Genomic DNA, 115,343 nt, shown 5'->3' with positions numbered 1-115,343 from the left:
TCGCCAGCTGCTACAGGTTTCGCGTGGGTTTCGCCAGCTGCTACAGGTTTCGAGTTGGCTTCGCCAGCTGCTACAGGTGGTGTTCAGTCACCAGGCACTACACTGCAACCGTCTCTCGTCCAACGGACTTATCCATGACGGCCAAACCCGCTGCGAACATCCTGGGCACTGTCGAAGGTCAGCGCCTGGTCGGTGACGAGGCTGATGCCTGGCGCGAATGGGGGCCTTATTTAAGCGAGCGCCAGTGGGGCACGGTGCGCGAGGACTACAGCGCCGATGGCGACGCCTGGCGCTATTTCCCCCACGACCATGCCCGCAGTCGCGCCTATCGTTGGGGCGAAGACGGGCTGGCGGGGTTTTCCGACAAGGCCCAGCACTGGTGCCTGGGCTTGGGTTTATGGAACGAGCGCGACCCGATTCTCAAGGAACGCCTGTTCGGCCTGAACAATGCCGAAGGCAATCACGGCGAAGACGTCAAGGAACTGTATTTCTACGTCGATGGCGTGCCGAGCCACGCCTACATGCGCATGCTCTACAAATACCCTCAAGCCGAATTTCCCTACGCTGACCTGATCGCCGAAAACGCCCGCCGAGGCCTGGCGGATACCGAGTATGAAATCCTCGACACCGGGGTGTTCGAGGACGACCGCTATTTCGACGTGACGGTGGAATACGCCAAACACGCGGCCGACGACATCTTCATGTGCGTCACGGTGCACAACCGCGCCGATCAGCCAGCGCGCTTGCACGTGTTGCCTCAACTCTGGGCGCGCAACACCTGGAGCTGGGTGGCTGACGGGCAGAAACCAAGCCTGATGCTGGAGGGTGATCAGGTGCTGGCTCGGCACCCGCACTTGTCTGATCGGCAAGCCAGTGCCTGGGGCGAGGAAGACTGCGAATGGCTGTTCTGCGAAAATCAGAGCAATTTCCCCAAGCTTGACGGTGTGGCGGCGAACGGTCCGTTCAAGGACGGGATCAACGATTTCCTGGTCGATGGCGTCAACGACGCGATCCGCCGTGACTCGGGAACAAGGGTGGCGGCGCATTTCGTGTTGGCCTTCGAGGGCGGCCAGAGTCGTAGCGTCTATCTGCGCTTCGCCCGGTCAGGTGCCGCTCGGGTGAATGCCAAGGCGTTGTTCGAACGTCGACGCGCCGAGGCTGACGGCTTTTACGCGGCGCTGCAAAACGCGATCAACGACGCGGATGCGCGCAACGTGCAACGCCAGGCCCTGGCCGGTTTGCTGTGGTCCAAGCAACTGTATTACTTCGACGTCAATCAGTGGCTCGACGGCGATCCGGCGCAACCTTCGCCCCCGCCCGGGCGCTCGCACATTCGCAATACGCATTGGCGGCACCTGTCGAATTTCGACATCGTCTCCATGCCCGACACCTGGGAATACCCGTGGTACGCCTCCTGGGACCTGGGCTTTCAGGCCGTGGCCTTCGCGTTGATCGATCCGGGGTTCGCCAAGCATCAATTGTTGCTGCTGGTCAAAGACCGCTTCATGCACCCCAACGGCCAGTTGCCGGCCTATGAATGGCGCTTCGACGACGCCAACCCGCCGGTCCACGCGTGGGCCTGCTGGCGGGTGTATCAGCAGGACAAGGCGCTGACCGGGGCCGGGGACATGGATTTCCTCGAACGGATTTTCCATAAGTTGCTGTTGAATTTTTCCTGGTGGGTCAATCGCAAGGACGCCGAAGGTCGCAACCTGTTTCAAGGTGGCTTCCTCGGGCTGGACAACATCGCACTGTTCGATCGCTCGGCGGCGTTGCCACCCGGCTACCAACTCGATCAGGCCGATGGCACGGCGTGGGTCGCCGCATATGCATTGGACCTGATGCGCATCGCCCTGGAACTGGCCAAGCGCAACAGCGTGTACGTCGACATCGCGGTGAAGTTCTTCGAGCATTTTCTCTACATCGCCGGGGCGATCAATCGGGTCGACTCTGAAGCCGAGGGTTTATGGGACGAACAGGACCGGTTTTTCTACGACGTGCTGCACCGGCCGGACGGCATCAACGAGCCGCTGCGCCTGCGTTCTATCGTCGGCCTGATGCCGCTGTTCGCCGTGCAGGTATTGGAGCAGCACGAGCACGAAGGTTTGCCGGGATTGCGTGAGCGCCTGCTTGGCTTCATGCGTCATCGACCGGACCTGGCCAGCCTGGTTTCGCGCTGGACCGAGCCGGGTGAAGGCAACCGGATGTTGCTGGCACTGTTGCGCGGCGAGCGCACCAAGGACTTGCTCAAACGCATGCTCGACGAGGGCGAGTTTCTCTCCGAATTTGGTATTCGTTCGCTGTCCAAAGCCTTCGCCGAGCTGCCGTTTGGCATGCAGATCAACGGCGATCGGCTCTGCGCCCGTTACGAGCCGGCGGACGCGGGGTCGCGGCTGTACGGCGGCAACTCCAACTGGCGTGGGCCGGTGTGGATGCCGATCAACTACCTGCTGATCGAATCGTTGCGCGAGTTTCACCGTTACTACGATCAGAACTTCTCGGTGGAGTACCCAACGGGGTCGGGTTTTCTGGCCTCGCTGGAGGAGGTTGCCGACAGCCTGAGCCAGCGCCTGACAAGGTTGTTTCTGCGAGATGAAGCGGGCAATCGACCGTCGATGGCGGCGTATGCGCAATTACAGGCCGACCCTGCCAGCCGCGGCCTGGTGTTGTTCCATGAGTATTTTCACGGGGAAACCGGGCGCGGGTTGGGGGCCAGTCACCAGACCGGGTGGAGCGCGTTGGTGGCGCTGTTGTTACAACCTTGATCGTGCGTCCAACGATGATCAAATGTGGGAGCGGGCTTGCTCGCGAAGGCGGTGTGTCAGTTACCGTTGATGTCGGCTGACACGACGCCTTCGCGAGCAAGCCCGCTCCCACATTGGATTACCTGTGTTAATGGGAACGTCGTTCAGAATGCGAAACACGAACAACCAAACGCCCCCCAGAAACCAGCGAAATCGCTGACCGGTGCCGAGGACAATCGCGCTCGTTCATGACTGTGCGCATGCACCGCACACGCCCCGACACACTGATGCACCTGCGCCGTCATCGGCGCCAAAGGTTTCCAATGCCCCGGTACGGTGGTGACAGGCGACCATTCCGGCACCACGGGAATCGGAGGCGGCCCGAGTTTTTCGAATTCGACGGCGCCGTAAACGATCTTGCCATCGACAATGGTCAGCACCGACTCGATCCATTTGATCGCTTCGTCCTCGATGTGGAAATAGTCCGCCGACAGCGCAATCAAATCCGCCAGTTGCCCGACCTTGATCTGGCCTTTCTTGCCTTGCTCCGAGGAAAACCAGGCGCTGCCGTGAGTGAACAATTCCAGCGCGGTGTCGCGGCTCAAGCCTTGTGGGTACAGCTCCAGGCCGCCCACGGTGCGGCCGCTGACCAGCCAATACATCGACGTCCACGGGTTGTAACTGGAGACCCGCGTGGCATCGGTGCCGGCGCCAACGGGAATTCCTTCGGCCAGCATGCGGGCAATCGGTGGCGTGTGCTCGGCAGCCTTGGCGCCGTAACGGTCGACGAAGTATTCACCCTGGAACGCCATGCGGTCCTGAATCGCAATGCCGCCGCCAAGGGCTTTCACCCGTTCGATGTTCTGTGGCGTGATGGTTTCGGCATGGTCGAAAAACCACGGCAAACCATCGAACGGAATGTCGCGATTGACCTTCTCGAACACGTCGAGCATGCGGCTGATGGATTCGTTGTACGTGGCGTGCAGGCGGAACGGCCAGCGCTGTTCCACCAGATGCCGAACCACCGGTTCCAGTTCCTGTTCCATGGTTTGCGGCAGGTCCGGGCGTGGTTCGAGGAAGTCTTCGAAGTCCGCCGCCGAGAACACCAGCATTTCCCCGGCACCGTTGTGTCGCAGGAAGTCGTCGCCCTGACCGTAGTGCGAGGTGCTGGTCCAGTTTTTGAAATCGGTCAGTTCTTCCTTGGGCTTCTGGGTGAACAGGTTATAGGCGATGCGCACCGTGAGCTGTTGGTCTTTGGCCAGTTGCTGGATGACGTGGTAGTCGTCCGGGTAGTTCTGATAACCGCCGCCGGCATCGATGGCGCTGGTGACACCCAGGCGATTGAGCTCGCGCATGAACTGGCGGGTCGAGTTGACCTGGTATTCCAGTGGCAGTTTCGGCCCTTTGGCCAGGGTCGAGTAGAGGATCATCGCGTTGGGCCGCGCGATCAGCATGCCGGTCGGGTCGCCATTGGCATCGCGCTGGATTTCACCACCCGGCGGGTTCGGTGTGTCGCGGGTATAACCGACCACTTTCAGCGCGGCGCGGTTGAGCAGGGCGCGGTCGTAGAGGTGCAGGACGAACACCGGAGTGTCCGGCGCAGCCTTGTTCAGTTCATCAAGCGTGGGCAGGCGCTTCTCGGCGAACTGGAACTCGTTCCAGCCGCCGACCACGCGCACCCATTGCGGCGTGGGGGTGCGATCCGCCTGATCCTTGAGCATCCGCAAGGCATCGACCAGTGACGGCACGCCTTCCCAGCGCAGTTCGAGGTTGTAATTGAGGCCACCACGTATCAGGTGCAGGTGCGAGTCATTGAGACCGGGAATCACCGTGCGTCCGTGCAGGTCGACGATTTTCGTGCCGGGACCTTGCAGGGCCATGGCCTGGGCATCGCTGCCGACCACCACGAAGCGTCCGTCCTTGATCGCGACGGCGCTGGCTTGGGGTTTCTTGCGATCGACGGTGTGCAGGCGTCCGTTGTAAAGAATGAGGTCGGCCGGGGCATCGGGCATGGTTTTACTCCCTGCTAATAGCGGGCTGATCCAGGCGCCGACGGCACCTGCCGAAAGGCCTTGCAGTACACGTCGGCGATTGAAACCGTCGTGTTCGTCAGGTGGGCTCATGGCAGTGCTCCGCGCAAAGGTTTTTCATGAAAAAGCGAGGGCAAACAGCCGGTGTCTGACGCAGGCGGCCAGAAAGAATATAGACGGCAAATCCGTGGAGGGCCGTTTTCCGGGGGTGAAAAACGACAAATCCCGCCACAAGGGGCGGGATTCGTGTGCAGCCAGAGAGGCTCCCCGAAGCAGGGAGCCGCCGTCTTAACTTGGGAACAGCTCGGACAGTTTCATCGCCAGCATCATGTCGCCTTCAGCGCGCAGTTTGCCGCCCATGAACGCTTGCATGCCGTCGGTCGAACCGTCAACGATGCCTTCCAGGGTTTCGCCGTCCATCACCAGGGTCACCTGGGCGTCCGGGTTTTCGCCTTCTTGCAGCTCGCAGGTGCTGTCCTTGACGATCAGCGAGAAGTTCTTGGTGTCGTCGATGCGGAAACCGAAGACCAGGTCCAGACCGGCAGCAGCGGCTGGGTTGAACTTGGCTTTCATTGCTTGTACGGCATCAGCTACGGAGGTCATGGTTCGATCCTTTCTTGGGTAATTAGAGCTGGGTGATTACAGCCAGGGTCACAATAGTCCGGACTCAGCGAAACGTGATGAGTTCCGGGGCCTTCAACAGTTGCAGATGCGCATGACTGTTGAAGGAAGCCAACGCCACCTCGCGACCACGAAACTTCAGTTGGTTGAGCGAGGTGTTGACGATTTGCCAGTTCAGTTCAAACGCCTGCCGGGCAGGCATTTGCGTAATGAGGTGGAGCAGGGCAGTGATAGTGCCGCCGGAGGTGAACACGGCGATTTTCTGGGTATTGTCGGCCTGTTCGAGGATCCGCTGCAGACCGGCCTGCACGCGCTCGACAAACCCCAGCCAGCTTTCCAGGCCCGGTGTGTCATAGGTGCCGGCGAGCCAGCGTTCGATGATCAGGGCGAAGATACGCTGGAACTCAGCGCGGTTTTGCGCTGCGTTGCGCAGGATCTCCAGCGCTTCGGGCTCGTCCGCCAACATGGCCGGGAGCAGCGCGCGAATCACCGCATCGGCGTCGAATTCGTTGAAGGCGGAATCGATTTCCAATACCGGAATCGGCAGGCCCACGGCAGCGAACTGTTCCAGTGCGCTGTTGGCCGTGTGCTGCTGGCGGCGCAGGTCGCCGGAGAGGCAGCGGTCGAAACTGATACCGAGCCCGGCCAGGTGTTGGCCGAGTATTTCTGCCTGGCGAATACCGGTCGGCGACAGGACGTCATAGTCGTCTGCACCAAAGGAGGCCTGGCCATGTCGAATCAAATAGATACTGCCCACGTCCGCGTCATCCCGGTACGTTGAAGGTTCGGCGAGGTTATGAGGATGGCGGTGAGCTGTCAATGAAAAAACATACGCTTGTTTGAAATGCCCGTTACAGGCCTGTTGCCAGAGGTTTCACGGCTGGCCGCCGGGCCGGTGCATGGGTATGCTGGTGGTCATCCCGCGCGCGTTATTTGCAGCGCATCGTATTGAAGGAGTCCCTGTGGAGTTTTTTGCCGAATACGCCGTTTTTCTGGCCAAGACCGTGACACTGGTGATCGCCATTCTGGTGGTCCTGGCCAGTTTTGCGGCCTTGCGCAGCAAAGGTCGACGCAAGACGGCCGGCCAGTTGCAAGTCAGCAAGCTCAATGATTTCTACAAAGGGCTGCGCGAGCGCCTGGAGCAAACCCTGCTCGACAAGGACCAGCTCAAGGCCCTGCGCAAGTCCCAGGTTAAAACCGAGAAAAAACAGAAGAAAAAAACCGAGGCAAAACCGCGAGTGTTCGTGCTCGATTTCGACGGCGACATCAAGGCTTCGGCCACTGAAAGCCTGCGCCATGAAATCACCGCGCTGCTGACCCTCGCCACGCCCAAGGATGAAGTGGTGCTGCGCCTGGAAAGCGGCGGCGGCATGGTCCACAGCTACGGCCTGGCGTCCTCGCAACTGGCACGTATCCGTGAGGCTGGCGTGCCGTTGACCGTGTGCATCGACAAGGTCGCGGCCAGCGGCGGCTACATGATGGCGTGCATCGGCGAGAAGATCATCAGCGCGCCGTTCGCGATTCTCGGCTCGATCGGCGTGGTCGCACAGCTGCCCAACGTCAATCGCCTGCTGAAAAAACACGATATCGACTTCGAAGTGCTGACCGCCGGCGAATACAAACGCACCCTGACGGTGTTTGGCGAAAACACCGAGAAGGGCCGGGAGAAGTTCCAGGAAGACCTGGACATCACCCACCAGTTGTTCAAGAACTTCGTTTCCCGCTATCGCCCGCAACTGGCCATCGACGAAGTGGCCACCGGTGAAATCTGGCTCGGCATCGCGGCGCTGGACAAGCAACTGGTGGACGAACTCAAGACCAGCGATGAATACCTCGCCGAACGCGCCAAACAGTCCGAGCTTTATCACTTGCACTACGCCGAACGCAAAAGCCTGCAGGAACGCATCGGCATGGCGGCCAGCGGTTCGGTCGACCGGGTGTTGCTGAGCTGGTGGAGCCGTTTGACCCAACAACGCTTCTGGTAACGGATTACGCTGACATAGAAAAGCCGCAACCATGGTTGCGGCTTTTTTACATCTGAAGATCACCAAAATTTCTGTAGGAGCTGGCTTGCCAGCTCCTACAGGGGCGGACACCGGAAACAAAAAAGCCCTGAAGCGAATTTCCGATTCAGGGCTTTTTGTTGTACGCGTACTTAGCGGCGACGGAACAGCGGCAGCGGTTCGTCGGTGGCGGCCTGATAGGTCACCGAGAAGTCCTTGAGACCGTCCAGGGCTTCGTACGGATCTTTATCAGGGCGAATCGCAAACGCGTCAAACCCGCAGCGGTGCATATAGAACAGCTGGTCGCGCAGCACATCGCCAATCGCCCGCAATTCGCCTTTGAAACCATAACGGTCACGCAGCAGGCGGGCGTTGGAGTAATTGCGGCCATCGGTGAAGGCCGGGAAGTTCAAGGCGATCACCTTGAACTGATCCACGTCGTCACCGATTTCTTCGGCTTCTTCATCAGCATCCAGCCATACGCCCAAACCGCCATCGCGGGCCTTGAGCATACGACTGTGCTCGCGCCACAGCTGCAGCGGGACGATCAGGTCGTCGCAGTTGCTGATCTCGTCGATGTTGAAGTCCTTGGGCAACAAGTGCCAGGTTTCGTCGACGACTTCGTTGTTCTTAATTATTCGCTGCATAGACGCGTTCCTTGAAGAGGTCGATGCCAATACGCTGATAGGTGTCGATGAAACGCTCGTCTTCGGTACGTTGTTCGATGTACACGTCGATCAGCTTTTCGATCACGTCAGGCATGGCGTCCTGGGCAAAGGACGGGCCGAGGATTTTTCCCAGGCTGGCGTCGCGGCTGCCACTGCCACCGAGGGAAACCTGGTAGAACTCTTCGCCTTTCTTGTCCACCCCGAGAATGCCGATGTGACCGACGTGGTGGTGACCACAGGCGTTCATGCATCCGGAGATGTTCAGGTCCAGTTCGCCGATGTCGAACAGGTAGTCCAGGTCTTCGAAACGACGCTGGATCGATTCGGCGATCGGGATCGACTTGGCGTTGGCCAGGGAGCAGAAGTCACCGCCCGGGCAGCAGATGATGTCGGTCAGCAAACCGATGTTCGGCGTGGCGAAACCTTGCTCGCGCAACTCGCCCCACATCGCGAACAACTGACTCTGTTCAACGTCGGCGAGAATGATGTTCTGCTCGTGGGAGGTACGTAGCTGACCGAAGCTGTAACGATCGGCCAGGTCGGCAACGGCATCGAGCTGCTTGTCGGTGATGTCGCCCGGTGCAACACCGGTCGGCTTCAGGGACAGCGTCACCGCGACATAACCCGGCTTCTTGTGCGCCAGGGTATTGCGGGTGCGCCAGCGGGCGAAGCCTGGGTGTTCTTTGTCGAGTGCGGCCAGTTCGGCGACCTGGTTGTCCAGCGCCTTGTAGTCCGGGTCGACGAAGTGTTTGGCGACGCGATGCACTTCGGCGTCGGTCAGCGTGGTCTGGCCACCGCGAAGGTGTTCCATTTCCGCGTCGACTTTCTGGGCGAAGACTTCAGGGGTCAAGGCTTTGACGAGGATCTTGATCCGCGCCTTGTACTTGTTGTCACGACGGCCATAGCGGTTGTAAACCCGCAGGATGGCGTCGAGGTAGCTCAACAGGTCTTTCCACGGCAGGAATTCATTGATGAACGCGCCCACCACCGGGGTACGACCGAGGCCGCCACCGACCAGCACACGGAAACCCAGTTCGCCAGCGGCGTTGTGCACCGGCTCAAGGCCGATGTCATGGACTTCGATGGCGGCACGGTCGGAGGTCGAACCGTTGATGGCGATCTTGAATTTACGCGGCAGGTAGGCGAATTCCGGGTGGAATGTCGTCCACTGACGGACGATCTCGCACCACGGACGCGGGTCGATCAACTCGTCGAAAGCGACACCGGCGAACTGGTCGGTGGTGACGTTGCGCAGGCAGTTGCCACTGGTCTGGATCGCGTGCATCTGCACGGTCGCCAGTTCAGCCAGGATGTCCGGAATGTCTTCCAGGGCCGGCCAGTTGAACTGCACGTTCTGCCGGGTGCTGATGTGGGCATAGCCCTTGTCATAGTCGCGGGCAATCTTGGCCATCATTCGCGTCTGGCGCGAAGTCAGTTGGCCGTAAGGCACCGCCACACGCAACATCGGCGCGAAACGCTGGATATAAAGCCCGTTTTGCAAGCGCAGGGGGCGGAATTCTTCTTCGCTCAGCTCGCCTGCCAGATAGCGTCGGGTCTGATCACGGAACTGCTTGACGCGGTCCTCGATGATCCGCTGATCGTACTCGTCGTATACGTACATATAAGTCCTGTTCTCAGGCTTGGGCCGGTCGGATCCAGCTGCGTTTTTGGCTTGCTGAAGTCTCGATACTGCCTCGGCAATTCTGCGCGCACGGCCGCGCACTCCCAACGGAGCCGGGGCAAGATACCAGTTTGCAGTTATGCGCAAAAGTGATGTTTGAGTATATGCAAAGAACCAAAACGACTAATGAGATGCAATGGGATAAAACCCACATTTGTGGTGCGGGCAATCGTCGTCTTTACTGTGGTCGAGTCTTTATGCAATCACCGATAAAACCGACAAGAGGCGATGCAATGAGCAACCCTACCAAAGCGACTAAACCCGATAGCACAGTAGATGCCTGGGCGATTCTGTTTCTGATCATTCTGGTCGTGGGCACAGCGGTATTCTGGGTCAGTCATCAATAATCGACCGCACTTGTAGCACTGTGGCACCTGTAGCAGCTGTCGAGCTTGCGAGGCTGCGTTCGGCTGCGCAGCAGTCGTAAACCCTGAACGCGCGGTCTGTCTGAAACACCGCATCGCCTGATTTCACGACTGCTGCGCAGCCGAACGCAGCCTCGCAAGCTCGACAGCTGCTACAGAGCCGAACGCAGCCTCGCAAGCTCGACAGCTGCTACAGAGCCGGACGCAGGCTTCGCCAGTTGCTACTGACGATTGTCGGACAAAACCGGAATAAACACCGTTGTACGGCAGTTCGCTGGCTATAATGCGCGGCGAATTTCCGGGGCTCGAACGATCAATGTTGAAGTTTCTGTGTGGTGTATTGCTGACGCTGTGTACGGTCGTGGGACCGTGTGCTCAAGCGGCGTCGGTGTTGTTCCTGAATCCGGGAACCACCAAGGAAGCTTTTTGGGTCAGCTACTCGCAGTTCATGCAGGCCGCAGCCACGGACCTGAACATGGATTTGCGCATCCAGTATTCCGACCGGGTGGCCGAAATCACCCTTAAACAGGCGCGCGAAGCCCTGCAAGGGCCGGTTCGTCCGGACTACCTGGTGTTCGTCAACGAGCAGTACGTCGCGCCCGAAATCCTGCGCCTGTCGCGAGGCAGCGGGGTGAAACTGTTCATGGTCAACAACGCCCTGACCGCGAGCCAGATGAGCCTGCTCGGCTCGCAGCCGGACAAATATCCCGATTGGCTGGGAAGCCTGGTGCCCAACGATGAGGAGGGCGGCTACCTGATGCTCAAGGAATTGATCCGCCTGCACGGCCCGGTGGCTCCCGGTCAGTTCATCGACCTGCTGGCGTTTTCCGGTTTGAAGATCACTCCGGCGGCGCAGTTGCGCGAGAAGGGTATGATGCGGGCCCTGGCCGAACATCCCGAAGTGCGGTTGCGCCAGTTGGTGTATGGCGGCTGGACTCGTCAGCGGGCTTATGAACAGGCCAAATTGTTGTTCAAACGCTACCCGCAGGCCTCGCTGGTCTGGTCGGCCAATGACGAAATGGCCTTCGGCGCCATGCAGGCGTATTCCGAAACGGGCGGCAAACCCGGGAAGGATGCGTTGTTCGGCGCCATCAACAATTCACCGGCGGCGTTGCAGGCGTTGCTGGACAATCGATTGAGCGTGTTGCTGGGCGGGCACTTCAGTCTCGGGGGCTGGGCGCTGGTGCAGTTGCATGATTACGATCAGGGCGTGGACGTCAGCCAGTACGGCGGTCGCGACCGGCAGATCCCCTTGTTGCAACTGATTGATCGGGCACAAGCTCGGCAATTGTTGGCGATGGACGCGGCGCACAATTTCGGCGTGGATTTCCACAAGCTCTCGGCCAAGGGCAAGCCCACGACCTATCGCTACCCGTTCAGCCTGCAAACGTTGATGCACTGAGCCGGATTCAAACGCCCGCCAGGAGCAGCACCAGCTTCACGATGCCAAACAGTGTCAGGGCGAACACCGCCGTGAACAGAATCCCCAGGATCACGAAATGACTCGGCTTGCCGTGCGTGAAGTCTCGCGCGCGGTTTTTCCCGCTTTGCACCCCGAACGCCGCCGCCATCACGCTGTGCAGCATCTGCCAGAACGTTGGCGGTTTGTTGTCGACTGGGTCGTCCATAAATTCCTCGCCTGAAAGAATGTCCCAAGAGCATAGCCAATCCGGCCATTCGTGCCGCCGAAGCCGTTAGTAACAAACCGGCATTCGCGCCATAACTATCTACCGCAGAGGCGCGTTCTTCAAATGGTGTCCTGTCGTTCCACTTGTCAGGAGCGACACCATGCCCCGCATTCACCGAGAAAAAACCAGCGTCCATAGCGACTTCCTTGAACAGGTCAGCCCCAACTGGCTGATTGACGCCACGCCGGCCAGACGTGCGGCGATAAAAGATTCCCGGGCGCACCTGCCGGCCTGGTATCAAGACGCGTCCATCGAGCAACGGCAGGCATTGAGCAACAGGTTCAACGCCAGTTTTACCGCCCAGACAGCGCTGGACAAGACGATGTCAGCGCTCCAGGACATCGACACATTCGCCGCCCCGTTACTCGGCAAAGCCCTGAAGGATCAGTTCGGGATCGACCTGGACGTCAACAAAACCCTGCTGTGCCTGAGGCGACCGCTGGAAGTGGGCGTCTTTGAAATCGAAATCACCTCGTTCGAAGTGCTGAAACTCTCGTTGTTGCAGGCTGCGCTGCATAACTTCCAAGCGTCCGAGTGTGAGGAGGGCGCCTTTCATGAAAAATCCGGGTTCGTTGTAGAAACCTCGACCCCCGGCACGTTCGAAGTCGCCACCGTCGCGATGACGGTCAGGCAGTTCTTGTCACTCTGTCGCACGCTGGATATCGGCGCCCAGTATCAAACCTACGTGAAGGGCTTTTTCCAGCCTGCGGATGCGCAGAGGGAGGCGACGCTTCGCCAGCAATTCATGACCAGTCAGAAAACAGCGTTGAGCGCCGCTGCCGAACTGGCCCTGTTAAAAAAAGATATCGAGCCCGAAGACTACACCATGATCCTGTCGGTGGTCGGCGGTGAAATCCACCCCGTTCTGGGTAACAGGCCGGTGTGGTTTCGCGACCTGAGTTTGATGAAGCGAAGAATGACCGGCTGCGTCGTGTTCAGCATCTGCGAACAATACCGCTATACCGATGACTTCATCGTTTACATACCCCATGACCCGGAGCACCCGCTCAAGCGCTACACCCCTTCGCAGTGGCGTGATGAGTTCAAACGCCAGTTCACCGCCGGTGATGCATCGCCGTCCAATCAGGGGCGCGCGACAGCTCATCAGCGTTTTTTCAGCCAGTTCGTGGCCTACGCCGACCGTCCGTATTACTTCAGTCAGTTCACCCGACCCTCAGCGGACTCACCTTCTGATCCATGGCGATCCATCTGGGTAAAAGTCGCCCAGCTGGTGCCACCGATTTCGACCATCGCCCGTATCAAAGAGCTCCCGCCCGAGCCCCAGGCCAAGCGCGAGCCGGTCGAGGACCCTTATCTCAATCCGTTCGCTATCACTCGCAAAGGAGCTGATGGCATCTGGTCCGCCAACAGCGATCTCTGGACTTATCTCTACGAACAGAACCGCACCAAGGTCATCGCCGACGCGCGCACCCATGCGGTTCCCACAGCGGACGTCGATGCGAAAGTGCGCGCGGAAAAGCTCAATCACCTGCTGGAAATCGGCATGCTGGGGTTGAACATGGTGTCGATGTTCGTGCCGGTGCTGGGCGAGATCATGATTACGGTGATGGCCGGGCAATTGCTGTACGAGTCCTTCGAGGGGGCCATCGAGTGGAGTGAGGGCGATCGTCAAGCCGCCAAGGCGCATCTGGTCGACGTCGCGCAGAACCTGGCGCTGATCGGCGTGATGGCTGGCGGGGGCAAAGTGCTGGGCAAACTGGCAGCGGTGAAACCCGAGCCGGTGATCGAGAGGCTCGATCAGGTCACGCGAGCTGATGGGAAAAGCCGTTTGTGGAAACCGGACCTGGGGGCGTATGAAAGTGATCTTGCGCTGGGTCGAAATGCCGTTCCCGACGCCTGGGGACTGCACCGGGTAAACCGCAAAACGTACCTCCGGCAGAGCGGCAAGGTCTATGAAGTCACCTACGATGAGCCGCTGAAAAAATGGCGCATCAAGCATCCGACCGACGCTCATGCCTATCAGCCGATCCTCGAACACAACGGGCATGGCGCCTGGCGACATACGCTTGAGCGCCCGCTGCAGTGGGACCGCTTGACGCTGCTGCGGCGCATGGGGCGGGTGACCGAGGCGTTGAGCGACGAGCAACTGCTCAAGGTCGCGGACGCCGTGGGTGTCGATGACAATGCCTTGCGCAAAATGCACCTGGATCATCTGCCGCCGCCCCCCGAGTTGGCTGACGCCTTGCGGCTGTTTGCGCTTGATGTCGGCGAGGTTGAAGCCCGTGATCCATTCATCACCCTGCTGCAGCGAGCGTGTCCGGGCCTGGGCGAATCTGCTGCGCAACGGATTCTGCTGGATGCCAGTACCGAGGAACTCACCCGCCTGAAAACAACGCGTCGAGTCCCGTTGAACCTGCTGGAAGAAGCCCGCTGGTACGCGCAGCAGGGGCGCGTGGGTCAGGCCTTTGCCGGTCTGCACCTTGGGCGCATGGTTTCGGCTGACAGCCAATGGCTTGCCTTGCACGCACTGGAAAAACTGCCGGGCTGGTCCGGCGAGGTGCGCCTGGAGATTCGCGACGGCCACACCAACGGCCCGCTGATCGATGGCATCGGCCGCGAGACCGCCGCGAGTCGCAAGTATGTGGTCAAAAAGGGGCCAGCCTACCAGGCGTTTGATGAACATGGCGAGGCACTCAATAGCGTGCCCTCGATGGGCGACAACTTTTTCGCCTCGATCATGCACGCCTTGCCTGATGAGGTGCGCCAGGCGCTGGGTGTTCCCCACGTCAGCCAAGGCGCTGATTTACAGCGGGCCATTGTCGACTCGGCCATCAAGCATCGAGCCGAATTGGCGCAACGACTGGAGGAACGCTCGGGCAGGAACACGACATTCAAACCGCCCGTACGGGTGACAGAGCGCACCGTGGGCTACTACGCCAGCGGACGCGGCCAAGGGGTCAATCCGTCGTTGGTGAGTCGCGTACGGGATGTCTATCCGCAGCTCACCGATCAGCAGGCCAACGGTTTCATCCTCAAGCAACTGCGAGAGGGAAAGACCGACGCGCAGATGTTCAGCCATTTGCAGATGCGCCTGCGTGAGTGGCAGCAGCTTGAGTCCACGCTCGATCAATGGGTGGGCGACTCGGTTTCGGAGACGACCTTGCAGTCCATGTTGGGGGGCAAGGCGGCCTCGGCGCGAAACATCAAGCAAGCCTGGCGCAATGCACCGCTGGCCGAGGAACAGGCGCCTCTTCGGTCACTTGAAGTGGTGTGTGACGACCCGATTCCGCCTCTGTCGGCGGATTTTTCACACGTGAATGATTTGCTGCTCTGGGGGCGGTGTGTCACGGACGCCAGCATCGATGCGCTGCTGGGCGCGTTTCCCAAGCTGAAAAGCCTGCGGATCAATTCAACCAGCGATGAGTTCAGTAACGTTCCTGCGGCGTTGAGCTCAATGCCGGACCTCACCGGCTTGAGCCTGTCTTCGGCAGTGCCCTACGCCGTGGACATGCCATCGAGGCTGAGTGTGTTGACCACACTTGAAGAACTCAGTGTGTTTTCCTCGGGTTATGCACCGCTGGCACTGGATGTCAGCGGCATGCGCAACTTGCGCGCACTCAAGGTCCTTGCACCCTCGCTGGATCAATGGCCCACCGGTGTGCTTGAACTACCGCACCTTCAACGCCTGGATCTGAAAAGCACCGGGATCAGTACGTTACCGGACGGCCTGTTCGAGGGGCATGAACGGTTGTGGTCCGGATTGTCGCTGGACTGGTCGAAATTCAGCCGTGAAAAATTCAAACCGGCCTATGAGTACGTCAAGAATCACCCGCAACACCTTATCGACCGGGAAGAGATGGTCAGGGACTACTGCAAAAGTGAGCTGAAACGTCTGGCTGATGGCATGGATGAGCCTTCCTTGGGCCTGTTCAACCATTTTATCGAGCAATGGCAGGGTGCGCAGGCGAGGTTCGACGCTGTCGAGGCCTTGAGCGAGCAGTTCCAAGTGCTGGACTGGCAGCTGACCGACTGGGCCGGTCGTGCGATGCAACAGAAGATGGATTTGAAGGAAGTGATGGGACGGTCCTGGGCGGCGGCTTTTATCAGGACGTGTTGGCGTAACGGTGTACTCAAACGCTACGGCGCGACGGTCGATGCCTCCGCGCTTGATCTGCCGAAAGTGCAATTCACTGAGTTTCCGCAACTGCCTGCCGGTGCCTTCGATCATGTACAAACCCTGTACTTGAGAGGGGTGCAAGCGCCGGCCGAACAGTTCCGTGGTTTTGTTCGAGGGTTTAGCGAACTGCACACCCTAGACCTGAGCGCTAATGGTTTGACCGAAGTCCCGATTGCACCGGGCGATCTGGCGAAGTTGACCCGTCTCGATCTCTCCGGCAACCGGCTCGTCGTCGATCCCGGGGTGCAGCAAGCACTCGATGGCTTGGGTGCGGTTGAATCCCTGGACTTGAGCGACAACCCGCTGAACACGCTGGACATCAGCCGGATGACTCGCCTGAAAGTGTTGAATGTGCGGGGCACCAATCTGCATGAATGGCCAACGGGGACGCAAGATCTGCCGCATCTGGCCTGGCTGGATGTGCGTGGCAGCCAGATATCCGAGCTACCGGCCGACCTTGTGGATGACGTGCTGCTCAAGAGCCAGCTGACCGGTATACCGTTGACCGCTCAAGCCATGGAGGCGCTGGAAACGGCCCGGCAGCGCATCGAAATTGCCAAAGTCCTGCCGGCGGGCACGCTGGAAAGGGTCGATCTGGAGGAGGGGGCGGCGGCCTTCCCGCCGACAGGAAGGGGCCTTTCCATCGCCCGGCAATTGCTGCCGTTGCCGCCAGTGCCGGTGGGCGAGGGCAACGCGCATTTTGCCACACGCCTGCAACGACTGAATCCGGCACTTGCCGATGATGAGGCGCTGCAAGCCGTCGAGCAGATGCGCAACCGGGGTGCAACCGAGGTTCAAATCATCGAGCAGCTCGGGGAATGGGATCAGACTTTTGAAGACCTGACGCGCCGATTGAATGGTTGGCTGTATACCCGAGAAACTCACGGCGCAGGTTGGGCAGTGTCGTCGGAGAGTCGCCGACTGGGTGCGATGCGAATCCTCGATTGCTGGCGCGAACGTTTGACGGGCGCGGCAGGTGCGATGGGCGAGGTGTTGAACCTCAACGGTCTGCAACTGGGCGATCTCCCCGAATTGCCGGCAGTGTTCGCTCACGTGGACACGCTGGACCTGACCGGGGTAAGGCTCACCGCGCAAGGCTCCGAGGGTTTTCTCAAGGCCTTCACCCACGTGAAATCATTGAAGCTCAACGGCAATGAGCTGCGAGCGCTGCCGGAGCACATCCAGTCCATGGTCAGCCTCGAACGGCTGGAACTCTCCGCCAATCGATTGAATGATACCGAGCACCTGTACGCCTCGTTGAACCGACTGGCGCACCTGAAATGGCTGGATCTGGGCTACAACGGGCTCGACGAATTTGATGTCGAGGTGTTTGTGCGACTGGAGACGCTCGACCTGCGCAACAATAATTTGACCGATTGGCCGCAAGGCGTGCTGGACGCCAATCATCTCGGCACACTGAACCTGAGCGGTAACTACCTCACCGCAATGCCTTCCGAGATTCTGGATGGCAGCCACGAGACGCTGGTTGCCGGTACAGACCTGAGCGAAAACTACAGTCTGGAGCTTGAGAGTCTTGAGCAGCTCAGGGATTACCGCGAGGCCGGGGCACGTGAAACGGTGATGGGACTGTCGCGCACTGATCTTGACGAAATGCTTGCCGATGCCAGCGGCGAGGGTGACGGTGAAAGTGAAAGCGTCGAATCCGATGAAACCCTGCCCGAGGTGCCGCCCGATTTCCAGCAAAGTGCACCTTGGTTAGCCAACGCGGCTCCCGAGGAGCTGGCTGGCAAAACGCAGACCTGGAGGCAACTGGCGGCCGAGCCGGACAACGCGGCGTTCTTTCATTTGCTCTCGCGATTGCAGGATACGCAGGAGTTCCGGGTGGCAAATGCCGACCTGACGCGTCGGGTGTGGACGGTGATGGATGCCGCTGCCAGCAATAGCGAACTCAGGGAAATTCTGTTCGCCAGCGCCAACACGCATGGCACCTGCGTTGACGGTCGAATCCTCACCTTCAGCGGGCTGGAAAGCAAAGTCTTCACCCACAACGCCTTGCTCGAAATACCCGCAGGGCGTCTGGCCGAAAGGGGTGAGGCGCTGTTGAAACTGTCTCGGCAGCTTTTCCGCCTGGACAAGGTCGACGATCTGGCAACGAAAGCCGCTGCGCGCAACGGTCGGGATGAAGCGGAAGTGCGCCTCGGTTATCGCATCGGCCTGACGGAGGGCTGGAGCGACGGACTGGAACTGCCTGGGCAACCGAAACACATGACCTATGCCTCGGGCGTAACGCCTCGGCAACTGGCAGAAGCCCGGATCGAAGTGAGCAACGCGGAACAGTCCGACAGCTTCTTTGAAGACTTGATCCAGCGTGATTACTGGGTTGAGTACCTCAAGGAAAAATACCCGGAAGAATTCCGCACACTCGATGAGGCGGAGACATCCGAGGAGACTGCCGATACCGACGACGCAACGTTGATGATCAAGCTTTTTGACCTGGCGGCGGCGCGCAACAGCAAGATGATCGAACTGTCACGCAAAGAGGTCGACGCCCCGAATAACCCAAGCATCTGACGCTCCCACAGGGACGAGGGCTGGGTACAAAATTGGGCAAATGACAGGAACGACTGTAGGAGCGAGGCTTGCCCGCGAAGGCGATCTCAAGTACGCCTTCGCGGGCAAGCCTCGCTCCTACAGGACGGCGATCTGTCTGTTGCCAGCGATGTTGACTGTGATGCCGCCTTCGCGGGCAAGCCCGCTCCCACAGGGACGTGGGCTCGGTACAAAATCGGGTGAGCGACCGGAACGACTGTAGGAGCGAGGCTTGCCCGCGAAGGCGATCTCAAGTACGCCATCGTAGGCAAGCCTCGCTCCTACAGGACGGCGATCTGTCTGTCGCCAGCGATGTTGAATGTGATGCCGTCTTCGCGGGCAAGCCCGCTCCCACAGGGACGTGGGCTGGGTACAAAATTGGGTGAACGACCGGAACGACTGTAGGAGCGAGGCTTGCCCGCGAAGGCGATCTCAAGTACGCCTTCGCGGGCAAGCCTCGCTCCTACAGGACGGCGACGTGTCTGTCGCCAGCGAGGTTGAATGTGATGCCGTCTTCGCGGGCAAGCCCGCTCCCACAGGGACGTGGGCTGGGTACAAAATTGGGTGAACGACCGGAACGACTGTAGGAGCGAGGCTTGCCCGCGAAGGCGATTTCAAGCACGCCATCGCAGGCAAGCCATGCTCCTATAGGAAATCCACTAGGGGCTTAGTTGTCGTACCCGAGGTTCGGCGCCAACCAACGCTCGGTCACGCTCAACTCCTGGCCTTTGCGCGACGTATAGCTCTGCACCTGGTCCTTGTCGATCTTGCCCACGGCGAAATATTGCGCCTGCGGGTGCGCGAAGTACCAGCCGCTGACCGCTGCCGCCGGGAACATCGCGTAGTGCTCGGTGAGGAACACGCCGCTGCGGCCCGCTTTCATTTCGCTGGCTTGCGGATCGAGCAAGGCAAACAACGTCGATTTCTCGGTGTGATCCGGGCACGCCGGGTAGCCCGGGGCAGGGCGGATGCCGGTGTATTGCTCTTTGATCAGCGCCTCGTTGTCCAGGGTTTCATCCTTGGCGTAACCCCAGTGCTCTTTACGCACCTGCTGGTGCAGCCACTCGGCGCAGGCCTCGGCCAGGCGGTCGGCCAGGGCCTTGACCATGATCGAGTTGTAATCGTCGCCGGCATCCTGGTACGCCTTCGCCACTTCTTCCGCGCCGATGCCGGCGGTGGTGATGAAACCACCCACGTAGTCGGTCACTTCGCTGTCCTTCGGTGCCACAAAATCGGCCAGGGAGAAGTTCGGTTTGCCGTCGGTCTTGATGATCTGCTGGCGCAGGTGATGCAGCTTGGCCAATGGCTTGCCGTCATCGCCATAGACTTCGATATCGTCGTCACGCACCTGGTTGGCCGGCCAGAAACCGAACACCGCACGGGCGCTGATGAGTTTCTCGTCGATCAACTTGGCGAGCATTTCCTGGGCATCGGCAAACAGCGCGGTGGCAGCTTCACCGACCACTTCGTCGGTGAGGATGCGCGGGTACTTGCCGGCCAGGTCCCAGGAGATAAAGAACGGCGTCCAGTCGATGTACTCGGCCAGAACCTTCAGGTCGATATTGTCCAGCACCTTGGCGCCGGTGAACGTCGGTTTGACCGGCTCGTAGGTGCTCCAGTCGAACTGCGGCTTCTTGGCGATCGCCGCCGGGTAGCTCAGGCGCTCGGTGCGGGCGCTGCGATTCGCCGTGCGCTCGCGGACGTCGATGTATTCCAGGCGGGTTTTCTCGACGAACGCCGGCTTCAACTCCTTGGACAGCAACTGCGTCGCCACGCCGACGGCGCGGGAGGCGTCGGTGACGTAGATCACCGCGTCGTTGCTGTACTTCGGCTCGATCTTCACCGCCGTGTGCGCCTTGGAGGTGGTCGCGCCACCGATCATCAGCGGCAGGTGAAAGTCCTGACGCTGCATCTCGCGAGCGACGTGAACCATTTCATCCAGCGAAGGCGTGATCAGACCGGACAGGCCGATGATGTCGCACTTCTGCTCCTTGGCCACTTGCAGGATTTTCTCTGCCGGCACCATCACGCCGAGGTCGACGATGTCGTAGCCGTTACAGCCCAGCACTACGCCCACGATATTCTTGCCGATGTCGTGCACGTCGCCCTTGACCGTGGCCATGAGGATCTTGCCCTTGGCCTCCGGCTTGTCGCCTTTTTCCAGTTCGATGAACGGGATCAAGTGGGCCACGGCCTGCTTCATCACACGGGCAGATTTGACCACCTGCGGCAGGAACATTTTGCCGGCACCGAACAGGTCGCCAACGATGTTCATGCCTGACATCAACGGGCCTTCGATGACCTCGATCGGCCGGGCAAACGACTGACGCGATTCTTCGGTGTCTTCCACGATGTGCGTGGTGATGCCTTTGACCAGCGCATGTTCCAGCCGCTTGTTGACATCCCAGTTGCGCCACTCTTCGGTCTCGGCTTCCTTGACGCTGCCATCGCCCTTGTACTTGTCGGCAATGGCGAGGAGGGCGTCGGTGCCGTTCGGGGTGCGGTTGAGCACCACGTCTTCGACGGCGTCGCGCAGTTCGGCCGGGATCTGGTCGTAGATCTCCAGCTGACCGGCGTTGACGATGCCCATGGTCAGGCCGTTGCGGATCGCATACAGCAGGAACACCGAGTGAATTGCTTCACGCACCGGGTTGTTGCCCCGGAACGAGAACGACACGTTGGACACGCCGCCCGACGTCAGGGCGTACGGCAGTTCGTCACGGATGTAGGCACAGGCGTTGATGAAGTCCACAGCGTAGTTGTTGTGTTCTTCGATACCGGTGGCGATGGCGAAGATGTTCGGGTCGAAGATGATGTCTTCCGGCGGGAAGCCGACTTCGTTGACCAGAATGTCGTAGGAGCGTTTGCAGATTTCTTTCTTGCGCTTTTCGGTGTCGGCCTGACCGGCCTCATCGAACGCCATCACCACCACGGCAGCGCCGTAGCGCTTGCACAGTTTGGCGTGATGAATGAACTGCTCGACGCCTTCTTTCATGCTGATCGAGTTGACGATGCCCTTGCCCTGGATGCATTTCAGGCCGGCTTCGATCACTTCCCATTTGGAGGAGTCAATCATGATCGGGACGCGGGAGATGTCCGGTTCACCGGCAATCAGATTGAGGAAGGTCACCATGGCCTTCTTCGAATCGAGCATCCCTTCGTCCATGTTGATGTCGATCACCTGCGCGCCGGCTTCGACCTGTTGCAGGGCGACTTCCAGGGCTTCGGTGTAGTTGTCCTCACGGATCAGCCGGGCGAATTTGGCAGAACCGGTGATGTTGGTGCGCTCGCCGACGTTGATGAACAACGAGTTGCGATCGATGGTGAACGGTTCCAGGCCCGACAGGCGGCAAGCCTTTGGAATCTCTGGAATCTGGCGCGGCGCGTAACCGGCCACGGCTTTGGCGATGGCTTCGATGTGGCCCGGCGTGGTGCCGCAGCAACCGCCGACAATGTTGAGGAAGCCGCTTTGAGCAAATTCTTCGATGACCTTGGCGGTTTCCGCCGGCAGTTCGTCGTACTCGCCGAATTCGTTTGGCAGGCCGGCGTTCGGGTGCGCGGAAACGTGGGTGCCGGCCTTGTTCGACAGCTCTTCGAGGTACGGACGCAATTCGCTGGCGCCGAGGGCGCAGTTCAGGCCGACCGAGATCGGCTTGGCGTGGGCCACGGAGTTCCAGAACGCTTCGGTGGTCTGGCCCGACAGGGTACGGCCGGAGGCATCGGTGATGGTGCCGGAGATCATGATCGGCAGCTCGACGCACAGTTCTTCGAAAACCCCTTGCACGGCGAAGATCGCGGCTTTGGCGTTCAGGGTGTCGAAAATGGTTTCGATCAGGATCAGGTCGGCGCCGCCTTCGATCAAGCCTTTGGTGGCCTCGGTGTAGTTCTCCACCAGTTCATCAAAGGTCACGTTGCGATAGCCAGGGTTGTTCACGTCTGGCGACAGCGAGCAGGTACGGCTGGTCGGGCCGAGCACGCCAGCGACGAAGCGCGGCTTGTCCGGGTTCTCGAGGGTTTTTGCGTCGGCGATCTTGCGCGCCAGGCGAGCGCCTTCTACGTTCAGTTCGTAGGCCAGTTCTTCCATGCCGTAATCGGCCATGGAAATCCGGGTGGCGTTGAAGGTATTGGTTTCCAGAATGTCGGCGCCGGCGTCCAGATAGGCTTTCTCGATGCCGCCAATCACGTCCGGGCGCGTCAGTATCAACAGGTCATTGTTGCCTTTGACATCGCTCGGCCAGTCAGCGAAGCGTTTGCCACGGTAATCCTGCTCTTCGAGCTTGTAGCTCTGGATCATCGTGCCCATGCCGCCATCGAGAATCAGGATGCGCTCTTTGAGGGCGTGCTTGAGAGCTTGAAGGCGAACGCTGCGATCGGACATTTGGACTACTCGGTAAGGCCATGACGAAGGGGCGGGATAATAGCAAACCTGCGCGCTTTTAGAGCATGTCCGGTTTTTGCATGAATATCGCTCATGTTGGTACGGGTGTCCGAGCGTTAGAATCGCGGCGTTTTTTCATGATTGGGACCAGGGACATGTCTTTTCGCGTCATCAGCATTGTTTTGCTGTTTTTAAGCTGGGGCGCCGCCGCGCAGGAACCGGCCATTTCCGCCGCTATTTCCTACAGCCGCGATATCCAACCGATCTTCACCGAAAAGTGCGTGGCCTGCCATGCCTGCTACGACGCCGCTTGTCAGCTCAATCTGGGCAGTGGCGAAGGGGCCGCGCGCGGTGCGACCAAGATTCCGGTTTATGACGGCGAACGCAGTCAGGCCGCTGCACCGACCCGGCTGTTTTATGACGCCTTCGGCAAGCGCGCCTGGCAGCAAAAAGGCTTCTATTCGGTACTCGACGCCCAGGGCAGTCAGGCCGCACTGATGGCGCGGATGCTGGAGCTGGGACACACCACGCCGTTGCAGCCCAACGCCAAGCTGCCGGAAGACATTGTCCTGGGCCTGAACCGGGAAAACAGTTGCGCCATGCCGGCAGAGGTCGAGGGTTATGCCAGCGCTCATCCGAAAGAAGGCATGCCGTTGGCGGTCACCGGCCTGACCGATCAGCAATACCAGACGTTGCAGCGCTGGCTGGCCTCCGGTGCGCCGATCGATGAGCAAGGGTTGGTCCCGAGCGCGAAGGAAGCCTTGCAGGTGGTGCAATGGGAAAATCTGCTCAACGCGCCGGGCGCGCGGCAAAGCCTGGTCGGGCGCTGGTTGTTCGAGCACTGGTTCCTCGCCCATATCTACTTCAAGGACGGCGAACCGGGGCACTTCTTCCAGTGGGTGCGTTCGCGTACGCCGACCGGCCAGCCCATCGATCTGATCAACACCCGGCGTCCGAATGACGACCCCGGCACCCAGGTGTATTACCGACTGTGGCCGGTGCAAGGGGTGATCGTGCAAAAGACTCACATCACCTATCCGCTGAGCGCGGCGAAGATGGCGCGGGTCAAAACCCTCTTCTATAACGGCAACTGGCAGGTCAACGCCTTGCCGGGTTACGGGCCGGAGCGCCGGGCCAATCCGTTCACCACCTTCGAGGCAATCCCGGCCCAGGCGCGCTACCAGTTCATGCTCGATAACGCCGAATACTTCGTGCGCACCTTCATTCGCGGCCCGGTCTGTCGCGGTCAGATTGCCACGGATGTTATTCGCGATAATTTCTGGGCGCTGTTCCAGGCGCCGGAACACGACCTCTACATCATTGACCCGAACTACCGGGGCCAGGCCACGCCGTTGCTGGCGATGCCCGGGCAGAACGACGACGTCGGCAGCGTCCTGAGCCTGTGGCACGACTACCGCGACAAACGGAATGAATACGAGGCACTGCGCCGGGACAGTTACGCCGAAGCGCCGGCACCGAGCTGGTCGACCTTGTGGGCTGGCAACGATAATGCCTTGCTGACCATCTTCCGCCACTTCGACAGCGCTTCGGTGAACAAAGGCCTGATCGGTGACGTGCCGCAAACGATGTGGCTGTTCGACTTCCCGCTGCTGGAACGCACCTACTATCAGTTGGCGGTCAACTTCGACGTGTTCGGCAACGTCTCCCATCAGGCGCAGACGCGGCTGTATTTCGATCTGATCCGTAACGGCGCCGAGCAGAACTTCCTGCGCCTGATGCCGGCGGATTCGCGGGACGCTTACCTCGACGATTGGTATCAGAACAGCGGCAAGATCAAGATGTGGCTGGATTATGAGGCCATTGATAACGACAAGGAGACGGCGCTCGTACTGGACGAAAAAGACCCCAAGCGTGATTTCGCCCAGCAGTTGCTGGCCCGCTACGGCGACCTCGATGCCAAGCCCGATCCGATCAATCGCTGTGACGGCGCTTATTGCTCACGACCGAACATCGACCTGCAATTGCAGAGTGCCGAGCAGGCCTTGAGTCGCCTGACGTCGCGGCCTGCGGCGGGGCTTAAGGTCATCGATCAGTTGCCGGAAGCAACGATGCTGCGCATCGAGACCACCAGCGGCAAGCGTGAGGTTTACAGCCTGCTGCGCAACCGCGCACACAGCAACGTGGCGTTCCTGCTCGGTGAGTCGCTGCGCTATCAACCGGGGCTCGACACGCTGACCATTTTCCCCGGTGTACTCAGCAGCTATCCGAACTTCATGTTCAACATTCCAGCCGAGCAGGTGCCCGAGTTCGTCGACGCGATGGAAAACGCCAAGGACGCCAACCGCTTCGAGAAAATCGTCGAACGGTGGGGGATTCGGCGTAGCCATCCGCAATTCTGGTTCTACTTCCATGACCTGAGCCGGTACGTGCACGAGACCGACCCGGTGGAAGAGGGCGTACTGGACATGAACCGCTACGAGAATCTTTGATCGACTTTTGTCTGCTGGCCGGTGTCGGATCTATCAGGCACCACCAATCCCCTGTAGGAGCGAGGCTTGCCCGCGAAGGTGTGTCAGTCGACACCTCCGTAGCTGACACACCTTCGCGAGCAAGCTTCGCTCCTACAGGATTTCGGTGATTTGGGTAATTTCCGAGATTTCGGAGATTTCGGGATTTCGGTGGTTTGGCGATTCGGGATCGGGAGGGCTTGTCGATGTTGATTTCAGTGCAGGCACTGCGCGCCATCGCCGCCTGGGCAGTGGTCTGCCACCATTTCATGCAGATTTTCTTCGACTTCCAGGCCCGTGGGCCGGTGGGGCAGATGTTCATCGACAAGGGCGCGGTGGGCGTCGACGTATTTTTTGTCATCAGTGGCCTGGTGATTTTCCTGTCTACCGAGGGCAAGTCGCTGCCGCCGGGGCGCTTTCTGCTGTATCGACTCTTCCGCATCGTCCCGGCGTATTGGCTGTATACGGTGCTGATGGCGCTGCTGGTGGTTTTCGCCAAGCCCTTGTTGCCGGACCAGACGGTCGACTGGTCGCATTTCCTGCTGTCGCTGTTGTTCATTCCTACTGAAAACCCGGGTGGTTACGGGATTTATCCGACGCTTAACGTTGGCTGGACCCTTAACTACGAAATGCTGTTCTACCTGCTGTTTGCCTGGGCGCTGCTGTTTCGCTTGCAGGTCCGTTTGCTGGTCGTTGCCGCGCTCCTGTTTGCGGTGTGCCAGGCGTGGACCGGTTATGGCTGGGTCAGCGAGTTCTACCGCTCGGGCATCGTTTATGAGTTCTTGCTGGGGATCGCCATCGGCATGATCTACCGCCGTGGCTGGATCAAACCCGGATTGTGCCTGCCCTTGCTGGGCATTGCTGGCGCATTGATGGCGATTTATCACTTGGCGCCGCAACCACGTTTTTTGACCTGGGGCGTGCCGAGCGCGGTGCTGGTCATGGCGTGCATGTCTCTGGAACGCTTTTTCGAGAACAAACGGTTGTTCAAGCTGCTCGGTGATTGTTCCTACTCGGTGTACCTGATGCACGTGTTGGTGCTGTCTGCCGGCGGTTTTGTCGCACAGCGCTATGGCATAAATCCCTACGTGATGTTCATTGTCTGCGCAGCGACGATTGGCCTGGGTTCATGGGCAAGCTACGAATGGGTGGAAAAATGCAGCTATCGGTGGCTTAAAGCCTGGATCGACGGTGAACCGCCGGTCGAGATGGCTCCGGCTCTTTCCCGACAAAAATACTAGGACTTTGTCCGGCGCGATGATTGGCGTAAACTGCGCCCAAGCCTGCGAGGAGTTTCCATGACCGCTATTACCATCACCGACGCCGCCCACGATTATCTGGCTGATCTGCTCTCCAAGCAGAACACCCCAGGCATCGGCATCCGCGTCTTTATCACCCAGCCTGGCACCCAGTACGCCGAAACCTGCATTGCTTATTGCAAGCCGGGCGAAGAAAAACCTGAAGACACGGCGCTGGGGCTGAAAAGCTTCACTGCTTACATCGACTCGTTCAGCGAAGCGTTCCTGGACGATGCGGTAGTCGACTATGCCACCGACCGCATGGGCGGCCAGCTGACCATCAAGGCGCCAAACGCCAAAGTCCCGATGGTCAACGCCGACAGCCCGGTGAACGAGCGCATCAACTACTACCTGCAAACCGAGATCAACCCGGGGCTCGCGAGCCACGGCGGTCAGGTCAGCCTGATCGATGTGGTCGAGGACGGCATCGCCGTGCTGAAGTTCGGCGGCGGTTGCCAGGGCTGCGGCCAGGCAGACGTGACCTTGCGTGAAGGCATCGAGCGCACCTTGCTCGAGCGCATTCCCGAGCTCAAGGGCGTTCGCGACGTGACCGACCACACGCAGAAAGAAAACGCCTACTACTGAGTAAGGTGTTCGCTGCAAACATAAAAAACGGCGCCCCGTGAGCGCCGTTTTTTATTGGAATGCGGTTGTAGGAGCTGGCTTGCCAGCGAAGGGGCCCTATGGACGATACAAATGCGCATGCCCCGCACGGTACAGCGACGACTCACTAAAATGATCGCTGCCCAACACCCGACCCACCAGAATCAACGCCGTACGCCGAAACCCCTTCGCCGCTACCTTCCCGGCAATATCCTCAAGTGTTCCCACCACCCAATCCTGATCCGGCCAGGTCGCCCGGTGAATCACCGCGATCGGGCAGTCCGCGCCGTAATGCGGCAGCAACTCAACGAGAATCTTCTCCAGATGGTTGACCCCCAAATGAATCGCCATCGTCGCGCCGTGTTGCGCCAGGCTGCCCAGTTCTTCGCCAGGTGGCATGGCGGTCTTGTCGGCGTAGCGGGTCAGAATCACGCTCTGTGACACGTCCGGCAGCGTCAGTTCCGCACCGAGCAACGCCGCGCAGGCCGCCGTCGCGGTCACGCCTGGAATGATTTCAAACGGGATGTCGAGTTCGCGCAGGTAACGAATCTGCTCGCCAATCGCGCCGTACAGGCTCGGATCGCCGGAATGCACTCGCGCCACATCCTGGCCGTTGGCATGCGCGGTCTTGATCAGCTCGATGATTTGTTCCAGATGCAATTCGGCGCTGTTGACCACCTGTCCGGCCTGATGGCCTTCGAGCACGGCGGCGGGCACCAGGGAGCCGGCATAGATGATGACCGGGCAGCTGCGAATCAGCCGTTGGCCTTTGACGGTGATCAGTTCCGGGTCGCCGGGACCAGCGCCAATGAAGTAGACGGTCATCGTCGGTTCCTGTGAGAAAAAAGGGGCTGGGCAAGGCTTCAGATGAAGATTGCTCATGATCGAAGACGGGGATTATCGGGGATTGTATGCAGTGCAGGCCAATGCCAGAGTTGCCTGGGCATATTTTTGTCGCGAAATCAGTAGTTTTGCTGGCGCCTGGGACAGTTGTTCGGCGAGGGCCAAGGCGGCGCTTTCTGCCACGCCGTAGCAGCCGGTGCGTTCGAACGCGATATCCGAATGATGGCTGAGTTGTGGCTGGTAACCGGCCAATTGCTCGCTGCTGAAATACATCAGCGGCAGCGCCAGTTGCTCGGCCAGTTCGATCAGGCCAGGCTCGTCGCGCTTCATGTCGATGCTGGCCAGGGCCCTGATCTGGTGAAGTCCGATTTGATGAGCCTGTAACGCCTGATCGAGCAACGCCCGCAGCGTGCTGACAGGGCAGCCGCGCTGGCAGCCCAGGCCGACCGCCAGGGTCGGCGCTGCGCTGGCGTCAGTCATGCGTGGTATTGGCCATCGCTTTTGCGGCGGAACAACCAGGCGCTGATCAGGCCCAGGGCCAGCCATAATCCCATGTTGGTCAACTGCGAAGCGATTTTGAACTGGGCTTCCAGGGCTTCCGGCGCGAGCATCGAGTGCACTTCCGGTTGCGGCGCGCCGATCACGTGCGGCACGGCCAGGATGGCCACGCCAAGGATTTTCATCAGCCAGTGGCGACTGAACACGATCAGCGCGATACCGACAGCGGTGGAAGCGGCAGTGCCGATCCACCAGATTTGCCGTTGTGCCAGATCGGCAGCAGCAGTACCCGGCAACTCAGGCGGCAGGCCGAGGGTCGGCGCCAGCACGAACGTCGCGTAACCGGCCAGGCCCCAGAGCAGGCCCTGTGAGGTTTTGGTCGGTGCGCGCAAGGTGTAGAGACCGGCGAGCATCAGGGCGAAACCGACGGCCACCACCAGATTGCCGCCGGTCGTCGACAGCACGCGCTGCCAGCCGTCTTCAGGCTCCCAGGCTTCGGCATCGTGGGTATGAGCGGCAACAGCACCCGTGTCGTGTTCGTGGGCGACAACAGCGGCTGGCTCGGATTTTTCGTAGGTCTCGGCCTGCAAAATCAACGGAGCCACCCAGAAGCTTTGCAGCAGGGTCAGCAGCAGGGCGGCCAGCAGCCCGGTGAAACCTGCGGTTTGCGCAATACGCTTGATCATGTCGGCAGGTCTCAATGGCACGGGAAGGCAGAGCTGTGACGGGTATCGTGCGCGGCGTTGTGTACCGCTTCGATGTGCGAGAAACCGGCGAAATACACAAGGCACGCGCCGAGGATCGATGCGCAAACGGCAGCGGTCAGGCGTTGAGTCAGGGTCGTGGTGGTGCTGGCGGTGCTCTTATCGGTGTTGCTGCCGGTGCTGCTGATGATCGACATGGCGCTTCCCTCTGGTCTGTCAGTGGGTGAATAGAGCGCATGGAAGACCCCTGCGAGTCGGGCACGCAGAGGTTCAAACAGCGCCCGCCCACCGCGGGTTTGTTATTCAGTGAACGTATCGGTCACTGTGTGTTGCGGGCCGGTCTCCGGGCTCGCGAGGGGCCAAGGCTTGCGCCTGAACCTGCAAGCATCACCTTCCCATGCCGAACTGCTGGCACAGTGGATTTGACGCTTCGCTCGCTTACCGTTGCGGGGGCAGCACCGGACTGACATGGCCTTGAGTAAAGCACATGATTCACCGGTTTCCCGTTTCACCCTGTGAAGGGCACCCGTAACAAGGTGAGTAGGAGAGCATGGGCAGGGGTTGGGCGTCAATTGGCAGGGGTTCTCAGTTGATACCGCGGTGCCTTCTTCGCGGGCAAGCCTCGCTCCTACAAAAGCATCGCGGTCCTGTAGGAGCGAGGCTTGCCCGCGAAGGCGTCCTGATGGCCGCTACAAGACATTGACCCGCCCCCACACGATGCGTAGCCTTGCGCTTTCGAGGTTCTTCGGCGTTTTGCCGAAGCTAAGAAGGGAACGCGGTCGATGCCGCGGCTGCCCCCGCAACTGTGAACGGTGATGTTCGCTGCCACGCCACTGCAAACGCCGTCCAACGGGTTCGCGGGAAGGCGCAGCCAACGCCAGTCCAACGATTGGCACACCGTCAGCCAGGAGACCTGCCTCGAAACGAATTCTCACTACAACCGGGCGGGGTGATCCGGTGGCGAACTCTTTCGCGCGCGCACGTCGCAGCGATTGTCGTCCCGTATGCCCGCCACCTTGCCAAAGGGCATCCGATGAAAACACTGGCCAAACTCCCCGTCACCATCGTTACCGGCTTCCTCGGCTCGGGCAAAACCACCTTGCTGCGGCACATGCTCGACAACGCTCAGGGCCGCCGTATTGCGGTGATCGTCAACGAATTCGGCGAGCTGGGCATCGACGGCGAGATCCTCAAGCAGTGCTCCATCGGCTGCACTGAAGAAGAAGCCAGCGGCCGCGTTTACGAACTGGCCAACGGCTGCCTGTGCTGTACCGTTCAGGAAGAATTCTTCCCGGTGATGCGCGAACTGGTGGCCCGTCGCGGCGACCTCGACCACATCCTGATCGAAACCTCGGGCCTGGCCCTGCCAAAGCCCTTGGTTCAAGCCTTCCAGTGGCCGGAAATCCGCAGCGCCTGCACCGTTGATGCGGTGATCACCGTGGTCGACAGCCCGGCCGTGGCCGCCGGCACCTTCGCCGCGTTCCCGGATCAGGTCGACGCCCAGCGCAAGCTCGACCCGAACCTGGACCACGAATCGCCGCTGCACGAACTGTTCGCCGACCAACTGGCCAGCGCCGACCTGGTGATCCTCAACAAGGCCGACCTGATCAGCCCGGAAGACCTGGCCCGCGTGCGCCTCGAAGTCGCTGAAGAACTGCCGCCAGCGGTCAAAGTCATCGAAGCCAGCAGCGGTCGTGTTCCATTGGACGTGCTGATTGGCTTGGGCGCCGGTTCCGAAGAACACATCGACAGCCGTCACAGCCATCACGATCACCACCATGAAGGTGAAGACGATCATGACCACGACGCGTTCGATTCCATTTCCATTGAACTGCCACAAGCCGACGAAAGTCTGCTGATGGACGCGCTGACGCAACTGGTGGTGCAACACGGCATCCTGCGCGTCAAAGGTTTCGCGGCGATCCCGAACAAGCCGATGCGTCTGCTGATTCAGGGCGTGGGCACGCGTTTCGACAAGCATTTCGACCGTCAGTGGGGCGCCGAAGAAGCGCGCACCACGCGTCTGGTGCTGATCGGCCAGGAGCTGGACGCCGCTCTGCTCGAAGCGCAATTGCGCGCTGCGCTCAGCGTTTAAGCCATGCACCTGCTCAGGACCCAGCCCGGCGGTTTCGTCTCGGATGACAACATTGCCGACCTTGGACAAACCCCCGCCGCGCTGGTGATCCTGTGCAGCGGCGACTCCAGCCTGGCGCTGCTCGCCGAAGCGGCGCAGCAGTTGCCCGACGATTACCCGAGCGTGCGCCTGGCCAACCCGATGCAGGTGCAGAACCATGCCTCGGTCGACCTGTATGTCGACGAAGTGCTGCGCCATGCCAAGGTGATCCTGATTTCGCTGCACGGCGGCATCGCCTATTGGCGTTATGGCGTCGAGCAACTGGTGCAGTTGTCGGAGCGCGGAGTGCAGCTGATTCTGGTGCCGGGCGACGATCGCCCGGACCCGGAACTCAGTGACCTGAGCACCGTGCCCGCCGAAGACCGCGACCGCCTTTGGCAGTTTTTGCGTCAGGGTGGCATGGGCAACGCCCTGGACTTTTTCCGCTGCCTGGCCAATCGGTGGCTGGACCGCGACTATGCCTGGGCCGAGCCGCAAACCCTGCCGCGCACCGCGATTTACCCCCCACAAAAAAGCCCCGCCGAACTGAGCGATTGGCAAGCCGACTGGCAGGCCGATCAACCGGTGGCGGCGGTGCTGTTCTACCGCTCGCATTTGCAGGCGGCGAACACCGGTTTTATCGATATTTTTTGCCAGCGTCTGCAAGCGGCGGGGCTCAATCCGCTGCCGATCGCCGTGGCCAGTTTGAAAGAGCCCGGCTGCCTGACGGTGGTCGAGGACCTGCTGGACGAGACTGAAACGGCGGTGATTCTCAACACCACCGGTTTCGCCCAGTCCAGCCCCGAAGCGCCGCACCTGCGACCGTTTCGCCGCAATATCCCGGTGATCCAGGCGATTTGCGCCCAGGACAACGAACCCGGTTGGCGCGCCAGCGAGCAGGGCCTCGGTCCGCGCGACCTGGCGATGCACATTGCGCTGCCGGAACTCGACGGGCGGATCATCAGCCGCCCGATCAGCTTCAAGGATTTGGCCTGGCGCAGCGAGCGCAGTCAGTCCGATGTGGTCTGCTACCGGCCACAACCGGAGCGCATGGATTTTGTCGCCGAACTGGCGCGGCGCTGGATCGATCTGGCACGGGTGCCGCATGCGGAAAAACGCATCGCCCTGATCCTCGCCAACTACCCGACGCGCGATGGTCGCATCGGCAATGGCGTCGGCCTCGACACGCCAGCTGCTGCGCTGAATATCCTGCGTGCGCTGCATCAAGAAGGTTATCCGCTGCGCGCCGAATTGCCGGACAGCGGCACCGCGTTGATCCAGCAGTTGCTCGGCGGCGTCAGCAATGACCTCGACACCCTCGACCAGCGTCCGTGCCAGCAAAGCCTGGCGATGGATGACTATCTGCTGATGTTCAACGCACTGCCCGAAGCCAACCGCCAAGCCGTGCTGGAACGCTGGGGCGCGCCTGAGAGCGACCCGATGTGCCGTGGCGGACGCATGATGATCGCCGGACTGCGTTTCGGCCTGACCTTTGTCGGTATTCAACCGGCGCGCGGTTATCAAGTCGACCCGAGCGCGGTGTATCACGACCCGGACCTGGTGCCGCCACACGGCTACCTGGCGTTCTACTTCTGGTTGCGCAACACCTACGGTGCCCACGGCGTGATTCACGTCGGCAAGCACGGCAACCTCGAATGGCTGCCGGGCAAGGGTGTCGGGCTGTCCGAAAACTGTTGGCCGGACGCGCTGCTCGGGCCGTTGCCGAATATCTACCCGTTCATTGTCAACGATCCGGGCGAGGGCGCCCAGGCCAAGCGCCGCACTCAGGCGGTGATTATCGATCACCTGATGCCGCCGCTGACCCGCGCCGAAACCTACGGTCCGCTGCGCAACCTTGAGCTGTTGGCCGACGAATATTACGAAGCGCAATTGCTCGATCCGCGCCGTGCCCGGGAGTTGCAGCGCGACATCCTGCAACTGGTGCGCGACACGCACATCGACCGCGAATTGCAACTGGACGAGAAGCTCGACAGCGACGCTGACGCGGCGATTTGGCTGCCGCGCCTGGACACGTACTTGTGTGACTTGAAAGAGTCGCAAATCCGCGATGGCCTGCACATCTTCGGGGAGTCGCCGACCGGGCGTTTGCGCATTGATACGTTGTTGGCCCTGCTGCGGATTCCCCGTGGCGACGGGCGGGGCGCGCAGTCGAGTTTGCTGCGGGCGCTGGCGAAGGCATTCGCGTTGGGCTTCGATCCGCTGGATTGTGCGCTGGCTGATCCTTGGACCGGGCCACGTCCGATTGAATTGCAAGACGTTAACGATGAACTCTGGCGCACCGCCGGCGATACCCGTGAACGTCTGGAATTGTTCGCCGCCCAACTGATTTCCCAAACGGTGAGTAACCCCTGTAGGAGCGAGCTCGCTCGCGATGGTGTGTCAGTCGAATTAATGGCAACTGACACGCCGCTTTCGCTCCCACAGGAACCCGGCGGGTCGGAAGTGAACGCCATTCTCGACAATTTGCGCGAAGTCGTCGCCCCACGCCTGGACGCCTGCGGCCCGGCCGAAATGCGCGGCTTGCTCGACGCCCTGAGCGGCCGTTTCGCCCCCGCCGGCCCCAGCGGTGCGCCCAGTCGCGGTCGCCTGGACGTGCTGCCGACCGGGCGCAACTTCTATTCGGTGGACGTGCGCAACCTGCCGACCACCACCGCATGGCGCATCGGTTTCCAGTCGGCAACCCTGATTCTTGAGCGGCATTTACAGGACCACGGCGACCACCTGCGCCAACTCGGCCTGTCCGTTTGGGGCACCGCGACCATGCGCACCGGCGGCGACGACATCGCCCAGGCCATGGCGCTGATGGGCGTGCGCCCGGTGTGGGCCACGGGCAGTCAGCGGGTCGACGATTTCGAAATCCTGCCGCTGAGCTTGCTCGACCGCCCGCGCGTGGACGTGACCTTGCGCGTCTCCGGATTCTTCCGTGATGCCTTTGCCAACCTGATCCGCCTGTTCGACGCCGCCGTGCAAGCGGTCGCGGCGCTTGATGAGCCGGACGATCTCAACCCGTTGGCGGCCAAGGTCCGCGCTGAGCGTGAGGCTTTATTGGCAAGCGGTCTGGATGAAGACGCCGCCCGGCGTCAGGCCGGTTGGCGCATCTTCGGCGCCAAACCCGGTGCGTACGGCGCGGGCGTGCAGGGCGCCATCGACGGTCGCTTGTGGCAGAGCCGCGAGGACCTGGCCGAGGTTTACCTGAACTGGGGCGGCTACGCTTACGGCGGTTCCGACGAAGGCACTGCTGCCCGTGAACAGTTCGCCCAGCGTCTGAGCCAGGTGCAAGCGGTGCTGCAAAACCAGGACAACCGCGAGCATGACTTGCTCGATTCCAACGATTATTACCAGTTCCAGGGCGGCATGCTCGCCGCCGTGGAAAGCCTCAGCGGCGAAGCGGCAGCCAGTTACCATGGCGATCACAGTCAGCCGGATTTGCCGAAGATCCGCACGTTGAAGGAAGAGTTGAACCGGGTGATCCGTTCCCGGGCAGCCAATCCGAAGTGGATCGACGGCGTGAAGCGACATGGCTACAAAGGCGCGTTCGAACTGGCTGCCACGGTGGATAATCTGTTTGCCTTTGATGCGACCACGCAGCTGATCGACGATCACCAGTACGCGTTGCTGGCGGATGCCTATTTGCTCGACCCGGCGACCCGTGATTTCGTCCGTGAACACAACCCTCACGCGTTGCGCGACATGACCGAGCGGATGCTCGAAGCGCAGCAGCGAGGGATGTGGAAGGAACCGGGTGAATACCGCGAGGCGCTGGAAAATCTGTTGCTCGATATAGAAGAAGATGGTTAGGCCTCGGCACTTTTGCGAGGACTTCGTCCTCGATCGCGGGCAAGCCACGCTCCCACAGGTGTCTGCGTACTTTGTGGGAGCGTGGCTTGCCCGCGATGACGTACTGACAGGCTCCACCGACCATGACCGAGACTAAACAATGACCGACACCCCGCATTTCCCGCTCTCCGCCGTGGTCGGCGCCGACGACTTGAAGCTCGCCCTGTACCTGACCGCCATCGACCCGAAAATCGGCGGCGTGCTGATCGAAGGCCCACGGGGCATGGCCAAGTCGACCCTCGCACGCGGCCTCGCGGACCTGCTGGCCAGCGGTCAATTCGTCACCTTACCCTTGGGCGCCACCGAAGAACGCCTGGTCGGCACCCTCGACCTCGACGCCGCCCTGAGCGAAGGCCGCGCGCAATTTTCCCCCGGCGTGCTGGCCAAGGCTGACGGCGGCGTGCTCTACGTCGATGAAGTGAACCTGCTGCCCGATCACCTCGTCGACCTGTTGCTCGACGTGGCCGCCAGCGGCACCAACCTGATCGAGCGCGACGGCATTTCCCATCGGCATTCGGCGAAGTTTGTGCTGATCGGCACCATGAACCCGGAAGAGGGCGAATTGCGCCCGCAACTGCTCGACCGCTTCGGCCTGAACGTCGCCCTCAGTGGTCACACCCAGCCAACCGAGCGCGGCCAGATTATCCGTCGGCGACTGGATTTCGACAGCGATCCCCAGCGCTTCTGCGCCGAATGGGAAAGTCAGCAGCAGTCGCTGCGTGAACGTTGCCAGAAGGCGCGCGCCGCACTGGCGAACATCCCCCTCGACGATCAAGCGCTGGCACAGATTACCGAGCGCTGCTTTGCCGCCGGCGTCGATGGCTTGCGCGCCGACCTGGTCTGGCTGCGCGCGGCCCGAGCCCACGCGGCGTGGCGAGGGGCAAGTGCAATCTCCGAGGAGGATATCGACGCCGTTGCGGAGTTCGCCTTGCGTCATCGTCGCCGCGAACAGTCGCCACCGGCGCCGCAACAATCCCACGCCCCTTCGGCCCAGCCGTCCAACCCGAGCGAAGGCCAGGGCCAATGGGGTGAAATGCCCGCGCAAGCGTTGCCCGTGGGTGCCCGTCGTGAAGTGCCGAGCTGGCCAAAAAAGCCTTAGGCATTCGCCCTCGATCTGACGCGGGGGCGAATGCCAGACCCCGCGCCGGACGACTGGACAACGGCAAGCAGGGCAAACGTCACGTCGCACGCAGCGGCTCGATCAATTGGCCCGGCACCTTGCTCAACGGTCGTCCGCGTCTACGCGCTGACGTGCTGTTTCACCTGCGCACCCGTTCGCCCCACGAACTGTGGCTGGTGATCGTCGACGCTTCGGCCTCGACCCGTCGTCATCAGGCGTTGAGTGACGCCAAGGGATTGCTGGCACAACTGTTCGACGATGCCTATCGCCAGCGTGCTCGCCTGGCATTGCTGACGGCCAGCGGGGCCGCGCCGAAATGGCAGGTGCAAGGGCTGAAGGCTTCGTCGGGTTTGCGTCATTGGCTCGATGGCCTGGGTGCCGGTGGCGGCACGCCGTTGCTGGCGGCGCTGGGCGAGGCGGGGCGGTGGCTTGCGGCACGGCAGAAGCGTTTTCCGGCGGAGCGGCAGCGGTTGTTGTTGGTGACGGATGGGCGGTTGAAGGACTGGCTGGTGTTGCCCGCGCTCGATTGTCCGGGGCTGCTGATTGACATCGAGCGTGGCCCGATTCGTCTTGGGCGCAGTAAGGTATTGGCCGCGCAGCTGCAGGCAGATTATCGACATATCGACGAGCTGCTTCCGGGCTGAGTGGTGTGTGGTCTGTATGGGCCTCATCGCGGGCAAGCCCGCTCCCACAGTGTCATTCGTCGAACACAGATATTGAGTAAACAAACGAACCCTGTGGGAGCGGGCTTGCCCGCGATAGCGATGTTTCAGGCGACATCAATGCTGGCAGCCACTGACTTACCTACCCATCGCCTGCCGATACTGCCGAGTCCGCCGGGCGATATACAGCCGATCAACAATCAATGCCCATATCGCCGAAACCTCAGGCCGGGTCTTGCGCCCACGACTCAGGCGACTGAGCTGGAACTTGACCACCGCCATGCTCGCCAGCGCCGCCAGGGGTTTGCGTTTCCAGCGAATCGGCGGCAGTTGCGGATGGCTGTTCTGACCTGCACGCCAACGTTTGACCAGGTCGGGTTCAAGCGCCAGCGCCGTGCCGATGCCAGCCATGGCGATGCCGCTGTCGAGCACCTGTTCGACGATTGCCAGGCGTCGAATTCCGCCCGTCACCATCACCGGCATCTGCGCTACGCTGGCCAGTTCCCCAGCCATCTCCAGGAAATACGCTTCACGCGCCAACGTCCGGCCATCGCGGGCCTCGCCTTGCATGGCCGGTGCTTCGTAGCTGCCACCGGAGAGTTCCAGCAGATCGATCTGTTGCGCGTTGAGCCAATGGATGACTTGTCGGGCATCGTCGGCATCGAAACCGCCGCGCTGGAAGTCCGCCGAGTTGAGCTTCACCGACACGCAGAATTGCGGTGAGACGGCTTCACGCACGGCACTGACCACGGCGAGTAGCAGACGCGCACGATTCTCCAGCGAGCCACCCCAACGATCGGTCCGGCGATTGGTCAGCGGCGAGAGGAATTGACTGATCAGATAACCGTGCGCGGCATGAATCTGCACGCCGGTAAAACCGGCTTTTTCCGCGAGAGCGGCGCTGGTGGCGAAGCGTTGAATCACCTCATCGATGTCGTCCTCGCTCATTGGCTTGGGCTCGGCAAACATCTTTGAAAACGAACCGAGATCCAGCGCCACCGCCGACGGCGCCCAGGCTTGCTGGCCGAGGTTGGCCATGGTCTGGCGCCCGGGATGATTGAGCTGCACCCAGAACTGCGCGCCACCGGCACGGCCAATGCGCGCCCACTGGCGAAAGCGTTCAAGGTCGCGCTCGTCTTCCAGCACCACGCCACCGGGACCGGTCATGGCGCGGCGGTCGATCATCACATTGCCGGTCAACAACAGCCCGGCTTCGCCCTCGGCCCAAGCCTGATACAAGCGAAACAACGCGGCGGAAGGCGCTTGTCCGGTGTCGGCAAGGTTCTCTTCCATCGCGGCTTTGGCGATACGATTGTCGATGGTCTGGCCGTTGGGCAAATTCAACGCTTGGAAGGGCGACATGCTTGACTCCTCATCAGTGAAGAGCAGAGGCTAAGCTTAAAGTTAACTTTAATGTCAAGCAGGCAAATGAGGCGGCGATGAAAATTGGTGAATTGGCGCAGTTAAGCGGGTTGAATGCATCGCGCATTCGGTTTTACGAGGCTCAGGGTTTGATCCGTCAGGTGGAGCGTCAGGCCAACGGTTATCGGCGTTACCCGGCGCAAGCGTTGCAAACCCTGGAACTCATCCGGTGTGCGCAGCAGGCCGGTTTCAGCCTGGAAGAGTTGAGGTTGCTATTGCCGGACGCCGCGACGGGCACGTTCAATCATGATGAACTGGTGGCAGGTCTTGAACGCAAAGTCGAACAGATTGAAGTGATGCAACTTCACCTCGCTCAGAGCAAGGCGAAGTTGCAGAACGTGATCGAGAACATCCGGGCGCGACCGGAGGGCATGGCCTGCGATGCGAACGCCGAGCGGGTGCTGGCGTCACTCAAGCATGAGTGACTTTCGCAGCCTTCACTGAACCGCTCGTCACGGTGGGGATCGGATGACGCATCAGCGTCCCCACCACCAGCGCCCCGAGTAATGCCAGCAAACCCGCGACCCACAACAGCAGGCTGAAACCACCGACAAACGCCTGACGAGCCAGCGGTTCGACCAATGGGCGAGTGGCTTCGGGCAGCAAGCTCATCGCCGCCGTCATGTCACCCGCCACCACCCGTGAGGCGATCCCTTTGGTTTGGCCGAGCCATTGCGCGCCTTGTGCCGACAGGCTGGTGCGCAACAGTAATTCGGTATGGCTGGACAGCAACGCGCCGAACACACCGATGGCCAGCACGATCGCGCTGAAACGCATGGTGGTGCTCATGCCCGACGCCATCCCGGTGCGCTCCCGTGGTACGCACGCCATGATGTTTTTTTGCGTGTCGCCATTGAGCAGTCCGGCACCGGCACCGGTCACGGCAATCGCCAGGGCGAAGGGCAGGTAACCGCCGCTGCTGACCGCCCAGGCACTGAGCAGGTTGCCGCTGCCGACCAGGGTCAGACCGGTGGCCATGATCGTTGCCGGGGCAAATCGGTTGGCCAGGCGCACGCCAATGCGCGGGCAAATCAGCATGGTCAGGGCAAACGGCAACATCCCCAGGCCCGACGCGATGGCCGAGAAACCCAGGCCGTTTTGCAGGTAGAACGGCAGCAGCGTCATCATCACCTGGGCGCAACCAGCGTAGGCAAACATGCCCAACAGCGCGCCGATGAAACGCGGGGGTTTGACCAATTGCAGATCGACCATCGGCCGCTGCTGCATCCGTTCAATCACCTCGACCAGCCCAAGCAACAGGCCGCCGCCGATGAGTCGGGCGTAGGTCAGCGGGTTGCTCCAGCCGATCCGGTTGGCCTCGATCAGCCCCCAGATCAAACACAGCAAACTCGCACTGAACGCCAGGCTGCCCCAGGGGTCGAGGCGTGCCGATTGTGGGTCTCGGGACTCGGGCACTGCGCGCCAGACCATCGCCATCAAGAACAATCCGACAGGCAAGTTGAGGTAGAAAATCCAGCGCCAGCCCATGTATTCAGTGATCAGCCCACCGACCGTCGGCGCGGCGGTCATCGCCACGCCCATGCACGCACCCCAGAACGCCCAGGCCTTGGCCCGTTCGACTTCGTCGTGAAAGGTGTGGCCAATGGAGGCCAGGGCCGAGGTCAGGAGCAACGCGGCGCCGACCCCTTTGATCGCCCGCGCGATATCGAGGAACAACGCATTGGGCGCCGCGCCGCAACCGATGGACGCGAGGATGAAAATGCCCAGGCCACAGAGCAGGGTTTTCTGCCGGCCGAAGCGGTCGGCGATGCTTCCAGCCGGCAACAGCAGGGCGGCGAAAGCCAGCATGTAGGCGCTGACCACCCATTCGATATCCGCGAAGTTTGCGCCCAGATCCCGGGCAATCGTCGGCAGGGTCACGGCGACAATATTGGTGTCGAGGACGATCAGCGAACAGACGCCGGAGGCCGTCAGCAGCGTCAGGCGCGGGCTGACCTGACTCATGGTCTGATTGCCTTCTGGGCAAGGTCGTTGGTCGCGGTGGCAATCAGGGGTTTGACGTGCATGGCATCGGCTCTCTACTGTGAATGCCTGTGAGCTTATCGCGACCGATTACGGCCTTCGTTAGCCTGGAATCAGGATTTCATTACCTTTGAGCTAATACACCCATGGACATACGGCATTTCCGCTATTTTCTGGCCGTTGCCCGGCAAGGCAACTTCACCCGCGCCGCCGAGCAACTGGGTATCGCGCCGCCAACCTTGACCCGGCAGATCCAGGACATGGAGAACGAACTCGGCACCCGCTTGTTCGTGCGCCAGACACGTGAAGTCAGCCTGACCGAAGCCGGCGCTGCGTTGCTGATCGAGGCCGAGGCGACGGTGCGGCAATTCGAATACGCCCAACACAATGCCCAGCGCGCCGGGCGCGGGGATATCGGTCACATCGAACTGGGTTACGTGGCCTCGGCGGTGTACTCGGGCCTGCTGCAAAAGCAGGTGCAGGCCTTCAGTCGCGAGTGCCCCGACGTCAGCCTGAATGTTCGGGAAAGCCCCATGGCGTCATTGCCGGCGATGGTGGTCGAGGGGCGATTCGATGTTGGTTATGTCCGCTCACCCATGACCTTGCCCGAAGGCCTGGAAGCCATTCGGCTGGACGCCGAAGGCTTTGTGCTGGCGCTGTCGAGTGAGTCCTGGCTGTGTCGTTTGCCCGAGATCAACCCGGAGCATTTGCAAAACGAGGTGTTCATCCTGCCGGAACAAATCAGCGGCACGTTGCAAGTCGCCGCCGAGGGTGGCTTTGCGCCGAAACTGGGTGCGCAACCGGGCGGACTGGTGGCGGTGATTGCCCTGGTCTCGTTGGGGCAGGGTGTGGCAGTGGTGCCGGAGTCGGTGGTCGGGCATGTCGGTTTGCCGGGTGTGTTGTACCGGTCGATCAAGGGCTGTGAAGCGAGTTCGTGGCTGTCGTTGATCTATCGGCGGTTCGAGAAATCAGCGGCGGTGTCGCGGTATGTCGATCAGGTCCGGAACCGCTAAAAGATCGCAGCCTTCGGCAGCTCCTACAGGTACACACCGATCCCTTGTAGGAGCTGCCGAAGGCTGCGATCTGTTGATCTTTACAGATTTTGTAATGATTTCAGTCTGTAGGAATTGTCACCTTCACCTGTACGATCCAAGTCCTTTTCCCTTTCAGGACTTGCATGAACACCCTTTCGGAGCCTCCCGGTTATCCTTTCTCCTCGCGTCACCACGCGGCCTTGATGCACGCGAAACATCCTGTCTTCCGACTTCCGAACGCCTTTGACATTGCAGCTCCACGGCCTCTGCGCCGCGCCTTGCCGTGCCCGGCATTCTGAATTCACTGACGAGATCGAGACGTTTTTATGGAATGGATAGCTGACCCCACCGCGTGGCTGGGCCTGTTGACGTTGATCGTGCTGGAGTTGGTGCTCGGCATTGATAACCTGGTGTTCATCGCGATCCTGGCGGACAAATTGCCGCCGGAGCAGCGCGACCGTGCGCGAATCATCGGCCTTTCCCTCGCGTTGCTGATGCGCCTGGGCCTGCTGGCGAGTATTTCCTGGCTGGTCACGCTGACCCAGCCGCTGTTCGAGGTGTTCGACAAAAGCTTCTCCGGTCGCGACCTGATCATGCTGTTCGGTGGTGTGTTCCTGTTGTTCAAGGCGACTATGGAATTGCACGAACGGCTCGAGGGCCATGTCGGCCAACGCTCTTCCAATGCGGCTTACGCGATGTTCTGGCCGATCGTCGCGCCGATTGTGGTGCTCGATGCGGTGTTCTCGCTCGACGCAGTGATTACCGCCGTGGGCATGGTCGACGAATTGGCGGTGATGATGATCGCGGTGATCATTTCCATTGGCCTGATGATTGTCGCCAGCAAACCGCTGACGCGTTTCGTCAACGAACACCCGACGGTAATCATGCTGTGTCTGGGTTTTCTGATGATGATCGGCTTCGCGCTGACCGCTGAAGGCCTGGGCTTCCATATTCCGAAGGGTTATCTGTACGCGGCCATCGGTTTCTCGATCCTGATCGAAGTGTTCAACCAGATCGCCCGGGCCCGGCGCAAAAAATCCATGCAAGGCATGCGGCCGATGCGTGAGCGCACGGCCCACGCGGTGATGCGTTTGCTCGGCGGTCGCACGCTGGCGGTGGAAGAAGTCGGCGAGGAGATTGCCGACATGCTGGACAACGGTGAAGCGCCGAGCGAGGCGCTGTTCGACCGTCGCGAGCGCGTGATGATCAGCGGCGTGCTGCAGCTGGCCGAGCGACCGATCCGCAGCTTGATGACCGTACGTGCCGACGTCGATTACATCGACCTGGCCGAGGACGCCGAGGCGATTCGTACGCGGCTGATGCATTCGTCCTACTCGCGGTTACCGTTGATTCGCGACGGCGCAGTGGATGAACCGCTGGGCTTCGTGCACAAGAAGGAGCTGCTGAAGGAATACCTGGCCGGCAATCAGCCCGATCTTGCGCACCTGGCACGCCAGGCCATCAACCTGCTGGACAGCTATTCGATCCTCAATGCCCTGGAACAGATGCGCAAGGCGTCGACCCACATCGCCTTTGTGGTCAACGAATTCGGCGACTTCGTCGGCGTGCTGACCATGACCGACATCCTTGAATCGATTGCCGGTGAGCTGCCGGATGCCAGCGAAATCGAAGGCCCGGATGTGGTTGAAGAGAAGGGCGGATTTGTCGTCAGCGGGGCACTGAACCTGGCGCGGGTGCGCCACCACACCGGGTTTGCTGCGGAACCGACCGAGGACTATCAAACCCTAGCCGGGTTGGTGGTCAGCCTGCTGGATCGTTTGCCGATGATCGGCGACAGCCATGAGTGGGAAGGGTGGCGGATGACTGTTATGTCAGTGGAAGAGCGAAGGGTGACGCGGGTGTTTCTGACTCGCGTTGGCGGGTAATTTTGCGCTGAGTCTGAAAGCCCCTTCGCGAGCAGGCTCACTCCCACATTAATGTCCATTGTTTGATGGAGCGCGAACTAATGTGAGCGAGCCTGCTCGCGATGAGGTCCTGTTGAGCGCTGCCGTAGTCGTTGATTGACAGAACATTCCTACGCTCACCATCCCATCCTGGAATTTTCCCACGGGAATTTGGACAGAACTCACGCGATTGCAGGACCCGCCCGATAGGAGACTCGGAAATTGAGAAGGATGTGAAGTGGTAACTTCTATACGTCCTTAACTGTTCATGGTCACTGCCCCTCTATGTCAAAAGCATTGAAGTCAGATTCGCTTCGGAGTGCTATTTTTAGCACTCCTAAAAGCACTCTAAGGGGCATCTTCATGACACATATCGTGCTTTCGCATGTTGTAGCGAGTATCTCTGAATTGAAAAAAAACCCGATGGGTACGGTTGCCGCCGGTGGTGGCCAATCTGTTGCGATCCTTAACCGTAACGAACCGGCTTTCTATTGTGTGCCTGCCAAAGAGTATGAGGCGATGATGAATCGCCTGGAGGATCTGGAGCTGATAGCCCTTTGTAAAGAGCGCGAAAACGATCCGACCATAAAGGTTTCAATTGATGACCTATGAGCTGGAGTTTTCCGAGAAGGCCTGGAAAGAATGGAAAAAGCTTGGGGCAAATTTGAGGGAGCAGTTCAAAAAAAAGCTTCAGGAGCGGCTTGGAAACCCGCACGTTCCAGCCGATCGACTTAGCGGTCTTGGAAATGCGTACAAGATCAAGCTGCGCAGCGCCGGGTATCGAATGGTTTATCGCGTCATTGATGAAGTGCTGGTAGTGACTGTAATAGCCGTCGGGAAAAGAGAGCGGGGCGACGTTTACAAAGACGCGGGCGAGCGATAATGCCTGGCTGCACCTCTGTTCCATTTCAGCCATCCCCGCACCAACTGTGAACCTGATACCCGCCCTCCGTAGCCAACGGTAGCGCTTCTGCACCTGTGCCTTTCGTAACACCGCTTGCGCCGTTCTGCGCATCCCTCTGATTCAAAACACTTTTCAATCTCCCCTACATTCCCTCCGCATCCTGTGGCACACTTTCTGCTGTCTATTCCGTTGTTACACACCTACTTCCGGTATAGCGGAATACACATCACCCTGGAGTGCTTGCCATGCATCGCCGACCTTCCTTGTTCAAAGCGTGTGTTTTTCTTTTCGCGGCTTCGGCCGCTGCCATGGGTGTTGCCCAGGCGGCGGACAGTAAGCTCGATAGCGTGCTGGCCCGTGGGAAATTGATTGTGGGCACGGGCAGTACCAATGCGCCGTGGCATTTCCAGGGAGCGGACGGCAAGTTGCAGGGGTTTGATATCGATATCGCGCGGATGGTGGCCAAAGGGTTGTTCAACGACCCGAGCAAGGTCGAGTTCGTGGTGCAGTCGTCCGATGCGCGGATTCCCAACCTGCTGACCGACAAGGTCGACATGAGCTGCCAGTTCATTACCGTGACCGCCAGCCGCGCGCAGCAGGTCGCGTTCACGCTGCCGTACTACCGCGAAGGCGTCGGCCTGTTGTTGCCAGCCAACAGCAAGTACAAGGAAATCGAAGACCTCAAGGCCGCTGGCGACAGCGTCACCGTGGCGGTGCTGCAAAACGTCTACGCCGAAGAACTGGTGCACCAGGCGTTGCCTAAAGCCAAGGTCGATCAGTACGACAGCGTCGACCTGATGTATCAGGCGGTGAACTCCGGCCGTGCCGATGCCGCCGCCACTGACCAGTCTTCGGTGAAATACCTGATGGTGCAGAACCAGGGTCGCTACCGCAGCCCGGCCTACGCCTGGAGCCCGCAGACTTACGCCTGCGCCGTCAAACGCGGCGATCAGGACTGGCTGAACTTCGTCAACACCACCTTGCATGAAGCCATGACCGGCGTTGAGTTCCCGACATACGCGGCGTCGTTCAAGCAGTGGTTCGGTGTCGACCTGCCGACTCCAGCGATTGGCTTTCCCGTCGAATTCAAATGATCCCGTGAGAGTGGGGCGGTTTTAAATCGCCCCGCTCAAGGTACTGCTGACCATGAACTATCAGTTGAATTTTGCCGCCGTGTGGCGCGATTTCGACACCTTGCTGGCGGGGCTCGGTCTGGGCCTCGAACTGGCCTTGGTGTCGATCGCCATCGGTTGCGTGATCGGCCTGCTGATGGCGTTTGCTTTGCTTTCAAAGCACCGCGCGTTGCGGGTGCTGGCGTCGGTGTATGTGACGGTTATCCGTAATACGCCGATTCTGGTGTTGATTCTGTTGATCTACTTTGCGTTACCGAGCCTGGGGATTCGCCTGGACAAGATCCCGTCGTTCATCATCACCCTGTCGTTGTACGCCGGGGCGTATCTGACCGAAGTGTTCCGTGGCGGGCTGTTGAGCATTCCCAAGGGCCAGCGCGAAGCCGGGTTGGCCATCGGGCTCGGCGAATGGCAGGTCAAGGCCTACGTCACTGTGCCTGTGATGCTGCGCAATGTGCTGCCGGCCTTGTCGAACAACTTCATTTCGCTGTTCAAGGACACCTCGCTGGCGGCGGCGATTGCCGTGCCGGAGCTGACCTATTACGCGCGCAAGATCAATGTCGAGAGCTACCGGGTGATTGAAACCTGGCTGGTCACCACGGCGCTCTATGTTGCGGCCTGTTACCTCATTGCCATGCTGCTGCGTTACCTCGAGCAGCGTCTGGCGATTCGCCGATAGGAGGCCCCCATGTACGAATCCCCCAGTTGGTTGCATGAATTATGGGTCGCCCGGGAAGTGCTGTGGCAGGGCTTTTTGACCAGTGTGCAGGTCTCGGCGCTGGCGATTCTGCTGGGCACTTTGGTCGGCATCGTCGCCGGTCTGGTGCTGACCTACGGCAAGTTCTGGATGCGTGCGCCGTTTCGCTTTTACGTCGACCTGATTCGCGGCACGCCGGTGTTTGTCTTGGTCCTGGCCTGCTTCTATATGGCCCCGGCGCTGGGCTGGCAGATCAGTGCGTTTCAGGCCGGTGCGTTGGGGTTGACGCTGTTTTGCGGCTCCCACGTCGCCGAGATCGTGCGCGGTGCGTTGCAAGCGTTGCCCAGTGGCCAGATGGAAGCGAGCAAGGCCATCGGCCTGACGTTCTTCCAGTCCTTGAGCTACGTGTTGTTGCCGCAAGCGCTGCGGCAGATTTTGCCGACGTGGGTCAACTCGTCCACCGAGATCGTCAAGGCCTCGACCTTGCTGTCGGTGATCGGTGTGGCCGAACTGCTGCTCAGTACGCAGCAGATCATCGCCCGCACCTTCATGACCCTGGAGTTTTACCTGTTCGCCGGATTTCTGTTTTTCGTCATCAACTACGCCATCGAATTACTCGGCCGGCACATTGAAAAGCGGGTGGCCTTGCCATGACTCAGACTCAAACCAACGTACAAAACGGCCAACCGCTGCTGGACATTCGCGGGTTGCACAAAAAGTACGGCCAGCTCGAAGTGCTCAAGGGCGTCGACCTGACCATGCAGCGCGGCAACGTGGTCACGCTGATCGGCTCCAGTGGCTCCGGCAAGACCACGCTGCTGCGTTGCGTGAACATGCTCGAAGAGTTTCAGGGCGGGCAGATCATGCTCGATGGTGAGTCCATCGGTTATGACGAGGTCAACGGCAAACGCGTGCGTCACGCGGAAAAAGTCATCGCCCGCCACCGCGCCATGACCGGCATGGCGTTCCAGCAGTTCAACCTGTTTCCGCACCTCACCGCGTTGCAGAACGTCACCCTCGGTTTGCTCAAGGTCAAGAAGCTGCACAAGGATGAAGCGGTTGCCTTGGCGGAAAAATGGCTGGAGCGCGTCGGTTTGCTGGAGCGCCGCGATCACTATCCTGGCCAGTTGTCCGGCGGTCAGCAGCAGCGCGTGGCGATTGCCCGGGCGATTGCGATGAACCCGAGCCTGATGCTGTTCGACGAAGTCACCTCGGCCCTCGACCCGGAGTTGGTCGGCGAAGTGCTCAACGTGATCAAAGGCCTGGCCGAAGACGGCATGACCATGCTGCTGGTGACCCACGAGATGCGTTTCGCCTTCGAGGTTTCGGACAAAATCGTTTTCATGAATCAGGGGCGCATCGAAGAGCAGGGGCCTCCCAAGGAACTGTTCGAGCGCCCGCAATCACCGCGTCTGACGGAATTCCTCAAGAACACGCGCTTTTAACCCTTCACTTTCAAATCAGGAGAAACACTCATGAGCATTACTCGTTACGGCACCGGCAGCTCCGCTGCAGGCGGCACGCCTCGTCCTTTCGCCCGCGCCGTTGAAGCCGATGGCTGGCTGCACGTTTCCGGGCAGGTGCCGGCGGTGGACGGCGAGATTATTGCTGGCGGCATTGTCGAACAGACCCATCAGACCATGAAGAACCTGATCGCGATTCTGCAAGAGGCCGGTTATGGCCTGGAAGATGTGGTGCGTGCTGGCGTGTGGCTGGACGATCCGCGGGATTTCACCAGTTTCAATAAGGTGTTTTCCGAGTACTTCAAAAGCGAACACGCACCGGCCCGGGCCTGTGTGCAGGCGAACATGATGGTCGACTGCAAGGTTGAGATCGACTGCATCGCGTACAAGAAAAAGGCCTGAGACTTGCGGTGAATTCTTCGCGGGCAAGCCTCGCTCCTACAGACGACGATTACCTGTAGGAGCTGGCTTGCCAGCGAAGACGGCCTAACGGTCACTGCAACACCCTAGGTAAACTCCCGGCATTTTGAAGGGGAACCACTGACATGACCGAAGACACCATCAAGCGCCGGGCTCGCGGTCTGGACCGGGCGTTCGATATCCTCGATTTCCTCAAGGAGATCGGCCAACCCCTGCGCCCGAACGAAATCGCCAGCGGTATCGGCAGCCCGAAATCCACGGTCTACGAACTGGTGGCTTCCCTGCTGGAGCGGCGGATTCTCGAACCCGTGGGCAAGGACGGTCACGTCTACCTCGGCCGTCAGCTGTACTTTCTCGGGCAGGCGCATTTGCGTCATTTCGACCTGACCCGCGAGGCCGATCACGCCTTGCAGGAGATCGTCAGCCAGACCCACGAAACCGCGCAGATGTGCCTGCTCAACGGGCGCAAATACACCGTGGCGTTGATGAAAGAGGGCGAGCGGCATTTCCGCATTTCCTCGGACATCGGCGAGAACGCGCCGATCCCCTGGACCGCCTCCGGACGCTTGCTGCTGACGCACCTGAGCGACCAGGAAATCATCGACCTGATTGACCACGACGACTTCATCCTGCCGGGTGGCGAACGCTTGCCGCTGGAGCAGTTTCTCGAGGAAATCCGTCAGGCCGGTATCGACGGGTTCTTCTCTTTCGATAGCGTCGCCGACACCTTTACCCATTGCTTCGCCGCCCCGGTCAAAGACCCGAGCGGCGTGGCCATTGCGACCCTGTGCATCGTCGCCCCACGGGCCGATGCGAAGAAAAACTACAACGACTATCGCCGGGTGCTGATCGACAGCGCCAACAGCCTGGCCCGTCGCATCAACGAATAACAGCGGCTGCCTGCGGCCGCGAATGTGAGGAGTTCGACCATGTCTTCTGCCAAAAATACTGCCGCCGTGGAAAAGGGTTTTGCCCACACTGGCGCCAACCTGGTGCGCGACGTCAGCCTACCAGCGCTGGTGCTGCATCGCGAAGCGCTGGAACACAACATTCGCTGGATGCAGACTTTCGTCAGCAACAGCGGCGCGGAACTCGCGCCCCACGGCAAAACCAGCATGACCCCGGCGCTGTTCCGCCGCCAACTCGACGCCGGTGCCTGGGGCATCACCCTCGCCAGCGCCACCCAGACCCGTGCGGCCTATGCCCATGGCGTGCATCGGGTGTTGATGGCCAACCAGTTGGTCGGCACGCCGAACATGGCGCTGATCGCCGATCTGCTGGCGGACCCGGCGTTCGATTTCCATTGCATGGTCGATCACCCGGACAACGTCGCTGACCTCGGCGCCTATTTCGCCTCGCGTGGCGTGCGCTTGAACGTGATGATCGAGTACGGCGTGGTCGGCGGCCGTTGCGGTTGCCGTTCGGAAGAGGAAGTCGTCGCACTGGCCAAGGCCATCAACGCGCAACCGGCCCTGGCGCTGACCGGGATCGAAGGCTACGAAGGCGTGATCCACGGTGATCATGCCGTGAGCGGCATCCGCGAATTCGCCGCGTCCCTGGTGCGTCTGGCGGTGCAGTTGCAGGACAGCGGCGCATTCGCAATCGCCAAGCCGATCATCACCGCGTCGGGTTCGGCCTGGTACGACTTGATCGCCGAATCCTTTGAAGCACAGAACGCCGCCGGGCGTTTCCTCAGCGTGCTGCGTCCCGGCAGTTATGTGGCGCACGACCATGGCATCTACAAAGAAGCGCAATGTTGCGTGCTCGACCGCCGCAGCGACCTGCACGAAGGCCTGCGCCCGGCGCTGGAAGTCTGGGCGCACGTGCAATCGTTGCCGGAGCCAGGGTTTGCGGTGATCGCCCTGGGTAAACGCGACGTGGCCTACGACGCCGGTTTGCCGGTGCCGTTGTTGCGTTACAAGGCCGGCGTGGTGCCGGCGACGGGCGACGACGTGAGTGCCTGCAAAGTGACAGCGGTGATGGACCAGCATGCGTTCATGACCGTGGCGCCGGGGGTTGAGTTGCGCGTGGGCGACATCATTTCGTTTGGCACTTCGCACCCGTGCCTGACGTTCGACAAGTGGCGGATCGGCTGCCTGGTGGATGAACATTTGAACGTCATCGAAACCATGGAAACCTGTTTCTAAGGTTTGAGACCGAGGTGCGGCCTTCGCGGGCAAGCCTCGCTCCTACAAGAGCACGCGCTCACCTGTAGGAGCGAGGCTCGCCCGCGAAGACATCCTCCTGGACACCATCGCAACACCAGAGACCCAAGAACAATGCACACCATCAACACCCTGGGCCCCAACACCCCGCGCATCGCCCTGATCGGCGAATGCATGATCGAGCTGCAACAGCGCGCCGACGGCAGCCTGCAACAAAGCTTCGGCGGCGACACCCTGAACACGGCGGTCTACCTGTCCCGGGAGTTGGCCGAGGGCGGCACGGTCGACTACGTCACCGCACTGGGTGATGACAGTTTCAGCGATGCCATGTGCCAGAGCTGGGCTGAGGAAAACATCGGGCTTGGCATGGTCCAGCGCTTGCCCGGCCGACTGCCTGGCTTGTATTGCATCCAGACCGACGCCGCTGGTGAGCGGCGTTTTCTCTACTGGCGCAACGAGGCGGCCGTCCGTGATTGCTTCACCACCCCGGCCGCCGCACCGATTCTGGCGGCGCTGCCGGATTACGACGTGCTGTATTTCAGTGGCATTACCCTGGCGGTGCTCGGTGTGCAGGGACGAGAGAAGCTGCTGGAAACCCTGATCGAGGCCCGGCAGCGGGATGCGCGGATCGTTTTTGACAACAACTATCGGCCACGTTTGTGGGCCTCGATCGAGGAAGCGCGGGCGGCGTATCGCAGCGTTTTACCCTACGTCGACCTGGCGTTGCTGACGGTCGATGACGAGCAGGCGCTGTTTCATTTTTCCGATGTCGAGGCGGTGTTTGCCGCTTACGAGCAGATCGGCACGCCTGAAGTGGTGCTCAAGCGCGGCGCCGAGGCGTGTTTGATTCGCTGTGACGGGGAGTTGTTTGAAGTGCCGGCTCAGGTGGTTCCGCGAGTGGTGGATACCACGGCGGCGGGGGATTCGTTTAGTGCGGCGTATTTGGCCAGTCGGCTGAAAGGTGGCAGCCCGGCGGAGGCGGCCGAGGCGGGGCATCGGTTGGCGAGTCGGGTGATTCAGGTGCCTGGGGCACTGATTCCGAAGTAAAGGGTGAATGGCCGCTGGCTGCGCCATCGGATCGCGGGCAAGCCCGCTCCCACAGTTTTTTGGGGGGGCTGCAATCCATGGCAACTCACAAATCCCTGTGGGAGCGGGCTTGCCCGCGATGAGGCCTTAAAGCCAACACCTCAATCCCGGTAAAACACCTGCACCAGGTGATACCCAAACTTGCTCTTGATCGGCCCATGCACCACCCGCAGCGGCTTTTTGAAGATCACCGCATCAATCACCCCCACCATCTGCCCCGGCCGCACCTCACCCAGGTCGCCGCCGCGCTTGCCGGACGGGCAGGTGGAGAACTTCTTGGCCAGCACATCGAAGGCTTCGCCCTTGGCGATGCGTTGTTTGAGCTGCTCGGCTTCTTCCGAGGTTTTCACCAGAATATGGCGGGCTTGAGCTTTCATGGGGCAGACACCTTGTAACGGTCGTGACAGCGGGGCGCGCGATTATGCCTTAACTCACTCGGATTGGCCGATCATCGTGCGAATCTTGTTGGCCAGCAAGTCGATGGAGAAGGGTTTGGACACCATGTCCATGCCTTCCTCCAGGAAGCCCTGGCGTTCGGCGGCTTTCTCCGCATAACCGGTCATGAACAGCACCTTGAGTTCCGGGCGGTGCTGGCGCGCGATTTCCGCCAGTTGTCGACCGTTCATCCCCGGCAGCCCGACATCGGTCACCAGCAGGTCAACCCGCAGGTCCGATTCCAGCAAGGGCAGGGCGGTCTTCGCGTCTTCCGCTTCATGGGCGTGATAGCCCAGCTCGTTGAGCAGGTCGAGCACCAGCATCCGCACCGCCGGGTCGTCTTCCACCAGCACCACGGTTTCGCCGGCAATCGCCGCTGGCGTCTCGCCCGTGACCGGCAACAAGGTGTTTTCCGGCACCGCGACGTGCAACCGTGGCAGATACAGGCGAACGCTGGTGCCCTGACCGGGCACGCTGTGCAGGCTCACGTGTCCGCCCGACTGCTGGGCGAAACCATAGATCATCGACAGCCCGAGCCCGGTGCCCTGGCCGATGGGTTTGGTGGTGAAGAACGGGTCGAAAGCCTTTGCCAGCACCGACGGGGTCATGCCGGTGCCGTTGTCGCTGACGGCGATCATCACGTAATCGCCGGCCTTGACCGTCTCCAGAGTGGTGATGTCAGTGCCGTCGAGATACACATTATCGGTTTCGATCAGCAACTCGCCGCCATCGGGCATGGCGTCCCGGGCGTTGATCACCAGGTTGAGCAGGGCGTTTTCCAGTTGGCTGACGTCGGTGCTGACCGGCCACACTTCATCGGCCAGTTGCAACTTGAGCTCGATGTGATCGCCCTTGGTCCGGCTTAGCAGGTCTTCCAGGGAATGGATCAGCTCGTTGGCGTTCAAGGGCTTGCGATCCAGCGACTGACGTCGGGAGAACGCCAGCAGGCGATGGGTCAGGGCGGCGGCGCGGTTGGCCGACGACACCGCCGCTTCGGTGAACCGGCCAATTTCGGCGGCGCGCCCGTCGGCAATGTAGCGTTGCATGAGGTCGAGGCTGCCAATGATCCCGGTAAGCATGTTGTTGAAGTCATGGGCGATGCCGCCCGTGAGCTGGCCGACCGCTTCCATTTTCTGCGCATGCCGCAACGCCTCTTCGGCGCGCTCGCGCTCGAACATCTCGTTGAGCAGCCTTTCATTGGCCTCGGCCAATTGTCGGGTGCGGGCGGCGACCCGCTCCTCAAGGGTTTCGTTGAGATTGCGCAGGGCTTCTTCGGTTTGCTTGCGCTCGGTTTCGTCGATCACAAAAATGTAGAAACCATTCACCGCACCATCGGCGCCGTGGCGCGGCAAGTAATTCATCAGGGCATGGCGAATGCTGCCATCCCGGTGCGGGGTGCTGATGCTGAAACAGCAAGGCTTACCGGACAGTGCCTCGGCGATGTGCTCGGCACGCAAGGCATAGGCTTCTTCACCGAGGACTTCACGAACGGTGCGGCCGAAGAGTTCCTGGGGTGTCAGGCCGTACCAGTCCAGATAGGCCGCGTTGTTCAGGCGAAAGCGTTCGTCGCTGTCGACGTAGCTGATCAGGATCGGCATGGCGTTGATGATCAGCTGCAGCTCGGTCTGACTCTGGCGCAGCGCCTGCTCGGTGAGCTTGCGTTCGGTCAGGTCCAGGGCCGCGCCCAGGAAACGGATCGGCCGGCCATGATGGTCCTTGTAGCAACGCCCACGGGCAAACACCCAGCGCAATTGGCCATCGGCTTGCAGCAAGCGATATTCCTCGGCGTATTCGGTGCCGTGGGTGATGCAGTGCTTGATGGCGCGGGTGACCATGCCCCGGTCTTCCGGGTGAACCCCATGGAGGTAGGCGCTGATCGGTAACTGACTGGCCAACAGCGGGTCGATGCCATGCAATTGGGCGAAGTGGGTGTCGGCGATGAAGCGGTCGTCGCTGATGTCCCAATCCCAGGTGCCGACGGCGTCGGTGGCGGCGAGGGCCAATTGCAGCCGCTCCTCGGTTTCGTGCTGGGCCTTGAGGCTGGCGGCCGAGCGCTGTTCGAGTTCGAGGGCGATGCGTCGGCGCTCGTTGGTTTCGATGGCGGTGACCAGAATCCCGGCGACCTGCGCGCTTTCATCGCGGATGGGGCTGTAGGTCAGGTCCAGCCAAAAGTCGGAATCCACGCCGTCACGCTGTAAAGTGAAACGCTGCTCGCTGTAGCTGCGCACTTGTCCTTGTAGGACGGCGCTGTAAATCGGGTCGGTAAAGTCTTTGAGTTCTGGCCAGATTTGGTGAGTGGGTTGTCCGAAAGCGTGTGGATGCTTGCTGCCGGCCAGCAGGGCGAAGCCGTCGTTGTAGATCTGCGTCAGCTGCGGGCCCCACAGCAACAGCATCGGCATCGGCGAATGAATCACGATGTCCACGGCGGTTCGCAGGCTCTGCGGCCAGGTACTGGCAGCGCCCAGCGGGCTGCGTGTCCAGTCGAACCTGGCAATCAAGGCCTGGGCATCGCTGCCGGTCGGTGATGCGTTCATCAAAAATGTCCTGCACTTAAGTCGGTGTGACGACGTCTACTATCCTTGCAAGCGGTCGACGCTGGATGGCCCGTTCGGGTCATATTTTTTCATTGAATGCTTCGCGGGTGCTTTTTGCCATGGATATCGATGCACTGTTAAGACTGTTGGCCAGCCAGAATGGCTCCGATCTTTACCTTTCCACCGGTGCGCCACCCAGCGCGCGGTTCGACGGCGTCCTCAAGCCCCTGGACGATCAGCGGTTCAAACCGGGGGAAATCGCGGCCATTGCCGACTCCATCATGGACGCCGAGCAGCGACTGGAGTTCGATCGGGAACTGGAGATGAACCTGGCGATCTCTTTGCCGGGTGTCGGACGCTTTCGGGTCAATATCTTCAAGCAGCGCAACGATGTGTCGATTGTGGCGCGCAACATCAAACTCGACATTCCACGCTTTGAAGACCTCAACTTGCCCTCGGTACTGCTCGAAACGGTCATGCTCAAGCAAGGCCTTATGCTGTTCGTCGGTGCCACCGACTCGGGCAAGTCTACCTCGCTGGCGGCCTTGATCGACTACCGCAATCGACACAGCAGCGGCCACATCATCACCATTGAAGACCCGGTCGAGTACATCCATCGGCACAAGAAGTCGATCATCAACCAGCGCGAGGTCGGCGTCGATACCCGAAGTTTTCATGCTGCCTTGAAAAATACCCTGCGCCAGGCGCCGGACGTGGTGCTGATCGGCGAGATCCGCGACCGCGAAACCATGGAGCACGCGCTGGCATTTGCCGATACCGGTCATCTGGTGATTTCCACCCTGCATGCGCACAACGCCAACCAGGCGCTGGACCGTATCATCAATTTCTTCCCCGAAGAGCGTCATACGCAACTGCTGCATGACTTGGGCAACAACCTCAAGGCCTTCGTCTCGCAACGCCTGGTGCGCACCCGCGACGGCCAGCGACGGGCGGCGGTGGAAGTGATGCTCGGCACGCCGACCATCGGTGATCTGATCCGGCGCAATGAGCTTTCCGACTTGAAGGGAATCATGGAGAAATCGGTGGAGCTGGGAATGCAGACGTTCGACTGCGCGCTTTACGCGCTGGTTATCGAGGGCGCGATTGACGAGGAAGAGGCGTTGAAGCATGCGGACTCGGCGAACAACCTGCGGCTGCGCCTGAAGTTGCACGCCGAAGCATCCCCGGGCCCCCACGCGCCACCGGGCGAATGGGGCCTGATGGACTGACAATACACACCGCTTCCCCGGATGGACTACCACCCCCTTCCGCGGATGGGCTAACCCCTCCTGTAGGAGCTGGCTTGCCAGCGAAGGCGCCAGGTCAGTCAACATCGATGTCGACTGACATGCCTCCCCTGTAGGAGCTGCCGAAGGCTGCGATCTTTTGATCTTGGCGTCAGATGATTCGCTAAAGATCAAAAGATCGCAGCCTTCGGCAGCTCCTACAGGGGATAGCGTTTCAGTCGTTTAGCTCGGGGCGGTTGCGAAATTGCTCCAGCGCTTCGGGATTGGCCAGGGCATCGGTGTTTTTCACCTTCTGCCCATGCACCACATTCCTTACGGCCAACTCAACCACCTTGCCACTGATCGTCCGGGGAATGTCCGTCACCGCGACAATCTTCGCCGGCACATGCCGTGGCGTGGTGTTGGCGCGAATCACCTGGCGAATCTGCTGCTCCAGGCCTTCGTCCAGTTCCACTCCGTCACCCAACCGCACAAACAGCACCACCCGCACGTCATCCTGCCATTGCTGACCGATGGCCACGCTGTCGACCACCTGCGGCACTTTCTCCACCTGACGGTAGATTTCCGCCGTGCCGATGCGCACCCCGCCGGGGTTGAGCACGGCGTCTGAGCGGCCGTGGATCATCATCCCGCCGTGGGGCAGCTGTTCGGCGTAATCACCCTGTGCCCAGACACCGGGAAACTGGCTGAAGTAAGACGCGCGCAGTTTTTCTCCAGTGGGGTCGTTCCACAGGCCGATGGGCATTGCCGGGAAGTGCCGGGTGCAGACCAGTTCGCCTTTTTCGCCAATGACCGGTCGGCCGTCGTCGTTCCAGACCTCAACGGCCATGCCCAGGCTCTTGCCCTGGATTTCCCCTCGACGAACCGGCAGCAACGGATTGCCGTTGACGAAGCACGAGACGATGTCGGTGCCACCGGACATCGACGCCAGGCACAGGTCGCGCTTGAAGTCGCGGTAGATGTAGTCGTAGCTCTGGGGCGACAGCGCGGAACCGGTGCACAGCAGGACTTGCAGACTGTCCAGGTCATGGCTGTCACGAGGCTTTATGCCGTTGCTTTCCAGGGTCGCGAGGTACTTGGGGCTGGTGCCGAAGACGCTGATGCGTTCGTCGTCGATCAAGTCGATCAGGCGCTCGGGTCCGGGGTGAAAAGGTGAGCCGTCGTAGAGCACCACGGCGCTGCCCACCGCCAGGGCCGAGACCAGCCAGTTCCACATCATCCAGCCACAGGTGGTGTAGTAGAACAAACGGTCGCCGGGGCCGAGGCCGGAATGCAGGCCGTGTTCCTTGACGTGTTGCAACAGCACGCCGCCGGTGCTGTGGATGATGCATTTAGGCACGCCAGTGGTGCCGCTGGAATAGAGGATGTACAGCGGATGGGCGAAGGGGACTGGAACGAAATCCGGCTCGCCGCCCGGTTCGTAAAAATCATCCCAGAGCGTCACGTTGGCCACGGTGTGGAAGTCTGTGATGTGCGCGTGGGGGCGGGCGTAAGGCACGACGATCAACTGCTGCAAGGACGGCAGCCGTTCGAGGATTTCGTTGATCTTGGCCGTCTGGTCGATCTCCTTGCCGGCGTAGCGGTAGCCGGCGCAGGTGATCAGCACTTTCGGTTCGATCTGGCCGAAGCGGTCGATCACCCCTTGGGTGCCGAAGTCCGGCGAAGAACACGACCAGATTGCGCCAAGACTGGTGGTGCCAAGCATCGCCACCAGGGTTTGCCAGGTGTTCGGCATGCAGGCGGCCACGCGGTCGCCGATACCGACGCCGGCGGCGATCAAACTGTTCTGGAAGCCGGCGACATGCTCGGCCAGTTCGGCCCAAGTCAAGTGTTCGCGCTGACCGTTTTCACCGATGGCGACCACGGCCACGGCATCATCGCGACGGCGCAGCAGGTGTTCGGCGAAGTTCAGGGTCGCACCGGGGAACCATTGGGCGCTGGGCATTTGCGCACCTTCCACCAGCACCGCGTCGGGTTGGTCGTGAAAGCGGATGTCGAAGAAATCGACGATGGCCTGCCAGAAGTCCTGGCGCTGATCGATGGACCATTGATGCAGGGCAGGGTAGTCGTCGACGTGAAGGTGGTGCCGCTGACTGATGAAGCGCCGAAAGGCCTCCATGCGGGTCTTGCCGATGCGCTGGGCGCTGGGTTGCCAGAGGATGTCGGACATGGCTTGCCTCTTCTTCTATCTTCAGATCCATTCGCGGGCAAGCCACGCTCCCACAGGTTTTGTGGTTGGCGTCGAATTGGTGTTCGACACAAATCCTGTGGGAGCGAGGCTTGCCCGCGAAGAACGATAACGCGGTCTGACGGCTGATTACTGCGCCAACCACCCACCATCAATATTCCACGCCGCGCCCCTGACCTGGCTACCGGCTTCACTACACAAAAACAGCACCAACTCGCCCAATTGCGGCGGCGTCACAAACTCCAGGGACGGCTGCTTCTCGGCCAGCAAATCATGCTGCGCCTGCTGCGGATCGACCCCTTTGGCAATGCGATCATCAATTTGCTTCTGCACCAGCGGCGTCAACACCCAGCCCGGACAAATGGCGTTGCAGGTGACGTTGGTCGCCGCCGTTTCCAGCCCGACCACCTTGGTCAAGCCGATCACCCCATGCTTGGCGGCGACGTACGCCGCCTTGCCCGTCGATCCCACCAGACCATGCACCGAAGCGATGTTGATGATCCGCCCCCAACCCTTGGCGCGCATGCCCGGCAGGCTCAAGCGGGTGCTGTGAAAGACCGACGACAGGTTGATCGCAATGATCGAGTCCCAGCGCTCCAACGGGAACTCGTCGACCGGTGCCACATGCTGGATGCCGGCGTTGTTTACCAGAATGTCCACGCCGCCGAACTCGCGCTCGGCGTAGGCGATCATCTCGGCGATCTGCGCCGGATCACTGACATCGGCCGGATGATGCCCGACCTTGCCGCCGAACTGCTCCACTTCGGCAATCACCTTGGACGCATCGCCGAAACCGTTGAGGATCAAATTGGCCCCGGCCTTGGCCAGGCTGAGGGCGATGCCCAGGCCGATGCCGCTGGTGGAGCCGGTGACCAGTGCGGTCTTGCCCGAAAGAGTCGTCATGTATACCTCACACAATGCCAGTGGCGTAGAAAGTACCGATCACCACAAAGACCGCCAGGGTCTTGATCAGCGTAATACAGAAAATGTCTTTGTAGGCCTCGCGGTGAGTCAGGCCGGTGACCGCCAGCAAGGTAATCACCGCGCCGTTGTGCGGCAGGGTGTCCATGCCGCCACTGGCCATCGAGGCAACCCGGTGCAGCACTTCAAGCGGGATGTTGGCGGCCTGCGCGGCGGCGATGAAGTCATTGGCCATGGCCGCCAGGGCGATGCTCATGCCGCCCGAGGCAGAACCGGTGATGCCGGCCAGCAGGGTTACGGTAATGGCTTCGTTGACCAGCGGATTGGGGATGCTCTTGAGCCAGTCGGCCAGCACCAGGAAGCCCGGCAGTGAGGCGATCACCGCACCAAAGCCGTATTCCGACGCGGTGTTCATCGCCGCCAGCAACGCGCCGCTGACCGCACTTCGGCTGCCTTCGGCGAGCTTGCCGCGAATCGCCTTGAAGCCGCACGCCAGCACCATGAGGATGCCGACCAGCAACGCGGCCTGCACCGCCCAGATCGCCGTGAGCTTGGCAATTTCAGTGGTCACCGGCGCGGCCATGCCCGGCAGCGCGAGGCTGTGGGTCTTGCCGTACCACTGTGGAATCCACTGGGTGAACAGCAGGTTCATGATGCCGACGGCCAGCAGTGGCGACAGCGCAATCCACGGGTTCGGCAGCTTGATGTCGGCAGCGGTTTCCGGCTCGTTGCGCAGTTCGGTGCCATACCCTTCGCCGGCGCGCTGAGCCTTGTTGCGCTGACGCTGGAGAAACAACATGCCGGCGCAGAACACGAAGATCGCCCCGATCAAACCCAGCCACGGTGCAGCCCAGGCGGTGGTGTTGAAGAAGGTGCTGGGGATGATGTTCTGGATTTGCGGGGTGCCGGGCAGGGCGTCCATGGTGAACGAGAACGCGCCGAGGGCAATGGTCGCCGGGATCAGGCGTTTGGGGATGTTGCTCTGGCGGAACATTTCCGCGGCAAACGGGTAGACCGCAAACACCACCACAAACAACGACACGCCGCCGTAGGTGAGCAGGGCGCAGACCAGCACGATCACCAGCATCGCCTGACGGGTGCCGAGCAGGCGAATCGCCGCCGCGACAATCGAGCGCGAGAAGCCGGACAGCTCAATCAGCTTGCCGAACACCGCACCGAGCAGGAACACCGGGAAATACAGTTTGATGAAGCCGACCATTTTCTCCATGAACACCCCGGTGAAGGCAGGGGCAACGGCGGAAGGGTCGGTGAGCAGAACGGCGCCGAGGGCGGCAATCGGGGCGAAAAGGATAACGCTGTAGCCACGGTAAGCCGCGAGCATTAGCAGCGTGAGGGCTGCCAAGGCAATGATCACACTCATGGTGTGTCTCCTGGATTGTTATTTTTGTAGGGTGAATCTTTTGTGGGTGAGGGCTTTAGCGAGATTCGTGCCATGCTGTTAACATGTTGAAATATAAGGAAATTTTTATTAAATGAGAGAGTTGTTAAATAATTTGTCTCTGTTTTGAGATTTGTTGTGGTTGGGCTGACGCTTTCGCGGGCAAGCCTCGCTCCTACAGGTTTTAGGGTGGGCGTCAAATAGTGGGCAACACAAACCCTGTAGGAGCGAGGCTTGCCCGCGAAGAGGCCATATCTACAAATAGAGATCTATGTCTCCCTATAGAGACTCATCAATCCCCAACGCCACCATCTTCTTGTACAACGTCGACCGTCCCAGCCCCAATCGCGCCGCCGCTTCAATCACCTTGCCCCCGCATTGCGCGAGGGCCGATTCAATCAACTGCCGATCAAACCGCTCCCGAGCCTCACTGAACGTTTCATGCGCAACCGGCTCGACACTCAATGGCGCCACACGCTCCACCGGCGTAAACGTCCCGATCGCCGCCCGAATATCCCCCGCGTTCAACATCAGGTCATCACTGAGCAGCGCCGCCCGTTCCAGCACGTTTCGCAATTCACGAATATTCCCCGGCCAGGCATGTTGACCCAGCAAGTCCAGGGCTTCGCGGTTCAGCTCATGCTGGCTGCGCAGTTCCTCAAGGATCGCTTCACTGAGCGCCGGCAGATCGTCGAGGCGATCGCGCAGCGGCGGCACCTGGATCGGCCGCACGTTGAGGCGGTAATACAAGTCGGCGCGCAATTCGCCGCGTTTGATCGCCCCCCCCAGGTCGGTCGGGGGCGCGGCAATCACGCGCACGTCGCTCTGAATCACTTCATTGGAGCCCACCGGCTCGAATTCTTTTTCCTGCAATACCCGCAGCAGTTTGCTTTGCAAGGGCAACGGCATGTCGCCGATTTCATCGAGGAACAACGTGCCGCCCTGGGCAATCTGCAACTTGCCCACCCGGCCCTTGCGGTCCGCGCCGGTAAACGCGCCCGGGGCGGTGCCGAAGAATTCCGCTTCCAGCAGCGACTCGGGAATCGCTGCGCTGTTGATGCTGACAAAGGCTTTGTGCGCGCGTGGCGAAGCGCCGTGGATTGCTTGGGCGAGCAACTCCTTGCCGGTGCCGGTTTCCCCGAGCAGCAACACTGGCGACTCGGCGCTGGCACTGCGTCGGGCGCGGCGTTTGACCTCCAGGCTGGCGGCGCTGGTGCCGATGAAGTGGGCGAAGTTGTACTTGGTCTGCCGCGACCGCAGCAGCGAGCGGGTGGACGCCAGTTCTTCCTGCATGCTCATGTAGCGCTTGAGCATCGGCGACAGGCTGCGCAATTCGTCGAACAGCGCAAAACCAATGGCGCCGATCACCACCCCGGCATCGTCGTGAATCGGCAGGCGCATGACCACCAACGGTTCTTTGGGGGTGTCCTGCATGTCGAGCAAAATAGGCCGGCCAGTACGCACCACTTCGCGCAGCAGGCTGCCGGGGATCACGCTTTCGCAGGCTTTGCCAATCGCCACCTCGGCCGACTCCAGGCCAAAGCGCCGGGCATAACGTTCGTTCATCCAGACGATATTGGCATCACGATCGACAATCACCGTGCCTTCACTCGACTGCTCAATGATCTCGAACAACGAACGGATCGCCAGCAGGCGAACGCGCTGGTAGTCCTTGAGGCTGTCGGTGGTGTTCATGGAGGCTGATCCTGATTATTTGTTGCTGGTGCGGGCGCCTTCGCGGGCAAGCCTCGCTCCTACAGGTCGAGGTGATTTGTAGGAGCGAGGCTTGCCCGCGAAGGCCGCGCCTCGGTTCATAATGGCCTACGCTGGATGCGCCGCCGCCAACAGCTCTTTGGTGTACGGATGCTGCGGCGAATCGAACACGTCGTGGCTGGCGCCGCGTTCCACCACTTTGCCATCCTTGATCACGATCATGTCGTGGGCCAGGGCACGCACCACCGCCAGGTCGTGGCTGATAAACAGGTAAGTGAGGCCGTGTTTTTCCTGAAGCTGGCGGAGCAGGGCGACCACTTGTTTTTGCACCGTGCGATCCAGCGCCGAGGTCGGTTCATCCAGCAGAATCAGCGCCGGTTTCAACACCAGCGCCCGGGCGATGGCGATGCGTTGGCGCTGGCCGCCAGAGAACTCGTGAGGGTAACGATGGCGGCTTTGCGGGTCGAGACCGACTTCTACGAGTGCCCGAATCACCTCTGCCTTGCATTCGTCAGCGGTTAACTGGCTATGCACCTCAAGGCCTTCACTGATGATCTGCGCCACGGACATCCGTGGGCTGAGACTGCCGAACGGGTCCTGGAACACCACCTGCATTTTCTTGCGCCACGGCCGCAACTGCTTCTGTGTCAAGCCATCCAGCGCTGCACCCTGGAAGCGAATGCTGCCTTCGGAATCGAGCAAACGCAGGATTGCCTGACCCAGCGTCGACTTGCCGGAACCGGATTCGCCGACGATGCCCAGCGTCTTGCCGCGCTGGATATTCAGGCTGATGCCATCGACGGCCGTCAGGAAGGTCTTGCGCTGGAACAGCCCGCCACCGAGGGCGAACTGCACCCGCAGATTGTCTACTTCCAGCACGTTTTCGCGCTCGTCCCGGGGCAGGGCTTCACCCTCCGGCTCGGCGTTCAGCAGCACGCAACTGTAAGGGTGTTTCGGCTCGGTAAACAGTATCTCGCAAGGCGCCTGCTCGACGATTTCCCCAGCCTTCATCACGCACACTCGCTGGGCAATGCTGCGCACCAGATTGAGGTCGTGGCTGATCAGCAGCAGCGACATGCCGAGCCGCTGTTGCAGGGATTTGAGCAACAGCAGGATCTTGCGTTGCACCGTCACGTCCAGCGCCGTGGTCGGTTCGTCGGCGATCAGCAACTCCGGCTCGCAGGCCAGGGCCATGGCGATCATCACCCGTTGGCGTTGACCACCGGACAATTGATGGGGATAGGCCTTGAGGCGCTCCTTGGGTTTCTGAATGCCGACCAGGTGCAGCAACTCGAGAATCCGCGCCTGTGCCGCTTTACCGGCCAGGCCCTTGTGCAGCAGCAGGGTTTCGCCGATCTGCTTTTCAATACTGTGCAGCGGATTGAGGGAGGTCATCGGCTCCTGAAAGATCATTGCGATCCGGTTGCCGCGTAACTCGCGCAGCACCTTGGCCTCGGCGCCCACCAGTTCCTTGCCGCGATAGCGAATGCTGCCGGTGGTTTCGGTGCCGGTCTCGGGCAGCAGTTGCAGGATCGAGTGGGCGGTCACCGATTTGCCGGACCCCGACTCGCCCACCAGCGCCAGGCATTCGCCCGGACGGATATCCAGGCACAACTTGCGCACTACCGTCTGGCCGTTGAAGGCCACGCTGAGGTCACGGATTTCGATCAGGTTACTCATATCAACAGTCCGCGTCATGATCGGGGGTCAAAGGCATCACGCAACGCCTCGCCGATAAACACCAATAAAGAAAGAATCAACGCCAGGGTGAAAAACGCCGTCAGCCCCAGCCACGGTGCTTGCAGGTTCTGCTTGCCCTGACCAATCAATTCGCCCAGCGACGCACTGCCGGCCGGCATGCCGAACCCGAGGAAATCCAGTGCAGTCAGGGTGGAAATGGCGCCGGTCAGAATGAACGGCAAATAACTCAGGGTCGCGTTCATCGCGTTGGGCAGGATGTGCCGCACGATGACCTTGCGGTCGGTCAGGCCCAGTGCCCGCGCCGCTTTGACGTATTCCAGGTTGCGCCCGCGCAGGAACTCGGCACGCACCACGTCCACCAGGGCCAGCCAGGAAAACAGCGCCATGATCCCCAACAACCACCAGAAATTCGGCTCGACGAACCCCGACAGGATGATCAGCAAATACAGCACCGGCAGCCCCGACCAGACTTCCAGCAAACGCTGGCCGATCAGGTCGACCCAACCGCCGTAGTAGCCTTGCAGGGCACCGGCCGCAATACCGATCAGGGCGCTGACAAAGGTCAGCATCAAGGCAAACAGGATCGACACCCGCGCCCCGAAAATCACCCGGGCCAACACGTCGCGAGCCTGGTCATCCGTGCCCAGCCAATTCACCTTCGAGGGTGGGCTCGGCGCCGGTTTGTTCAGGTCATAGTTGGGTGTGTCGTCGCTGAAAGGAATCGGCGGGAACAGCAACCAGCCGCCATCCTGTTTGATCAGCTTCTGCACATAGTCGCTGCGGTAGTCGGCCTGGAACGGCAGTTGCCCGCCGAACTCCTGTTCGGTGTGGCGCTTGAGAGCCGGGAAGTACAACGAGCCCTGATAGCTGACAATCAGCGGCTTGTCGTTGGCAATCAGTTCACCACCGAGGGACAGTAGAAACAGACCGACAAACAACCACAGCGACCACCAGCCGCGACGGTTTTTCTTGAAGCGTTCGAAACGCCGACGGCCTAACGGCGAGAGCTTGAACATCAGGCGTTCCTCGCGGCGAAGTCGATACGCGGGTCGACCAGGGTGTAGCAAAGGTCGCCGACCAGTTTGATCAAGAGGCCGAACAACGTGAAGATGAACAGCGAACCGAACACCACCGGGTAGTCTCGCGACACCGCGGCTTCATAACTCATGCGACCCAGACCGTCGAGGGAGAAAATTACCTCGATCAGCAACGAACCGGCGAAAAACACGCTGATGAACGCCTGGGGAATGCCCGACACCACCAGCAGCATGGCGTTGCGAAACACATGGCCGTACAGCACGCGGCGCTCGCTCAAGCCTTTGGCGCGGGCAGTGACCACGTACTGGCGGGTGATTTCATTGAGGAACGAGTTTTTGGTCAGGATGGTCAGCGTGGCGAATCCACCGATCACCAGCGCCGTCACCGGCAGGACCAGGTGCCAGAAGTAATCGGCGATTTTGCCCACGGTCGACAGCGATTCGAAATTATCCGAGACCAGCCCGCGCACCGGGAACCAGTTCAGCGACGTGCCGCCGGCGAAGACCACGATCAGGAACATGGCGAACAGGAACGCCGGCATCGCGTAGCCAATGATGATCGCGGTACTGCTCCAGATATCGAAGTGGCTGCCATGGTGCACGGCTTTGCGGATGCCGAGGGGAATCGACACCAGATAGGTGATCAACGTCGCCCAGAGCCCGAGGGAAATGGTCACCGGCATTTTTTCCAGGATCAGGTCGGTGACGGTGGCGCCACGGAAGAAGCTCTTGCCGAAGTCCAGGCGCGCGTAACTCTTGAGCATCAGCCACAGGCGCTCGGGTGCCGGTTTGTCGAAGCCGTACTGTTTTTCAATCTCCTTGATCAGTTGCGGATCGAGGCCGCGACTGGCCCGCGAGGTGTTGGACATGGTTTCGCTGGACCCGCCACCGACATTGGTGCCGCCGATGCCTTGCAAGTGCGCGATGGCCTGTTCCACCGGTCCGCCCGGTGCGGCCTGGACGATGATGAAGTTGACCAGCAGAATGATCACCAGCGTCGGAATGATCAGCAGCAGGCGCCGCAGTATGTAAGCCCACATCAGTGCGGCCCTCCGGGTTTGCCACGGCGGATTTTCTCGGCGGTCATCTGCTGATTGGTCAATGGCGTGGTGCTCATTTCCCACCAGCTTTCGATGGCTTCGTCATTGCTCGCTTGCACGTTCGGTATGCCGAAGCGATTCCACCATACAGTGGAGGTGCCCGGCGGGTAATAGTTGGGAATCCAGTAGTAGTTCCATTGCAGCACCCGGTCCAGCGCGTGGGCATAGCGCAGCATGTCGGCCTGGGTGTTCGCGCGGATCAGCCCGGCGATCAAGGTATCCACGGCCGGGTTTTTCAGCACCATGTAGTTGTTGGCACCGGGATCGGTCGCCGAGACCGAGCCGAAGTAATTGAGTAGCTCGTTTCCGGGCGACGTGGTGACCGGGTAGCCGGTGACGATCATGTCGTAGTCGCGGCTCATCAGGCGATTGACGTACTGCGACGAATCGATGCGGCGGATGTTCAGGTCGATGCCGATCTGCTTGAGGGTGCGCTTATAAGGAAGGAGCAAACGGTCCATGCCGTTCTGGCTGACCAGGAAGGTGAAGCTCAGCGGTTCACCTTTGGCGTTGACCAGTTGATCTCCGTCGGGTTTCCAGCCGGCTTGTTCAAGCAGGTCGAGGGCCTGCAACTGCTTGTCGCGAATCAGGCCGCTGCCATCGGTTTTCGGGGCTTCGAAGACCTTGGTAAAAACTTCATCGGGAATTTGCCCGCGCAAGGGTTCAAGAATTGCCAGCTCGGCGGCATCCGGCAGTTGTCGGGCAGCGAGGTCGGTATTGGAAAAGAAGCTCTGCTGGCGGATGTACATGTCGCGCATCATCTGCCGATTGCTCCACTCGAAATCCCAGAGCATCACCAGCGCCTGGCGTACCCGGCGGTCCTGGAACATCGGGTTTTGCAAATTGAAGACAAAGCCCTGGGCCGGTTGTGGCGCCTCTCTTGCCAGGTGGGACTTTTGCAGGCGACCGTCGCTCAGGGCCGGACTCTCGTAGCCGATGGAGTAGCCGGTAGCGGAAAATTCCCGGTTGTAGTCGTAGGCGCCGCCACGCAGGACCTGACGCGCCACATCGGTGTCGCCGAAGTATTCAATGCTGAAATGATCGAAATTGTAGAGCCCGCGGCTGACCGGCAGATCTTTGCCCCACCAGTCGGCGTTGCGTTCGAAGGTGATGCTGCGCCCGGAGTCGACCTTGCCCACTTTGTACGGACCGCTACCCAGTGGTGGCTCGTAACCGCCACCACCGGCAAAGTCGCGGGTCTTCCACCAATGCTCGGGAAACACCGGCAAGGTCGCGATGTCCAGCGGCAAGGTGCGGTTTTCGTTGTTCTTGAAGTCGAAACGAATGGTCAGTGGCGACTCCACTTCGACGCCTTTGACGTCGGCGAACTGGGTGCGATAACGCAGGCTGCCCTGGGTCATCAGCAAGTCGAAGGTGTAGCGCACGTCTTCGGCGGTGATGGGCTTGCCATCGGCAAAACGCGCCTTGGGATTGAGGTAGAAGCGCAGGGACAGACCGTCGTCCGAGCGCTCCATCTGCTGCGCCACCAGGCCGTACACGGTGTACGGCTCGTCCATTGAACGCTGGGCCAGGGGTGAATAGAGCAGGCCGTCGATCTGTGTGACGCCGATACCCTTGTCGATGTACGGCAGCATATGGTCGAAATGACCGATCTCGATCGCCGAGCGCCGCATCGTGCCGCCTTTGGGCGCTTGCGGATTGGTGTAGGCAAAATGACTGAAGCCGGCAGGGTATTTCGCCGGTTCGCCGTACACGGTCAACGCATGTTGTGGTGCAGCATTCACACCAGCGGCGCCCAACAACAGCGCCACGGCAGTGAACAATAAAGTAGGGAAAGCCAGTCGCATTGTCAGCCTTAGAGCCGGGTGGTCGTTAACCACAATTTGTACGCTAGCGGCGCGTCCCTCGCCAGCCGTATACGTAACAGAAACACAACGGCCCACCAAAAGGCGGGCCGTTATGCAGAGTGCAGGCGTTGATCAGTCCTGACGGCTGGTCACTTCCAGCAGGTGGTAACCGAACTGGGTCTTGACCGGGCCTTGCACCACGTTGAGCGGTGCGCTGAAGACCACGGTGTCGAATTCCTTGACCATCTGACCTGGACCGAACGAACCCAGATCACCGCCCTGGCGGCTGGAAGGGCACGTCGAGTTGGCTTTGGCGACTTCGGCGAAATCGGCGCCGCCCTCGATTTGGGCCTTCAGTTCGTTGCATTTGGCTTCGCTGGCAACAAGGATGTGACGGGCAGTGGCTTTAGCCATGGAAAAATACTCCTTTCAATGTTCGTTAAAGTGCTGAGCCTACCGGATTCAGTGGTCTATTTCTCCTCAAAGTTCCGTCCACATCGCGTGGTCAGGAGGGCGTTGCTTATAAACCGGCCTTTTTCAAACGTTCGGCGTGTTGCACATACAGGTCAATCGGGTCGACACCCTTTCGCTCCCGGCCGGTTGTCTGGCCGAGACTGTCCAGATGATCCATCGGATAGTCGGAGCGAATCACTTTGCCCAGGTGGGAGCTGTAGCGGCCAACCATGCCGTCGTTCTGCTCGGCCTCGGTAGTGAAGTATCGGGAAAAGGCTCGGGACAAACCGTGCAGCGGATCGAGTGCGTCGAGTCCTTCATCAACGATGTTCCCCGGCAAGGTGCCGCTCCAGGAGTAGTAGCGCACACCGTTGACCAGCTCACGGCCCTTGCCACCCCAGCTTTTTGGCAGCGCCTGGGGGTATTTGTCATTGAACGCGCCTACGCCTTCGGTGGTCAGGGCGTTCAGCGCCGCGATGGCGTTTTGCGGCAGGTGTTGATTGCCGCTGAGCGACGACAGAAAGTCGGCAAACAAGGTGGCGACCGTCTCGGCGACATGTTCCGGCAGGCGTCCGGGCGTTAACGCCTTGCGCAGGAAATCGGCCAGCTCCGAGCCGTGGTTCGGTCCGCTGACAGACGTCACCGAAGCAACGACGTCTGGCGCATCCGCTGCCGCGTAACGTGCAGCGAGTGCGCCTTGACTGTGACCGATCAGGTTGACTTTTTTTGCACCGGTTCCTTCCAGTACCCGTTCGATCTGCGCCAGCAGTTGGTCACCGCGAGCTTCGTTGCTGTGGGTAGCCGACAAGTGTGGAACGAACACCCTGGCACCGGCACCTCTCAGGGCTTGTTTTACGTTCTGGAACAGCTCGACTTTGCCGATGCGATCAAAGCCGAAGAGCCCGTGGACCAGCAGGATTGGATAGTGAGTGCTTGCATTCCGTTGCATGTTTATACCTTTTCTCAGGAGTTCGGAGTGTGTGCCTTGGGCCTCACTCTAAAACACTCCGGTAGTGAGGTGATGTCTGAAGATGCCGCTGTAACGTGATGAAAATGGAATAGAAAACGTACGAAAATTCGGATGTGGATGAGGCTTTGGTCGGAATGTCCGGACATCTTTTCTTCGGGATTCAAGTGTTTTTGAGCAATGACCTACTTGGCGAATGGCATTTGTCCGTGCGCCCTGAAGCCTTTACCCGACATCGCGGATCATGCTCGTGGGGTTCAATAGGCTTCATTCGATGCCGCCGTTCGAGGTGGCGTTTATTCCAAGGACTGGAGCGTTTGAATGACCACTCATGAAGCAGATACCCACACTGTTGTAAGCCAATCAATGCCCGTGCTGGACCAGGCGCAAAACGCGATGCTGGATCCCTCTGATAGAAAAGCCATCATCAAGGTCGGGCCTTATCCGGGCATGGCCTGCGGGGACAAATTGCTCTTGTCCTGGATGGGGCTGGACGTCGAAGGCATTGCTTACACGCATGAAGTGTCGCGTTTTGTGAGCGAGGGCCAGGTTGCCAAAGAGATAGTGTTCACCGTGCCCGCCGTGCATATCGCCGCACTCGACGGTGGTTCTCTGGAGGTCTATTACACGCTCCAGAGTGCGCGACTGCCTGAACCTGTGCAGTCCCGACGTTTGCAACTTGACGTTGGCGACGCCAGGCCCGACTTGTTGCCTGCGATCGTTAACGATGCCGTGGGCGGTACGCTCGATCCCGAGAGGGTATTGGAAGGGGCGCTTGTTACCATTAAGCCCTACGCTCGCATGGCGATTGGCGACAGGATTTTGCTGTCCTGGGCGGGTGTGACGCCCGAGGGGAGTTTTAATGACGTGTTGGCAGTCGAGCCCTTTGCGGTAGGCGGGGAGCTGTCGCTCTGGGTAAGCCCGGACTGCATTGCACCCAACCTTGGAGCCTCTGTCACCCTCAGTTATTGCGTCGTACAGGACGGACAAGAACCCCGTTACTCGGAGCCCGCGCGGCTGTTGATCGGTTCTTTGCAGCGAGGCCCCTTGTTGGCGCCCGAAGTGCTTGAGGCCGAAGAAGGCAGGCTGGATCTGCAAGACACGATGGATGGTGTAACCGTTGTAATCAATGATGCCCAGGCGGAAGAAGGAGAACTGGTCTACCTGAAATGCGACGGCGACTATTTCAGTCACCGCGATGATCGCGACATCACCAGGGAAATGGCCGGGCAGCCGCTGGTGTTTATCGTCCCCTACAGGTTTTGGCGCGAGCATCGAGACATGACCGTCCGGGTGGCCTACTCGGTGGAACGGCTTGACGATGTCAGTCAGAAATCCGAGGTGACGTTGGTGCAGGTGCAGTCCTAATTGATCTGCAATCTATTACGGCCAACCACATTTATTTGTGCCCGACAAAGCTCGGGTCGGCAATCCTGCTGCGCGTAATTTGTCGCGAACTCTCTATCTCGCGCTCTTATAACGCCGAAGATGAATGTCACGAGCGCAACTGTAGGTGCAAGCAAATTTGTTCAGCTACATCAAGGAGAGTTACACATGGCAGACGAAGGATACGTCCCCGGACAGACTTACAACATCAGACCCTTAAAAATCATCGGTGGACGCGAGCAGACCTACGGTCCAGGCGGTGGCGGTGGTTACAGTGGAAATAGCGGCGGTTGGGGTCTTGAGGAAGGGCCAGATAAAGGGAGAGGAAGAGGAGGCCCCGGTACAATTCATGACATTGCGTTGCCGAGCGTCATGGCTGAGTTCATGAATGACCAAATCTACGGGCAATCGCAAATAGAGAACGAATATAGCGCACGATTCAGCTCACTCCCCGCTGACACGGAGCGCGAACTGGAGGCAAAAAAAACGGGCCGGTAAAGCCGGGCAGCTCCTTACTCCCGCAGAATCTGCTGTCGTGGATCAAAAGATCACGCTGGACCTGATCGATTCAAAAAAACATCAATACATTTCCATCGCGCCGCACATTTATGGTCTTTATGGTCAGAGCCCTTTCTTTATGATGGAAGTGCTCCCACGTCAGAAGATGCGTGAGTTCCTGAACTCCGGTAGCGCTGATCCCCATGCTCTAAGGGGGCTATATGCCCTGTTCGACAATGTCTACAAGTCCGCATTGGAGCTTAAGGCGCTGTCGCTTTCCATGGGTGTTCTGTCTGGCAAACTCGCAGACCTTGCCAGACAAAGAACCCAGCTGGAATCTACAGTTCCTGCCAATGATGCTGTTTGGCTGGCAGCGCAAAATCAACGGCTTAACATCATCGCGTTGGAACGGGATATTCATGCCCAGCAACTCCCGGAATTCCTGCAAACAGAGTTTGTTGCAGCAGCAGGATCCGTAGCAGGCCTAACGCCCACTCAAGCCTTGATTCATTACAAAGCGACACTGGATCGATTAGCCGCGTCTAAAACCGCACAAATCCAACCCATTCACGCGCCCCCTCCAATCAAGAGAGGCGGGATTACCATAACCCTTCCAGCGGCAAACCCGAAAATTAACGCGCCGCTAAGCAAGCCAGAGCTGGAAGCGCTGAATGAGTTGGTTTACTTGCAGATTAACACCCCGGTAGGGGTCAAGTGGCTCAGCTACCATGATGCGTTATTGAAGGCCGAATCGGCACGACAGTTGACTGCGACCTCGAATGCTTATGGCGGTCTGGCCGAGCGGGCAAACGACGCCGAACAGATCAAGGGCGCGATCAAGTTCACTGCGGATTTCTATAAGGAAGTAACCGAAAAATTTGGTGAGAAAGCCTCAGCGTTAGCAAAGGAACTGTCTGAAAACGCCAGAGGGAAAAAAATCCGCAACGCCGAAGAGGCAATCAGAGCCTTTGATCAATACAAAGATGTTTTGAACAAGAAATTTAGTGTCAAGGATAGAGAAGCCATCGCCAAGGCTATCGACTCGCTTGATAAGGACATGATGGCTAGAAGTCTGAACAAGTTCAGTAAAGGGCTCAAAGGCGTTGGGAATGTCATGGACCTTTTCAGTCTGCTCACTGAAGCCCCAAAATCGACTCAGAGCGGAGATTGGAAGCCGTTTTTTGTCAAGGCCGAAACTCTTGTTGCAGGTCAGGTTGCAACAGCTTTGGTCGCCTTTTTGTTTGGACTGACGGCAGTGACACCTATGGGCATCCTGGGGTTCGCTTTGCTAACGGCTGTTACTAGCGCGCTAATCGATGATGCGCTGGTAGGCAAGATAAACGACTACATCATGAGTATCTGATGCGGACCAGGGGTGACGTTGTCACCCCTTTTTGCAAGTTATGTATATCAAGTAACAGCCGCCCAACGGGATGGCGAGAACGATGCAAATGAATGCAAATAATGCGTTGACCCCTGAAACGTCGCCCTTGACGAAAAAACCTTTCTTCCAGAGTTCGGGTCCGGTCAATTTGTAGGCGGTCGCTGTTATCAAATACCTGGAAATCGGATATAGCAGTGTGCTGAGCACCATGGATATGACCAGGCCGATATTTTTGTAGAACAAAGCGTCGCCGATGTAGAAAGCCACAATGGCTGTAATGAGATACGCGACACCTGCTAACCAGTGTTTGATTAAGTATTTTTTGTCCATCCTTGATCTCATTAATACCGAATGACGATGGTGTAGCGCCTGCCTGGATTGAGCTGGCGCTTTTTGCTTTTCAGTCAGTTGATTTGCGTCCGTACAGAATCAGCCAGATGTCCTCGCGAATCATTGTTCAAGCACATGAAAAATCAGTGGCCATGATTTCAGGCTTGAGGGTGTGATGAAACCCTTGTGTGGCAGTCGGCATCCCGATGTCTCCAAAAAACAGCATCAAAAAGTTTCTAATTGTCTAGGCCATGGTGCACTCAGCTTGCGCTGTTCAGAGCGCAAGGAGTCCCAGCATCATGCCGGCTGTTGAACGCTATGTTGTGCGCGCAGCCGTTCCGCCGCCTGGCGCAACAAGTCTTCCGTTCCGGTCCAGCCAAGGCAGCCATCGGTGACCGACACGCCGTAACGCAATGAAGCGCTCAGCGGTTGGCAACCTTCGAACAGATGACTTTCGATCATCATGCCGATCAACGATCGATCACCTTGCAGGCGCTGTTCAAGCACATCATTGAATACCGCTGGTTGACGCAATGGGTCTTTGCCGCTGTTGGCGTGGCTGCAGTCGACCATGATCCGAGCCGGGATCTTCAATTTGGTCAGATCGCTGTGCACCTGGGCGACGCTATCGCGGTCGTAGTTCGGCCCGCGATGGCCGCCGCGCAGTACCAGGTGAGTGTCTGCATTGCCCGGCGTTTGAATGATCGCGGGATGGCCCTGGCTATCGACACCGAAGTGGCGATGGGGATGGGCCGCCGAGCGCATGGCGTCACTGGCAACGCCGACGCCGCCATCGGTGCCGTTCTTGAAGCCGACCGGCATGCTCAGGCCGCTGGCCATTTCCCGATGGATTTGCGATTCGGTGGTGCGGGCGCCGATGGCCACCCAGCTCAGCAGGTCGTCGAAGTAGCCGGCGGCCATCGGTTGCAGCAGTTCGGTGGCAATCGGCAGTCCGAGTCGGAGCATTTCGCGCATCAGCTCACGGGACAAGGTCAGGCCGCCTGCCATGTCATCGCTGCCATCCAGGTGCGGATCGTAGGCCAGGCCTTTCCAGCCGACGGTGGTACGGGGTTTTTCGACGTAGGCGCGCATGACCAGCAGCATTTCATCGCTGACTTCGGCGGCCAGGCGGGCAAGGTTGCCGGCGTATTCAAGGGCGGATTGTGGGTCATGAATCGAGCACGGGCCGACGATGACCAGCAAACGGGCGTCTTCACCGTTGAGGATCGCGCGAACCGCTTGGCGGTGGGCGGCGACTTGCTGGTTGAGGGCGTTGCTCAGTGGCAGTTGCTGCTTGAGTTGCAATGAGTTGGGCAGACGCAGGGTCAGCGCTTCATTGGCAGGGCTCAGGGTGGACAGCGGCAGAGCAGAGACGGACGAGTTCATATTCGGGCTTCCTGGGCTGGCGGCGGGTTCGTTCCCGCGCGCTCGGCCCTACTGGGGTGTTCGACAATTGGCCGGATTGGCTGCGTGTGTGTGCTTGCCACCTGTGGGTGACCGATCGGAGGCGGCAGGCTGTCCCGAGCGGAGGCTGGTAAATCGCCAGGCGGTAAAACTGTCGTGACGGTAATAAGTGGCGTAGTTCATTGGGTGAATCCTCAAATTGTCTGGTTGTTGCTGAAAGTTTTTGGGGCTGAAAAAACAAAACCCCCGGTCGGGAAGCCGACCGGGGGTTGAGAATTCTCTGGTGGCGACCCGTTTTATGTGGGCGCCGTGTGGGTATCAGGCGCGCCAGTGGCTAAACCAATACCCAAAATAAAAGCTGACCGGAGCACAAACGTCTTTCACCCGGGCAGCCGCAACCGAGCGCAGGGCGCTGGCGGTACGAAGCTGTGAGAGGGCATTGAACATGGTCTGTCTCCGATGGATGCGCCGAGCTTACTAGAGGCGGGTACACGGATTCAATCAGAAAATGCTATCGATCATCGACGATGTTTTCTATCGCTTGAGTGCGTCTTCGGTTGTGACACACTTTGTGTTCCGCTTACGTACAACGTCACAAGGACGAATCATGACGCCACTGACCATCGCTGCCGCTCAATCGATTTCCATCGCCGGTGACCTTGCCGCCAACATCGCCTGGCATCAACGCTTCATTCAGGTGGCCGCTGAGCAAGGCGTGCAATTGCTGGTGTTCCCGGAGCTGTCGTTGACTGGCTACGAACGCGGGCTCGCGGCCGGGTTGGCCATTGCGCCAGATGCATCCGTGCTGCAACCGCTGCGGGATTTTGCGCGGGAAGTCGGCGTGACGGCCGTCGTCGGGATGCCGATTCGCCTGTCGGACGATTCGCCGGTATTGATCGGCGCACTGGTGTTGGGCGCCGATGGTTCGCTGGAGATTTACAGCAAACAACATGTGCACCCAGGCGAGGAGGTCGCGTTTGCCCCGGGCACCGGCGGTTCGACGCTGACAATCGGCGCCGATACGGTCGCTTTGGCGGTGTGTGCGGATTTTTCTCACGCCAGTCATGCATCTGCGGCGGCGCAGCAAGGCGCTGACCTTTATGCCGCAGGCGTACTGATCACGGAAAACGGCTACGCTGCGGATACGGCGTTGTTGCAAGGCTATGCCGGTACTCACTCCATGGCGGTCCTGATGGCTAACCATGGTGGTGCAACGGGTGGCTGGGAGTCGGCGGGGCGCAGCGCGATCTGGGCGTCGGACGGTTCATTGATTGCGGCGGCACCGGGCACGGGCAATCTGATGGTCGTTGCGCGCCGCAACGCTGACGGCTGGAAAGGGCAAATAGTGGAGGTTGCGCAGGGGTGATGGTATTTGAATTACGCCCGGCGACATCCCGGGACCTCGACTTCGCTCGCGAGCTGACTCGCAATAACATGCTCCGCTATTACATCCAGCACGATCTGCTGTGGCAGGACGAAGGGTTCGATGTCGGCTGGGCCGGGCGCGAGAACTGGCTGATTGTGAGTGGCAGTACCGTGCTGGGCTTTTTCAGTCTGAGTCGTGACGCCAAAGCCCTGTATATCCGCGAACTGCATGTCCTCGAAGCGTTTCGAGGCCAGGGCGCAGGTTCCTGGGCGATCGATCAGGTATTGGCCATGGCGTGCAGGGAGCGGCGTCCGGCATTGCGTTTGACGGTTTTTGAAAACAATCCCGCGCAAGTGTTGTATGAGAGAAAGGGACTGAAGGTGGTCGGCATGGACGAGTGTTTCCTGAGAATGCAGCGTGATGTCGGTGACTTGCATCCCTGAAACACGCATACGCCAAGCCTTTCAAGAACTTTGAAACTTTTTATATGACGCTTGCCGCTAGGTCTGCCAGTCGCTTTTTGCTAAGGTGTCGGGCAACTGAATATGACCATATCGCGAGGTGTCTGCTTGATTAGGGTGCTAGTGGTCGATGACCATGATCTCGTTCGTACAGGCATTACAAGAATGCTGGCTGACATCGATGGCCTGCAAGTAGTCGGCCAGGCCGAGTCAGGTGAAGAGTCCCTGCTCAAGGCGCGTGAATTGAAACCCGATGTGGTCCTGATGGACGTCAAGATGCCTGGCATCGGCGGTCTTGAAGCCACGCGCAAATTGTTGCGCAGTCATCCGGACATCAAGGTTGTTGCGGTCACCGTGTGCGAAGAAGATCCGTTTCCCACACGATTGTTGCAGGCGGGGGCCGCAGGTTATCTGACCAAGGGGGCTGGACTTCCGGAAATGGTCCAGGCCATTCGCCTGGTGTTTGCCGGGCAACGCTACATCAGCCCGCAGATTGCGCAGCAACTGGCGATCAAATCCTTCCAGCCGACCAATGATTCGCCCTTCGACGCGTTGTCGGAGCGGGAGATCCAGATCGCGCTGATGATTGTCGGCTGCCAGAAAGTCCAGATCATTTCCGACAAGCTCTGCCTGTCGCCCAAAACCGTAAACACCTACCGTTACCGCATTTTCGAGAAGCTTTCGATCAGCAGTGATGTCGAGCTGACGCTGTTGGCAGTTCGTCACGGCATGGTCGATGCCAGCCTCTGAAAATGACTGACGCCTTCGATCCAAGCGCCTTTCTGTCGACGGTCAGCGGGCGCCCCGGTGTGTATCGCATGTTCGACAGCGAGGCACGCCTGCTCTACGTCGGCAAGGCCAAGAACCTCAAGAGTCGCCTGTCGAGCTATTTCCGCAAATCCGGTCTTGCGCCCAAGACGGCGGCGCTGGTCGCCCGTATCGCTCAGGTCGAAACGACGATCACGGCTAACGAAACCGAAGCCTTGTTGCTTGAGCAGACGCTGATCAAGGAATGGCGTCCGCCCTACAACATCCTGCTGCGTGACGATAAATCCTACCCCTACGTGTTTCTCTCGGATGGCCAGTTTCCACGCTTGAGCATCCATCGCGGTGCGAAAAAGGCCAAGGGCAAGTATTTCGGGCCCTATCCGAGTGCCGGTGCGATTCGCGAAAGCCTGAGCCTGCTGCAAAAAACCTTTTTCGTTCGGCAGTGCGAAGACAGCTATTACAAGAACCGCACGCGGCCTTGCCTGCAATACCAGATCAAACGCTGCAAGGCGCCGTGTGTCGGCCTGGTGGAGCCCGAGGTCTATGCCGAAGATGTGCGGCACTCGGTGATGTTCCTTGAGGGGCGCAGCAATGCGCTGACGGACGAGTTGTCCGCTGGCATGGAAGAGGCAGCGATCAACCTCGAGTTCGAGCGTGCGGCCGAATTACGCGACCAGATCTCGTTGCTGCGCCGGGTCCAGGATCAGCAGAGCATGGAAGGCGGGACGGGCGATGTCGACGTGATCGCGGCGTTCGTCAATCCGGGCGGCGCCTGCGTGCACTTGATCAGCGTGCGCGGCGGCCGGGTGCTGGGGAGCAAGAACTTCTTCCCGCAGGTGGGTATCGAAGAAGACGTATCCGAAGTCATGGCCGCGTTTCTCGGCCAATATTTCATCAGCAGCCCCGAGCGCGACTTGCCGAGCGAACTGATCGTCAACGTGGTTCACGAAGACTTCCCGACCCTGATTGCGGCCATCGATGAGCTGCGCGGTCGCGAACTGACCATCAGTCATCGGGTGCGTGGTACGCGGGCACGCTGGCAGCAATTGGCGGTCACCAATGCCGAGCAGGCACTCGGTGCGCGCCTGGCCAACCGTCAACATGTTGCGGCACGTTTCGATGCCCTGGCCGAAGTGCTTAACCTGGACGAGCCACCACAGCGCCTGGAGTGTTACGACATCAGTCACTCCAGCGGCGAAGCGACCGTGGCGTCCTGCGTGGTGTTCGGCCCCGAAGGCCCGATCAAGTCCGACTACCGTCGCTACAACATTGAAGGCGTTACCCCGGGCGATGACTACGCCGCGATGCACCAGGCCCTGACCCGACGCTTCAGTAAACTGAAAGACGGGGAGGGCAAGCTACCGGATATTTTGCTGGTGGACGGTGGTAAAGGTCAGTTGTCCATGGCCCGCGATGTGCTCAATGAACTGGCGGTGCCCGACCTGATTTTGCTGGGCGTGGCCAAGGGCGCGACGCGCAAGGCCGGTTTTGAAACCTTGTACCTGAATGATGCTGCCCACGAATTCACCTTGCGCGGCGATTCCCCCGCGTTGCATTTGATCCAGCAGATACGTGACGAAGCTCACCGTTTCGCGATTACCGGGCACCGCGCGCGTCGTGGCAAAACTCGCCGCACGTCTACACTGGAGGGCGTGGCTGGCGTCGGACCGACACGTCGTCGCGATTTGTTGAAACATTTTGGTGGATTGCAGGAGCTGTCTCGTGCCAGCATCGAAGAGATCGCCAAAGCCCCCGGGATCAGTAAAAAGCTCGCAGAGTTGATTTATGCAAATCTGCACAGCGAGTAGAATGCCCCCTCACCTCGTAGCCAGTTGTGCCGATGAATATCCCTAATCTGATTACCGTTCTACGCGTCCTGCTCATTCCGATCTTCATTTTACTGTTCTACCTGCCTTACCAATGGAGCTACCTGGCGTCCGCCTCGGTCTTCGCATTTGCCGCCGCCACAGACTGGCTGGATGGATACCTGGCTCGCCGTCTGGAACAAAGCACGCCGTTCGGGGCCTTTCTCGATCCGGTGGCTGACAAGCTGATGGTCGCCGTTGCGCTGGTGTTGCTGGTGCAAGAACACGGCAACCTGTGGCTCACGCTGCCGGCTGCGGTCATCATCGGTCGCGAGATTGTCGTCTCGGCTCTGCGCGAGTGGATGGCCGAACTCGGCGCCCGTGCGCACGTCGCCGTGTCGAACCTGGGCAAGTGGAAAACCGCCGCGCAAATGTTGGCGCTGGTGATCCTGCTGGCGAACCCGTCGGACTTCTCGTTCTGGGTCCTCGTGGGCTACGCCTTGCTGATGGTGTCCGCAGGCCTGACGTTGTGGTCGATGGTCCAATACTTACGGGCTGCCTGGCCGCATCTGAAGACCGATGTGGAAAAGAAATAAAACTTTTTTGAATCAAGGGGTTGACGGGGCTTCTGGATTCTATAGAATGCGCCACACCAAGACGCGGGAATAGCTCAGTTGGTAGAGCACGACCTTGCCAAGGTCGGGGTCGCGAGTTCGAGTCTCGTTTCCCGCTCCAAGCATTAAAAAATGGATCTCTGAAAAGAGGTCCATTTTTTTCGTCCAAAGAAAAGTCTTTCTTTGACTTTTGCCGCGTTCCCCCCTGAAAACACTCAGATCCGCCCCAATTGGAAAATTGTCCATTACTTCGATCCGGTGCTCGGCAGATCGTTTTTTTCCAAACTGCCGTGCAGATGAACGTCAGTTGGTGACCAACAGTTCCGGGCCGAGGTAGTCGTTGATGTGGTCGATATCGTCGTCGCCCAGACTGCCCACCGAAGAGGCCAGGCGCAGGCGCGACATCAAGTAACGCAACTTGGCCTCGAACAGATCGTGGCGTGCGACGAAGAGCAGCTCTTCGGCATTGAGGACGTCCGAGTTGGTGCTGGTGCCGCCTTCTTTGAAGCCTTTGCGTGTCGAAGTCAGTGAGCGTTCGTTGGACTCCACTGCCTTCTCCAGCGCGTGAATACGTTGGGCACCGCTCTCAACGCCGCGATACTCACGGGTGGTGCCGGTGATGACTTCCTGGCGCGTGGCGTCGAGTTCGTCCAGGGCCTTATAGCTATTGGCACTGGCTTGGCGTGTCAACGCGCTGGTGCCGCCACCGCTGTACAACGGGAAGTTTACTTCCAGCCCGATTGAGCCGTAGCGGTTGCGTTGATTCAGCTCGGAGATTGATTGGCTCTGACCCGCGGTGTAGCCAGCCACGAAATCCAGTGTTGGCCAGTGGCCGGCCTTGGCGCGCTTCACTTCTTCTTCGGCGAGGTCGCTGCTATGACGGCGCGCATGGATCAGCGGGCTGTCGGTCTGGGCTTTGACCAACCAGTCTTGCAGGTTGCCCGGTAGCAACGGGGGTGTATCGAAGCTCGGACGCAAGGTGGTCAGCGATTCGGGCGTTTCACCGATAAATTCCTCAAGCTTGCGGCGCGCGTTGACCAGGTTGTCCTGCGCTTCGATCAGCTCAACCGCGGCGAGGTCGAGGCGAGCGGCCGACTCGTCGATGTCGGTGACGGTGCCAGCCCCCAACTCCATGCGCCGTTTCGCCGAAGCGAGTTGCTCGTCGAAGGCGCTCAGTTTGGACTTGGCGAGGACGATGGTTTCGCTGGCCAGGAGCACGTCGAAATAGCTTTCAGCCAGGCGCACTGCGGCGTCCTGACTCTTGGCATCGAACACCGCGACGCTGTAGTCGGCACGCTGCTTGCCTTGGCGGTACTCGGCCATCTTCTGTTTGTTGAACAGCGGCTGGCGCAGGCGCACGTTAGCGCCCTTGGAGGTGTAGTCGAGATCTCTATCGACGCCGCTCTGGCGTTGGGTGCCATTGACCTTGTTGTCGTAGGCCGAGGCATTGATTTGCGGAAGCAGGCCGGCCATGCCGATGTCGCGGTTTTGCGCACCGGCCTCCTTTTCATGCACGGCGGCGCGATAGACGGGGCCTTGGTACTGCAACAAATCCCAGGCTTGTTTGAGGTCCATGGCGCTGGTCGGGAGGGACAACGCCAGCAGGCAGAAGAACAGGCAATGACGATCCATTTCATTGTTCCTTGAAGGAGCTGTCAACACGCTCAAGCATTGGTTTGAGAAGATAGCTCAGCATGTTGCGCTCGCCAGTCTTGATGGTGACGCTGGCGGGCATGCCGGGACGAATGTGATTGCTGCCAAGAAGGCTCATGCCATCGGGCGTGACTTCTACCTGAGCCAGATAGAATGGTTGCTTGCTTTCCTCGTCGAGCAAGCGGTCGGCGGAGACGGTCTTGACGCGGCCGGGAATGTTGGGCGTCCGGGCATGGTTGAAGGCCGGGAAGGCGATGTCCACGGCCAGGCCGGGGACCATCTTGTCGATGGCCTGCACGGGAATCATTGCGTCGACCTGCAGCGGTTCGTTGTCCGGAACGATTTCCATGATCTTGAAGCCGGGCTGAATGATCCCGCCGATGGTGGCAATGCTCAGGGACTGGACCATGCCATCGATGGGCGATCGAATCACCGTGTGGGTCACTTCATAGTCCAGCGCACGCAAGCGATCGGCCAGGGTGGTGTTTTCCTTGGCGGTGTCGGTGAGCTGCGATTCGACTTCCTTCAGGTAATCGTGTTGGCGCTGCAGGATGCGCAGCTTGATTTCGGTGGTTTGGCTACGCACGCGAGCGATGTTGTTGAGGTTCTCGGCCTGGCCGGCGGAGAGGTCGGCATTGCTGCGTTCCAGCTCAAGCAGACGATTGCGCGGGACATAGCCTTCGGCCGCCAGCATGCGGGTGCCTTTCAGTTCCTGGTTGAGGAAGTTGATCTGCGAGGCGCGGGCGCCATAGACCTGCTGCAGTCCATTGAGCTGCACCGCCGACGCCGCGAGGTTTTCCTGCAGGATACTGATTTCGCCAGCGAGGCCGGCACGCCGGGTGTCCAGCAGGCGTTGTTGCAGATCCATGGCGGCCACCAGGCGGTAGTCATTCCCGAAGCGCTTGAGCAATTCGGGATCGTAGTTCACCACATCGCGGCCGTCACGTTCCGCTTCCAGGCGGTTTTCCACAGTCTTGCTGACGATGTACTGGGCGCTGCCTGCCCCCTGTTCGGCAGCGGCACGCAGCGAGTCGAGGCGGACCACCTCCTGGCCTTTTTTCACTGCATCGCCTTCGCGAACAAGAATGGCCTCCACGGTGCCGCCGCTCAGATGCTGCACGGCTTTGCGGTTGCTGGTGACTTTTACCGTGCCTGTCGCTACCACGCCGGCATCCAGCGGCGCCAGCCAGGACCACAGGAGGAAACCGCCGAAGCCGGCGAGCATCAGCAACATGCCCCAGCGCACGGGTTTACCGACGTCCAGATCCACCACGTTCCTGGGGTCGGTGAGAATCATGTCGGTGTGTTGGCTCATTTGCATGATCGTTTACTCCCGTGCTTTGACGGAGGCCAGCGGAGTTGACGCACCTGCAGGCATCACACTGGCCTTGCGCAGCGCTGCGAATACTTCGTCGCGAGTGCCGAGCATCTGCACGCCGCCGTCGCGCAGCATCAGCACCTTATCGACGGCGCAGAGCACATTGGGACGGTGGGAAATCAGAATGACGGTGGCGCCGCGGTTTTTGAGTTGGGCCAACGCATCGACCAAGGCCTTTTCACCGACGTCGTCGAGGTTGGCGTTCGGCTCATCCAGCACAATCAGATTGGGTTCTCCATACAGCGCGCGGGCCAAGGCGATGCGTTGCTTCTGGCCTCCGGAAAGCGGGCTGCCATCGGTGCCCAGGCGGGTCTCATAACCCTGCGCCAAACGCAGGATCATCTCGTGCACTCCAGTCGTCCTGGCAGCGCGGATGACCGCGTCGCTGTCCACTTCGCCAAAGCGCGCAATGTTGTCGGCGATGGAGCCCTCGAACAGCTCCACGTCCTGAGGCAGGTAGCCGAGCCAGGGGCCCAGTTCGCCCTTGTTCCAGGTGAATATGTCCGCGCCGTCCAGGCGCACCTTGCCGGCTTGTGCCGGCCAGACGCCGACCAACAGGCGGGCGAGGGTGGATTTGCCCGAGGCGGATGGACCGATAATGCCCAGGCTTTCGCCGGGGGAAAGGTTGAAGCTCACCCCGCGCAGAATCGTGTTGCCGGTGCCGGGGGCGCCGGCATACACATTCTCCACCGCCAACATGCCCAGCGGCCGCTGCAGCGACATGCTCGGTGGTCGGCTCGGATAGTCGTTCAGCATCTCGTTCAACCGGCCCCAAGCCGAACGGCAGCCAAGCAGCTGCTTCCACGACGCGATGACTTGTTCCACCGGGCCCAGCGCGCGGCCGGTGAGGATCGAGCAAGCAATCATCATCCCGGGGGTGATCTTGCCTTCGATCGCCAGCAGCGCGCCGGCGCCGAGGATCAGCGACTGCAAAGTGATACGCACGAAGCGCCCGGTGCTGCTGATCAGGGCGGCACGGTCGGAAGCCAGGGTCTGCATTTCCAGTATGCGCAAATGGCTTTGGTACCAGCGCTTGCCGATTGACGGCAGCATGCCCATGGCCTCGATGACCTCGGCGTTGCGTAGGTTGTTGTTGGCGTAGCTGGCGGAGGAGAGGGCGGCCTGATTGGCTTCGGCCAGCGGTTTTTGCGTGGCCTTCTCGGTGAGATACGCCAGGCCCACCAGAATCAGCGAGCCGATCAGCGTGACCAGTCCGAGCAGTGGGTGGATCAGATAGGCGACCAGCAGGTAGATCGGCGTCCATGGCGCATCAAAGAAAGCGAACAGTCCATTGCCGGTGAGGAACTGACGCACCTGCGCGAGATCATGCAGGGCCTGGGCCGGATTACCACCGGCGCGGCTCAGGTTGCGCTCGAATGCTGCGGTGAAAATGCGTCGATTGAGGTCCATGTCGAGGCAGTTGCCGACCCGGATTAGCACGCGGGTACGGAACATTTCCAACGTGGCCATCAGCAAGAACAGGCCGATCACCAGAATGGTCAACATCGTCAATGTTGTGACGTTGCGACTGACCAAGGCTCGGTCATAGACCTGCAGCATGTAGATGGCTGGCGTCAACATCATGACGTTGATGACACCGCTGAACCCTGCCAGCGAGTAAAAACTGCGGCGTAGGCGAAAAATCGCGTCGGCTAGTTCGGATCGGGTACTCGAGAGCTTGTGCATTTGATAGTCCCTCACCGGAAAACCGGTTGTGCTAGCGGCAAAAAGCAGCAAAGCAAATGTTGTGGCAAACCATAGATGTAGTTGCGAATGAATCTCGTGGGCACAAGCGATAGCGTTCTTGAAAAAGTTCCATAAATTTTTATGTTCACATGCAGCAGCGTAGGTGGCGTTTGTCTCTCTAGCGAAACAGTTTGAAATAACATTTCGCTCTAGCTGCTCTTAGAAATATCTATATATCGTTTAATAACAGTAAGTTGGCATGTCAAATACCGTAAGTATTTTTTATCGTCGTAATATTGACATCGCGTTGCTATAGAACTTTAGTCATGTTGAAGGGCGCCCGTCTGAAACCTGCCATCGCTTCGAAGTGCAAGGCACGGTGTTCCTGAAGGAGCAAGACATGTCGATCATTTCGTTCTGTAGCACCGTGACGGAGCTGTTCAGGAAGTTCGCTTCGACTTCCAGATTCCACGGCCCGCCAGCGGCTCGGACTCGCTCTGCCTAATCGCTCAGCGAGCCATTCTTCGCGAATTCCAGGCGCGCATCTCGGAGGGGCCGTGTAACGGCTCTGCCTTCCCGGCCAGCGCTCGCCCCAAAAAAAAGAACCAACACACTGCGCAAGCCAGCACCGGACTGGGCGCGGGAAGATTCTTATCGTCCTGTGCCCCTCCCCAAAGAGATCGAGGGCAATCAAAATGGCCAATTTCAACAAGTCGGACCTGGAGTTCATCCTCAAGCAAATCTTCATCGCAGAAGCGCATGCCGACGGCGCCAGTCTCAGTGATTTGCTACCCAACAGTCAGGTGCCATTCGGCCTGCGCACCGTCGATGGCAGCTACAACAACCTGGTCGCCGGGCAAAGCGAGTTTGGCGCCGCGGACAATTCCTTCCTGCGCCTGCTTGATGCCCAGTATCGAGCGGCCTATGCCGCGTCAGGGAATGTGGTCGACCCGCAGCCACGGATTATCAGTAACCTGATTGTCGACCAGACCGCCCACAACCCGGCCGCAGTAGCAGCGAACGGTGGTGCAGACCCGGTGATCAGCCCCGGTCTGGATGGCGTGTTCGGCACGGCCGACGACAAGGAAGTGTTCTTCATCCCCAACCAGTCGCCGGACGTTGGTCTGACCGCCGGCTTCAACTCGTGGATGACCTTCTTTGGCCAGTTCTTCGACCACGGCCTCGACCTGGTCACCAAGAGCAGTACCGACTTCGTGTTTATTGCGCTGCAGCCGGACGATCCGTTGTACGTGCCGGGCAGCCCGACCAACTTCATGGTGCTGCCACGTGCAGTGCATACCCCCGGCGCGGATGGAATACTCGGCACTGCCGATGATGGCCAGCCCAACACCACCTCGCCGTTCGTGGACCAAAGCCAAACTTACAGCTCGCACCCCTCGCATCAGGTGTTCCTGCGCGAGTATGTCCTCAACGCGGCAGGTGACCCTGTTGCAACGGGGCGCTTGATTACCAACCGCGATCTCGGCGGCGATGGCAAGTTCGGCACTGCCGATGATGGCGACGGCACAAATGGCGGCATGGCGACCTGGGCAGTGGTCAAGGCTCAGGCCCGTGACATTCTCGGTATCAACCTGACCGACGCCGATGTGCACAGCGTGCCGCTGCTGGCAACCGATGCGTATGGCAACTTCATCCGGGGCTCGAGCGGCATGCCGCAGGTGGTAATGCGCGTCAGTAACGGTGCTGACGGGATTGCCGGGACAGCTGATGACGTCACGCAACTGGTCGAAGGCAACCGGGATGCTCCGATCAGCCTGGCCAACGCCGTGAGCGCCGGGCATGGCTTCCTCGACGACATCGCCCACAATGCCGCGCCGGTAGTCGTCGGCGGGGTTCTGCAGGCGGATGCTGACGCCGATATCGGCAATGCGCAGCCGATTGACGCAGGCGGCAACAACCTGACCTATGACAACGAACTGCTCGACGCTCACTACATTGCCGGCGACGGCCGGGTGAACGAGAACATCGGCCTGACCACCGTGCACCATGTGTTCCACTCCGAACACAACCGCCTGGTCCAGCAAACCAAGGACACCCTCCTTGCCGCCGGCGATCTGGCCTTCCTCAATGAGTGGCTGGTGGACGACGTGACCGCGATACCGACGACACCCGCCGGGATCGCGGCGTTGGTGTGGGACGGTGAACGCCTGTTCCAGGCGGCCAAGTTCGGCACCGAGATGCAGTACCAGCACCTGGTGTTCGAGGAGTTCGCGCGGACCGTTCAGCCGCAGATCGACGAATTCCTTGCACCCAACGGGTATGACACCTCGATCAACCCGGCCATCCTCGCCGAGTTCGCCCATGTGGTGTACCGCTTCGGTCACTCGATGTTGACCGAGACTGTCGATCGCTTCGACCCCGAATTCAATCCGCTCCTCCCTGATCCGAACAATCCGGACCCGCAACTCGGTCGGATCGCGGCCTTCCTCAACCCGCGGGCGTTTGCCGGCAGCGGGGCTACGGCGGACGAGGCGGCGGGGGCGATCATTCGCGGTGTGACCCGCCAGCTCGGCAACGAGATCGACGAGTTCGTCACCGAAGCGTTGCGCAACAATCTGCTCGGTCTGCCGCTCGATTTGCCGGCCCTGAACATGGCGCGTGGTCGTGACACTGGCATCCCCACGTTGAATGAAGCGCGCCGTGAGATGTACGCATCAACCGGCGACAGCCAACTCAAGCCGTACATCAGTTGGGCTGACTTTGCGGACCACCTCAAGCACCCCGAGTCGCTGGTCAACTTCATCGCTGCCTTCGGCACGCATGACACGATTACGGCGGCGACCACACTGGCAGACAAACGCGCTGCAGCCTTGGCGCTGGTATTCGGCGGTGCGGGTTCACCGGCTGACCGCCTGGCCTTCCTCAACAGCACCGGTGCCTATGCCAACGTAACGCTGGCCGGCAAGGACGGGCTGATGGGTACTGCCGACGACGTGACGGGTGTGACGATCACAGGCCTCGACGACATCGACTTCTGGGTCGGTGGCCTCGCCGAGGAGAAAATGCCGTTCGGCGGCATGCTCGGCTCGACGTTCAACTTCGTGTTCGAAACCCAGCTGGAGGCATTGCAGAATGGCGACCGCTTCTACTACCTGTCGCGTACCGCGGGCCTGAACTTCGGCACCGAGTTGGAAAACAACTCCTTTGCCAAGCTGATCATGCTCAACACCGATGTCACCCACTTGGCGAATACCGTGTTCCTGACGCCGACGTTCACCCTCGAAGTGAATCAGGCCAATCAGTTCACTAACCTTGGCGTGGACGGCAAAGCCGATCCCACGGGCGGCATCATGATCAACGGCGTAGAAATCGTGCCGCTGGTGATCCGCGACAACCCAGACACCCCTGGTCTGGACAGTAATTATCTGCAGTACACCGGTGAAGACCATGTCGTCCTGGGCGGTACCGCCGGTAATGACATCATCATCTCCGGTGACGGCGATGACACCCTTTACGGCGACGGCGGCAACGATCGCCTCGAAGGCGGCGCCGGGAACGATGCGGTACTCGGCGGCGCAGGCGATGACATCATCACCGACTCGTTCGGCGACAACCGTCTGGAAGGCAATGCCGGTAACGACGTGATCGTGGCCGGTAGCATGGGGGTTGCAGGCAACCTGATCCTGGGTGGCGATGGCCAGGACTTCATCGTCACCACGGAAGACATCACCACCACCTTCGGCGGCCAGGGCGACGATTTCATTCTCGGCGCCAAGACCAACCTGCCACCTACCGGCAACGAAGGTGATGACTGGATCGAGAAGGGCACCCAGGACGGTGCGCCTGGCGATAACGCTGCGCCGTTGCTCACTGACGATACGATCGGTAACGACATCTTTGTCGGCGGTGGCGGCTTCGACGAAATGATCGGCGAGGGTGGCGATGACATCTTCGTCGGCAGCGATGCCCAGGACAAGATGGACGGTATGTCCGGTTTCGACTGGGTGACCTACAAAAATGACAGGGTCGGCGTGACCGTTGACCTGTCCTTGGCCGCGCTGGCGCAGCCACACGGCAACGCGCCAAACCAGAACACCGGGGTGTTCAATCCGGTCGGCGCCTCGCCGGCCTCGATTCTCGACCGTTTTGCCGAGGTCGAAGGCGTGTCCGGTTCGAAATTCGCCGATGTGCTCAAAGGCGATGATGTCGATGCGGACACGATCATCAACCACGGGGGGGCCACGGGCAGTGCGCTGGCCAATGTGGCGTTGATCCGTGGACTGGAGCAGTTTCTGGCCGATGCCGGATTGCCGACCACCGGCTTTGCCACGGGCAACATCATCCTCGGTGGCAATGGCAGTGACCTGATCGAAGGTCGCGGTGGCGATGATCTGATCGACGGCGACAAATGGATCAACGTCAGAATTGCGGTGTATAGCGCCGGCGACGTCAACCATACCGGCCCCGAGATCGCCACCTTCGACAGCATGGTCGATATGATCCCGTTCATGCTGGACGGCACGTATAACCCGGGTCAGCTCAAGGCTGTGCGGGAAGTCATGCCCGGCACCTCGACGGGCGGGGCGGCTTTCGACACCGCCATTTTCTCCGGGAATCAGGCCGAATATACGGTTACTCATGACACCCGCGGCACGGCCGATTTGGCGGACGATGTCTGGACGGTGGCAGATACCGTTGTTGCTCGCGACGGCACCGATACCCTGCTGCATATCGAACGCCTGCAGTTTGCCGATTCCCAGCGGGTGCTGGTGCCGGGGCAGAATCTACAGCCGACTGGCAGTCCGACGGTCACGGATGGAAACGGCGGTGCGATCACGGTGGGCGACACGCTGACTGTCAGCGTGGCCGGGGTGCTCGATGGCAACAACATTGCGGCGGGTAATCCGCTGGGTACTCTCAACAACTCCTCGGTGTCCTACTACTGGCAGTTCGAAGCCGATCCAGGCAGCGGCGTGTTCGAGGACATCATCCTGTTGCCGGCCGGCGACCTGGCGTTCCAGAGTGCCGACGGCACCGCGTTCAAGGTCTCCCCGGATCTTGCCGGGCTATCGCTGCGGGTCAAGGCGATCTATCAGGATGGTCATGGCACGACTGAAATAATCTTCTCGCAGCCGACGGCCGTGGTGGAACCCGGCGCGCCGGTTGTGCCGACAGCGCCGACACCTGTCGTCGATGCCACAGCCGGTGGCGAGGGCCTTCACATGGTCCGCTCCGACCTCAACTTCATTCTTGATCAGATCAAGATTGCCGAGGCTGATGCGGCCGGTCAGGACATCCTCTCGCTGATCCCGAATATCCGCGCGCCGTTGGGTCTGCGTTCGGTCGATGGGTCGAACAACAACCTGATGAACCTCAACGGCAACAATCACACCGAGTATGGTGCCGCCGATAACGTCTTCCCGCGCTTGACCGATCCGGTCTTCAATCCGGCGGAAGGTGCACCTGCCGGGTTCTTTGGCCCCGGCTCGCCGGCCATCCCGGGATCGTCGTACCAGCAGAACAGCGGCCCTGTGTTTGACTCGCAGCCGCGCACCATCAGTAACCTGATCGTCGACCAGACCTCGAACAACCCGGCGGCCTATGCCACGGCTTACGACCCGGGCGCGGACGGAGTGCTCAACTTCGGTGCGGTGGGTAACGACGACGTGCTCAAGGATGGCGTACGGATAGTTGCCAGCCCCGGCATGGATGGTCAGTTCGGTACTGGCGACGACCACGATGTGTACCTGTTCGAAAACACCACGGCGGATGCGGGGTTGTCCGCACCGTTCAATGCCTGGATGACCTTCTTCGGGCAGTTCTTCGATCATGGTCTGGACCTGGTCACCAAAGGCGGTTCAGGCACCGTCTACATCCCGCTGCAACCGGATGATCCGCTGTATGTGCCAGGCGGCCACACTAACTTCATGGTCCTGACCCGGGCGACCAACCTGCCAGGGGCGGATGGCGTTCTCGGCACGGCCGACGACATCCATGAGCAAACCAACACCACGACGCCGTTCGTGGACCAAAACCAGACCTACAGCTCGCACCCGTCGCACCAGGTGTTCCTGCGCGGGTATGTGCTGACCGACGACGGCCCCATCGCGACCGGCAGGCTGATCACTAACCGGGACCTGGGAGCGGATGGCAAGTATGGTTCCGCGGACGACACCGAAATCGGTGGCATGGCGACCTGGAAAGTGGTCAAGGCGCAGGCCAACGACATCCTGGGTATCCACCTGACCGATGCCGACGTCGATAATGCACCGCTGTTGGCGACCGACGCCTATGGCAACTTCCTCAAGGGGCCGAACGGCTTCCCGATGGTCGTGATGAAAGGGGCTGACGGTCTTGGCGGCACGGCAGATGACGTCCTTGTCGAAGGTAATCCGCTATCCCCCATTAGCCTGACCAATGCTGTGCGCACCGGTCACCAGTTCCTCGTCGACATTAACAACAATGCAGCACCAGTGTTCAGCGGTGGCGTGCTCGTGCCTGACGCGGATACCGACGTTGGCAACGCAGTGCCGTTCAATCCGCAGACCGGGGCTAACCTGGCCTACGACAACGAACTGTTGGATGCGCACTACATCGCTGGCGACGGCCGGGTCAACGAGAACATCGGCCTGACGGCGGTGCATGCGATCTTCCACGCCGAGCACAATCGGCTGGTCGCGCAAACCAAGGACACCGTGCTCGATTCGGGTGACGTGGCCTTCCTCAATGAGTGGCTGCTCAATCCGGTGAGCGCGTTGCCAGCCAACCAGGTAGAGATCGATGCGCTGGTGTGGAATGGCGAGCGCTTGTTCCAGGCTGCCAAGTTCGGCACCGAGATGCAGTATCAGCACTTGGTATTCGAGGAGTTTGCGCGGACCATCCAGCCCAGGGTCGATCTGTTCTTCGCACCGACCCAAGTCTATGACGTTGACCTCGATGCCTCGATCGTCGCCGAGTTCGCCCACACCGTGTACCGGTTTGGCCACTCGATGCTGACCGAGACCGTCGATCGCTACGACGTCAATTTCAACGTGGTTGGCGATCCGAACAGCGCTGATCCCGATCAGCAAATGGGCTTGATCGCGGCGTTTCTCAACCCGTTGGCGTACGCCGCCAGTGGTGTGACGCCAGAAGATGCGACCAGTGCGATTATTCGTGGGGTGACTCGCCAAGCCGGTAACGAAATCGATGAGTTCGTCACAGAGGCGCTGCGCAATAACCTGCTCGGTCTGCCGCTCGACCTGCCGGCGCTCAACCTCGCTCGTGGCCGCGACGTGGGGATTCCCTCGCTTAATGCGATCCGTCGCGACATCTTCAACCAAACCGGTGATACCCAACTCAAGCCGTACAGCAGCTGGGTCGATCTGGTGCAGCACCTCAAACATCCAGAGTCGTTGATCAACTTCATAGCGGCCTATGGCACGCATGACACGATCACGGAAGCGACCTCGATGGCAGACAAACGCGCTGCAGCCATGGCGCTGGTATTCGGTGGTGCGGGTGCGCCGTCTGACCGCTTGGACTTCCTCAACGGCTCCGGTGACTGGGCCAACGTAACGCGGGCCGGCAAGGATGGGGTGCTGGGGACGGCCGATGATCTGAAGGGAGTGACGATCACGGGCGTCGATGCCATCGACCTCTGGATCGGCGGCCTGGCCGAAGAGAAAACTCCATTCGGCGGCATGCTCGGCACGACCTTCAACTTCGTGTTCGAGAACCAGCTGGAAAAACTGCAGGACGGTGACCGCTTCTACTACCTGGAGCGTACCGCTGGCCTGTCGATGAACGCCGAACTGGAAAGCAACTCGTTCGCCAAGCTGATCATGGCCAACACTTCGGCCACGCACTTGCCAGGCCTGGTGTTCTCGGACCCAGGGTTCTATCTGGAAAGGGATCAAAGCAAACAGTTCAACGAAGGCCTGGGCAACGCCGATCCGCTTGGCGAGCACGGCGAGCAGGTGGTGTTCCGCGACAACCCGCTGACAGCGGGGCCGGACACCAACTACATCCGGTACTCGGGTGAAGAGCACATCGTGCTGGGCGGCACCAACGGCGCAGACATCCTCATATCGAGTGATGGTGATGACACGGTCTGGGGTGACGGCGGCAACGATCGCATTGAAGGCGGTAACGGCAACGACCAACTGCGCGGTGGCGCCGGCGACGACATCATCACTGACGTCGGCGGCGACGATAACATCCAGGGTGGCGACGGCAACGACGTGCTGCACGGTGGCAACGGCATCAACCTGATCATTGGCGGGTTCGGCAATGACTTCATCGTGACCGGTGAGGACGCTTCCGAGGCCATTGGTGGCCAGGGCAACGACTTTATCCTGGGCAGCAAAGCCAACGAACAGGACATGGGTAACGAAGGCGACGACTGGATCGAGAAGGGCACTTCGGACGGTGCACCTGGCGACAACTTCGACCCGGCTGGCAATGACCCGGTGATCGGCCACGATGTGTTCATCGGCGGGCACGAAAACGATAAGTTCAACGGCGAAGGCGGCGACGACATCATGGGCGGCCGTCTCGGCCCGGGTGACCGCTATATCGGCGGCTCCGGCTATGACTGGGCGACCTTCAAGGGGCTCGCCCAGGGCGTGACCATCGATTACCCCGACCGCTTTTTCGATGTTCCGCCGGTGCCGGGTTCGGGTGCTTCGGCGCTGGTACGTTTCGACATCATGGAAGGTCTGTCGGGTTCATCGCACGGTGACTTCTTGCGCGGTGATAACGAAGATGCCACATCGCTGCCCACTGCGGGGGCAACCGGCAGTGTGCTGACCAACATCAACCTGATCAACGGTCTGGCTGATCTGCTGCCAGCCGGAGCGACGTTCTTCGATGGCGGTAACATCATCCTCGGTGGTAGCGGCAGCGACTTGATCGAAGGTCGCGGTGGTGACGACATCATCGATGGTGACAAGTGGCTGAACGTACGCATCAGCGTACGGGCGAACGCTGATGGCACTGGCCCGGAAATCGCCTCGTTCGACAGCATGGAACCGATGGTGCCGTTTATGCTGAACGGTACTTACAACCCGGGCCAGTTGGTCATCGTGCGGGAGATTCTGACCGGCGATAACAGCTTCGACACTGCGTTGTTCTCCGGTAATTTGGGTGAATACGGCATCGAGATCGATGGCAACACGGTCATCGTGACCGACTCGGTGGCGGGGCGTGATGGCGTCGATCGCCTGACGGGTATCGAGCGTCTGCAATTCGCTGACGTTGCACTGTCGTCCGGGGTTGGCACCGCCCCAAACAACGACCCATCGGGTCATCTGGCAATCCTCGATGCTGCCACCGGTGTACGTGACGAAACGCCTGTCGCCGGCCAGTTGCTGCGCGTCAGTGATTCGGCGGTACACGACGCGGACAACCAAAGCGTGGCCAATCCGACCGGTGCGGTGACCGGTGGTGTGGCTTACTACTGGCAGGTCGAAAACATTCCCGGCACAGGTGTCTATGAAGACATCACCTTTGTCGCCGCTGGCGAGGCATCGCGGGCGACTGGCACCACTTTCCGGGTGGGGGCCGATGAGGCGGGTCTGAACATCCGCGTCCGGGCGGTGTACCAGGACGCCAAGGGGACGCTGGAGATCGTCGACTCGTCCGGGAACAGTACACCGACCCAAGGGCCGACCGTTACCGGGCTTGCCGTGCAGAACCAGGTGTTGACCGCTGACCCGTCGAGCATCATCGACCTCGATGGCCTGGGCAGCAATCCGCAGTTCACCTACCAGTGGCAGGCGAACGACGGGCTTGGCTTCGGCAACATCGCCGGCGCTACCCGCAGCCCGTTCGCGCTGGGCCAGGCTCAGGTCGACCAGGAAGTGCGCGTGGGGCTGGGGTACGTGGATGCCTTCGGCGTGGCCGAAAGCGTTTCGTCCAACATCCTGGGGCCGGTGGAGAACGTCAACGATGCACCAACAGGCGCGTTGCTGATCAGCGATACGACACCGGAACAAGGACAGGTGCTGACCGCGCTGACGGGTGGGATTGCCGATCTAGATGGGCTGGGCACCTTCAGCGTCCAATGGCAGCAACGTGTCGGCGCCACCTTCATCGACATCAACGGCGCGACGGCTGCGACCTTCACCCCTGGTGCGGCGCAGAACAATCTGCAACTGCGGGTGATCGTGCGCTATACCGATGGCTTCGGCGCGCTGGAGTCGGTGATCTCTGCGGCGACGGCGGCGGTTGTGGTACCGCCTGGCGTAGTGCTTACGGGTGACGCTGCGGCGAACATCCTCACGGGCGGCGCGGGTCCCGATGTGCTGAGTGGCCTGGGCGGGAACGATACGCTCAATGGCCTGGCCGGTACTGACCAGTTGTTTGGCGGCACTGGCAATGACATTCTCAACGGCGGAGACGACAACGACGTCCTCAATGGCGGGGACGGCAACGACACCCTCAACGGTGGGCTTGGCGCGGATGCCATGAATGGCGGTGCCGGCAACGACACCTTTGTGGTCGACAACGTCGGTGACACCGTCACCGAGGCGCTGGGTGGTGGTACCGATCTGGTGCAAACCAGTCTGACCAACTACCTGCTCGGTGCCAACGTCGAAAACCTGACCTATACCGGTGCCGGTAACTTCACCGGAACCGGTAATGCGCTGGCCAACACCATCACCGGCGGGGCCGGTAACGACACCCTCAATGGCGGCGCGGGGGCTGACCGGCTGGTGGGGGGACCGGCAACGACACCTATGTCGTCGAGCAGCCGCGGACGGGGTGGTCGAGGTGGCGGGTGGCGGTACGGATCCCGTACAGACGTCGCTGGCCAGCTACATCCTGGGTGGTAATGTCGAGAACCTGACCTATACCGGCGCCGGTAACTTTACCGGTACCGGTAATGCGCTGGCCAACGTCATCACCGCCGGGGCAGGTAACGACACCCTCAATGGTGACAGCGGCGATGACATCATCACCGGCAATGGCGGTAACGACACGCTCAATGGTGGCGCCGGTAACGACCAACTGCTGGGTGGCATTGGCACGGATACCCTGAACGGCGACGCTGGCGATGACAGCCTCGATGGCGGTGACGGGAACGATACATTGAATGGTGGCACTGGCGACGACACGCTGCTCGGCGGGCTGGGAATTGACAGCCTGGGTGGCGGTATCGGCAACGATCTGCTCCAGGGGGGCGATGGCAACGACACGCTGCTCGGCGGTGTCGGTAACGACACATTGTTGGGTGGCATCGGCAATGACGTTATCGATGGCGGTGTCGGCAACGATACGGTCACTGGCGGTGCCGGCAACGACACGATGGTTGCCAGCAGTGGCAACGATATCTTCATGTTCGCAGCGGGCTTCGGGGCCGATCAGATCATCGGCTTCGATGCCAACGCGGCGGGAGGCCAGGACCTGCTCGATATTTCCGCGTTCGGCGTCACAGCAGCGACCTTTGCCAGTATCGTCATCATCACCGATGTCGGTGCGGATACCTTGATCAGCTCCGCAGGAGCTGAGTCCATCCGCCTGGTCGGTGTAGCCGATGCGACAACCGTCACTGCCGCGGACTTCATCCTCGCCACTTGAGGTCTGATTGGAAAGCGGAAGGGAGGGCATGGATGCCCTCCCTTTTTTTTACAAAACTGGCCGTTTGTTAAGCTGAAATTGGGTGAACCACCCTGGCAGGTCGGTATGTCGGACCGTAGGAAACGCGCGATCAACATTTGACAGGGGAGTGGAAAAAGGAGAGCCCGGCCGCGAACAATTCAGCCGTTTTCGCCATGATCCGCTTGTTGGTTTCGCTCACCGCGTCTGCTACCGGGATTATTCCGGTTTTCGACACAGCCACCTGTAACCCAAGCGTGATGAATGTTTCCCACTGACTCTTAACTGCTGAACAAGCTGATAAGACTTAAGGCTGCCCCTATCGAAAAAATGAAAAGAGTGAGTGCCAGCGTAAGGATTAGCGGTTCGATGCGCATGAAATTGACTCCTCAGAAGAGCAAGCATTGCACGCCTGAGAGTGCCCCAAGAAAGCTGTTTTTCCAGTGGCAACGGCTTCAAACTCTCAATTAATGCGCTAGTGAGCACACAGCATTCTCTATGCCAAAAAATTCAACAGCTTATAAATCCCCGCCGGCGGGCCAGCCTGATTCTGTGGCCAGTTCTCCATCAAAAAAGTTGAAATAAGGTGCGGGTAATACAACCCGTTTATGGGGGGATTTCTCTTGGTGTGGGGATAGCCATATTACAAGTAGCTTCAGGTTGGTATTGGAGGCTGGTTCTTCCGGTTGGGCCTTGAAGTTGAAGTACCCAATCACTTTAATTTTCCCAACAATTGACAGGCCCGTTTCCGGGACAGTGATCTGTTTCGCTGGTTGTTTAATGAAGTGCTGCGTCGCGGCATGGACGCAGGCCAGGTCATAAGCGGGGGAGTTGCAGTGGACGCTCCAACCGGGCGCGGGTGTCCGAGTGTCCTCAAATTGGCCCCCTGAAAACGGGGGTGAACTTTCCCCGTTAGCGGGTGTCATTCCCCAGTCGTTTTCCCCGCTCATGGCACTGTGATGCTGATAAGCCATTGGTTTGTTCAGTATTAGTATTTCGTAAAAAAAGTGACAAGTCTGGCGAGGTCCTTGCACTGCCCACCATTACCCCCTTCACGACTTCGAGGCGGCTGGTGATGGACAGAAAAGCGCGGTACCCCTTCCAATGGTTTGGCCTCCTGACGCCTCTGAGCGTCCTTCTGACAATGACCCTGGGCACAGGGACTCTGCGCGCCAGCCCCATCGATGACGAGCGACAGCCAGAACCGTCCGACCCCTCGGCTTATTACGACGAACCCGCTGACAAAGCGGCGGCGTTGAACGCCATTTTGACCATGCCCGAGGCCAACAGAGACTCCTTCGATTTACCCGGTGGCGTCAAAGGCAGCAAAGACACCACGCGGGTGGAAAACATCCTGCCGCCGACGGTGCAAACCAGTTTCAACTACCCCACCAACGGCAAGCCGAGTCCACTGTATGGCGCTCAGCCATTTACTCAGCAGTTGGTGCTGTTCGAAGAATTCGGCCCGGAAAAACTCGACCCCACCACACCGGCGGCGCTCTTGCCGTTTCCACCGGCAGCCATCGGCCCGTTGCCACAGCAGGACCCCACCAGTGCTGCCCGCAGCGCGCCACCCAGCGCTGCTCTTGATGCGTTCCTGCGCCAACCGGGGCTGACGCCGTTCCCCAGCCAGTACTCCAACGTGGTCGACCGTAACCCGTGGCAGAAGCAGATCGAATTTTTCCTCAACCGCCGTATCGGTTCGTCGGCTGAAGGCCGTCCGCCAGGAAAAGGCTGGTCGCACCAGCGCTGGAACGAGTTCTACCCGCAAGTGGCCTACAAAACCGTGCAAACCGGCGCACGGTTGAATACCGGTGGGCGTGATAGTCGTCAGATGCACGGCTATGCCGTGGGCGAGTTTGGCCCCGGCGGCCTCTATCACAACGTGGCTGGAGTCCCGGTGACCGATGGCACCGCCAAGGGCGTCGATCCGCGTTTCCACCCGAAAATGCCGGTGCAGAACCACAACTCGGTCTGGACCTTCGACGGCACTTTGCCGCCAAAATTGTTGATGGTGCGTTACGGGCAACCCGTGTTGATGCGCCATTACAACGGCTTGCCCATCGACCCGTCGGCGAACATGGGTTTTGGTCTGCACACCATCACCACCCACGAGCACAACGGTCACGCACCGGCGGAAAGCGACGGTTATGCCAATGCGTTTTTCTTCCCGGGGCAATTTTACGACTATCGCTGGCCGATCCAGTTGGCCGGTTACGACAGCATCAACACCAAGGCTGAAGACCCGCGTGCAGCGTTTCCGTGCGCGCCGGGCGAAACCCTGTGGACCAACGACCTCACCCCCAGCCGCAAGACCTGCGATCACGGCACGATCAAGATCCGCGGCGACTGGCGCGAAACCATGAGCACCCACTGGTTTCACGACCACATGCTCGATTTCACCGCGCAGAACGTCTACAAGGGCAACGCGGCAATGATGAACTACTACAGCGCCCTGGACCGCGGCAATGAGTCGGTGAATGACGGCGTCAACCTGCGCTTTCCCAGCGGCAGCGCCTTGCCCTGGGGTAACCGCGACTACGATGTCAATCTGCTGTTTGCCGACAAGGCGTGGGATAAAAACGGTCAACTGTGGTTCAACCCGTTCAACACCGACGGCTTCCTCGGTGATCAGGTGCTGGTCAACTGGCAGTGGAAACCGACCCTGGATGTGCGCGCCCGCAGCTATCGGTTCCGCATGCTCAATGGCTCAGTGTCGCGCTACTTCAAACTGGCGCTCGTGCGCGAGATCAAGGGCACCAGCGGCGAGTTCCCCGGCCCTAAAAACTCCGGTGTGTCCTATGCCCGCGTGCCGTTCCACATGATTGCCAACGACGGCAACATCATGGAACACAGCGTGCCGTTCGACGGCAGCATGGATCTGGATGCCGACGGCGATAAACAGAACCACAACGCGATACTGCCAACCATGGGCATCGCCGAGCGTTTCGACATCATCGTCAACTTCTCGAAAAACGGGATCAAACCGGGCGACAAGCTGTTCTTCGTCAACCTGCTGGTGCACGAAGACGGCAAGGGCCCGGAAGAGCCCGTCTCCCTGGCTGACGTGCTGTCCGAGAAATACCGGGCGATCGTCAAGCAAACCAGCAAGGGGCCGAAGTGGGAGGACGGTGATCCGGCGGTAGGCAAGGTGTTGCAACTCAACGTCAAGGCCTACACCGGTCAGGACCTGGCCATGGACCCGGCAGCGTACGAACCGGCCAAGCCGGGTAAAGCCGAAGGCCTGGTGATGATCCCGCTGAAGATTCATCGCGACAACGCGACCGACAAGGCGCTGCTAGCCAAAGCCCGTCACCGCACCTACACCTTCGGCCGTTCCGACGGTACCGATGAAGCACCGTGGACGGTCAAGACCGATGGCGGGTTCGGCTTCCACATGGACCCACGTCGCTTGAACGCCGCGACCCAACTGGCCAGTGGGCCGACCGATGCAGGTGTCGCCGGTTTCGGCACCCTGGAAGTGTGGAACATCAAGCTCGGCGGTCAGGGCTGGAGCCACCCGGTGCATGTGCACTTCGAGGAGGGGATCATCCTCAGCCGCGGCGGCAAGGCGCCACCGGAATGGGAAAAATGGGCACGCAAGGACGTGTACCGCATCGGCCCGGAAAAGGACGGCCTGGACAACGTCGAGATGGCGATCAACTTCCGCGAATTCGCCGGGACGTACATGGAGCACTGTCACAACACTCAGCATGAGGACAACTCGATGCTGCTGCGCTGGGACATTGAGAAACCAGGGCAATTCCAGTTGATGCCGACCCCGTTGCCGAGCTGGGATGGCGTGCGCTACGTGAACTCTGCCGCACTGCCAACCTTCCGCACTGGCGATGGCTCCGGCCCTAAAGTGGTGGTCAAACCATGAGCCGCGAGGGAGCCGACATGAAAATGTATATGCCGCGCTCCCGCGCCCTGGGCATGCAGCTGATTTTTAAACCGCACGTTGGCGCCAAGTACAGGAACTACTGGGGGGGGCCGGGCTGGAAGTCCCTGACCGGCTAGTTTGCCGACGTCACCGACCTGCGCAAAAGCTCGCGTTGTTTATCGAAGGCGTCGACAACGGCCGCGGCAAGGATCACAACTGCCTGTGGTTGCCGCAAGCATTTGATCAGTGAATAAACCAGCGAGCAGTTGGATATCGTGCCCAGCAGTCGATTGTGAATTGGGGGAGGGGGCGACTTGTTGGTGGGGACGGAGCTCGAGCGCCTGCTCCGACGCGATATGGCCAACTGCTACACGCCGATGCTTGGCATGATCTAAGCTCCACACAGGAAGGCTTTTTAAGCAGTAATTCCAATATGGCAGCGGTTCTGCCTGCGGGAGATGACTGCGCGGGCGTCGAAGTAAGCGAAATGCCTTGAGCTGCGAGTGCTGACTGCGGTTCTTTTTTTTGGCTGTAAAACGTGCCAGAGGGAAGTAGAAGTCTTCGATGGCGTGTTCATCCAGCGTCTTCCATGTAGGTGACACGCGCTCGCGTTTTTCTCCAACCTCTTGGCACCCAGACCATGCGAAGCACACCTGAAAACAGCCTGCAAGATGCGTTGAAAGCCTGTAGAGGCAGCCTCATTTCCGTTGGTTTTTTCAGCTTGTTCGTCAATGCCCTAATGCTCGTCCCTACCTTTTATATGCTGCAGGTGTATGGGCGAGTGTTGAGCAGCGGAAGCCTGTCGACTTTGGCGATGCTGACGCTGATCATGACGGTACTGGTGGTTACGCTGGGCGCTTTGGAGTGGGTTCGTTCACACATTATGGTTCGCGTGAGTACCAGGCTGGATGTGCTGTTGAGTCGCCAGGTCTATAAAGCAAGTTTCAAGCGCGCCCTGGAAAGCGGTGGAATGGACGCATCGGCCCAGTCGCTCAACGACTTGACTGGCTTGAGACAGTTTCTCACCGGTAATGGGTTGTTCGCTTTTTTCGATGCGCCCTGGTTGCCAATCTATGTTGCCGTGATGTTCCTGTTTCATCCCTGGTATGGCTGGGTAGCGGTGGGCAGTGCGCTTTTGTTGCTGTTACTGGCTTTTATCAATGAAAAGCTGACAGGCGCGGCACTCGCCCAGGCCAACAAGGAGCACATTGCCGCAACGCTCTATACCACGAAAAATCTGCGCAATGCCGAAGTCATCGAGTCCATGGGCATGCTTGAAACCCTCATGGAGCGCTGGGGGCGCCGGCAAAGAAGCGTCCTGCTACTCCAATCCCGGGCGAGCGATAGCGGTGCGATGGTCAGCACGCTTTCCAGGTCTTTTCGGATACTGGTGCAATCACTGATCCTCGGCCTGGGTGCGTACTTGACGGTTGACCATCAGATTGGTCCAGGCATGGTGTTTGCCGGGTCCGTGCTGCTGGGGCGTGCGTTGGCCCCCATCGATCTGATCATAGGCAGCTGGAAGGGTTTTATCGCGGCCCGCTCACAATACAGCCGTCTCAACGACATTCTGAACAAGCAACAGGCTCAGCCCGAGCGTATGTCTTTGCCCGCGCCTCAGGGGTATGTGCAGGTGGAGAATTTGATCGTTGCCGCGCCTGGCTCGAAAATCCCGATCATCAAAAACATAAGTTTTAGCGTGCCTGCCGGATGCGCTGTGGGAATCATCGGGCCAAGTGCGGCGGGCAAATCCACGTTGGCCAGGGCAATGATGGGGGTATGGGTGCCGCAGCATGGCGTGGTCCGGTTAGATGGCGCTGACATCAATGCGTGGGACAAAAATGAGCTTGGGCCGCATATCGGTTACTTACCGCAAGACATTGAATTGTTCGAAGGCAGCATTGGCGAAAACATTGCCCGCTTCTGTGAAGTCGATTCCGAGAAAGTCATTCTGGCGGCCAGGACTGCTGGCGTTCACGAAATGATTCTGCTGTTGCCCGATGGCTACGATACGGTCATTGGCGGCGATGGCGTCATGCTGTCGGGAGGGCAGCGCCAGCGCATAGGACTGGCCCGTGCCCTGTATGGAAGTCCGCGGTTAATCATTCTCGACGAGCCCAATTCCAATCTCGACGAAGTCGGTGACCGCGCCCTGGCTGCAGCCATTGCGCAACTCAAGCAGACAGGTGCGACCCTTTTTGTGATTACGCACCGAACTAACATCGTGTCCCAGCTTGACCGGCTCATGGTGATGAGCGGTGGCGGTATCAGTCTCTACGGGCCACGCGAGCAGGTGCTGGCAGAACTCAACGCGCAGCAGCAGGCGGCGCAAAAACAAGCCGCGCAAACGGGTGCTGGAGTGGTTTCGGACGACTCTTGTAAGGAAGACGTTGATGAACCGTACGATTCCCAGCCATCAAACGGATAGCTTCGCCGAGCTGCCGACATCCGACCGCAATATACGTCGCCTGGGTTTTGGCGTCGTATTGGTTACCTTTGGCCTGTTCGGAACCTGGGCGGCAATCGCACCCCTTGATGGCGCCGCTTACGCGCCGGGTGTGGTCACCGTGCAGGTTTACCGAAAAACCGTACAACACCTCGAAGGGGGCATCGTCAAAGCGGTATTGGCCCATGACGGTGACATCGTCAAGCGTGATGACCCGCTGATTATTCTCGATGATGCGCAGTTGCGTTTCGAATACGGGATGACCCGAAGTCAGCTCGTTGCCGCCAGAGCCATGGAGGCAAGACTCAGAGCGGAGCGGGACAATCAAACAGCGATCGGCTTCGGCATTACGGCCGATCCCGACAGTTTGCGAGGTGCAGAAGCGCATCAGGGCGAGACCCAGGTATTCAACGCTCGACGGGGATCACGGTTGGGCCAGATAGCGGTGCTGCAAGAACGCATTGGCCAGTTGAATCAACAGATCAAGGGAATGGAGGCGATGATCGGAGCCAAGAGCCATCTGGAGAAATCCTACAGCAGTGAAATAGTTGAATTGACCGATTTGTTGTCGCAAGGATTCGTTGATAAGCAACGTTTGCTTGAGCAGCAACGCAAGCTTGAAATGCTTAGGTCCGAAGTGGTCGACCACCGCTCCACTATTATCAGGACCCGCCTGCAGATCAACGAAACCCAGCTGCAGATTCTGCAAATCGATAAAGACTTTAACGCGGATGTCGTCAAACAACTGGCCGAAGTTCAGACGAAAATTTACGACCTGCAAGAGAAAGCGTCCGCCTTGGAGGACCGGCTCAGCCATATCATTGTCCGCGCACCCGATGATGGCATGGTGATTGGCATGACAGTGCATACGATCGGGGGCGTTGTGCGCCCGGCGACACCGCTGCTGGACATTGTTCCGTCGGTTTCCGAACTGGTCATAGAGGCCCAGGTGGCGCCCGTCGATATCGATCGCATCGCCATCGGCAAGCGTGCCGATATCCGTTTCGGCGCATTCAACAGTTCGACCACTCCGGTGATCGAAGGCGAGGTCAGCAGTGTGTCGGCGGACCGTCTGACCAACGAAAAAACCGGGACGCCTTATTACCTGGCCAGGGTCCGGGTCACCGATGCCGGGATACGCGCCTTGGGCGAGCGCAAATTATTGCCGGGGATGCCAGCGGACGTGTTGATCATCACGGGGCAGCGCACGCTGTTGCAATACCTGATGGAGCCGGCCCGCAATGCTCTCTCGCAATCGATGATCGAGGAATGACCGTGCGAGTGCCTGCAGCTCTGGCGGTTCTGCTCATGCTTGCACTGTGTGCCGATGTTGCCTTGGCACAAACCACTGTGCCTGCGCCGGCCGGGGTCAGTGCTTCGGCGTTTTCCACCGACTTGATGCAGCTGTATCGCGAGGCCCGGCTGGAGGATCCGCAAATATTGGCCTCGTACGCACGAGCGCAGGCGGGCCAGGAACATCAGCGCGAAGCCATGGGGTCGCTGTTACCCCAACTCTCGATCAACGCAGGGTCGAATCGGATTCACCAGGAAAACGATCTGGTGCAGCAGAGTTACGACAGCGAAAACTACAGCCTGGTGCTACGTCAGTACCTCTACAACAAGGCCGCGTGGGAGAACTACCAAAAATTCAAGAGCCTGGCCAGGCAGTCCGAGTCCGAAGCGCTGGAGGCTCAGGCCGAAGCCACGGTGGAGTTGGCCCTGCGATACTTCACCGCGTTGGCGGCTGAGGATGAACTGGAGCTGATACGGGCCGAGCGTCGGACTACGCAAAAGAGTCTGGATAGAGTCAATGCGTTATACGAAAAGCAACTGGCATTGATTACCGATCAGCTCGACCTCAAAGCGAGGGTCGATGGGTTGGCTGCGCAGGAGCTGGATGCCCGGAACCGGGTCAGTGTCAGTCGGGAGGCGTTGGCGGAGATCGTCGGTCGACCAGTCAAGGAGAGGCTCAGCCGCATTCGCGATGATGTGCAATTGGGGGTGTCGGCACAAAGTCTTGAAACCTGGGTCCGCGAGGGTGTAGCGCAAAACCCGGCGCTCAAGGCCAACCAAAGCGGCGTCGAAGCGGCAGGCGCTGCGTTGCGCAGCGGCGAAGGCGGGCACTATCCGACCTTGAGCCTTACGCTGAGCGCGCAGCAGACCAACGAAGGCTACAACAATGCCCTGACGCCGCGTACCGACAGTTATGTGGCCGGCATTGGCGTGCAAGTGCCGTTGTACAGCGGCGGCGCGACCTCGGCGCGGGTGCGTGGGCTCTATCAGGATCAGATTGTCGCCGAGCAGCAACTGGAATCGGTCCAGCGCCGGGTGGTCAAGGAAATCACCAGCGCTTATCTCACCGCCGATTCGAGCGCGGAAAAAATCAGTGCGAACCGGCATGCCCTGGCCTCGGCACAGCTGTCCAGGGTGGCGGCAGAGAAAGCATTCAGTTACGGCATGGTCAATGCCGTCGATGTACTGACCAGCGTGCGCAATGAGTTTCGCGCTCGTCGTGAACTGCTCAAGGCGCAATACGACTTCGTCACCAATGTCTTCACACTTAATCGCTGGGCGGGAAGGGCGCCTGCAGACAGTGTCGAAAGCGTCAATACCTGGCTGAGCCCCGGCAGCACCAAACAGCACTCCACCACTCCCTGAGCCTGCCCGGTAAGTCGATGTGGCACTGGGCTTTGGATCCTGATTTTAGACGAAAGGTTTACCCGGTCATTCAAACGGATGATGGCCGGGAAGGTGCTGCGGTCTACAGTCCTAGGGTTGAAAAACTTCCTTCTCATCAGGGGTTAGATCATGGCCACGATCAACGGTAATGAAAGCGCCAACACTCTGACGGGGGGCACCGCAGCCGACACTATCAATGGCTTGGGCGGTAACGACACTCTCATCGGCAACGCGGGTGACGACACGCTGGATGGTGGCACCGGCAATGATCGGCTCCTGGGTGGGCGCGGCAGCGATACCTATCGGTTCGGCCAGGGCTATGGCTTCGATGTGATCGACAATTCTGGTGGCGCCAGCAACGACGTCGACACCCTCCGGCTGACCAACCTCAACGCCAACCAGATTCGCTTGACCCGCATCGGCAACGACCTGGTGCTCACCGTTCTGGCCACGGGCGAAACCATCACCGTGAGCCAGTGCTTTCTCGATGCGGACCATGCGATCGACCGAATCCAGTTTGCTGACGGCAGTCGTTGGGGTGTCAGCGAGGCGCTGGCCAATCTCTATTACCCGCCAGTCGTGCCGACCAATGGCGCCGACGTGATCAATGGTAATCCCACCGATGACACTCTCCTGGGCCTGGGTGGCAACGATACGCTGTATGGCAATAGCGGCAATGACACGCTCGACGGCGGCATCGGCAACGACCGCATGGAAGGCGGCGTGGGGAATGATGTTTATGTGGTTGATGCCGCCGGCGATGTGGTCGTGGAGGCCAGCAACGCGGGCGATGATCTGGTCCAGGCCAGTATCAGCTACACCTTGGGCAGCAACGTCGAGCGCCTGACCCTGACCGGGACTGCCAACATCAATGGCACCGGCAACGCGCTGGCTAACACCCTGATCGGCAACGCCGGCAATAACCAGCTCGACGGCGGTGCCGGTAACGACCTGATCCAGGGCGGCGATGGCAATGACACGCTGCAAGGTGGCGCGGGCAATGACAGCCTGAACGGCGACGCCGGCAACGACCTGCTTGACGGTGGGGCTGGCAACGACAGCATGGCGGGCGGCAGCGGCGACGATATCTACATCGTCGATCAGAGTGGCGACAGCGTGTCCGAGCTGGCCGGTGGTGGCAACGATACCGTCCGCGCCTCGCTCAATTACAGCCTGGGTGCCAACCTGGAAAATCTCGAACTCACCGGCAGTGCCAACATCAATGGCACCGGCAATGCCTTGGCCAACCGGCTGACCGGCAACACCGGTAACAACCTCCTCAATGGCGGCGCCGGTGATGACGTTCTGGCTGGCCGTCGCGGCAACGATACCTACGTTTACGGCACTAACTATGGCAACGACGTGATCGATAACAGTGGCGGTGCCAGCGCCGACGTCGATACCGTGCAACTGGTCGGGCTCAACAGTGGCAACGTACGCTTCGTGCACAATGGCAATGACCTGCAGATGGTAGTGCTGGCGACCTCGCAAACCCTGACCCTGAAAAACTTTTATCTGGGCGCCGATTACGAGATTGACCGGGTACGCTTCGACAATAACGTGGTCTGGAACACCGCTACCCTCAAGGCCGCGGCTACCCTTCCGGTCAACGCGGCTCCAAGCTCCACCAACGACAGTCAGACCACCCTGGAGGACACGCCAGTCACCTTGGGCAGCGCCGACTTCGGCACCTACAGCGATCCGGAAAACACCCCGTTGGCCGCGGTGAAAATCACCAGTCTGCCAGTGCTTGGCAGCCTGCAGTACAACAACGGCAGTGCCTGGGTCGCGGTGGTTCAGGATCAGGTCATCAGCAAGGCCGACCTCGACGCCGGTAAACTGCAATTCGTGCCGGCCCTCAATGGCAATGGCAGCAACTACGTCAGCATCGGTTTCAAAGTCGGCGACGGCACAGCCTTCGCCGTCAACGCCAACACCCTGAGCGTCAACGTCACGCCGGTCAACGATGCGCCAACCGTCAGCAGCCCGGTCAGTTTGGCCAATGGTGTCGAAGACACGCCCTATACCTTCACCACGGCACAGTTGTTGGCCCATGCCAGCGACGTGGATGCGGGCACTACGCTAAGTGTACTGAGCGTCAGCGTCGACTCGGGCCTCGGAGCCTTGACCAACAATGGCAATGGCAGTTGGACCTTTACCCCAGTGAGCAATCTCAATGGTCCGGTGAACTTCGCCGTGGTCGTGAGTGACGGCAGTCTTCAGGTCAGTACCTCGGCGCAGTTGAACCTGGCGGCGGTCAATGATGCTCCGGTGGTGAATGGGGTGTCGGGGACCGAAGGCAGCGAGAACGGGTTCATCTCGGCGAATGTGAGTACGAGCGTCCAGGACCCGGACGGTGATTCGCTGACCTACACCTTTGCTCCTCAAAGCACCTTGGGCGGCAGCGTTGCAGGATTTGCCGAGTCTCCCGGGGCCTTCTTCTACAGTGCCAACTCGCCGGCCATCGATAGCCTCGGTGCGGGAGCACAGTCAGTCGATGTGATTTCCTATAGCGTGCAGGACGGGCACGGCGGCTCGGCCAATGGCACCTACGAGGTGCACCTGACCGGAGTCAACGATGCACCGATCGTGGCCACTGCACTGCTCGCGCAAAATGCCAACCAAGACTCACCCTTCAGCTACACCGTGCCGCTCGACACTTTTGCCGACGTGGATGTCGGCGATACCCTCGGCTACAGCGCCAGTCTGGCCAACGGCGACCCATTGCCGAGCTGGCTGAGCTTTGATTCGGTCAGCCGCAGCTTCAGTGGTACGCCGGGCAATGGTGATGTGGGCAGCTTGAGTGTGAAAGTCACGGCCACCGATGGCAGCAATGCGACGGCAAGCAGCAGCTTCAATTTGAATGTCGGCAACTCCAACGATGCACCAGTTGTCAGCGCCCCGAGCGCTTTGCCTTCGGGCACTGAAGACACGGCCTACAACATTACCGCCGCGCAGTTGCTGGCTAATGCCAGCGATCCAGACGGTGACACCTTGTCTGTTGCCGACCTTAGCGCTAACCACGGCACGCTGTTCGATAACGGCGACGGCAGCTGGACCTTTACACCGGATGCCAACTACAACGGCGCGGTCACGCTGAACTACCAAGTCATCGATGGTCAAGGTGGTTCGGCTGCCGCTACCCAGGGTTTTAACCTGGTGGCGGTGAATGATGCGCCGACCGTGGCTACTGCACTGCTCGCGCAAAACGCCAACCAGGATTTGCCCTTCAGCTACACCGTGCCGCTCGACACTTTTGCCGATGTGGATGTCGGCGATACCCTCGGCTACAGCGCCAGTCTGGCCAACGGCGACCCATTGCCGAGCTGGCTGAGCTTTGATTCGGTCAGCCGCAGCTTCAGTGGTACGCCGGGCAATGGCGATGTGGGGAGCCTGAGCGTGAGAGTGACGGCTACCGATGGCAGCAATGCCACGGCGAGCAGCAGTTTCACCCTGACCATCGGCAACACCAACGATGCACCGGTTGTCAGCGCCCCGAGCATGTTGCCTTCAGGCACGGAAGACACGGCCTATAGCATTACGTCCGCGCAGTTGCTGGCCAACGCCAGCGATCCGGACGGTGACACCTTGTCCGTCACCAACCTCAGCGCCAACCACGGCACGCTGGTCGACAACGGCGACGGCAGCTGGACCTTTACGCCGGATGCCAACTACAACGGCGCGGTCACGCTGAACTACCAGGTCATCGATGGCCATGGTGGCTCGGCTCCTGCTACGCAGGGCTTTAACCTGGTGGCGGTCAACGACGCGCCGACATTGCAGGTGGCGTTGTTCGACCAAACCAGCGGGCTGGGGCAGCCCGCTGCCTACACCTTGCCGGCGAATGCCTTTGCTGATGTCGATGTCGGCGACAGCCTGGTCCTGAGTGCCCGTTTGGCTAATGGCGACCCATTACCGACGTGGCTGACCTTCGATGCTCCGAGCCGCAGCTTCAGCGGTACACCACCGGCGGGCACCCAGCCAGGGGGAATTGGCATCACCGTAACGGCGACCGACTCGGGCGGTCTCTCGGCGAGCGATGACTTCACGTTTAACCTGGTCAGCTCTTTGGTTGGCACGCCCGACGATGACTTGCTCATCGGCAGCCCGTTCGACGATGCGATTTATGGCTTGGCCGGCAACGACACTTTGGTCGGTGGTACTGGCAACGACATGATCGATGGCGGTAGTGGTGATGACCGTATGTCCGCAGGTGATGGTAGCGATACGCTCCAGGGCGGTGACGGCAACGATCTCCTGAGGGATATCGATGGCACCGGCCAGGTCGCCAACAACAGTATCGATGCGGGTGCCGGTAACGACACGATTCAAGTCAGTCAGAGCAACGTCAATTCCGTCACCAGGGTCATCGGTGGCAGTGGACGTGACACCTACCAGTTTCAGCCCAACTCCATCGGCCAGTTGCTCGTCAGCGACTTCGGTCCCGGCGCCACGGGCGACATCCTCGACATCAACGACTTGCTGACCAACAGTAGCGGCTACAGCGGCGGCAACCCGTTCGCCCCGGCGCTGGGTTATCTGCGGCTGGTGCAGCAAGGCGCCGATACGTTGCTGCAGTGGGATCGGGATGGCGCGGGTGTCGCGACTAACGGTTGGCAGACCGTCATCACGCTGCAGAATACGAATGCGGCGGAGCTAACCATTGAGAACTTCACGCCGGCCGTATCGCCGGACGGCAGCTTGTCAGGCCTGACGCTGAATGGCACGCCCAACGATGACGTGCTCAACGGCAGCATGTTCAACGATACGATAAATGGCCTGGCCGGCAACGATACGCTGAACGGTTTCAACGGCAACGATGTTTTGGTAGGGGGCAGTGGCGACGACACGCTCTCCGGTGGCACCGGTAACGACTGGCTGATGGGCGGGAGTGGTAGCAATGTGATCATTGGCGGAGACGGCAATGACACCTTGGAGGATGGTGACGCCTCCGGGCTGGTCGCCATCAACAGCATCGACGGAGGCGCGGGTAATGACCAGATCATTGTCTCTCAGATCAATCCTGACTCCATCACCACAGTCATCGGCGGCAGTGGACGCGATACCTACTTCCCGGTGCCCGGTTCCATCGGTCAGTTGCTTGTCAGCGACTTCACCCCCGGCAGCGCGGGTGACATCCTCTACATCAACAACCTGCTGATCGGCAGCAGCTATAGCGGTGGCAACCCGTTCGATCCGGCGATGGGTTTCCTGCGCCTGGTGCAGCAAGGTGCCGATACGCTACTGCAGTGGGATCGGGACGGTGCGGGTGTCGCCACGAACAGTTGGCAAACCGTTATTACGCTGCAGAATACCAATGCGGCAACACTGACCTCCGACAATTTCTCGCCAGCCACGTCGCCAGCAGGCGGCGTGATCAATCTGATCGAAGGCGGTGCCGGTGATGATTTGCTGACCGGTACAGCATCGGCTGACCGCCTGCTCGGCCACGACGGCAATGACACATTGGTTGGCCTCGCCGGCAACGACGAACTCGACGGTGGTGTCGGCAATGATCGGCTTGACGGTGGAGCGGGCATTGACAGCGTGCGTTACAGCGCCAGCATCAACCAGTACATCTTCACCGTCGATCCGCATGGCGATCTGGTGGTCGAGGCGGGTGCCGGGAGCGGCGTGGCAGGACTGGACCAGATCAACGCTGTCGAACAACTGAGCTTTGCCGACGGTACGATCATGGTGAATGACTCCTTGGGAGGGGAGGTGCAGGTCAATACAAATACGACCGGTGACCAGTTAAGCCCGAGTGTGGCAGCGCTGGCGGGTGGCGGTTACGTGGTGAGTTGGGTGTCCTACAGCCAGGACGGTAGTGGTAATGGCATTTACGCACAGATCTTCGATGCCAGCGGTGCAGCGGTGACCGGCGAGGTGCGAGTCAACAGCAGCACTTTCGATAATCAGGAACAACCGGCGATTGGTGCGCTCGGCGATGGCGGTTATGTGGTGACTTGGATGTCCAACGGTCAGGATGGCAACGGCTATGGTATTTACGCGCAACGCTACGATGTCGGTGGCACCGCTGTCGGTAGCGAAGTGCGGGTAAACAGCACGACTCTCGGCAGTCAGGAACAACCGGTGATTAGCGGGCTCAGCGACGGCGGCTATGTGGTGAGTTGGATGTCCAGCGGCCAGGATGGCAGTGGCTATGGTATCTACGCCCAGCGCTACGATGCCAGTGGCACAGCGGTGGGTAGTGAAGTGCGGGTCAACAGCACCACTCCAGGCAGTCAGGAGCAACCGGCGATTAGCGGGCTCAGCGACGGCGGCTATGTGGTGAGTTGGATGTCCAACGGTCAGGATGGTAGCGGTTTTGGCATCTACTCGCAGCGCTACGATTCTGGCGGCGTAGCGGTGGGTGGCGAGGTACGTGTCAACACCGTCACCTTGAATAATCAGTCCTACCCGAGCGTGACAGCACTGGCTGGTGGCGGCTATGTGGTGATCTGGTTCTCCCAGGAGCAGGACGGCAGCAGCTTTGGCATTTACTCGCAGCGCTACGATGCCAGCGGCGCAGCGGTGGGCGGTGAGGCGCGGGTTAGTAGCTCCACGCTCGACAGTTATCAGCAGCAACCTGTGATCGATGCGCTCAGCGACGGTGGTTATGTGGTGAGCTGGACGTACGACGAGGACGGCAGCGGCTACGGCATCTGTGCACGGCGCTTCGATGCCAATGGTGCAGCTGTTGGCGGCGAGGTGCGCGTCAACACTGAAAACGGGAATGGTCAGCTCACCCCAAGCGTGGCGGCGCTTGCCGGTGGCGGTTATGTGGTGAGCTGGACTAGCGAGCAGGACGGCAGCGGCTGGGGCATCTATGCGCAGCGCTTCGATGCCAGTGGTCATGCAGTCATCAATATGGCGACGCTGACGGGCGATGCCAGCAACAACCTGGTCCAGCTAGGCAGCGGCGACGAGCGCATTTTCGGGGGCGCTGGCAACGACACCTTATTCGGCGGGTCGGGTCACGACACGGCTATGTACCTGGGCAGTCAGCACGACTTTGCCATCGGTGTGCAGGGGCTTGGCCAGATCAGCGTTGCCGATTTGAACACTGTTGACGGTAACGAAGGCATCGATACCTTGCATGACTTCGAAACGCTACAGTTTAGTGATGGGGTGCGGCTGCAAGCGCTGCGCGTCGATGTCCGGGTCAATAGCACCACTTTTGATCAACAGCAAGACCCGGCGATTGCCGTGCTCGGTGACGGTGGTTATGCAGTGAGTTGGGCGTCTTACGGCCAGGATGGCAGCGGCTATGGCGTGTACCTGCAACGCTACGATGCTCTTGGTGCAGCTGTGGGGGGCGAGGTACGTGTCAACAGCACCACGCTCGACGATCAGTTGGCACCGGTGATCAGCACGCTCAGTGACGGCGGTTATGTGGTGAGCTGGATGTCTGGTGGCCAGGACGGCAACGACTATGACGTGTACGCGCAACGCTACGATGCCAGTGGTGGCGCTGTGGGTGGTGAGGTGCGGGTCAACAGTACCACGCTCGACAGTCAGCAAGACCCGACGATCGCCGCGCTCAGCGATGGCGGCTATGTGGTGAGTTGGGTGTCTATTGGCCAGGACGGCAGCGGCTATGGGATCTACGCGCAACGCTACGATGCCAGCGGCGCAGCGGTGGGCGGCGAGGTGCAGGTTAACAGCACCACACTCGACAATCAGCTAGGGCCGGTGATCAGCGGACTCAGCGGTGGTGGTTACGTGGTGAGCTGGATGTCGAGTAACCAGGACGGTAACGGCTATGGCGTGTACGCGCAGCACTACGATGCCAGCGGCGCAGTTGTGGGAGGCGAGGTGCAAGTCAACAGTACCACGCTCGACAATCAGATGGCCCCGGCGATCAGTGGGCTCAGTGACGGCGGCTATGTGATCAGTTGGGCCTCGTCCAATCGGCAAAACGATACGACCTTCTACGCGCAGCGCTACGATGCCAGCGGCTCAGCGGTGGGCGGCGAGGTGCTGCTTAACAACACCTCTTCTCACCACGAGCAGCAACCGGCGATCGCCGCGCTCAGCGACGGTGGTTATGTGGTGAGTTGGATGTCAGACGTCAACGGCTCTGGCATCCAATTTCAGCGCTACGATGCCAATGGCTTGGCGGTGGGCGGCGAGGTGCAGATTGACAGCAGCACTTCCCACCAGGCGCTGCGACCGGTGATCGGCGCGTTCAGCGACGACGGTTTTGTGGTGAGCTGGATGTCCGTCGACCAGGACGATAGCGGCTTCAATATTTACACCCAACGCTACGACTCCAACGGCAACCCCGTCCTTGACCACCTCGAATGGACCGGCGACGCCTCGGCCAACGTCATCCGCAGTACCCTCGAAACCGACTGGTTCAGCGGTGGCACCGGGGCCGATACCTTCCAGTTCGCCCAGTTGCCGGGCGATCGTGCCGATCTGATCACCGACTTCACCCAGGGCAGCGACGTGCTGGCGCTCAACAGTGGGCTATTCAATCTGCAGGGCCAGACCGTCGCCGATACACTGGCCAACGTTAACGGTGCGCAGAACGAGGTGGCGGGCGCGCATCTGGTGTTCAACCAGAATGACCACACGCTCTATTACGATGCTGACGGCGCCGCCAACGGCAACGCGGTCGCAGTGGTGACCTTGACCGGTGTGACGACTCTGACGGCAAGCGATGTGCATCTCTACGTTTAAGGTACCGGGGGTTGCAGGACAAACCCGTCCTCAACCCCCGATCAACCGGGTAAAGAGGTTGATCAGTTGCGCCTGGCGGGTGGTGCCGGTTTTGCGAAACAGTGCTCGCAGTTGGGTCTTTACGGTGTTGATGGAGACGTTCAGGCGCGTGGCGCAGCCTTCCAGTGTAAGCCCCTGAGCCAGCAGTTCCGCCAGCCGATGCTCGGCCGGGCTAAGCTGGAAAAGCTCGGCCAGCAATGGACTTGGCAAGCAGTTTTCCAGCAGTGCCAGCAACACCAATGGTGTGTTGAAGTAACGGTTGTGGTCCGCGTCTGCGGGAACCGGAGTGACCAGCAGCTCCTGCGATTCGCTGGTGTCGAAGCGTAGCCAGCCGGCCTGGCGTTTGCCGTCTTTGCCCGCGGCACGGCGAATAAGTGTCCGTAGACGAGTGTCTTGAGTGGTGCTGTGCAGGTGGGCGAATTTTTCAAACAGCGGTGAACCACTCAGGCTCATGTGCCGCGCAGCCTGATTGCAGTGCAACACTTGCCCCTCGCCATCGAGCAGCCAGAGCGGAGCCGTGTGATGGTCCAGCAGCAGGTCTCGTTTGGCCAGATCCAATTCCAGGCACTTGATCCTGGCTGACAGTTTGACTGCCTTGAGCAAGTGCGGGGTGATTCGCTCCAGCAGAGCAAAGTGTCGGGCAGAAGGCGAGGGCGCACCGACCTGGTGGAGTGCGGTCAGGTAGATGCCCGAGTCGGTCTGTTCATCGAGTCTCACGCTGGCGACATTATGCAAGCCATGAGGAAGGTTGAGCGCCTGATCATTCGGATCTTGCAGGGCGTGTTCAGTACCGAAATCGATAAGCTCCGTGTGCCAGGAGCCCAGGGTGTGGGAGCCACTGAAATCAAGACCCGGGATAAGCCGCCAATGCTGATTGTTGTAGCCATTCAATCCAGCGGGGGAGCACAGGTTGATAGTCGTAGTGGCTTGAGCGTCGCTCTTGTGGTGATTGGCGTGGAACAAAAAAATCTTCTGATGACCGCTGGCCTCGACCAGTCGCTCCAGCAAGGGCTGCCAAGTTGTTGTATCCAGCGCACACTCATAGCACAGGTCGATGAGTTCGTCGTACAGCTGCTGTTCGTGTACTTGAATCACCATGTTGAGTTGACCTGCCGCCTTGGCGGAACGAGCTGTAACGATGATGGCGTATTGCTTTATATATGGTTCAAGGTCGGCGGCTCTGCAATGCCGGTGGTCGGGATGGGCGCTGCCAGGGGATAAAAAAAGGCATGGACCATGAGTGTGTTGCCAGAAACTCGCAACGTTCTAACGTGGGATTACAGATGCATGACGTCGTTTTTGACCCTGCTCATGCGTCACCTCGACGTGTCGCCCAGAAGCCAGAACGGACGATCAGTTTGTTTGCTCCGAGTCAGTGAGTCAGGCTCGGATATCCGCCCCGGCCGTCAGAAGCGCTCATCAAGTATCGCAGGCAAGGTAAGTTCCTTGACGAAGCTTGCTGAAGACAAACTCAAGGCCATGCGTACTACCTGTACGACGTCGTGCACGGGAATCGAATAGCCTTCACCGCGCTGCTCGGCTAGGGCTCGCGGGGTGCTCAGTGGATCCTTGGTATTCAGGTAGCCCAGGTTCAGGCAGGTCACTCCAAGGCGTTGCTGCCTGTACCCTTCGCGCAGGGCATCGGCTATCCCGCGCAGAGCGAACTTGGAGGCACCAAAGGCGACTTCTGGTCGTCCACTTTGCGGCAAGCCTGAAGTCGAACCGGTTAATATGATTCTTGGGTTAGCGCTTTTGAGCAGCACCGGAAGCAGTCGTTTAATCAGCACAATGGTCGAGGTGATGTTGCAGTTGACGATTGCCTCCAACTGGTCGTCGTGGTCAGCCAGAAAGTCGTACACCGGATCAAAGGCAAACTCCTCCCATATCCCCAGGTTGTAGATCAGCGTATCCAACCCGCCATCTGCCACAGCCTGTTCGATGATCTGGGTAGCCATTGCGGGTTCACCAAGATTGGCTTCTATCCACCGCACATGAACACCTGGTTTGGGTATCAGGTGTTCGGGGCGGATGCGGGAGACACCTATCAGGGTATCGTCAGCCTCTCCCAGCCCTTCGATCAACGCTCTGCCCAAACCTTTGCTTGCGCCTACCACCATGGTTTTCATTGTCTGTCTCCTTGACTGATCGGGCATGCAAACAGACGCCTTATGGCTTGGCAATTAATCGGCTGTTTCCAGATGTTAACCAGAAGCCCCTGACGGACGTTTGTCGGGGCGGCATCTGTCGTAGGGTCAAGCTCGGTGAGGGGCTATCGAATTTAAAGAATTTTCAGGCGGGGGTTGACCACGTATTTTAATGCTGTAGTATTCGCCTCCCGCTGACGAGCAGTTTGCTGCTTGTTCTGGCCTAAGTGATTGATTTTGATAGTTAAATCAGTAGCTTTTAAGGGTTGCAAATTGAGGATGTGTGCTGTAAAGTGCGCGCCTCGGTTGAGACGAAAGATCTTAACCAACCGCTCTTTAACAACTGAATCAAGCAATTCGTGTGGGTGCTTGTGGAGTCAGACTGATAGTCAACAAGATTATCAGCATCACAAGTTACTCCGCGAGAAATCAAAGATGTAACCAAC

General features: G+C 59.9%; 70 protein-coding genes, 1 tRNA gene, 3 pseudogenes and 2 riboswitches. Of the genes and pseudogenes, 42 read left to right on the top strand and 32 right to left on the bottom strand.

What is annotated here, in order from left to right:
• Positions 1-134: 134 nt before the first annotated feature.
• On the top strand, positions 135-2,765 hold the full coding sequence (locus AEQ67_RS22150; protein ID WP_059405954.1) for an MGH1-like glycoside hydrolase domain-containing protein: 2,631 nt from the start codon (positions 135-137) through the stop codon (positions 2,763-2,765).
• Positions 2,766-2,908: 143 nt separating this feature from the next.
• Here AEQ67_RS22150 and AEQ67_RS22145 read toward each other — a convergent pair whose 3' ends face one another.
• From AEQ67_RS22145 to AEQ67_RS22135, 3 genes are all read right to left on the bottom strand, one after another.
• Positions 2,909-4,756 (bottom strand): amidohydrolase, encoded by a 1,848-nt coding sequence (locus AEQ67_RS22145; protein ID WP_059406039.1) that lies wholly within the window; start codon positions 4,754-4,756, stop codon positions 2,909-2,911.
• Between the two features lie 306 nt (positions 4,757-5,062).
• The gene (locus AEQ67_RS22140) at positions 5,063-5,377 is read right to left on the bottom strand and encodes an SCP2 sterol-binding domain-containing protein (RefSeq protein ID WP_008015934.1); all 315 of its coding nucleotides are present in this window, start codon (positions 5,375-5,377) and stop codon (positions 5,063-5,065) included.
• Positions 5,378-5,441: 64 nt separating this feature from the next.
• Complete coding sequence (locus AEQ67_RS22135) at positions 5,442-6,152, bottom strand: histidine phosphatase family protein (protein ID WP_059405953.1); 711 nt, start codon at positions 6,150-6,152, stop codon at positions 5,442-5,444.
• A gap of 205 nt (positions 6,153-6,357) precedes the next feature.
• Between AEQ67_RS22135 and sohB the strand changes: the two genes are divergently transcribed.
• A complete protein-coding gene (sohB, locus tag AEQ67_RS22130) occupies positions 6,358-7,380 on the top strand; it encodes a protease SohB (RefSeq protein WP_059405952.1) in 1,023 nt (340 codons plus the stop codon).
• Between the two features lie 170 nt (positions 7,381-7,550).
• Here sohB and AEQ67_RS22125 read toward each other — a convergent pair whose 3' ends face one another.
• Both AEQ67_RS22125 and AEQ67_RS22120 read right to left on the bottom strand, forming a co-directional pair.
• A complete protein-coding gene (locus tag AEQ67_RS22125; protein ID WP_059405951.1) occupies positions 7,551-8,045 on the bottom strand; it encodes a DUF934 domain-containing protein in 495 nt (164 codons plus the stop codon).
• Positions 8,029-9,687, bottom strand: a complete 1,659-nt coding sequence (locus AEQ67_RS22120) for a nitrite/sulfite reductase (protein ID WP_059405950.1) — start codon at positions 9,685-9,687, stop codon at positions 8,029-8,031. The genes AEQ67_RS22125 and AEQ67_RS22120 overlap by 17 nt, the downstream gene beginning before the upstream one ends.
• Positions 9,688-10,428: 741 nt before the next feature.
• Here AEQ67_RS22120 and AEQ67_RS22115 point away from each other — a divergent pair.
• Positions 10,429-11,514 carry an ABC transporter substrate-binding protein gene (locus AEQ67_RS22115; RefSeq protein WP_059405949.1) on the top strand — a complete coding sequence of 362 codons (1,086 nt, stop codon included), beginning with the start codon at positions 10,429-10,431 and terminating at the stop codon, positions 11,512-11,514.
• A gap of 7 nt (positions 11,515-11,521) precedes the next feature.
• On the opposite strand, the gene AEQ67_RS22110 is transcribed toward AEQ67_RS22115, so the two are convergent.
• Entirely contained in the window at positions 11,522-11,740 is a 219-nt protein-coding gene (locus AEQ67_RS22110; RefSeq protein WP_059405948.1) for a DUF2970 domain-containing protein, read from the bottom strand.
• 160 nt (positions 11,741-11,900) lie between these two features.
• Between AEQ67_RS22110 and AEQ67_RS22105 the strand changes: the two genes are divergently transcribed.
• Complete coding sequence (locus AEQ67_RS22105) at positions 11,901-18,470, top strand: NEL-type E3 ubiquitin ligase domain-containing protein (protein WP_082377936.1); 6,570 nt, start codon at positions 11,901-11,903, stop codon at positions 18,468-18,470.
• 685 nt (positions 18,471-19,155) lie between these two features.
• Here AEQ67_RS22105 and metH read toward each other — a convergent pair.
• Positions 19,156-22,866, bottom strand: coding sequence for a methionine synthase (gene metH, locus AEQ67_RS22100; RefSeq protein ID WP_059405946.1), 3,711 nt, complete (start codon positions 22,864-22,866; stop codon positions 19,156-19,158).
• A 155-nt stretch (positions 22,867-23,021) separates the two neighbouring features.
• On the opposite strand from metH, the gene AEQ67_RS22095 reads away from it, so the two are divergent.
• The 3 genes from AEQ67_RS22095 (at position 23,022) to nfuA (ending at position 27,217) form a co-directional block, all read left to right on the top strand.
• Positions 23,022-25,316 carry a fatty acid cis/trans isomerase gene (locus AEQ67_RS22095; protein ID WP_059405945.1) on the top strand — a complete coding sequence of 765 codons (2,295 nt, stop codon included), beginning with the start codon at positions 23,022-23,024 and terminating at the stop codon, positions 25,314-25,316.
• A gap of 224 nt (positions 25,317-25,540) precedes the next feature.
• Positions 25,541-26,575 carry an acyltransferase family protein gene (locus tag AEQ67_RS22090; RefSeq protein ID WP_059405944.1) on the top strand — a complete coding sequence of 345 codons (1,035 nt, stop codon included), beginning with the start codon at positions 25,541-25,543 and terminating at the stop codon, positions 26,573-26,575.
• A 57-nt stretch (positions 26,576-26,632) separates the two neighbouring features.
• Positions 26,633-27,217, top strand: a complete 585-nt coding sequence (gene nfuA, locus AEQ67_RS22085) for a Fe-S biogenesis protein NfuA (protein ID WP_007898222.1) — start codon at positions 26,633-26,635, stop codon at positions 27,215-27,217.
• A 96-nt stretch (positions 27,218-27,313) separates the two neighbouring features.
• Here the strand turns inward: nfuA and cobM are convergent, their stop codons facing one another.
• From cobM to AEQ67_RS22065, 4 genes are all read right to left on the bottom strand, one after another.
• Positions 27,314-28,060 carry a precorrin-4 C(11)-methyltransferase gene (cobM, locus tag AEQ67_RS22080; protein WP_059405943.1) on the bottom strand — a complete coding sequence of 249 codons (747 nt, stop codon included), beginning with the start codon at positions 28,058-28,060 and terminating at the stop codon, positions 27,314-27,316.
• Between the two features lie 72 nt (positions 28,061-28,132).
• Positions 28,133-28,558, bottom strand: a complete 426-nt coding sequence (locus AEQ67_RS22075) for a cobalamin biosynthesis protein (RefSeq protein ID WP_059405942.1) — start codon at positions 28,556-28,558, stop codon at positions 28,133-28,135.
• Complete coding sequence (locus AEQ67_RS22070; protein WP_059405941.1) at positions 28,555-29,262, bottom strand: CbtA family protein; 708 nt, start codon at positions 29,260-29,262, stop codon at positions 28,555-28,557. The genes AEQ67_RS22075 and AEQ67_RS22070 overlap by 4 nt, the downstream gene beginning before the upstream one ends.
• 11 nt (positions 29,263-29,273) lie before the next feature.
• Positions 29,274-29,477, bottom strand: coding sequence for a CbtB domain-containing protein (locus AEQ67_RS22065; protein ID WP_017339165.1), 204 nt, complete (start codon positions 29,475-29,477; stop codon positions 29,274-29,276).
• A 120-nt stretch (positions 29,478-29,597) separates the two neighbouring features.
• Positions 29,598-29,825, bottom strand: a riboswitch (cobalamin riboswitch).
• A 176-nt stretch (positions 29,826-30,001) separates the two neighbouring features.
• Positions 30,002-30,215, top strand: a riboswitch (cobalamin riboswitch).
• 98 nt (positions 30,216-30,313) lie between these two features.
• Between AEQ67_RS22065 and cobW the strand changes: the two genes are divergently transcribed.
• The 4 genes from cobW (at position 30,314) to AEQ67_RS22045 (ending at position 37,015) form a co-directional block, all read left to right on the top strand.
• Complete coding sequence (gene cobW / locus AEQ67_RS22060; protein ID WP_059405940.1) at positions 30,314-31,375, top strand: cobalamin biosynthesis protein CobW; 1,062 nt, start codon at positions 30,314-30,316, stop codon at positions 31,373-31,375.
• A 3-nt stretch (positions 31,376-31,378) separates the two neighbouring features.
• On the top strand, positions 31,379-35,212 hold the full coding sequence (cobN, locus tag AEQ67_RS22055; RefSeq protein ID WP_059405939.1) for a cobaltochelatase subunit CobN: 3,834 nt from the start codon (positions 31,379-31,381) through the stop codon (positions 35,210-35,212).
• Between the two features lie 139 nt (positions 35,213-35,351).
• Positions 35,352-36,350 (top strand): ATP-binding protein, encoded by a 999-nt coding sequence (locus AEQ67_RS22050; RefSeq protein WP_059405938.1) that lies wholly within the window; start codon positions 35,352-35,354, stop codon positions 36,348-36,350.
• A 119-nt stretch (positions 36,351-36,469) separates the two neighbouring features.
• On the top strand, positions 36,470-37,015 hold the full coding sequence (locus tag AEQ67_RS22045) for a vWA domain-containing protein (protein WP_059405937.1): 546 nt from the start codon (positions 36,470-36,472) through the stop codon (positions 37,013-37,015).
• Positions 37,016-37,171: 156 nt separating this feature from the next.
• On the opposite strand, the gene AEQ67_RS22040 is transcribed toward AEQ67_RS22045, so the two are convergent.
• On the bottom strand, positions 37,172-38,395 hold the full coding sequence (locus AEQ67_RS22040; protein WP_059405936.1) for an NADH:flavin oxidoreductase/NADH oxidase family protein: 1,224 nt from the start codon (positions 38,393-38,395) through the stop codon (positions 37,172-37,174).
• 77 nt (positions 38,396-38,472) lie between these two features.
• Between AEQ67_RS22040 and AEQ67_RS22035 the strand changes: the two genes are divergently transcribed.
• Positions 38,473-38,880 carry a MerR family transcriptional regulator gene (locus AEQ67_RS22035; RefSeq protein WP_059405935.1) on the top strand — a complete coding sequence of 136 codons (408 nt, stop codon included), beginning with the start codon at positions 38,473-38,475 and terminating at the stop codon, positions 38,878-38,880.
• Here the strand turns inward: AEQ67_RS22035 and AEQ67_RS22030 are convergent.
• Positions 38,867-40,420, bottom strand: a complete 1,554-nt coding sequence (locus tag AEQ67_RS22030; RefSeq protein WP_059405934.1) for an MFS transporter — start codon at positions 40,418-40,420, stop codon at positions 38,867-38,869. The two genes, AEQ67_RS22035 and AEQ67_RS22030, sit on opposite strands and share 14 nt — an antisense overlap.
• Positions 40,421-40,584: 164 nt before the next feature.
• Between AEQ67_RS22030 and AEQ67_RS22025 the strand changes: the two genes are divergently transcribed.
• The 12 genes from AEQ67_RS22025 (at position 40,585) to AEQ67_RS21970 (ending at position 51,202) form a co-directional block, all read left to right on the top strand.
• Entirely contained in the window at positions 40,585-41,451 is an 867-nt protein-coding gene (locus AEQ67_RS22025; RefSeq protein ID WP_059405933.1) for a LysR family transcriptional regulator, read from the top strand.
• Positions 41,452-41,798: 347 nt separating this feature from the next.
• Positions 41,799-43,358, top strand: coding sequence for a TerC family protein (locus AEQ67_RS22020; protein ID WP_059405932.1), 1,560 nt, complete (start codon positions 41,799-41,801; stop codon positions 43,356-43,358).
• A 381-nt stretch (positions 43,359-43,739) separates the two neighbouring features.
• Positions 43,740-43,988, top strand: a complete 249-nt coding sequence (locus tag AEQ67_RS22015) for a type II toxin-antitoxin system Phd/YefM family antitoxin (RefSeq protein WP_059405931.1) — start codon at positions 43,740-43,742, stop codon at positions 43,986-43,988.
• The gene (locus AEQ67_RS22010) at positions 43,978-44,259 is read left to right on the top strand and encodes a type II toxin-antitoxin system RelE family toxin (RefSeq protein ID WP_059405930.1); all 282 of its coding nucleotides are present in this window, start codon (positions 43,978-43,980) and stop codon (positions 44,257-44,259) included. Before AEQ67_RS22015 ends, AEQ67_RS22010 begins: the two co-directional genes overlap by 11 nt.
• Positions 44,260-44,525: 266 nt before the next feature.
• Positions 44,526-45,374: a transporter substrate-binding domain-containing protein gene (locus AEQ67_RS22005; protein ID WP_059405929.1), complete on the top strand. Its 849-nt coding sequence runs from the start codon at positions 44,526-44,528 to the stop codon at positions 45,372-45,374.
• A 52-nt stretch (positions 45,375-45,426) separates the two neighbouring features.
• Positions 45,427-46,089: an amino acid ABC transporter permease gene (locus AEQ67_RS22000; RefSeq protein WP_059405928.1), complete on the top strand. Its 663-nt coding sequence runs from the start codon at positions 45,427-45,429 to the stop codon at positions 46,087-46,089.
• A 9-nt stretch (positions 46,090-46,098) separates the two neighbouring features.
• The gene (locus AEQ67_RS21995) at positions 46,099-46,761 is read left to right on the top strand and encodes an amino acid ABC transporter permease (RefSeq protein WP_059405927.1); all 663 of its coding nucleotides are present in this window, start codon (positions 46,099-46,101) and stop codon (positions 46,759-46,761) included.
• Positions 46,758-47,552 carry an amino acid ABC transporter ATP-binding protein gene (locus AEQ67_RS21990; protein ID WP_059405926.1) on the top strand — a complete coding sequence of 265 codons (795 nt, stop codon included), beginning with the start codon at positions 46,758-46,760 and terminating at the stop codon, positions 47,550-47,552. Before AEQ67_RS21995 ends, AEQ67_RS21990 begins: the two co-directional genes overlap by 4 nt.
• Before the next feature lie 30 nt (positions 47,553-47,582).
• Complete coding sequence (locus tag AEQ67_RS21985; RefSeq protein WP_059405925.1) at positions 47,583-47,972, top strand: RidA family protein; 390 nt, start codon at positions 47,583-47,585, stop codon at positions 47,970-47,972.
• Positions 47,973-48,115: 143 nt separating this feature from the next.
• Positions 48,116-48,880: an IclR family transcriptional regulator gene (locus AEQ67_RS21980; RefSeq protein ID WP_059405924.1), complete on the top strand. Its 765-nt coding sequence runs from the start codon at positions 48,116-48,118 to the stop codon at positions 48,878-48,880.
• A 39-nt stretch (positions 48,881-48,919) separates the two neighbouring features.
• The gene (locus tag AEQ67_RS21975; RefSeq protein ID WP_059405923.1) at positions 48,920-50,137 is read left to right on the top strand and encodes an amino acid deaminase; all 1,218 of its coding nucleotides are present in this window, start codon (positions 48,920-48,922) and stop codon (positions 50,135-50,137) included.
• Positions 50,138-50,269: 132 nt separating this feature from the next.
• Positions 50,270-51,202, top strand: a complete 933-nt coding sequence (locus tag AEQ67_RS21970; protein WP_059405922.1) for a sugar kinase — start codon at positions 50,270-50,272, stop codon at positions 51,200-51,202.
• A 140-nt stretch (positions 51,203-51,342) separates the two neighbouring features.
• Here the strand turns inward: AEQ67_RS21970 and AEQ67_RS21965 are convergent, their stop codons facing one another.
• Both AEQ67_RS21965 and AEQ67_RS21960 read right to left on the bottom strand, forming a co-directional pair.
• The gene (locus tag AEQ67_RS21965) at positions 51,343-51,618 is read right to left on the bottom strand and encodes a peptidylprolyl isomerase (protein ID WP_029293742.1); all 276 of its coding nucleotides are present in this window, start codon (positions 51,616-51,618) and stop codon (positions 51,343-51,345) included.
• A 54-nt stretch (positions 51,619-51,672) separates the two neighbouring features.
• The gene (locus tag AEQ67_RS21960) at positions 51,673-54,210 is read right to left on the bottom strand and encodes a PAS domain-containing hybrid sensor histidine kinase/response regulator (RefSeq protein ID WP_059405921.1); all 2,538 of its coding nucleotides are present in this window, start codon (positions 54,208-54,210) and stop codon (positions 51,673-51,675) included.
• Positions 54,211-54,329: 119 nt separating this feature from the next.
• On the opposite strand from AEQ67_RS21960, the gene AEQ67_RS21955 reads away from it, so the two are divergent.
• The gene (locus AEQ67_RS21955) at positions 54,330-55,439 is read left to right on the top strand and encodes a PilT/PilU family type 4a pilus ATPase (protein ID WP_059405920.1); all 1,110 of its coding nucleotides are present in this window, start codon (positions 54,330-54,332) and stop codon (positions 55,437-55,439) included.
• Between the two features lie 232 nt (positions 55,440-55,671).
• Here the strand turns inward: AEQ67_RS21955 and AEQ67_RS21950 are convergent, their stop codons facing one another.
• From AEQ67_RS21950 to AEQ67_RS21905, 10 genes are all read right to left on the bottom strand, one after another.
• Entirely contained in the window at positions 55,672-57,627 is a 1,956-nt protein-coding gene (locus AEQ67_RS21950; protein ID WP_059405919.1) for an acetoacetate--CoA ligase, read from the bottom strand.
• A gap of 147 nt (positions 57,628-57,774) precedes the next feature.
• Entirely contained in the window at positions 57,775-58,548 is a 774-nt protein-coding gene (gene hbdH, locus AEQ67_RS21945; protein ID WP_059405918.1) for a 3-hydroxybutyrate dehydrogenase, read from the bottom strand.
• 7 nt (positions 58,549-58,555) lie between these two features.
• Positions 58,556-59,947: a GntP family permease gene (locus AEQ67_RS21940; RefSeq protein WP_059405917.1), complete on the bottom strand. Its 1,392-nt coding sequence runs from the start codon at positions 59,945-59,947 to the stop codon at positions 58,556-58,558.
• Between the two features lie 297 nt (positions 59,948-60,244).
• The gene (locus AEQ67_RS21935; protein ID WP_059405916.1) at positions 60,245-61,660 is read right to left on the bottom strand and encodes a sigma-54 interaction domain-containing protein; all 1,416 of its coding nucleotides are present in this window, start codon (positions 61,658-61,660) and stop codon (positions 60,245-60,247) included.
• A 126-nt stretch (positions 61,661-61,786) separates the two neighbouring features.
• The gene (locus AEQ67_RS21930; protein ID WP_059405915.1) at positions 61,787-63,358 is read right to left on the bottom strand and encodes an ABC transporter ATP-binding protein; all 1,572 of its coding nucleotides are present in this window, start codon (positions 63,356-63,358) and stop codon (positions 61,787-61,789) included.
• A gap of 14 nt (positions 63,359-63,372) precedes the next feature.
• On the bottom strand, positions 63,373-64,395 hold the full coding sequence (locus tag AEQ67_RS21925) for an ABC transporter permease (RefSeq protein ID WP_059405914.1): 1,023 nt from the start codon (positions 64,393-64,395) through the stop codon (positions 63,373-63,375).
• Entirely contained in the window at positions 64,395-65,456 is a 1,062-nt protein-coding gene (locus AEQ67_RS21920) for a microcin C ABC transporter permease YejB (RefSeq protein WP_059405913.1), read from the bottom strand. The genes AEQ67_RS21925 and AEQ67_RS21920 overlap by 1 nt, the downstream gene beginning before the upstream one ends.
• The gene (locus AEQ67_RS21915; RefSeq protein WP_059405912.1) at positions 65,456-67,324 is read right to left on the bottom strand and encodes an extracellular solute-binding protein; all 1,869 of its coding nucleotides are present in this window, start codon (positions 67,322-67,324) and stop codon (positions 65,456-65,458) included. Before AEQ67_RS21915 ends, AEQ67_RS21920 begins: the two co-directional genes overlap by 1 nt.
• A 132-nt stretch (positions 67,325-67,456) precedes the next feature.
• Positions 67,457-67,738 (bottom strand): peptidylprolyl isomerase, encoded by a 282-nt coding sequence (locus tag AEQ67_RS21910; protein ID WP_059405911.1) that lies wholly within the window; start codon positions 67,736-67,738, stop codon positions 67,457-67,459.
• Positions 67,739-67,844: 106 nt separating this feature from the next.
• On the bottom strand, positions 67,845-68,726 hold the full coding sequence (locus AEQ67_RS21905; protein WP_059405910.1) for a lipase family alpha/beta hydrolase: 882 nt from the start codon (positions 68,724-68,726) through the stop codon (positions 67,845-67,847).
• 339 nt (positions 68,727-69,065) lie between these two features.
• Here AEQ67_RS21905 and AEQ67_RS21900 point away from each other — a divergent pair, with 339 nt between their 5' ends.
• The 3 genes from AEQ67_RS21900 (at position 69,066) to AEQ67_RS36000 (ending at position 71,991) form a co-directional block, all read left to right on the top strand.
• Complete coding sequence (locus tag AEQ67_RS21900; protein ID WP_059405909.1) at positions 69,066-70,112, top strand: hypothetical protein; 1,047 nt, start codon at positions 69,066-69,068, stop codon at positions 70,110-70,112.
• Positions 70,113-70,298: 186 nt separating this feature from the next.
• A complete protein-coding gene (locus AEQ67_RS21895; protein ID WP_059405908.1) occupies positions 70,299-70,628 on the top strand; it encodes a hypothetical protein in 330 nt (109 codons plus the stop codon).
• A 37-nt stretch (positions 70,629-70,665) separates the two neighbouring features.
• Positions 70,666-71,991 (top strand): colicin-like pore-forming protein, encoded by a 1,326-nt coding sequence (locus tag AEQ67_RS36000; protein ID WP_059405907.1) that lies wholly within the window; start codon positions 70,666-70,668, stop codon positions 71,989-71,991.
• Between the two features lie 21 nt (positions 71,992-72,012).
• On the opposite strand, the gene AEQ67_RS21885 is transcribed toward AEQ67_RS36000, so the two are convergent.
• Together AEQ67_RS21885 and AEQ67_RS21880 are read right to left on the bottom strand one after the other, a co-directional pair.
• Entirely contained in the window at positions 72,013-72,342 is a 330-nt protein-coding gene (locus AEQ67_RS21885; RefSeq protein ID WP_059405906.1) for a hypothetical protein, read from the bottom strand.
• A 297-nt stretch (positions 72,343-72,639) separates the two neighbouring features.
• Entirely contained in the window at positions 72,640-73,728 is a 1,089-nt protein-coding gene (locus tag AEQ67_RS21880; RefSeq protein ID WP_059405905.1) for a 3-deoxy-7-phosphoheptulonate synthase, read from the bottom strand.
• 625 nt (positions 73,729-74,353) lie between these two features.
• Here AEQ67_RS21880 and AEQ67_RS21875 point away from each other — a divergent pair.
• From AEQ67_RS21875 to AEQ67_RS21850, 6 genes are all read left to right on the top strand, one after another.
• A complete protein-coding gene (locus AEQ67_RS21875) occupies positions 74,354-75,112 on the top strand; it encodes a carbon-nitrogen hydrolase family protein (protein ID WP_059405904.1) in 759 nt (252 codons plus the stop codon).
• On the top strand, positions 75,112-75,555 hold the full coding sequence (locus tag AEQ67_RS21870; protein ID WP_059405903.1) for a GNAT family N-acetyltransferase: 444 nt from the start codon (positions 75,112-75,114) through the stop codon (positions 75,553-75,555). The genes AEQ67_RS21875 and AEQ67_RS21870 overlap by 1 nt, the downstream gene beginning before the upstream one ends.
• Before the next feature lie 126 nt (positions 75,556-75,681).
• Positions 75,682-76,323, top strand: coding sequence for a response regulator transcription factor GacA (gene gacA, locus AEQ67_RS21865; protein ID WP_008015884.1), 642 nt, complete (start codon positions 75,682-75,684; stop codon positions 76,321-76,323).
• Between the two features lie 2 nt (positions 76,324-76,325).
• Positions 76,326-78,149 (top strand): excinuclease ABC subunit UvrC, encoded by a 1,824-nt coding sequence (gene uvrC, locus AEQ67_RS21860; RefSeq protein ID WP_059405902.1) that lies wholly within the window; start codon positions 76,326-76,328, stop codon positions 78,147-78,149.
• A 32-nt stretch (positions 78,150-78,181) separates the two neighbouring features.
• Positions 78,182-78,742: a CDP-diacylglycerol--glycerol-3-phosphate 3-phosphatidyltransferase gene (pgsA, locus tag AEQ67_RS21855; protein ID WP_059405901.1), complete on the top strand. Its 561-nt coding sequence runs from the start codon at positions 78,182-78,184 to the stop codon at positions 78,740-78,742.
• Positions 78,743-78,805: 63 nt separating this feature from the next.
• Positions 78,806-78,881 (top strand) — tRNA-Gly (locus AEQ67_RS21850).
• Positions 78,882-79,063: 182 nt separating this feature from the next.
• Here the strand turns inward: AEQ67_RS21850 and AEQ67_RS21845 are convergent.
• The 3 genes from AEQ67_RS21845 to AEQ67_RS21835 are packed head-to-tail and all read right to left on the bottom strand — an operon-like array spanning position 79,064 to position 83,477.
• On the bottom strand, positions 79,064-80,392 hold the full coding sequence (locus tag AEQ67_RS21845; protein ID WP_059405900.1) for a TolC family outer membrane protein: 1,329 nt from the start codon (positions 80,390-80,392) through the stop codon (positions 79,064-79,066).
• Between the two features lies 1 nt (position 80,393).
• Positions 80,394-81,734 carry an HlyD family type I secretion periplasmic adaptor subunit gene (locus AEQ67_RS21840; RefSeq protein ID WP_059405899.1) on the bottom strand — a complete coding sequence of 447 codons (1,341 nt, stop codon included), beginning with the start codon at positions 81,732-81,734 and terminating at the stop codon, positions 80,394-80,396.
• 6 nt (positions 81,735-81,740) lie between these two features.
• Positions 81,741-83,477 (bottom strand): type I secretion system permease/ATPase, encoded by a 1,737-nt coding sequence (locus tag AEQ67_RS21835; RefSeq protein ID WP_059405898.1) that lies wholly within the window; start codon positions 83,475-83,477, stop codon positions 81,741-81,743.
• 695 nt (positions 83,478-84,172) lie between these two features.
• Between AEQ67_RS21835 and AEQ67_RS21830 the strand changes: the two are divergent.
• The 8 genes and pseudogenes from AEQ67_RS21830 (at position 84,173) to AEQ67_RS36360 (ending at position 112,714) form a co-directional block, all read left to right on the top strand.
• A pseudogene (locus AEQ67_RS21830) lies at positions 84,173-95,000 on the top strand (peroxidase family protein).
• Positions 95,001-95,692: 692 nt separating this feature from the next.
• Positions 95,693-95,863: pseudogene (locus tag AEQ67_RS36370) on the top strand (IS5/IS1182 family transposase); the annotation flags it as partial.
• Positions 95,864-96,093: 230 nt separating this feature from the next.
• Positions 96,094-98,901 carry a multicopper oxidase domain-containing protein gene (locus tag AEQ67_RS21820; RefSeq protein ID WP_059405896.1) on the top strand — a complete coding sequence of 936 codons (2,808 nt, stop codon included), beginning with the start codon at positions 96,094-96,096 and terminating at the stop codon, positions 98,899-98,901.
• A gap of 107 nt (positions 98,902-99,008) precedes the next feature.
• Positions 99,009-99,118, top strand: a pseudogene (locus AEQ67_RS35420) (SCO family protein); the annotation flags it as partial.
• Between the two features lie 423 nt (positions 99,119-99,541).
• On the top strand, positions 99,542-101,329 hold the full coding sequence (locus tag AEQ67_RS21815; RefSeq protein ID WP_059405895.1) for a type I secretion system permease/ATPase: 1,788 nt from the start codon (positions 99,542-99,544) through the stop codon (positions 101,327-101,329).
• A complete protein-coding gene (locus AEQ67_RS21810; protein WP_177333670.1) occupies positions 101,295-102,620 on the top strand; it encodes an HlyD family type I secretion periplasmic adaptor subunit in 1,326 nt (441 codons plus the stop codon). The genes AEQ67_RS21815 and AEQ67_RS21810 overlap by 35 nt, the downstream gene beginning before the upstream one ends.
• Before the next feature lie 35 nt (positions 102,621-102,655).
• Positions 102,656-104,005: a TolC family outer membrane protein gene (locus AEQ67_RS21805; RefSeq protein ID WP_059406038.1), complete on the top strand. Its 1,350-nt coding sequence runs from the start codon at positions 102,656-102,658 to the stop codon at positions 104,003-104,005.
• A gap of 150 nt (positions 104,006-104,155) precedes the next feature.
• Complete coding sequence (locus tag AEQ67_RS36360; protein ID WP_059405894.1) at positions 104,156-112,714, top strand: cadherin-like domain-containing protein; 8,559 nt, start codon at positions 104,156-104,158, stop codon at positions 112,712-112,714.
• A 30-nt stretch (positions 112,715-112,744) separates the two neighbouring features.
• Here AEQ67_RS36360 and AEQ67_RS21795 read toward each other — a convergent pair whose 3' ends face one another.
• Both AEQ67_RS21795 and AEQ67_RS21790 read right to left on the bottom strand, forming a co-directional pair.
• Positions 112,745-113,851 carry a helix-turn-helix transcriptional regulator gene (locus AEQ67_RS21795; protein ID WP_059405893.1) on the bottom strand — a complete coding sequence of 369 codons (1,107 nt, stop codon included), beginning with the start codon at positions 113,849-113,851 and terminating at the stop codon, positions 112,745-112,747.
• A gap of 308 nt (positions 113,852-114,159) precedes the next feature.
• Positions 114,160-114,879: an SDR family NAD(P)-dependent oxidoreductase gene (locus AEQ67_RS21790; protein WP_059405892.1), complete on the bottom strand. Its 720-nt coding sequence runs from the start codon at positions 114,877-114,879 to the stop codon at positions 114,160-114,162.
• Positions 114,880-115,343: the final 464 nt, after the last annotated feature.

The sequence above is a fragment of the Pseudomonas sp. RIT-PI-q genome (assembly GCF_001297125.1).
In the GTDB taxonomy this organism is placed as follows: domain Bacteria; phylum Pseudomonadota; class Gammaproteobacteria; order Pseudomonadales; family Pseudomonadaceae; genus Aquipseudomonas.
Note: the sequence above shows the minus strand (reverse complement) of the source record. Positions and strands in the feature narration are given on the sequence as shown.

Coding starts and splice junctions, on each gene's coding strand:
- AEQ67_RS22150 (WP_059405954.1), top strand. CDS start 135: ATGACGGCCAAACCCGCTGCGAACATCCTGGGCACTGTCGAAGGTCAG.
- AEQ67_RS22145 (WP_059406039.1), bottom strand. CDS start 4,756: ATGCCCGATGCCCCGGCCGACCTCATTCTTTACAACGGACGCCTGCAC.
- AEQ67_RS22140 (WP_008015934.1), bottom strand. CDS start 5,377: ATGACCTCCGTAGCTGATGCCGTACAAGCAATGAAAGCCAAGTTCAAC.
- AEQ67_RS22125 (WP_059405951.1), bottom strand. CDS start 8,045: ATGCAGCGAATAATTAAGAACAACGAAGTCGTCGACGAAACCTGGCAC.
- AEQ67_RS22120 (WP_059405950.1), bottom strand. CDS start 9,687: ATGTACGTATACGACGAGTACGATCAGCGGATCATCGAGGACCGCGTC.
- AEQ67_RS22115 (WP_059405949.1), top strand. CDS start 10,429: ATGTTGAAGTTTCTGTGTGGTGTATTGCTGACGCTGTGTACGGTCGTG.
- AEQ67_RS22110 (WP_059405948.1), bottom strand. CDS start 11,740: ATGGACGACCCAGTCGACAACAAACCGCCAACGTTCTGGCAGATGCTG.
- AEQ67_RS22105 (WP_082377936.1), top strand. CDS start 11,901: ATGCCCCGCATTCACCGAGAAAAAACCAGCGTCCATAGCGACTTCCTT.
- metH (WP_059405946.1), bottom strand. CDS start 22,866: ATGTCCGATCGCAGCGTTCGCCTTCAAGCTCTCAAGCACGCCCTCAAA.
- AEQ67_RS22095 (WP_059405945.1), top strand. CDS start 23,022: ATGTCTTTTCGCGTCATCAGCATTGTTTTGCTGTTTTTAAGCTGGGGC.
- AEQ67_RS22090 (WP_059405944.1), top strand. CDS start 25,541: ATGTTGATTTCAGTGCAGGCACTGCGCGCCATCGCCGCCTGGGCAGTG.
- nfuA (WP_007898222.1), top strand. CDS start 26,633: ATGACCGCTATTACCATCACCGACGCCGCCCACGATTATCTGGCTGAT.
- cobM (WP_059405943.1), bottom strand. CDS start 28,060: ATGACCGTCTACTTCATTGGCGCTGGTCCCGGCGACCCGGAACTGATC.
- AEQ67_RS22075 (WP_059405942.1), bottom strand. CDS start 28,558: ATGACTGACGCCAGCGCAGCGCCGACCCTGGCGGTCGGCCTGGGCTGC.
- AEQ67_RS22070 (WP_059405941.1), bottom strand. CDS start 29,262: ATGATCAAGCGTATTGCGCAAACCGCAGGTTTCACCGGGCTGCTGGCC.
- AEQ67_RS22065 (WP_017339165.1), bottom strand. CDS start 29,477: ATGTCGATCATCAGCAGCACCGGCAGCAACACCGATAAGAGCACCGCC.
- cobW (WP_059405940.1), top strand. CDS start 30,314: ATGAAAACACTGGCCAAACTCCCCGTCACCATCGTTACCGGCTTCCTC.
- cobN (WP_059405939.1), top strand. CDS start 31,379: ATGCACCTGCTCAGGACCCAGCCCGGCGGTTTCGTCTCGGATGACAAC.
- AEQ67_RS22050 (WP_059405938.1), top strand. CDS start 35,352: ATGACCGACACCCCGCATTTCCCGCTCTCCGCCGTGGTCGGCGCCGAC.
- AEQ67_RS22040 (WP_059405936.1), bottom strand. CDS start 38,395: ATGTCGCCCTTCCAAGCGTTGAATTTGCCCAACGGCCAGACCATCGAC.
- AEQ67_RS22035 (WP_059405935.1), top strand. CDS start 38,473: ATGAAAATTGGTGAATTGGCGCAGTTAAGCGGGTTGAATGCATCGCGC.
- AEQ67_RS22030 (WP_059405934.1), bottom strand. CDS start 40,420: ATGAGTCAGGTCAGCCCGCGCCTGACGCTGCTGACGGCCTCCGGCGTC.
- AEQ67_RS22025 (WP_059405933.1), top strand. CDS start 40,585: ATGGACATACGGCATTTCCGCTATTTTCTGGCCGTTGCCCGGCAAGGC.
- AEQ67_RS22020 (WP_059405932.1), top strand. CDS start 41,799: ATGGAATGGATAGCTGACCCCACCGCGTGGCTGGGCCTGTTGACGTTG.
- AEQ67_RS22015 (WP_059405931.1), top strand. CDS start 43,740: ATGACACATATCGTGCTTTCGCATGTTGTAGCGAGTATCTCTGAATTG.
- AEQ67_RS22010 (WP_059405930.1), top strand. CDS start 43,978: ATGACCTATGAGCTGGAGTTTTCCGAGAAGGCCTGGAAAGAATGGAAA.
- AEQ67_RS22005 (WP_059405929.1), top strand. CDS start 44,526: ATGCATCGCCGACCTTCCTTGTTCAAAGCGTGTGTTTTTCTTTTCGCG.
- AEQ67_RS22000 (WP_059405928.1), top strand. CDS start 45,427: ATGAACTATCAGTTGAATTTTGCCGCCGTGTGGCGCGATTTCGACACC.
- AEQ67_RS21995 (WP_059405927.1), top strand. CDS start 46,099: ATGTACGAATCCCCCAGTTGGTTGCATGAATTATGGGTCGCCCGGGAA.
- AEQ67_RS21990 (WP_059405926.1), top strand. CDS start 46,758: ATGACTCAGACTCAAACCAACGTACAAAACGGCCAACCGCTGCTGGAC.
- AEQ67_RS21985 (WP_059405925.1), top strand. CDS start 47,583: ATGAGCATTACTCGTTACGGCACCGGCAGCTCCGCTGCAGGCGGCACG.
- AEQ67_RS21980 (WP_059405924.1), top strand. CDS start 48,116: ATGACCGAAGACACCATCAAGCGCCGGGCTCGCGGTCTGGACCGGGCG.
- AEQ67_RS21975 (WP_059405923.1), top strand. CDS start 48,920: ATGTCTTCTGCCAAAAATACTGCCGCCGTGGAAAAGGGTTTTGCCCAC.
- AEQ67_RS21970 (WP_059405922.1), top strand. CDS start 50,270: ATGCACACCATCAACACCCTGGGCCCCAACACCCCGCGCATCGCCCTG.
- AEQ67_RS21965 (WP_029293742.1), bottom strand. CDS start 51,618: ATGAAAGCTCAAGCCCGCCATATTCTGGTGAAAACCTCGGAAGAAGCC.
- AEQ67_RS21960 (WP_059405921.1), bottom strand. CDS start 54,210: ATGAACGCATCACCGACCGGCAGCGATGCCCAGGCCTTGATTGCCAGG.
- AEQ67_RS21955 (WP_059405920.1), top strand. CDS start 54,330: ATGGATATCGATGCACTGTTAAGACTGTTGGCCAGCCAGAATGGCTCC.
- AEQ67_RS21950 (WP_059405919.1), bottom strand. CDS start 57,627: ATGTCCGACATCCTCTGGCAACCCAGCGCCCAGCGCATCGGCAAGACC.
- hbdH (WP_059405918.1), bottom strand. CDS start 58,548: ATGACGACTCTTTCGGGCAAGACCGCACTGGTCACCGGCTCCACCAGC.
- AEQ67_RS21940 (WP_059405917.1), bottom strand. CDS start 59,947: ATGAGTGTGATCATTGCCTTGGCAGCCCTCACGCTGCTAATGCTCGCG.
- AEQ67_RS21935 (WP_059405916.1), bottom strand. CDS start 61,660: ATGAACACCACCGACAGCCTCAAGGACTACCAGCGCGTTCGCCTGCTG.
- AEQ67_RS21930 (WP_059405915.1), bottom strand. CDS start 63,358: ATGAGTAACCTGATCGAAATCCGTGACCTCAGCGTGGCCTTCAACGGC.
- AEQ67_RS21925 (WP_059405914.1), bottom strand. CDS start 64,395: ATGTTCAAGCTCTCGCCGTTAGGCCGTCGGCGTTTCGAACGCTTCAAG.
- AEQ67_RS21920 (WP_059405913.1), bottom strand. CDS start 65,456: ATGTGGGCTTACATACTGCGGCGCCTGCTGCTGATCATTCCGACGCTG.
- AEQ67_RS21915 (WP_059405912.1), bottom strand. CDS start 67,324: ATGCGACTGGCTTTCCCTACTTTATTGTTCACTGCCGTGGCGCTGTTG.
- AEQ67_RS21910 (WP_059405911.1), bottom strand. CDS start 67,738: ATGGCTAAAGCCACTGCCCGTCACATCCTTGTTGCCAGCGAAGCCAAA.
- AEQ67_RS21905 (WP_059405910.1), bottom strand. CDS start 68,726: ATGCAACGGAATGCAAGCACTCACTATCCAATCCTGCTGGTCCACGGG.
- AEQ67_RS21900 (WP_059405909.1), top strand. CDS start 69,066: ATGACCACTCATGAAGCAGATACCCACACTGTTGTAAGCCAATCAATG.
- AEQ67_RS21895 (WP_059405908.1), top strand. CDS start 70,299: ATGGCAGACGAAGGATACGTCCCCGGACAGACTTACAACATCAGACCC.
- AEQ67_RS21885 (WP_059405906.1), bottom strand. CDS start 72,342: ATGGACAAAAAATACTTAATCAAACACTGGTTAGCAGGTGTCGCGTAT.
- AEQ67_RS21880 (WP_059405905.1), bottom strand. CDS start 73,728: ATGAACTCGTCCGTCTCTGCTCTGCCGCTGTCCACCCTGAGCCCTGCC.
- AEQ67_RS21875 (WP_059405904.1), top strand. CDS start 74,354: ATGACGCCACTGACCATCGCTGCCGCTCAATCGATTTCCATCGCCGGT.
- AEQ67_RS21870 (WP_059405903.1), top strand. CDS start 75,112: ATGGTATTTGAATTACGCCCGGCGACATCCCGGGACCTCGACTTCGCT.
- uvrC (WP_059405902.1), top strand. CDS start 76,326: ATGACTGACGCCTTCGATCCAAGCGCCTTTCTGTCGACGGTCAGCGGG.
- pgsA (WP_059405901.1), top strand. CDS start 78,182: ATGAATATCCCTAATCTGATTACCGTTCTACGCGTCCTGCTCATTCCG.
- AEQ67_RS21845 (WP_059405900.1), bottom strand. CDS start 80,392: ATGGATCGTCATTGCCTGTTCTTCTGCCTGCTGGCGTTGTCCCTCCCG.
- AEQ67_RS21840 (WP_059405899.1), bottom strand. CDS start 81,734: ATGCAAATGAGCCAACACACCGACATGATTCTCACCGACCCCAGGAAC.
- AEQ67_RS21835 (WP_059405898.1), bottom strand. CDS start 83,477: ATGCACAAGCTCTCGAGTACCCGATCCGAACTAGCCGACGCGATTTTT.
- AEQ67_RS21820 (WP_059405896.1), top strand. CDS start 96,094: ATGGACAGAAAAGCGCGGTACCCCTTCCAATGGTTTGGCCTCCTGACG.
- AEQ67_RS21815 (WP_059405895.1), top strand. CDS start 99,542: ATGCGAAGCACACCTGAAAACAGCCTGCAAGATGCGTTGAAAGCCTGT.
- AEQ67_RS21810 (WP_177333670.1), top strand. CDS start 101,295: ATGAACCGTACGATTCCCAGCCATCAAACGGATAGCTTCGCCGAGCTG.
- AEQ67_RS21805 (WP_059406038.1), top strand. CDS start 102,656: ATGCTTGCACTGTGTGCCGATGTTGCCTTGGCACAAACCACTGTGCCT.
- AEQ67_RS36360 (WP_059405894.1), top strand. CDS start 104,156: ATGGCCACGATCAACGGTAATGAAAGCGCCAACACTCTGACGGGGGGC.
- AEQ67_RS21795 (WP_059405893.1), bottom strand. CDS start 113,851: ATGGTGATTCAAGTACACGAACAGCAGCTGTACGACGAACTCATCGAC.
- AEQ67_RS21790 (WP_059405892.1), bottom strand. CDS start 114,879: ATGAAAACCATGGTGGTAGGCGCAAGCAAAGGTTTGGGCAGAGCGTTG.